The sequence below is a fragment of the Parabacteroides sp. genome (assembly GCF_977054455.1).
Genome location: NZ_CDRTCT010000025.1, coordinates 1 through 92,639, shown reverse-complemented (window position 1 = coordinate 92,639; position 92,639 = coordinate 1). Strand labels below are relative to the sequence as shown.

Genomic DNA, 92,639 nt, shown 5'->3' with positions numbered 1-92,639 from the left:
TAAGTTACGAAAACTTTCTGACATGACAAAGCCCCGGCTTGGGAAAGTCAGGGCTTTGTTTTATATTTTTCAATAGCTTACCAAAAAGAGGCTGCACCGTAAAAACTTAATTTACGACACAGCCTCTTTTCCGTTTAGTATCGCATTGATTTAATGGACTAACATTTCAGGAGTGATCTTGACAAACTTGTCGGAGTCGGCTTTGCGGAGCTTCACGCTTCCGTCGTTCCAGTTTGAAGGCCAGCCGCCGATGATATGTCCCAAGAATACCACCTTGATCTCGTGCAAGCCCTTCGACAATGCAGCCGAACTGTCGTGGCGGGAGAAACGTTTCACTTCACCGCCGTTGTTCACTAACAATTTGCCGTCGATCCATACCTCTTCGTTGTCGGAAGAAATATAGTAAACGCCGTCTTCAGGGATGTTGACGTAACCGGTTGCTATGGCAGCATATTGCTTGACACCGCGCATGGATTCGCTTGTTTTCACTACGCTGGTGATTTCACGCAGGTCTTTGATCACCGATTTCTTCCATTCTTTCACATCTCCTAATTTGGAAGAATTCAGGAACATGCCGTCGGTCACCTGCATTTCCAATCCCGGAGTCACCCCGGCAACCTCCTTGGCAGGAGCCAATGCTTGTTTTTCAACCGTGATCGTACGAGTCTTGCTCATCTTGCCGGAAGGCAATACGGAACGGATCTTCAAGACGCCCGATTCCGTGAATTCGATAGGAGCCGTATAGACCGTCGATTCCGGAGTCGGTTCGGTTCCGTCGATCGTATAAACTACCTTGACCGGACGGGTAGTCTTGAATTCCAAAGAAGCCTTGTCGGTGAATGCAACGAAATTGCATGAGCCGTTCGGTTGCTCCGGCTGCGGGATATGGTAGTTGATGTTCAGTTCGTCCAGACGGACCAAGGCATTATCCAGGCGACGTTCGAAGTCTTTATAATCCTTGCGTGCCAATGGAGTCCAGCCGATTTCAGCCAATGCCAGCACACGCGGGTAGGCGCGGTATTCCAGCAGGTCCGTGTTGTACATATATTCGGACCACAGGTTTGTTTGTACCCCCTTGATCAAGTTCGCCTTTCCGGTAGCGACCAAAGTGTCGGGCGTCGGATTGTAAGCATACACTCTCGACAGCGGATCGTAACCGCCGATAGAAACCGGTTCGATCTTCGGATCGCCCTGGAACTGGTCGATGTACATGCCGCCGCTTCCCGGAGTCATGATCGCTTCATGGCCCATGTTGGCAGCAGCGATACCGCCTTCTTCACCACGCCAAGACATGACGGTTGCGGAAGGAGCGAGGCCGCCTTCGAGGATCTCATCCCATCCGATGATCTTTTTACCATGCTTTTCGGACAGGTATTTCTCCATGCGCTGAACGAAATAGCTCTGCAGCTTTTCTTCGGCAGAATGGTTCTTGTCGGCTTTCAGACCTTCCTCGCGGATGCGCTTCTGGCAGAGCGGGCATTCTTTCCAGCTCGATTTCGGGCATTCGTCACCACCGATATGGATATATTCGCCGGGGAAAAGAGGCGCGACTTCGTCGAAAACGTCCTGCAGGAACTCGAACGGTTTTTCTTTTCCGGCACACAATACGATGTCTTCTACCCCCCAGATGATACGCGGGGTGGTCGGTTCGCCCTTGCAAGACAATTCGGGATAGGCCGAGATTGCAGCCAACTCGTGTCCCGGAAGTTCGATTTCAGGAACGATCGTGATAAAACGGTCTGCTGCATATTTTACCACTTCCTTGATCTGGTCTTGCGTATAAAAACCGCCATATTCCGTTCCTTCGCCATCTATGCGTTTGGAACCGACTTCTGTCAGTTTCGGGTATTTCTTGATTTCGATACGCCAGCCCTGGTCGTCCGTCAGATGCCAATGCATGCGGTTGATCTTGAACAAAGCCAGTACGTCGAGATGTTTCTTTACGTTCTCTACCGGGATGAAATGACGGCAAGGATCCAGCATGATGCCGCGATATTCGAAACGCGGTTCGTCTTTCACCGTCACGCAGGGTGCAGTCCAGGCGATACCGTTCACGACTGCCGGGCTCTGGATCTCGGCCGGAAGCAACTGCATGAACGTTTGCATGCCGTAGAACAAGCCTTGCGGGGTCTTAGCCTTAACCGTCACGCCTTGCGGAGTGACATCCAGCGTGTAGCCTTCGTCGTTTACATCCAGCGCCCCGTCGATCGCCAGTGCGATGCCGTTTGAGGCGGCCTTGTCACTGACCGTTATCTGGTAGCCGGTGGCAAGATTCATCTGGGCGGCAAAATATTCGGCAACTGTTTTAGCTTCCTGAGTGGAGGCGGAGAAGGCTGTGTTTTTGCTTAGTTTAAAACTACCCTCGTTCTGTACGAGGCTTACCGGCGTCGGGATTACATTGATGCCCTGGTTGTAAGGCATCTGTTTAGTTGGCCCTTCGCTGCACGACGCAAGGATACAAAGTGCTGCGCCGGCACACATCGAAATGAGTTTCATCATGTTTATTTAGGTGTTTTTTGTATGAATGAAGGGGCGACCGTAAAGGCCGCCCTTTTTTATTTACCAAGCGAAGATCGGATATTCCTTCATGATGCCGTTCACTTTTTCGCGAACAGCCGTGATAGTCTTGTCGCATTCGGGTGCTGCCAGTACGGTGTCGATCAGTTCGACGATCTCGGCCATCAGCGGTTCTTTAGCGCCGCGGGTCGTGATAGCCGGAGTTCCGACACGGATGCCGGAAGTCTGGAATGCCGAACGGCTGTCGAACGGAACCATATTCTTGTTTACGGTGATATCGGCGGCTACCAATGCCTTTTCTGCCACCTTGCCGGTCAGTTCGGGGAACTTCTTGCGCAGGTCGATCAACATGCTGTGGTTGTCCGTACCGTCGGAGATGATCTTGTAACCTTTGTCCATGAATGCTTTTGCCATAGCTGCCGCATTGGCTTTTACCTGAGCCTGGTAGGTCTTGTATTCCGGTTCCAGCGCTTCGCCGAAGGCCACGGCTTTGGCGGCGATCACGTGTTCCAGCGGACCTCCCTGTATGCCTGGGAATACGGCGGAATCCAACAGTTGGGACATCTTCTTGATCTCTCCCTTCGGTGTCTTCTTGCCCCAGGGATTCTCGAAATCCTTACCTAACAGGATGATGCCGCCACGCGGACCGCGCAAGGTCTTGTGGGTCGTGGAAGTTACGATATGAGCATATTCCAGCGGGTTGTTCAGCAGTCCGGCTGCGATCAGTCCGGCAGGGTGAGCCATGTCGATCATCAAAAGGGCGCCGACCTTGTCGGCAATCTCACGCATCCGCTTGTAGTCCCACTCACGGGAATAAGCGGAACCGCCGCCTACGATCAATTTCGGCTTTTCACGTAAAGCGACTTCTTCCATCTGGTCGTAGTCTACACGGCCGGTATCTTCTTTTACGTTATATTCTGTCGCGCGGTATAAGATACCGGAACTGTTTACAGGAGAACCGTGGGAAAGGTGGCCGCCGTGTGCCAGGTTCAGGCCGAGGAATGTATCGCCGGGATTCAGGACGGCCAGAAATACGGCCGCATTGGCCTGTGCTCCTGAATGGGGCTGCACGTTGGCCCATTCTGCATTGAAAATCTGTTTCAACCGTTCGATAGCGATGGTTTCGCTCTGGTCCACTACTTCGCAACCTCCATAATAACGCTTGCCGGGATATCCTTCTGCGTATTTGTTGGTCAGACAGCTCCCCATGGCTTGCATCACCTGGTCGCTTACAAAGTTTTCGGAAGCGATCAGCTCGATGCCTTTCAGTTGGCGCTGATGTTCCTTCTCAATGATGTCGAAAATGATATTGTCTCTTTTCATTACATGTAAAATTGGTTATTGCAATGAGTCCCCTTTTCTTTTGTGAGGATCGCTGGCAAATTTACGATAAAAAATCGTAAGGGGGATAAAATCATATCGAAATATCCTTATAACTTCAACATTGTATATAGGTTGGACGGATTTTGGCGACAATCGAAAATGGCCACGATATAGATCCGTTCTTCTCTGATAAGATAGATGATTTTATAATCTCCTTCGATCAGGGAACGGAAATACTCTGTTCCTTGATAGCAGGATTCTACTTTTCCCAAGTAGGGGAAACGGGTTAAACGATCTACTTGCTCCTTAATGGGGGAGATCCGTTTTTGAATTGTTTTCTTGCCAAAGGCTTTGTAGAAGTCGTAAATCTCTTTCATTTGTCTGATCGCCTGGTCAGTCCAATAAGGCTTTAGGTTATCCATTATGTCTTTATTGTTTTACCAGGTTTTCATTTCTTCCTCCAATTCTTCAGTGGAAAGATATCTCCCTTCGTCGATATCTTCCAATGACTGACGAAGTATCTCCATCTGTTCTTCATGCGTGTAAACGCAAGGACGTTTTATTGGGATGACATTCATGTCCTTGAATTTGTCCAAGGCCTTTCTCAGGTAATCGATCAGTCTCGGATTGTCTGTTTTCAGGATCTCTTCGATCAGAAGCTGTTTTTGTGCATTTAATTCCATAGTTGTCATAATATATAATGTATTTATCTGTCGATGCAGTTGCAAATATAGGCATATCCCATTAAAAAGCCCGCATCGAACCGGGCTTTTTAATGGGACTGTCTTATTTTTTCAATTTCACCGTTTCCCACATTTCACTGCTATCGCAGGCCGCCTCGATCAGGCGGATGACAGGCAGTACGTCGGCGGCATCCGTCAGGAGCGGTTCGCCGAAGCGGAGGTGGCGGTGGATGTTGTCGTAGAAAGCGGCATAGTTTCCGGCGAGGCTGGGATATTTGCGGCGGACGACATGGCCGTCCTTTTCCGTGTGGAGGAGGCCCCAGGTGCTCTCGTCTTCCACTCCCCATCCCGGCGTGCCGGGGAGCAGGCCGTCGTTGAGGTCGGCTTCCTGGCGGTCCAGGCCGTATTTGACAAACGAGCCTTCCGTGCCGTGCAGGACAAAACGGGGCTCCGGTTCGCACATCAGATAGCTGGATTTGAGGGTCACCTTGATACGCGGCGCTTTTGAGGGGCGGAGCAGGTGGATCACGAAATAATCATCTACCCTGCTGTCCTTACGAAGGACGTCGGCATCGGCAAAAACGGCTTCCGGCATGCCGAACAGTTGAACCGCCTGGTCGATCAGGTGCGATCCCAGGTTATAGATCAGGCCGCCGCCCAACTTTCCGGTTTCTTTCCATGTATCCGGTTTTATAAAGTTACGATAGCGGGGAAAAGTCGACTCGAACTCGACGAGACGTCCCAGCAGTCCTTTGTCCAGTATCTCCCGGACCGTCAGGAAATCCGAATCCCAGCGCCTGTTCTGATATACGCTTATAGCCAGTCCTTTGGACCGGGCGAGGTCGACCAGTTCCTGCCCCTGTTCTACTGTTGTCGTGAAAGGTTTCTCGACAATCACGTTCTTTCCGGCCTCCAGTGCCTTGCGTGCGTACTCGTAGTGCGTACTGTCCGGCGTATTGACAACGACCAGTTCCAACTCGTCCAAGGCGATGAGTTCCTCGAAACTGCGCACAATCCGGGCTGAAGGATAACGTTCTTTCGACAGTTCCTTGCTGCGTTCCGTGATTGCCGCCAGGCAGAAAGCCGGATTCGTACTGATAAATGGGGCGTGGAATATTTGCCCTGACATGCCGAAGGCTGCCAATCCTGTTTTGATCTTCTCCATTTTTATGAAAGTTTGTTTTTGCGAAGATATGAATTTATCGGTTACAATGTCCATTAGACGCCTTTTTGATTCTTTGGACGGGAAGAAAGTTGTTGTTCCACATTATATTTCGTATATTTGATGCCAGTGTAATTTGTTTTCGACAATGTCGTGTATATATACGACAACGTCGAAGATATTCCCGACAATGCCGGAAATATGCATGACGACGTCGGAAATAAATTACACTGGCATCCGATACCGGATACATTGTCAGGAAACAGTAGGGACATCGGATGGCGACGAGCGATAGACGGGATTTTATTATCAATCAAATTGGAAAGAGGAAATGAAACGGGTGCAATTCGGCATTTACGAAGTGCCGGCAAAAAACGAGCGGGGAGCAAGCGGGAAGCGTGCGTATGCCCGGCTGATCAGTAAAGAGACGAAGAAGATGGAGGAGATCTGCTCGTTTATCAATGAGTGCTGTTCGGTCAACTCGGCCGACATCAAAGGGGTTTTGGATGCCTTGTCAAAATATGTCGGGCGGGAACTGGCGTACGGTTCCTGCGTGGAACTGGACGGACTGGGATTCTTCTCGCCCGCATTGAAGACCTTTAAAGAAGGTGTGAACGAGAAAGGGAAGGAGGTGTATAACGTGAGGGTGGACGGCGTGAATTTCCGTTGCGCGAAGAAACTGAAAGAACAGGTATGCAAAAGCCAGCCTCAGAAGGTGAAGCGGACGAACGTGTCGAAGTTCGATTACGATGGACGTAAAGCCAAGTTGATGGCTTACCTGGAAATGCATCGGTTTATCAACCTGACCGATTACCAAAGGTTTGTGGGGTGCACGTATTATGTGGCGAAAAGCGATTTCAAGAAGTTTGAGGAAGAAAAGCTTGTACAGCGGCAAGGATATAAGACACATCGTGTGTATATCCTCGCCACGGTACAGGAGGAGTGAGCTTTATTTATCGCAGTTTTCCTTATGCAAATCCTTGCTCAACCGCATGGCACAGAAGTTCGGGCCGCACATCGTGCAATATTCGCCGTCCATCACGGCGCTGTCCAGGTAGTATTGCAGGGCGCGTTCCGGATCGAGAGACAGGTTGAACTGGTCTTTCCAGCGGAATTCGAAGCGGGCTTTGCTCAGGGCATTGTCGCGGACTTGTGCTCCGGGATGTCCCTTTGCCAGGTCGGCGGCGTGGGCGGCGATCTTATAAGCGATGACACCTGTGCGGACGTCTTCCTTGTCCGGCAAGCCGAGATGTTCTTTCGGGGTGACGTAGCAGATCATCGCCGTGCCCTGCCAGGCGATCTGGGCGGCTCCGATCGCCGATGTGATGTGGTCGTAGCCCGGAGCGATATCCGTTGTCAGCGGGCCTAAGGTGTAGAACGGGGCGTTATGGCAAGCATATTGCTGTTCCTTCATGTTCTCCTGAATCTTATTCATCGGGACATGCCCCGGACCTTCGATGATGACCTGCACGAACTGTCCCCAAGCCACCTGGGCCAGCTCGCCCATCGTATGCAGTTCGGCAAACTGGGCGGCGTCGTTCGCATCGTAGATGGAACCCGGACGAAGTCCGTCGCCGATCGAAACGGCGACATCATACATTTTCAATATCTTGCAGATCTCGGTGAAATGCGTGTACAGGAAATTCTCTTCATTATGGATCTGCATCCACTTGGCCATGATTGACCCCCCGCGTGAGACGATACCGGTCAGGCGCGTCTGCGTCAGTTCGATATGCTTTTTAAGCAGGGCGGCGTGGATGGTGAAATAGTCGACTCCCTGTTCGGCCTGTTCGATCAGCGTGTCACGGTAGATCTCCCAACTCAGGTCTTCGATCTTTCCGTCCACTTTTTCCAGAGCCTGGTAGATGGGGACCGTCCCCACCGGAACCGGGCAGTTCCGGATGATCCACTCGCGGGTTTCATGGATATTGTCTCCCGTCGAAAGGTCCATCAAGGTGTCGCCTCCCCATTTGCAGCTCCATACGGCCTTTTCGATCTCTTCGTTGATGCTGGACGAGAGGGCGGAGTTGCCGATGTTGGTATTGATCTTCACCAGGAATTTGCGGCCGATGATCATCGGTTCGGCTTCGGGGTGGTTGATGTTTGCCGGAATGATGGCACGCCCGGCAGCAATTTCTTTGCGGACAAATTCGGGAGTGATATAGGATTTCAACCCCAACGCCTCGATCTGCTGGTTTTCGCGGATGGCGACATACTCCATTTCAGGAGTGATGATGCGCCGTTTCGCATAATACAACTGGGTGATGTTTTTCCCGGCTTTGGCCCGATAGGGCAGGTAATGTTGCGGGAAACGGATGCGCTTCAGCGAAGGGTCGTCCAGGCGTTGACGGCTATACTCGGAAGTCGGTTCCTTCAGGCGGATCAGGTCCTTGCGTCCTGCGTACCAGGATTCGCGGATACGGGAAATGCCCCTTTGCGTACTGATCGGGATTCTCGGATCCGAATAGGGGCCGCTGGTATCATACACGATGACGGGATTGTTCCTCTTGTAAACCAGATTTTCGTTCTCATCGCGTGTGACGGTATCCAGTATTTTGATCTTTCGCATACCTACGTTTATATCATGTATTTTGCCGTGTATGTAGATCTTTTCCGATGATGGATACGTGATGCGCATCTTGTTTTTTCTTGCCATAGTTATATCATTTATTTTTACATATCTGAATCATCTCTGCAAGGGTCCGGTTTATGCTTGTTGATCTCCCGGATGAAACGGCGCGTCTCTTCGACCGGATCTTCGGCGTTGATGATCGCACTCGAAACGGCGATCCCTTCTATTCCTGTTTCCATCAACGGGGCGATGTCTTCAAATTCGATCCCTCCGATGGCAAAGATAGGAATTTCGAGGCCAGCTTCCCGGTATTGTTCCATGATTTTTCGATATCCTTCCAGACCCAGCACCGGGCTCAGGTTCTTTTTGGTCTCGGTATGGCGATAAGGGCCCAGGCCGATGTAGGAAGCTCCTTCCCGGTCTGCATTCAGGATATCTTCGAACGTGTTGGCTGTTGCTCCCACAAGGAAGAGATCTTCTTTCCTTTTCTCGATGATGCGGCGCCAGGCTTCGGAGACCGGCATGTCGTTTTTACCTAAGTGGACGCAGTGGATGCCGGCTTTGAATGCCATTTCCAGATCGTCGTTCAGGCAGCAGGCGCAATCCGTGTCGCAGTTGAACAGTGTAAAATGCGAGACTGCCTTGGCGACCTCCAGGTTCAAATTCTCTTTCATGCGGAGCTGCACCCAGGTGCAGCCGCCTTTGGTCACCATTTTGACCTCGTCCAGTTCTGTGTATTTGTCCGTACGCTGTGTGATGAACATCAACCGGTTTGTACCGGTAAAACAGGCATACCTGCCGCAGCCTGCATTTCTATATAAGAAATCGTCTAATTCCATGCTTGTAATTTTTTATATTGATTAATAATAGAATTCTCTTTATCCGCCGAAGGGTGGCTTCCCCAAAGTGCTCCCAGCACGGCTGCTCCCCCGAAGCGGAAAGGACGTAGAAGGGGAAGGGTCGTCAGGTCTATGCCCCCTAAGGCTATGACTTTATCATGGATGATCCCGGCATCGGAAGCCTGCCTGAGTGTTTCCGGCTCGAAGCCGTTCCCGTAGCCTTCTTTGGATATGCTTTTAAAAATAGGACTTAGAAACAGATAATCGAGTTGTCCGAACTGTCCGAGTTCCCCGATCGAATGGCACGAACGGCTGATGGCGCCTGTAAAACCGTCCGGAGCCTGCCGGTTGCGTCTGTTCAGGTGTACGCCGCCCAGGCCATACTCCACCGCCAGCCCGAAACAGTCGTGAAGCACGACTTTCGGATAGTGGACATCCGGAATCCGGTCCAGCAGCTTGCGCAATTCATTTGCATCGCTGTCCGGTTTGCGCAGATGAAGACGTTGCATCCCTTCATCAAACAGATGTGAAAGGATGGTACTTTCTCCTTGGAAAAAGCGGGGGGATGTAATGACGATCAGCTTTTTCATACTCCTATTTTTATGAGGGGAACCGGATCGAAGAAATGATTGAGAGGCCCGTGTCCATGCCCGGTCCTTACATCGGCCCCGGCATGAAGGGCTGCCGTTATGTAATCTTTTGCCGCACGTACGGCATCCGGCAGCTCTTTCCCTAAGGCCATATAGGCGGCAATGGCGGACGAGAGCGTGCAACCTGTCCCATGTGTATTTTGAGTATGGATGGCCGGTACGGCCAACCGGAGCGGGGCTTCACCGCGTGTGAACAAGACATCGGCCATCTCCTTACCTTCCAGGTGGCCGCCCTTCATCAATACGGACCGGCATCCCGAAGCCAATAGTTGTTGTGCGGCCATTTCCATTTCTTCCTCGTTGCGTATCGGCATGCCGGAAAGAAAAGCCGCTTCGTCGATATTCGGGGTAATCAGCGTGACGCGTTGAAAAAGTTCTTTCACGATGACTTCGATGGTTTCATCTTCTATCAGCTTGCTGCCGCTTGTCGAGATCATAACCGGATCGAGAATGATGTTCGCCGGGCAAAAACGGTCGATCGAGCGGGCGACGATCCGGGCTGCTTCCCGGTTATGCAGCATCCCGATCTTAACGGCATCGACAGCCAAGTCCTCGAATACGGCATGGATTTGTCCTTCGACGATCTCCGGGGAAATGGCTTGTATCCCTCTTACCCCTTGTGTGTTCTGGGCCGTGATCGATGTGATGGCAGAGGCTCCGAAGACGCCTAAAGCCGAAAATGTTTTCAGATCCGCTTGTATCCCGGCACCGCCGCCACTGTCTGAACCGGCAATAGTAAGCGCCACCGGATAGCGAAACATCGTGTTTATATTCATTTTTACATACAAAAGGAGGGAAAAAGCCTTCTCTGTTCTTTCCTACGGCGGCATTACCCGCATCAGGTTCGCGAGGGTATAATCTCAGCCCGTTAACAGTATGGCACCCCTTTCGGGAGACAAAGGTAGGAAGATTTTTTGTAATTGGAATATAATGTGCGTGTTTTGGAACACTCTGTAAAAAGAATCTGTTATACTTTTGCAGCGTTTTATTAGGGATAAAGTAAAAATAAAAGGATAAGAAGTTGTGATGGGGAAGAAGATTGTTTTTTTGCTGGCATCCTTGTTTACGGTATGGATAGCAAACGGACAGAATACGATTATAAAGGGAATTGTAACCGATTCGATTACAGGGGAGGGATTACCCTACGTTTCTCTTATATTTAAAGGGACGACAATAGGAACAGCAACTGACGGGGATGGGAACTTTTCATTCTCCGCATCGACCGGTGTCAAGAATCTGGAAGTATCTTATTTGGGATACGACACGAAAGAAGTCAAGATCATTCCGGGTAAAACGAATAATCTGAAAATAAAATTGGCTCCGAACGGGATCGCTTTGAATGAAGTCGTCGTAAAGCCCAAGAAGGAGAAATACAGCAAGAAAGAGAATCCGGCCGTTAAGTTCGTAAAGCAGGTCATTGCCTCACGGGAAAGCAATGATCCGCGTAACCACGATTATTTCCAATACGACCAGTACGAGAAGATGGTCTTTGCGATGAACGATTATCATCCCAAACCCAAAAAGAACGGAAAACCGGGCAAATTCGATTTCCTGATCGATTTTGTCGATACGCTGGATGTCGGCACGACTATCCTTCCGGTGTCGGAAAAGGAAAAGGTGGAATCTGTCTATTACCGTAAAGAGCCGAAGTCGGAGAAGCGTATTGTGAAAGGGAACAAGTCATCCGGTGTGGATGAGATATTCTCGCGTGACGGTATCCAGCAGTTTTTGAATGAGGTCTTCCGGGAAGTCGATATTTTCAAGAATGATATTCCCTTGTTTTTACAACGGTTTGTCAGCCCGCTGTCCACTATCGGACCGAATTATTACAAATATTACTTGCTCGACACGTTGAATGTGAACGGACAGAAGTGCGTGGATTTGGGGTTTGTCCCTTTCAACTCGGAAACATTCGGTTTCACCGGCCATCTGTTTGTCACGCTCGATTCCACATTCTTTGTACAGAAGGCAATTCTGAATGTCCCTAAAGACATCAACCTGAACTTCGTTTCCGGAATGACGATCGAACAGACCTTCGAACGCACGCCCGACAGTACCCGGATCATTACGAAGGACGACATCAATGTCAACTTCAAATTGAGCGAGAAATCGAAAGGCATGTATGCGCGGCGGCTGAACATCTACAGCAACCATTCTTTCGATGAACCCGATGCCGAACGGGCGCTTGTGTTTAAGGAAAGCGCCCCCGTCATCACGCTGAAGGACGCCTATCAGCAATCGGAGGATTTCTGGACAAGCAACCGTCCGGAAGAGGCGATAAAGAAAAATCCGAACTCGGTCGAAAAGCTGATGGCTAAATTCCGTTCCGTTCCGATCTTCTATATAACGGAGAAAGTCGTTTCGATCCTTGTGTCCGGCTATATCCCGACCAATAAGGACCCGCTGAAAAGCAAGTTCGAGTTCGGCCCCATGAACACGGCGATCAGCGGCAATGCGATCGAAGGGGCGCGTTTCCGCGTGGGAGGGACGACGACGACGGCATTTAGCAAGAACCTGTTCTTTGACGGATATATGGCGTATGGGACAAAAGACGAAAAGCTGAAATATGATGCGCTTGTCGAGTATTCGTTCAATGACCGCAAAGAATACCGCAAGGAGTTCCCGCTTAACTCGATCCGCCTCGAATATATGTACGATATCAACCAGTTAGGGCAGCAATATATGTATGCCAGCAAGGATAATATGTTCCTGGCCTGGAAACGCCAGAAAGATACGCGGGCCACTTATCTGCGGCAGGCCGAACTGACCTACTACCACGAACATTATAATGGTCTGGCTTACGGGGCTGTCGTCCGTAACCGTCGCGAATATGCGACCGAATATGCGGTGTTTGACCGGATCGGGCCGGATGGGACCATCAGCCCGGTCAAGAGCTATGATATGACGGAACTGGAATTGAAGTTCCGTTATGCTAAGGATGAAAAGTTCTACCAGACACGCAACCTTCGCTACCCGATTACTTTCGATGCGCTGATCTTCAATCTCAGCCATGTAATGGCAAAGAAGGATTTGCTGGGATCGTCGTATGATTATCACCGTACGGATATCGGTATCCAGAAACGTTTCTGGTTCTCGGCTTTCGGCTACATCGACCTGATCACGAAAGCGGGAAAAGTATGGAACAAGGTTCCCTATCCTTTGCTGATCCTGCCGAACGCCAATCTTTCTTATACGATCCAGCCGGAATCTTATACGAATATGAACGCGATGGAGTTCATCAGCGACGAATATGCCTCCTGGGATCTGACGTACTACATGAACGGAAATTTGCTGAACCGCCTGCCGCTTGTCAAGAAGTTGAAATGGAGAGAGGTCTTTTGTTTCCGTGGCATGTGGGGACATCTGACCGACAAGAACAACCCTGTGAACGGGGGAGACGGCCTGTATCTTTTCCCTGACGGTTCGTACACGTTTGGCAAAGCTCCTTATATGGAAGCCAGTGTCGGCATTGAAAACATCTTTAAGTTCCTTCGTCTTGATTATGTCTGGCGTTTGAACTATCGCGACCATCCGGGTATCCAGACGAAAGGGGTTCGGTTTATGATGCGAATGTCATTCTGACATCACGGCTTTTCAGGCACGGGTTTATCCTTAAAAAGCCTCGGTCATATTCATATAGACCTGCATGCCCGGCTGGCCGGGCTCTTTGCCTATATCCAGCCTGAAGTTCTTTCCCGGCTGCATCTGAAAGCGGAGGCCGGCTCCGAAATTGAGTTTCCATTTGTTCCAGTCGAAAGGAGTTTCCCCGATCGTCCCGGTTCCGACCCATGCCACGAACCCGCATTTCGCCCAGAAGTTCCCGCTTTTGTATTTCGCCGGGGAACCGAACATATGGCGGTATTCTACGATTCCGTAAGCCATCGACTTGTCACGGTACTTGCCCATATAATAACCGCGAAGGTCGAAAGGAGAACCGAAAGTCGGGAGTTCCGTAAAAGGAACTTCCCCTAAACCGATCTGGCTCTTGACAATCCAGGCAAGTGTACTGCGCGGGCGGAATACGTTTTTAAATTGCCGGTATTCAAGCTCGATAATCTCGTAGTTATAAGCGCCTCCCAAATATTTGCCGAACAGTTTGAAATTGGTTCCCAACAACATGCCGCGCGTAGGTGTCGCCACATCGTCGCGAGTGTCATATTGGATAAGTCCGCCGATACCGACGTTGAAGTATCTGCATTCATCCGAATCCTTGCTTTTGAATTTCTGGTAATAGGGATCATTTTTCATTACCGGATTGACATCCGAAACCTTTGTGTAGTTCAGATCAAACAAGCCGCCTAAATAGAAATGCGGACGGACTTCCCATACGAATCGCGGATACAATTGAAAATAACTTCGATGAAACCGGGTAGTGGAATCGCCCCTTTCGAGATTCTCCGCCTTTTCAAAACCTTTCCCGTAATAGTGTGAAGGCTCGTTCCGGTAACCATAATTCATATAGATACGGAAACGGTTCTCATTGAAGAAAAACGTTCCGGCGCCTGCGACAACAATGGTCCCGTTTATAGACAGGTTCAAACCGGCAGGCAGGAAAGAGCGTTGGGAAATCGTGTCCTGTTTATTCATCCGGAAACTGGCAAGGACGGCGCCGCCCACGCCGAACGAAGCTTCCGGCGTATAGGAGGGGCCACCCAGCACGGACCACCATATAGTTTTGTGAGCCCGGATGGAATCTTTACGCAATTGACGGTAGTAGCGTTTCAATTGCTTTTCGTTCAATTCCACTCCGTCTACGATGACAGCCTCCTTTCGAGGCACGGTATCTGAAGGAGCTGTTATTTCTTCAGAGGAGAGCGCAACGGTATCGCGTTGCTCCTGAGCCTTTGCCGGCAAAGAAATTGCAAGCAAAGAGGCTCCCGCAAATACAACAAAATATTTAAGCATTGACTAATCCTATTAATGAAGGCAAAAGTATAAAAAATAATCGGATTTATTTCAGAAGGGCAAACGGAACCAGAAGGTCGACCCTTCACCTTCCTGGGAATCTGCACCGATTGTTCCCCCGAATTTGTCGACAATCATGGCGCATATAGGCAGTCCAAGCCCTGTCCCCTGCACGAAAGTATTCAATTTGACGAAGCGTTCGAAGATCCGGTCTTTCTTGTCTGACGGTATTCCGATTCCGGTATCTTTAACAAAAAAGTAGATGTCTTTTTCGGATTTTTCATAACCGAAGGTAATGCTGCCCCGTTCTGTAAATTTCATGGCATTCGTCATAAAATTGATCATGACTTGCATGATGCGGTTACCGTCCGTATTGATGATACATTCGGGCTGCCTTTGTGTGAATTCGATTTTAACGGTATCCGGCCTTGTGTTTTTCAGCTTCATCTGCTGGCACAGGTCTTCCATCAGCTGATTGATATCCGTGTCGGAATAAGTAAAGTCGAGGGTTTCGGATTCTATTTTGGCCATATCGATAATATCGTTGATCAGTTGCAGCAACAGTTCGTTGTTAGAGGTGATGATATGGACAAATTCCTTTTTCTCTTCCGGATCGTCTGTTTCGGCCAATAGGTTGGAAAAGCCGATGATTGCATTCAAAGGCGTACGGATTTCATGGCTCATATTGGCCAGAAAAGCCGATTTCAAACGGTTGGCTTCGTCTGCCTTTTTTATTTCGTATTGCAGGCGTTCGATACGCTTTTTATCCGAGATATCTTCGATCTTCATCAGGCCGCCTTGTATTTCGCCGGTGTTTGTACAGACCGGTATGGCACTGATCTCGATGACCGTGTCTGCTTCGGTGAACTCATGGCGTACAGGTTTCCCGGTTTCTATCGCTTCGCTCAAAGCGCACTTCATACAAGGTGCTCCACGCCCCATGGCTGTCTGATAACACACTTTTCCGGCGCTATAACGCCTGCCCTTGGCGATCTCGTGCAAGTTGGCTGTCGATTCCCATTGGACGACATAGTTTTTATCGACAAAAACGAGCCCGAAATTGATGCTGTTCAGTACCAGGTTTTGGGTCTTGATCGCATTTTCCAATTCTTCTTTAGCTTGGATCAATTCTTTCTCGTACTCTTTTATCTGCGTGATGTCCCAGCGGACTACCAAAAGCCAGTGATTGTTTCCCAGTGTTATAACAGATTTGTTTACGATCGTATTGTGCAATGTTCCGTCAGGCGTGATATAATCGTCCTCTGCCTGGTACTCGACTTTGTTTTTTACCAGTTGCTCGTCTATCTGGCGATACTTGCGGCCGCGTTCTTCACCGTATATTTCAAAATCGGAATGTCCCAAAATAGCATCCCGGCTTGTCCTTGATTCTTTTTCGGCTTCTTTGTTCCAAAGTTTATACTTGAAATCGTCGTTGATGTCCTTGACAAATACGGGAAAAGGGAGATTGTCCAATATGTTCAGGCAAAATTGCTGGGAGTCTATAATTTTAGCTTCCCTTGCTTTATATGAGGTTTGCTTCCTGTTACTTCTGACCAAAAGCAATAGAAGAATGATACAGATTATCGTTTCTATGATTAGTATTAGTTCCATAAGCAAACATTATACTTTTACCCTGATACACAATATTTAATTATTATCCATCGCAAAGGTAATATTTAAAATCAAATTCCGATAGGCAGGCCATGAATAAAAAAACGATTGTTTTGTAAACAAATCACGTGCGTTTATTGTTACTAAATTAGACACATTATATTAATAACAGAACCTGGCAACCTTAAGAAGTCCTGACTGGCAGGCACACGAAGATGAAGATTCAGTTTGAAATTAAGGAAAAATTGCCTGAGATTATTGCTGAAATTATGCATTCAGACAAATGGCAAACGAAAATCCTGGAAAAGATGCATGGACTGGAGCGGGTAACGATCAAGGATCCGAACTACGATTCGGAAGCCTGTATTGAAATCTGGCAACATGAAATCCACATCCGGACGGCATGGTCCAATTACACCTATCGTATTTTTACCCGCGGAAATTCTGTTTGGTGTGAATATATCGGGGCTTATCGCGGTTTACTCGAACAGAGACTTTTGCCGTCTCTCACTCCGAAAATGAATATTTTGGATTCGGAAGTAGTGGAAAGTTCCTTAACCGGGAATAAGAGGCAGACTTTGCGTACTTATAGTTCGGAAAATCTGAAATTGAAGAACTTCCGTCGCGATAACTTCAAAGAGGAGTATAATGTCGCTTCTCCACAAGACCATCCGACAGTTGTATATGACGAATATATAAAGGAAGGGATGCCGATGCCTTCGCCGTATGGTGATGGCGGGCAGGGTAAACGATAAAATAAGCAGGCTTGACACTACCTGCTTGGGCTTTTGACGGACGAGTATATGTGAAATAAGATTAACGATATGCTGCAAAACATACTATTTTCGTTCTATTGATGCAATAAAACATATAAAAAATCTTGCTTTTGGTCTGAAAAGTGTTATATCGTTTGGTTGAATAGGGCTTTTACCCGTATATTTGCAACCGTTAAGAACAAGAAAGCGATTCCTTAGCGAAGGTGAAGCCCTTGTTTACTTCCTGAAAATCAGGAGTCGGAGAGGAATTTTCAAAATAATGCTCCGATTAAGTTTAACATAAAAATGATGATATGAAAGTAAGAGCTTATGTTCTCTTTGTTGCGGTTGCGTTGCTTGCAATGTCTGCCGGAACTAAAAACGCAAAGCCGACAGTCGGTATTAACCCTGGCGACCTTGCTCCGAGAATAGAGTCTTTAGGAAACGAAAGCAATTTCAGTTTCCAAAATCATTCGGGACGTTACACATTGCTGAATTTCTGGGCAGCTTACGATGCTGAATCGCGGGCCCGTAACGTTCAATTATGGAATGAAGTCAACAAGTTGAGTTCAGACAAGATTGCGATGTATTCGATCTCCTTGGACGAGAAAGAATCCATTTTTACCGAAACGGTAAAAGCCGACAAACTGGAAGGCACCCGGCAATTTCATGAAGAACTCGGCAGAAAGTCAGAACTATTCGGGAAGTATAACCTGCAGAAGGGATTCCGCAACTTCCTGATCGACGACAAGGGAGTTATTATCGCCGCCAATGTAACCCCGGAAGATCTGACAAAGGTTTTGAAGAAGAGTTAATCAGAAGATTATTAGCAAAAAAGAGCTGCTCCTGTCAAAGGGGGCAGCTCTTTTTTTTGAGGGTTCTCAGCGTTCTATGGGATCTTTTATAATCTGTTTTATCATTTCCACCACTTCGGGAACAGCCGCTTCGACCACAGGGGTCAGTTCCATTCCGACCTCGCTGATGTCTTCGGCCGAGACGACGATCAGTTGTATATCCGGCAGCTTCTCTGTTAAAATCATCGCTTCGATCATGTCGCGGAGGCCGATTTCATGCGCACTCATCAGAGGCGGAAAGTCTGTCGCATAGCGGGGGCGGATCAGGCGGATCGTCCCCGGAGGATTCCGATCGAGAGTGGCGTCGACCATGATGATCCGATTGTAATCCTGTATCCAGCTTATCAGATGCAGCCCGCCCGTGCCGCCGTCCATCAGGGAGACGTTAGGAGGGAGTTCTTCCTTTTCGAGTGCTTTTATGACATGGATGCCGACTCCTTCGTCTTTCAACAGCAGGTTGCCGACACCCAGTACCAAGATGTCCTTATTCATTCTTGCGGGCGGATTTGGTGATGACTTCTGCATTTTCCGTTACCTCTTCCTTGTCGGCAATCTCTTCTTCGATGAACTTCCAGCCGCCGATGATGGAGGAGGTCTCACCGCGCTGTTCGATATAGTCGTGGTAGAACACCAGGTAAACATGCACGATGGCGAAAAGGATGAAAAACCACATCAGGAAATGATGGATCTCGCGAGCCATCAGGTCGCCGCCCATCAGGGGAACCGTCCAGGCGAACAACTGCGGGAAAGCCGATTCGCTCATCTTGGCATACAGGCCGAACCCGGTAATGGATTGCAGCAGGAACGCCCAGAACGTACCGAAGTAGATGACGCTTGCCAGCGCATTATGCCCGATACTGTCCACCGGCTTGTTCTTGATCATCAGGATATCCACCTTGATCACTTCGAGAATCTCCTTCCACTGCGACTTTTTCAGCGGGATGAAGTTGTTCCAGCGTGCATACCGGTTCCCGACGAACCCCCAGTACAGGCGGAACACGAAGTTGAAGAAGAACACGAACGCCGCCACGAAATGGATGAAGCGCACCGTGCCGAACCAGTAGCTGAAGTTCGCCTCCGTCTCCGTCATGATGGCAGGCGGGTCGGCTATGATAAAACCGGTGATGCAGAGTATCACGATACAAAGTGCATTCAGCCAGTGGTAGATACGCACGGGAAGCTCCCATACATATACTTCTCTTAAACGTTTCTTACGACTTTTCATTGAACTGTTTTTTTAGAACGTATCCATTTGATGCACATATTTCCCCTCTTCGTCATACAGGTGCACGGCACATGCCAGACAGGGGTCGAACGAGTGGATGGTACGGAGAATCTCCAACGGCTGCTTCGGATCATGTATCGGCGTACCGATCAGGGCTGATTCATAAGCGGACAGTTTGCCAATTTCGTCACGTGGAGAAGCGTTCCAGGTAGTCGGTACGACCATCTGGTAGTTCTTCACCTTGTTGTTCTCGATCACGATAAAATGGGCCAAAGCACCGCGGGGCGCTTCCGTCAGGCCGACGCCCTGGGCATGTTTCGGCCATGCTTCGCTTTCCCACATGTAATGGTTGACCATGCGCGAGTCGCCGTTTTCGAGGTTCTTGATCAGGCGGTCGTAAAACTCAAGCGCCCAATCGGCCGTGAGCTTCGTTTCCAATCCGCGGGCAGCCGTGCGTCCGAGCGTGGAGAAGAGCGCTTCCGCCGGCAGGTCGAGTTGCTTCAACGTGTCGTCGATCAATGATTTCTGCGGTTCCTTGCCGGCGGCATAGGCAACGATCATGCGGGCGAGCGGACCTACTTCCATCGGTTCCTCCTTCCAGCGCGGCGTCTTGATCCAGCTGTATTTATCCTCGACGTTCAGGTGCGTGTAGGGGGGACGGGGACCTGTATAGTTCAAGTTCGTTTCGCCGTCGTACGGGTGCAGGCCGGCTTTATCTCCCTGCGAATAGTTATACCAGGAGTGGTAGATATACTCTTTTATTTCTTCCGGAGAGTTGGCATCGACCGGATGCACCTTCGACAGGTCGCGGTCGAGGACGATCCCGCGCGGCATCTTGTAGTTGTCCGTCTCCCCGTATTCGTACATCGGGAAATCCCCGTAGGCGAGGTAGTTCTTCACGCCGCCTCCCAACTTGCTCCATTCGTCTTTATAGACATTGGCGATCATCAGCAGGTCGGGGATATACACCTGGTCGATGAAGGTCTTCGCCTCCTGCAACTTCTGCTTGACCAGGTCCAGGCGTTCGGTGTTGATCGCGTTGGCTTCGTTCAGGTCGATGCTGCACGGCATACCGCCTACGAGGTAGTTCGGATGCGGATTCTTACCGCCGAACACGGCATGTACCTTGACGATTTCCTTCTGCCATTCGAGGGCTTCGAGATAGTGGGCGACTGCGATCAGGTTCTGTTCGGGAGTCAGCTTATAGGCCGGATGCCCCCAATACCCGTTGGCGAAGATACCAAGCTGCCCGCTCCCCACGAACTTCGTGAGCCGTTCTTTCAGCGCCGTGAAATAGCCGGTGGAGCTTTTCGGCCAGGGAGATAATTTACGGGCGAGAGCCGAAGCCTCGGCCGGATCGGCTTTGAGGGCGGAAACGACATCCACCCAGTCGAGCGCGTGCAACTGGTAGAAATGGACGACATGGTCGTGCATGTACAGCACGGCAGTCATGATGTTGCGCACCATCTGTGCGTTAGGCGGGATGACGATATCGAACGCATTCTCCACCGCCCGTACGGAACAAAGCGAATGGATGGAGGTGCACACCCCGCAAACGCGCCCTACGAACACCCAGGCGTCACGCGGGTCACGGTCTTTCACGATCGTCTCGATTCCGCGCACCATCGTGCCGGAGCTATAGGCGTCTTTGATCTTTCCGTTCTCGATATCGGCCTCGATCCGGAGATGGCCTTCTATACGGGTAAGCGGATCTACTACTATTCTTTCTGACATGGCTTTTTTGAATTAATAAGTAAGAATTAATAATTAAGAAATGGGGATCAGATGGTCGACTTGCTTTCGGGCTCGTCGTTGTCGATCAACTCTTTCTTACGGATATTGGTGGCTACGGCATGCACGGCGATACCGGCAACCGTGGCGGCACCGACAGCCAGGCCGATCTGGTCGGCAGTCGCTTCGATACCGAAACCGTGCACATCAGGCAACCGCTTGTAGAAAGGACTCATGTCCCAGAACCCCGCCTCGCTACAGCCCAGGCAGGGATGTCCGCTCTGGATCGGGTAACTGGTGCTTTCGTTCCATTTGATGATCCCGCAGGCATTATAGGTATTCGGCCCTTTGCAGCCGACCTTGTACAGGCAGTATCCCTTTTTCGCATTCTCGTCGTCGAAACTTTCGACAAACAGGCCGGCATCGAAATTGGCGCGGCGGTAACAGGTATCGTGCACGCGGCGGCTATAGAACATCTTCGGGCGTCCGAGGGCGTCGAGCTGCGGCATCCGGTCGTAGGTCAGCATATAGACAATGACGCCCGTCATGACATCGGCGATGGGAGGGCAGCCCTGCACGTTCATCAGCGGTTTGCCTTTGATCAGCTTGTGGATGGCTTTTGCCCCGGTGGGGTTCGGATTGGCAGCCTGCACGCAACCGGCGGATGCGCAGTTGCCCCACGCAATGATGGCTTTGGCCCCTTCGGCACACTCCTCGACGATCTGCATGGCGCTCTTTCCGCCGACGCAGCAATACGCCTCGTCTTTGGTCGGAATGGAACCTTCGATCATCAGGATGTATTCACCCCAATACTTCTTCATGGTCTCCTCCTTGCAGGCTTCGGCCTGGAAGCCGGAGGCGGCCATCAGCGTTTCCGTGTAGTCGAGCGAGATATTATCGAACAGCAGGTTGCCTACCGTGGGATGATAAGAGCGGATGAACGATTCGCTACAGCAGGTGCATTCCTGCAAGTGAAGCCAGATGACAGGGAGCCGGGGCTTCGTTTCCAGTGCTTTTACTACTTGTGCCACACCGCTGGATTCGAGTCCGATCAGGGCGGCGACGGTGGTACAGAATTTCAGGAAATCCCGGCGGGAGATGCCTTTCTCCAGGCATTCTTCGTAGATAGACGGTCTTTTATTTTCCATATCTTAACTTGTTAATGTTTTAACATTTATTAGTCCGCATGGTGTCAAAGCCTCGGTTGATACCTGTGTCGAAGCCTCGGTTGACACTGGTAGGAGTCCCTCGGTTGACACGGGTAGGGGAGCCTCGGTTGACACAGGTGCCGATCGCCCGTTCGCTTCAGGTGTCGAAGCCGGCGTCAGCATATCCTCGGCAACTGCTCTCCGCTGAGCATATCGACAATCCGGTAGTTCCCATACTGCGTTTTCATTTTAACCAAAGGATGGCCCTTTTCCTGAATACGGCCGATGATGGCGGCGTTCTTCCCTTCCGGGCAGTTTTGCATGATGGCAAGCGCCTGTTCGGCCTTTTCTTCCGGAAGGATCACCAGCACCAGCCCTTCGTTGGCGACATAGAGCGGATCGAGCCCTAAGATCTCCGAAGCGCCGCGCACGGCATCGGGGATGGGGAGAGAGGCTTCATCCAGGACGATTTCCACACCGGCAGCCTGGGCAATCTCGTTCAACGTGCCGCTTACGCCGCCGCGTGTCGGATCGCGCAGGACATGGATTTCCTCTATGTATTTTAACAACTCGCCAATCATATTGTTTAACGAAGCTGTATCACTTTTCAGATTTGTTTCAAAACCCAGACTTTCGCGGGCGGAAAGGATGGTGATGCCATGCACGCCGATCGGTCCGCTACAGATGACCGCATCGCCGGGCTGCGCCCTCTCAGGAGCAATGCGGATACCTTCGGGAACGATGCCGATGCCGCTTGTGTTGATGAAGAGCTTGTCGCATTTGCCCCTTTCCACCACTTTCGTGTCGCCGGCGACGATCTGCACGCCGGCATGTTCGGCAGCCGCTTTCATCGACAAGACGATTCGCCGCAGGTCGGCGAGAGGCAAACCCTCTTCGAGTATGAACCCGGCGGTCAGGTAGAGCGGACGGGCGCCGCAACAAGCCAGGTCGTTCACCGTGCCGTTGACAGCCAGGTCGCCTATGTCGCCGCCGGGAAAGAAGACGGGGTCTACCACGAACGAATCGGTCGAGCAGGCCATCCGTCCGGCTTCTACCCGGAAGACGCATCCGTCATGGTCTTGTTCCAACAAAGGATTGCGGAAAGCAGGATAGAAGATGCTGCTTATCAGCTGGTGTGTCATCCGTCCGCCACCGCCGTGCGCCAGCAGCACGCAATCGGTATCGGATAGAGGAATGGGGCAATTTGTCGTTATCATATTCTCTGATTCTATTTATATCTATAGTAAGCTGCACAAACCCCTTCCGATGAAACCATCGGCGCACCGACCGGATGATCCGGGGTACAGAGCGTTCCGAAGAAGGGGCAGTCTTTCGTTTGTTTCGTCCCTCGCATAATAGCACCGGCGATGCACTGCCTCTTTCCCGCGCCCGACGTTTTTTTGTCATGGCGGGCTTGATCCGCCCACTCATCTCCGGTTTTACCGACCGCGCCGGGCGCGGAGAGAAGGCGTGAGGCGTCATGCCGTGCAAAGGTCTCTTTCAACCGTAATCCGCTTTGCGGGACAATTCCGATGCCCCGCCACTCCTGGTCGCAAAGTTCCAACATCTCTTCCATCAAGGCGCGGGCCGCCGGATTCCCTTCTTCGGGTACGGCGCGTTTATAAGCATTCTCTACCTTATAGATACCGGCTTCCAGTTGAAGCAGGCAACGGTAAATGCCTAAAAGCAGGTCGGCCGGTTCGAATCCCGTCACGACCATCGGTGTTTTATATTTTTCGGCGAGGAGATGATACGCCCCGTTTCCGGTGATGGCGCAGACATGTCCCGCCGTCAGGAAGCCGTCGACACGCGATTCGGGATCGGACAGGATCGCTTCTATAGCGGGCGGCACAGTGAACAGGGAGGTCAGCAGGTAGAAGTTTTCCAACTTCCTCCGCATGGCCTCCTTTAATGCCATTATATGCACGGGGGCCGTCGTTTCAAAACCGATCGCAAAGAATACGATTCTCTTGTCAGGATGATCGGCGGCCAGGCTGACGGCATCCAACGGTGAATACAACATACGGATATCCGCCCCGCGGGCCTTGACCTGCAACAGGTCTTCCCGGCTCCCCGGTACGCGCATCATATCGCCGAAAGAAGCCAGTATGACATCCGGCTGTTTGGCCAGTTCCAGTGCCCGGTCGATGATTCCGACCGGAGTGACGCAGACCGGACAGCCCGGCCCGTGAAGCAGCTTGACTTCCTCCGGCAGCATCTCCTCCAGGCGGTAGCGGGCGATGGCATGCGTCTGTCCTCCGCATATCTCCATGATATGCCAGGGCCGCGTCACTACCTGCCGGATAGCCCGGACGAGCGATTGCACTTGCTCTTTATCTTTGTATTCGTCTATGTATTTCATGGCAATGGACAATTTGATTCGTATTTAACAGTCAATTGTCAATCTCTTCAAGTCTTCCAGCGTCTCTTCCGCTTCCTCCGCATTGACGACGGAGATAGCCATACCGGCATGGGCCAGCACATAGTCGCCGATGGATACGTCGACCCACTGGACACATATATTCTTCACGATTCCGCTAAAATCCACTCTGGCCATTTTCAGCTCAGGGACGGAGTCGTCGATGCTTACTATTCTTCCGGGTATTGCAAGACACATATTAGTAAAATCTTTGTTATATTTATCTAACTTCAAAAGTAGGCAATATGTTCTGAAGAAATGTACGATATCACACATTTATATTTATCTTTCGAATAGATATAATTTATAAAGGCTATAGAAAATTGCCATCCGGCATGTTTGTGTATTCCTCGGAAAGGGATTACATTTGTCAAAACGTAAATGAAGAAGATGAAAGAAGAGGAAGTTGCCATATCGGTCCTGACCGTCCAAGGTTTAGTGCAGGGAGTAGGCTTCCGCCCGTTTATCTATCGGATAGCCAGCGAAATGGGGATATGCGGGGAAGTGGACAACCGGAATAACGGAGTCTGCATCCGGGCCGTCCTGACTCCCGGACAGCGGGATCTTTTCATCGAACGCATCCGTCGTGAACATCCGGTTGTGGCATCTATCCGCCGGATAACCGTTTCGGAAAGAATCGGAACAGAAAATCCCTATACCGGCTTTCGTATTACTCCCAGCCGTTCGGAATCGGACGAAGTGACACAGGTCGCGCCCGATATTGCCGTCTGTCCCGAATGCCTGCGTGACCGGAAGACGCAACCGCACCGCCTGCAATATCCGTTTATCAATTGTACGCACTGCGGCCCGCGCTTTTCCATCATCCGCGACCTGCCATATGACAGGAGCCAGACGACGATGTCGGCTTTCCCGATGTGCCCGGATTGCCGGAAAGAATACACGAGGGTCAGTGACCGGCGTTTCCATGCCGAACCTGTTGCCTGCAATCGTTGCGGGCCGTCCTACTATACATTATATAATAAGGTAAAGATTACGGACTATGCGGAACTGCTCGCCTTGTCTTCCCGCCTGCTCCGGGAAGGCGAGGTGATTGCCGCGAAAGGGATAGGCGGATATCACCTGATCTGTGACGCGGAAAACGAAAAGGCGGTCGCCCGCCTCCGGGAGATCAAGATGCGGGATGGCAAACCTTTTGCCGTCATGTTCCCGGATCCGGAGAGTGCCGGCCGCTACGCTTCCTTGAATGAGGCGGAAGAAGCGTCCTTGCTTTCCTGGCGCCGCCCGATCGTCCTGGTGAAACAAATCCGGCCGTTGGCTCCGGCTGTCAATCCCGGGATGGAGACGTTGGGCTGCATGCTCCCTTATATGCCGATCCATTCCGATTGGTTCGAACAATCGGGCATACCGGCATTGGTGGTGACGAGCGGCAATATCAGCGAATGCCCGATAGCCATTACCCCCGAAGAGGCAGAAAGGCAACTGGCCGGCAAAGTCCCCCTTTTGCTCCATCATAACCGGGATATCCATAACCGCGTGGACGACTCGGTGCTACAGGTCTGCGGCGGTCAGCCCTGTTTGATACGCCGCTCACGGGGATATGTGCCGGAACCGTTCTTTGCCGATGTTCCGGTTGAAGGAATCCTGGCTTTCGGGGCCGAAAAGGTAAATACGTTTGCCTTGGGAAAGGGAGAAACGATTCTGCAAAGCCAGTATATCGGCGACCTGAAGAATTGGGAGACGTACCGGTTCTATAAGGAGTCGCTCGAACGTTTTCAGCATCTTTTCCGTTTCCGGCCGTCCCTTTTGGTCTGCGATCTGCATCCTGACTATCTTTCTTCGCGTGAAGCGGAACGCTACGCGTCGGATCTGCATCTCCCGCTGTTGCATGTGCAGCATCATCATGCGCACGCTGCCGCCTGCATGTTGGAATACGGGTTGGACGAGCCGGTAATCGCGCTTGTCCTCGACGGAACGGGATTGGGAGATGACGGCAAAGCCTGGGGCGGCGAGATTTTCCTTTGTGACCGCCGGACCTATAAACGGCTTTCGCATCTGGAATATGTACCGCTTCCCGGCGGGGATAAGGCCTCGACCGAGCCTTGGCGCATGGCGGTCGCCTGCCTGTGGCACTATTACGGAAATGAGATCCCTTTTCCTGCCGGTTTCAAGGAACGGGTAGGGGAAGCGAAGATACAAATGCTTCTGAAGATGATGGAGAAAGGGGTTAATACGCCTTATACATCCAGTGCGGGCCGGCTGTTCGATGCCGTCTCGTCCTTACTGGGTGTCTGCGATATTTCCACGCATCAGGCGGAAGCTCCCGTCAAGTTGGAACAACTGGCTTCCGATGAACATCAAAGCCGTTATTCTGTTATAATGAAAGGGGAGTCTATTTCCATGCGTCCCGTATTGGATGGGATATTGGAGGATCTTGCAGCCGGAATCCCGGTTGCGGAACTATCCGCCCGTTTCCATAATACGTTGGCATGGCTCCTGGTGGAGCAGGCTGAAACGTTCAGAAAGCAGACCGGAGCGGACAAAGTCGTGGTCTCCGGCGGCTGTTTCCAGAACAGGCGTTTGACGGAACAATTGCAGCGCATGTTTGCCGACGCCGGTATCCCGCTGTTCGTGCCGGGACGTATTCCCTGCAACGACGGAGGCATATCGGTCGGGCAACTGGCAATTGCCGCATCGCAGCCATTGGACAATTGAAAATAAATTTCCACCTTTTCCATAGGCATGAAAATTTATTTTCACTAGCATGAAACAAAAGTTTCTCCCGCATGAAAATTTATTTTCACCGGTATGAAACAATAAAAAAAACAGGTATGCATGAATTATCGATCGCTCAAAGTATTGTTCAGCTATCCGAACAACAGGCCCGCGAACATCATTCTTCGCAGATAGAAGAAGTTGAACTCGAGATTGGCCGTCTTGCCGGAGTGGAGTTGCAGACATTGGAGTTTGCTATGGAAAGTGCAGTGAAAGGCACTTTGCTCGAAAAGGCAAAGATAACCCGCCGCTATATAGACGGGGAAGGACAGTGCAGCGATTGCGAAACGGTCTTTCCTGTCGGGAATTTGTTTTCTCCCTGCCCCAATTGTGGCTCTTATCTGATAAATATCACAAAGGGGCGGGAACTTCGGATCAAATCAATTGTTATAAAATAAAAAGACAAACGCTTATGTGTGGAACTTGCGGATGCGGAGAGCATCATCATCACGAACATCATCATGACCATGATCATGAACACGGACATGAACATCATCACCATCATCACGATGAAGGAAAAGTAATAACGCTGGAACAGGATATCCTCCAGCGCAACAATCTGCTGGCCGAACGTAACAGAGGCTATTTCGAGGCGAAACATATTTTCTGCCTGAACCTGATGAGTTCGCCGGGCTCCGGCAAGACGACCTTGCTGGAAGAAACGATACGCCGGTTGAACTCCGGTGCGGTTCGCGGATTGCCCTCGCAAATCTGCGTCATCGAAGGAGACCAGCAGACCTCGAACGATGCCGACCGCATTGCCGCCCTTGACGTCCCCGTTTTCCAGGTCAATACCGGAACCGGTTGCCATCTGGAGGCCGATATGGTGAATCATGCCGTCAAGCACCTGAATCCGTCCGACGGCTCTCTCCTGTTTGTGGAAAACGTAGGTAACCTCGTCTGCCCTGCCATGTTCGATCTGGGAGAAGCGAAGAAAGTCGTTATCGTCAGTACTACCGAAGGGGACGACAAACCGTTGAAATATCCCCATATCTTTCTGGAAGCGGATATCTGCGTGATCAACAAAGTCGATCTGGCGCCTTATCTGGACACGGATGTGCAGACGCTACGGAATAATGCCTTGAAGGTAAACCATCACTTGCAAATATTCGAAGTGTCTGCGACAAAAGGCACGGGAATGGATGCCTGGTACGATTGGTTGGTGGAAGAATGTGCAAAATGTAAATAATTTACCCCGGATTTAATGGATAAACGGATAAATAAACTATATTTGTTCCCATTCATTGAACCAAATTAATCAAAATGTCATGATTAACCGAGAATTAATTAATCCTCAGAGCATCGTTGTGGTGGGAGGATCCAATAATGTGCATAAACCGGGTGGCCGTTTGGTCCGTAATCTGCTGGACGGGAAGTATAAAGGCGATCTGTATGTCGTAAACGCCAAAGAGGACGATGTGCAGGGCCTGAAATCCTATCATTCGGTGCACGATATCCCGGAGACGGAACTGGCAGTCATCTCCATTCCCGGTCCGGCCTGCCCGGAAGCGGTGGATGTGCTTGCCAAACAAAAAAACGTAAAGGCGTTCATCGTCATTTCGGCCGGTTTCGGAGAGGAAACGCCTGAAGGGGCGGTCCTGGAAGAACAGATGCTGAAGAGTATTAACGAAGCCGGTGCTTCATTGATCGGCCCGAACTGCATCGGTTTGATGAATATGCATTATCATGGCGTCTTTACCCAGCCGATTCCCGAATTTCATGCGGACGGAGTCGATTTCGTTTCCAGTTCCGGCGGTACGGCGCTTTTCATTATCGAATCGGCATTGACGAAAGGACTTCGTTTTTCTTCGGTATGGTCTGTCGGCAACTCCAAGCAGATCGGAGTGGAAGAAGTGATCGAATATATGGACCGCAACTTCGACCCGGTCCTTGACTCTAAAATAAAGATGCTTTATATCGAGCAGATCAAAAATCCGGACAAGCTCTTGTACCATGCTTCTTCCCTGATCCGCAAAGGCTGTCATATCGCAGCCATCAAAGCGGGCAGCACGGATGTCGGCAAACGTGCCGCATCTTCCCACACGGGAGCGATCGCCAGTTCGGATTCGGCAGTGGAAGCCCTGTTCCGCAAAGCCGGCATCGTGCGTTGTTTCAGCCGTGAAGAGTTGACGACCGTTGCCAGCATCTTTACATTGAAAGAAGTGAAAGGCAAGAACTGTGCGATCATCACGCATGCCGGAGGTCCTGCCGTCATGCTGGCGGATGCCTTGGAAAAGGGACGGCTGAACGTCCCCAAACTGGACGGCCCGCTTGCCGCGGAATTGAAATCCAAGCTTTATCCGGGAGCCGCCGTCGGCAATCCGATCGATATCATCGGTACAGGTACGCCCGAACATCTTGCCACCGCTATCGATTTCTGTGAAAATCGCTTTGAAGACATCGACCTGATGATGGTTATCTTCGGCAGTCCGGGATTGGTAAAACTATACGATACTTACGAAGTGCTTCATAAGAAAATGGAAGAGTGCAAGAAACCGATTTTCCCGGTATTGCCATCCATCGTAACGGCTGGTCCGGAAGTGAAAAGCTTCGTGAAGAAAGGGCATGTGAACTTTTCGGATGAAGTGACGCTTGGGACGGCCCTTTCACGTGTGATCAATACGCCGAAACCGATGAGCACGGATATCCAGTTGTATGGCGTCGATGTTCCCGAAGTCCGCCGTATTATCGACCGTTTGCCGGGCAGCGGCTATTTGAATCCCGAAGAAGTCCGTACCTTATTGAAAGCGGCTCACATTCCTTTGGTGGAAGAATTCACATCGACCGACCGCGACGAACTGGTTGCTTTCGCCAAGAGGGTGAAGTTCCCGGTTGTAGCCAAGGTTGTCGGCCCTATACATAAGAGCGATATGGGTGGCGTCGCCCTGAATATCCGCAGTGAAGAACATCTGATTTTCGAATATGAACGGATGATGCGTTTGCCGGATGTAAAGGCCGTCATGGTACAGCCGATGTTGAAAGGGCAGGAGTTGTTCTTAGGGGCCAAGTATGAAGATCGTTTCGGTCATGTCGTGCTTTGCGGTCTGGGAGGCATTTTTGTTGAAGTGCTGAAAGACGTGTCGTATGGCCTGTCGCCTTTGTCGTATGACGAGACTTATTCCATGATCCGTTCTTTGCGCGGTTATCCTATTATAAAAGGTACGCGCGGCCAGCAGGGAGTGGATGAACAGCAATATGCGGATATCATAGTCCGCCTGTCCACCTTGCTCCGCTTTGCATCCGAAATCAAGGAGATGGACATCAATCCGCTTGTTGCCACCCAGCGCGGGCTGTTTGCCGTTGATGCACGTATTCGGATCGAGAAGTGACGAATACGGTGTAATGCCCTGATATTAAACAGCCTGTATTCCGAAAGTCTGACAGAATGCTTTCGGAATACAGGCTGTTTCTTTTAGGCTTTAAAAATTCCCGCACGCAAATGTAGTAATTAACCGGATATGATGGTAAAAAAGAGTTGTAAAACATCTAAAATTAATTAACCATACATGCAAATGCGATCTTTAAATAGCATATATTTGCAGCATTGCAATCTGGAGATAGCAAAACTAAAATCTAAAATTAAATACTGTCGAATATGGAAAGAAAAAGAGTTTACACGTTCGGAAATGGAAAAGCCGAAGGTAGAGCGGATATGAGAAATCTGCTGGGGGGCAAAGGGGCTAACCTTGCCGAAATGAATCTGATTGGTGTTCCGGTTCCTCCGGGATTTACCATTACCACTGAAGTATGTTCCGAATACTATGATTTAGGAAAAGACAAAGTGGTTGAACTGTTGAAATCAGACGTTGAAAAGGCAATCGCCAATATCGAGACGTTGATGAATTCAAAGTTTGGAGATGTTGCCAATCCGTTGTTGGTATCCGTCCGTTCCGGTGCACGTGCGTCTATGCCGGGTATGATGGACACGATCCTGAACTTGGGTTTGAACGATGAAGTGGTGGAAGGATTGAGCCGTAAGACGAACAATCCTCGGTTTGCATGGGATTCATATCGCCGTTTCGTACAGATGTACGGAGACGTCGTGTTGGGTATGAAACCGACCAACAAGGAAGACATCGATCCGTTTGAAGCCATCATCGAAGAAGTCAAGGAAGCGAAAGGCGTTAAGCTGGACAATGAGCTGGATGTGGAAGACCTGAAGGTACTGGTCGCTAAATTCAAAGCGGCTGTCAAGACTCAGACCGGTAAAGATTTCCCGACTTCCGCCTATGAACAGCTTTGGGGCGCCATCTGCGCTGTGTTTGACAGCTGGATGAACGAACGTGCCATCCTCTATCGTAAGATGGAAGGGATTCCTGCCGAATGGGGTACGGCTGTCAGTGTGCAGGCTATGGTGTTCGGTAATATGGGCGATACTTCCGCCACCGGTGTATGTTTCTCTCGCGATGCCGGTAACGGAGAAGACCTCTTCAATGGCGAATACTTGATCAACGCACAAGGCGAAGACGTTGTGGCTGGTATCCGTACACCGCAGCAGATCACCAAGATCGGTTCGCAGCGTTGGGCGGAACGCGCCGGTATTTCAGAAGAAGACCGCGTAGCTAAATATCCTTCGATGGAAGAAGCCATGCCGGAAATCTATAAACAACTGGACGAACTGCAGACAAAGCTGGAAAACCATTATCATGATATGCAGGATATGGAATTCACCGTGCAGGAGGGAAAACTGTGGTTCCTGCAAACCCGTAACGGGAAACGTACCGGTGCCGCAATGGTGAAGATCGCAATCGACTTGTTGCATCAGGGTATGATTGACGAGAAAACCGCATTGAAACGTATCGAACCGAACAAGCTGGACGAACTGCTCCACCCGGTATTCGACAAGGTGGCCGAAAAACAGGCGAAAGTCTGGGTGAAAGGTCTGCCTGCTTCTCCGGGAGCCGCTACGGGACAGATCGTGTTCTTTGCCGAGGATGCAGCGAAATGGCACGCTGACGGCAAAAAAGTCGTAATGGTCCGTATCGAAACATCGCCTGAAGATTTGGCAGGTATGGCCGTTGCCGAAGGTATCCTGACTGCTCGCGGCGGTATGACTTCGCACGCAGCCGTTGTTGCTCGCGGTATGGGTAAATGCTGCGTGTCCGGTGCCGGAGCTTTGGAAATCGATTATAAGAATAAGACTGTCGAAGTCGATGGCGTTAAGCTGAAAGAAGGCGACTATATCTCTATCAACGGTACGACCGGTACGGTTTATGTCGGAAAAGTAGAGACGAAGGCCGCCGAACTGTCCGGCGATTTTGCCGAGTTGATGACGCTGGCTGATAAATATACGAAGTTGCAGGTACGCACGAATGCCGATACTCCGCACGATGCCACGATTGCACGCAAATTCGGAGCCGTAGGTATCGGTTTGTGCCGCACGGAACACATGTTCTTCGAAGGTGAAAAGATCAAGGCCATGCGTGAAATGATCTTGGCGGAAGATGCGAAAGGACGCAAAGAAGCATTGGAAAAGATACTGCCTTATCAGAAAGATGATTTCAAGGGCATCTTTAAAGCAATGGCAGGTTGTCCGGTAACCGTACGTCTGCTCGATCCTCCTTTGCACGAGTTCGTCCCTCATGATCTGAAAGGCCAGGAAGAAATGGCGGAAGCAATGGGCGTATCGGTCAAAGAAATTCAGAAACGCGTGGAATCGCTTTGCGAACATAACCCGATGTTGGGACACCGTGGTTGCCGTTTAGGTAATACATATCCTGAAATCACGGAAATGCAGACGCGCGCTATTTTGGGAGCCGCCCTTGAACTGAAGAAAGAAGGCATCGAAGCCAAACCTGAAATCATGGTGCCGCTGACAGGTATCTTATACGAATTCAAGGAACAGGAAAAAGTGATCCGTAAAGCTGCCGCACAGCTGTTCGAAGAAATGGGAGACAGCATCGACTTCAAGGTCGGTACGATGATCGAAATTCCGCGTGCGGCTTTGACTGCCGACCGTATTGCTTCTTCTGCCGAGTTCTTCTCGTTCGGTACAAACGACTTGACACAGATGACCTTCGGCTACTCTCGCGACGATATCGCTTCCTTCCTTCCTGTTTATCTGGAAAAGAAGATCCTGAAAGTCGATCCGTTCCAGGTGCTCGATCAAAATGGAGTGGGACAATTGGTCCGTATGGCTACCGAAAAGGGCCGTGCCATCCGTCCGGACTTGAAATGCGGTATCTGCGGCGAGCATGGCGGTGAACCTTCCTCTGTGAAGTTCTGCCACAAAGTAGGATTGAACTATGTATCCTGTTCACCGTTCCGCGTTCCGATCGCACGTATCGCGGCGGCACAGGCAGCGATAGAGGAATAACGGTAGTTTCGACTTAGTTATTGAATTAGGCTGTAATAACTTGTAAATAAGGCATTACAGCCTAATCTGTTTTCAGGCGGTTCGTTCATTTGATCGCATAAGAAGTGCGATAGCGGAATATAATGATGAAGAGCGTGACATAGCATTGAAGAAAATATAAACAGCAGCCTATACTTGGCATTGCCATTATAAGACTATCTTTATGAGAGAAGTATCGTCTTCATATTCCTTGTTTATAAGAAATGTTGTGTCTGACATTTGATTGACTTCTGTTTGCTTGTAGAATCCGTCAGTACAAAGAAGAAGTACATTTCCTGCATCAACTTCCCTGCATTGATAGGGTATATCTGCTCTTATGCCTGCGCCTTTTATACATCTGGTAAGCAGATACTTGCCATATCCAGCATCCAAGATATGGTCTGTGGTTAATTGTTCTGCTTTATCGTGATCGAAAAGGTTGATTCTGACATTACCTTGCCAAGTATAGTGAATGTTATTGCCATCAATGAAGGCTATAGCAACAGCTGCTCCCATTTTGCAGTGAGTTTCCATGCTCTTTTGACAAATAACTTCATCGGCATATTCCAACGCTTTGCCTAACAAATCTTGAACAGGCAATTTTTCTACATGCTCACAAATAAAGGTAGAGATTGCATTTACAATCAGATCTGCCGCTTCCTTGCCAAGGGTTAAGCCACCCATACCGTCTGCCAATACTGCTACAGCCTTATTGGGGGTTAATTGGTGGACAGACAAACTATCTTCGTTAGAATAATGTATACCTTCTATTGAAAAACTATCTATCTTCATCGCTTTCTCCTTTCTTTAATACTTCAACCATTCCAATAAGTGCATTTCTGACAATTTGATGCGCACCGCTTCCGGAGTATCTGCTACTCATAGAGTTGATTAATGGACTACTTTCATCCAACTCAATCTGTTCTTGTAGTTGGTCGGTATAGAATCGAAGATGTTCTTTAGTAAGAAAATCCCTCATTTCACAGGCAATCCATCTGGCTCCACCAGTCAAGAGGTCAAAGTTTTCACTTGTATCTTGAACTTCGTTAGGAATGGGTTGCTTGAATGAAACATATGCCAAATAGAAGTTATCCATTATATAGAGCATATCGGCAACATCTTTGTCAGTAAGCAAATGCCTATCGAGCCAAGTGTCAAACTTTATTAGAAATTGTCCGGACAAAGGAGCCATCTTTATAGTAATAGCATCATCGATTATAACTGTATCGGCTATGCTCATTACATCTTTGAAGCATTTGACCGACATTTCCGGATTGCCTTCAGGTGGCCATGCCACTTTCTCGTCAGCTTCCAATTCTCCAAAAGGTACGATGTCGATTTCATAATCATTGTTACCAGCTGCTCCTTTGTAATAAAATCGCTGTTTGGGTTTCCCTTTAATGAAATGGTTTCCCAGTAAATGTTTCTTCAATAAATCAAACTGGCTCCAATCCTTCAATGCGATTGCCACATCAAGGTCGACCGTTCTTCGAGGCGAAGGCGGCATTTTAAGAATTTCCATAGCAATGTCTCTTGCCAATGCGCCTACAACATACACATCCAGTTGAAGCCCTTTCATCACTCTGCTCAATGCCTCAAGGGTGTCATAAAGCAGATTATTTTGTAATGTGTCTCGCGTAATTTTATATTCCATTTTCTTTGATTCTTAAAGCGGCTTCACGGCATCGACTATCACCGGTGCCCATCAAGTCTGCATATATAACTAAGGTAGGGGCAAGATTTTCTTTGTCATTTCCTATCCAAAATTTCTTGTAAATACGTATTTCTCCATTAGGGTCAGGCATTACCGCACCAGTCCGAAGAAGTAATGAGCTCACAACCTCGGAATAAATTTCAAATTCGCCCGGAATCAAATACTTGTCCACTAAATTGGCACCGCAATCGCCTCCCCAATACATTCCTTCGGGAAGTATCATTTCTTTCCATTTCTTTCTGGCGTCCGGAGTACGGAAGCTCATCCGATTAATGAGTAATTTAGGCTTCAAGAACTCATTGTACTGTTGTTGCCACCACTCAATAAGCTCTTCACGCTTAGCAATCCGTCTTCCCTTATCGGTTTGCACTAAGTATCGCTTCGTCTTCAACAGGTCAAAAGCTTTTGTGATAGTACCAAGAGATAATCCGACTTTTTCCTGAATTTCACGATATGACCAGTTTATGCTTTCGGGATTCTGCAGGAAGAACAAGATAAGTTTGATGTTTGTCTCACTTATTTTGGAAACAGTGCTTGCACTACCAGAGGTTGTATTTTTTTGTCCGGCAATCTTGATGGTTAGATTTTCATGCCTGATGTCACAATTACCTGCCTTGTCTATCCAGTTTATGTGATTATCCGCAAGAGTATTGGCTAACTTAGGGTAGAGTTTGTTGGTTATTAAAATCATAGGCATACCTTCATCGTTCTTGATACCATCTATGACAGAAAAGATATTGGCGTTGCTTATGGTTTTCTTGATTTCACAACAAAATCCTATGCCATTAATGCAAACGGATTTATCCATTTTATCATTAATGGCAATATTGTCATTTCCTGTTGCTACTTTCAAGTTATTAATAGCTTCATGAAATAATTCCATATAGTCAGTTCCCATATTTATATTCTTTTGTTCATTGTTTATACACTGTTCATAAATTCGTGAACAGTGCAAATTTAATGAACATTTCTTGTTTGAGCAAGTCTTGCGTTCACTAAATATTGCTTGTAGAAGTGCCCGGCAAACCACTTGGAAGCAGAATTGTAAATCGGTTCTGTTTCAAGCTCAAATCATGGGCATGGAATTCTTATTTTATCATAGCATCCGATGGCTTTCGAAAATAATTTATGTGAAAAAGTACCGAAGGAATCACAAAATAGTGTACATTTGTTTTCTGATGATGAACGAATATAAACAATATCTACGTATGGAGCGGTATTTAATAATTAAGACAAGAGATGAATTATTGCGTATCAAAATAGGGCAGATCCTCTATTTTGAAGCAGATAGAAATTACACCAAATTACTATTATCCAACGGAATTCAATTCACATTTGCAATCAATATAGGAAAAATTGAAGAAATATTGGAGAAACAGGTGGCTGGCTGTAACGCAATCTTGATGCGTGTAGGCAAAAGCCATATTATCAATAAAAATCACATCCTGCAGATAAATTTGCCTAAGCAGAAGCTTTTATTGCTGACGCAGGATGGCAAACCGAGAGAACTGGTGATATCCAAAGATCCTTTGAAGGTGCTGAAAGATACGCTCGAAAAGGAAATGGGAAAACCTGAAGAACCAAAAGCTGTTACGGAATGATCATTAAGATTGGAAAAGCGAACGATAATGATTTTGTAATAAACGACCCTCATGTGAGCCGGTATCATGCAAAACTGGTCCGTGAAGAGGGGGGATGTTGGCTGCTTGAAGATTTGGGGTCGACAAACGGGACATTTGTCAATGGTGCCCAGATCGTTAAGAAACATGTTACTCCCAGCGATACGATCAAGCTGGGAGATAATTATGTGTTAAACATATCCGAAGCCTTGAAGTCCAACAATGATTATAGCGAGGAATTTGCAGCGTTGAAGCAGGTTTACGATCATTACATTCAAGCAAAGGTTAAGATTCAGTCTTCTAATCAATTTAAAACCAGACTGTTCCAATCTCTTCCGTTTGCTCTTCCCGGTGTAGTGGGAGTTGTGATCGGTTTTCTTGGAAAAGGGAGTCCGGAATTGTTCGGATTGAGCCTGTTTATCACGATCTGCGCCCCGACGGTAGGGATCTATCTGGGTGCGAAGCAGTCGGCCAAGATCCCGCAACTGCTGCAAGATTTGACCAATCAATTCAAAATCGACTATGTTTGTCCCAAGTGCGGAACGTTTTTAGGTGAAATACCCTGGGAATCATTACGCAACAAAAAACAATGCCCGATGCCCTCTTGTAAGGCAAAATGGGTAAGCGAATAGGATTCCGTTTCATATACTAAAAGTAACACTTTCGTACAGTAAACCCAAACATTTGATTATAAGGCACTATTTTATGTTCGGATGTCAACCGGTTTCCTTACTTTTGTTTCCAGAAAATTTAATTATAACATTTTATGCAAGAAGAGGATTACACATTCGTGACTTTAGACAGCGACGAGGCAATGCTGACCGACGCTGTTATCGTGGATGTGGACGGGGGAAACGACTTGTCGGATGTTGTAATGATTGACGAAAGTATTGATGCTTCCGATTTTATTACATTATCTGACGACACTGTTATGTTGTCCGATGCAGACATGCTGGACACATATTCAACCGATATTGACGGATCTGATATATCGTTTATTTTATGATTTCCGTTAAATGTCCACATTGCCATGTTGGGTTAAAGGTAGACGAGGGGAAAATTCCCCTCGATATCACCTCTTTCAAATGCCCGAAGTGCAAACAACCGATTCCTGTCTCTTTGCTGTCGATGGAGAAAGGAAGTGTCGCATCCGAATCGGAAACGGTTCTGATACAGCCTCTTCGTATGACAACCGGACGTCTCTCTGTAATTGCAAATGCTGATACGCCGGAGCAAACCTTCCCCCTTCAGGAAGGTGTCTATGTCATCGGACGAAAATCCAATGCATCCACTGCTACGATCGGTATTGTGACGGCCGATAAATCAATGAGCCGTGAACATATTCGGATTGAAGTAAAAAAAGATGCCAAAGGAGGCTATAAACATTATCTTTCTGACAATAATAGTAAAAATCATACGTTATATAATAGCAATTACTTAGAGAATGGAGAAATTGTCATACTCAATAATAATGATGAAATTATTATCGGTCGTACAGTTCTCCGGTTTAATGAATAAAAATAGTCTATGCTATGAATATAACGATCGGCAAACCTTGGGCAGTCAGCGAAAAAGGAGGCAGGTTGAATAACGAAGATTCCATCTATCCTCTGCCGGAAACGGCAAACTCCAATCAAAATTTATTTTTGGTGTGTGATGGTGTCGGCGGCGCTGAAAAAGGGGAGATTGCAAGCTCGTTGGCCTGCGAGTCCTTCCAGACTTTTTTCTCGACTTTTCGTGAAGGTGAGCCGAGTGCCGATTTCATAAATAAAGCTATTCGTTATACCGAAGCACGTTTTGATGACTATGTGGCGATTCATCCGGAAGCCAAAGGAATGGCTACCACTCTGACCATGACCTTTTTGGGCACGACCGGTATAACCTTGGCGCATGTGGGGGACAGCCGGATTTACCATTTCCGGAAGGGAGAAATCTTGTTCCGGACGAAAGATCATTCATTGGTCAATTCGTTGGTGGAATTAGGAAAAATCACCCGCGAAGAGGCTGCACACCACCCGCAGCGTAATGTGATCATACGGGCTATTCAAGGAACGAACCATCCTACGGAGGCCGATGTCGTGCTTTTGGACGATATCAAGGCAGGTGATTATTTGTTCATGTGCTCGGATGGCGTACTCGAACGTCTGAGCAATGAAGAACTTTCTGATATATTCAAGTATTCGGGCAGCCCGGAAGAAATTAAAAATGCAATCATGTCCGCTTGTAGCGGCAAAACACGCGATAACTTTTCTTTTTACATCATACCGATACAAAATGTGTTAGATTCGGCAGGAATTAAGCAAAATATTCTTTCTTTCCTTTATTCTTTTATATAAATAACGTAATTTTGGCAGATTAATAGAATTGCGCATAGTATAGTTATGAATTTGCCAAACGGACATGTTCTTCAGAATGGAAAATATCGGATCACTCATGTAATTGGTCAGGGCGGCTTTGGTATAACATACAAAGGCGTCTGGTATACGGAAGTGAAGGGCTCGTTAGGAACTGTGCAAACAGAGGTGCCTATTTGTATAAAAGAATACTTCTTTAAAGACTATTGTTACAGGGAAGCAGCATCATTCGCTGTCAAGGTGCATTCCGAGACAGGGAGGGTTCTTTTCGATAAATTCAAGGAGAAACTTATCAAGGAAGCCAAGATACTTTCAGAAGTCCATCATCCCCATATAGTGAATGTGCTGGAAGTTTTCGAAGAAAACGACACGGCTTATATCGCCATGGAATATATTTCCGGCTGTTCGCTCAAATATATGATGGACAGGGAAGGCGTATTGCCGGAAACGAAAGTGCTCAGATATGTTCGCCAGATTGGAAAAGCACTCCAGTTTGTACACGAAAAGAACATTCTTCACTTGGATATCAAACCCAGCAATATCCTGATCGACTCGTCAGGGAAAGCGCGGCTGATCGATTTCGGCGTAAGCAAGCGGTACGACATCGAGCAACAGGAGACAAGTACGACCATGCTTACCTTGTCAAAAGGATTCGCCTCGATCGAACAATATGATAACGAAGGGACACAGAGCTTTTCTCCCTGTCCTGACATCTATTCGCTTGGCGCTACCATGTATAACCTTTTGACAGGAAAGATTCCGACCGAATCCATTTTGCGGGCAACACGTCCTTTGCAGAATCCGTCGGAGCTGAATAAGGATATATCTCCTAAGACGGAATCCGCCATAATCAAGGCAATGCAGATCATTCCGGCCGATCGTTTCCAAACGGTAGACGAAATGATGGATGCATTAGATTTTCCTGCGGAAGAGGAAACACCCGCGAATGAATTACAGAATACAGACGGACAGGAAGCGGATGATGAGACAACGGTGATACATCACAATGAGCAATCGCCTCAGAATGAGGATGACGAAGATCGTACGATTGTAAACAGCGAAGAAATTCTTACTCAGCCCCGTAAGAAAAAGAGAAATGGGGTGCTGATATCCGTGGTTATTGCTATATTTGCCTGCGTAGGATCTGCAGTCGCTTTCTTGGTGCAGGGGAACAAGGCTTCTACGAAACCGGATGGAACGGAGTTGATTCGTCCGGTCGAAGAGGAGAAAGATTCGGTAGACATCCTTCAAGGCACGACTGTTTCGGAGGTGAAAGAAGAATCTATGCTTGGCGAGGATGATAAGAAAACGGAGACAGCCATGCCCCGACAACCGGAAACGGTTAGGCCCGTTGGTGTTGATGAACCCCGGAAACAACCGGAGACAAAGCAGGTCCCGGCTGAAGAGAATAGAATAACAATACAGCCCGCGCAGCCTACTGTGGAAGAGATTGATGCGGAATATGCCGCTTTAATAGCTTCCGGCAAGGAGAAGATGGGAAAAGCGGACTTTACGAATGCAAAGATAGATTTCACAAAAGCGAAAGAAACCAAGTTGACGGAAGAGGTCGTACGACTTTTGATTTCTTGTGACGAAAAGGAAGCCGCCAAACTTTTGGCCGACAGGAAAGCCCAGTATGAGATGAAGAAGACTTTCGGGAACTTGACAATTGTACGAAAGAAATCGACCATGTTATACGGGGCGATCGATGCGGATGCCAACGAACGCATTCCATGTAAATACCGGAATGTCGGAATTGCAGAAAATGGCCGTGCCTTCGAACGTAAAGATGGTTTGTTCGATATCTATAATGCTGATGGCGTATTGGTAAATGAAGGATCAACGTATTATTAACGTGTTTATGAAAAGACTTTGGATTTTAACTCTTTTTGTTGTGTTGCCGATGTGCTTGCTGGCCCAACAAAAAACAGAATATAACAGAAAAGGTGACGAGGCGATGAAACGCCTGGACTATAGCGATGCAAGGATGTGGTATGAAGAAGGTGTCGTGCAATGCGACCCTTACAGTATCGGACAGCTCACATCGATTTGGTTAGCCAACCAGCGGATGCGTCCTTCGATGCACAGTCTGATGAACAAGTGCCGGGCTTGCTTGGAACTGATGGCCAATAATGAGGATACGACAGCTATTTCGCGGCTGATAGTCTATTATACCGAAGGCATAGGAACTTCCAAGAATGAGACTTTGGCAAAATCCTGGCAAGACCGTCTGGAAACACTCCGCAAACCGGTGGAGCCTGTCTTTTATCCCTCTGCCAACCCAACAAAGCCGGATAAGCCCAAAGAACCGATGAAGTTCTTTGTGGGTTATGCCTATTCCATAGAGGCTCCTTATGGCCTGACAGTGGGAGGCGTGAAATCCCGTTTGGGCTGGTTCCTGCGTTTTAAAACCAATCTGGGTTTTAAGGATTATGACGGGGAATGCCGGGGAACAGATGAGTATGTCGGTTCCGCACCCGATCATTCCTTTCATTTCACGAACAGGAAAAAGGTGAATAGCTATGCCGGGACGGCCGGTTTGGTCGTTAAATGTACTTCCTGGTTATATACATCCGTAGGTTTGGGATATGGCAGTCGGGAGTTATTATGCGAATACATCACAATCGACAATTCGGATTATAGAATAGAAAAATCCTTTTGGGCGAAGAATTTGGATTATTCTTATAGCGGGTTGGCTGCTGATCTGGATGTAATGGTCAAATTCGGTCCTGTGTTTGTAAGTGCAGGGTGCAATACGTTGAATTTTAAATATGTTGATTTGAATGCCGGTGTCGGTCTGTTTTTCTAATAAGAATAATTTATGAAACACATATACTTGATCTTTTTATCAGCAGTTTCCTTTTTATGGATGTTTTCCGGATGTGTGGAAGATCCGGATATGGATACGCGTTTGCAGAATGCAAAGGCACCGGAGGTTTCCGAGACTTCAATGGAAGGAGAGGCATATGCTTCTTCGATCACGTTAAAGGCTCAAATAATGAAAGAAAACGGTTTGCCAATAAAAGAATGCGGGGTGTGTTGGAGTACCCAGAAAGGGACGGAACCGCTTGATAACATGCGTAACCAACGATATGCAAAAGCTGATAAAATCGAAAATCATAATTTTACAGCTACCATGTCCAATTTGAAAGATAGTACAAAATATTATGTATATGCCTATGCCGTTAATGATGTAGATACTGCATTTTCAAAGACAGAAGGAGCATATACGACAATCAATGGTATTGGAGAAGTTGCGACTCTGGAAGTGGATAGTGCTACAATAAAAGCAACATCCACCTGGGTGAAAGGAAAAGTCAAGCACAAGGGAGTCGGCATTGAAAAATTAGGTTTCTACTACAAGAAAAAGGAACAAGCCGGAGATATCGAACCTTCGGATCAAGATTCCGTCATCACATACGAAGGGAGTGACTTGGCAACTGTCGATACTTTCTCCTGCCAGATTACGAATCTGGAGCCGGAGACTTGGTATTACGTCCGTGCTTTTGCCAAAAATCAGTTTGGCGAGTTCGCTTTTAATGTGGATTCTTTTAGGACTACGGATGGCAAACCTTTGGTGGGTAACTTGAATCTGATAAAAGACAGTACGACTTTCACCACGGCCGATCTGTCGGCTTTATTGATCAATGAGGGAGATGCGCCTGTCAGTGCCTATGGCTTTTGCTGGAGCGTAGAGGAAGGGCCGACGATAGAAGCCGACACGATCGCTTGTACGAATCTCGCGGATGATGGTAAGTTTACCGGAAGGATCCGGGGATTGGAATCGGCCAAAAAATATTATGCACGGGCTTATGCCGTGAATGACTTCGGCACGGTATATAGCGAAGAAGAAATTACGATTTCGACAAAAAGCGAGAAACCGAATATTATAACATTCCCCATCACCTCTGATTCAATCAAAAGCGACGGAACGGTTCATATTGGCGGGGAGTTGCAGAATGGAGGAAACAGTGCTGCCACCGAGTGGGGGATTTGCTGGTCTTCAAGCAATAAGGAACCGAGTATCAAGGATAATCATGTGATTGTAGAAGATACGCTTTTCATGTATGCATTACCTTCATTAAAGGGGGCTACGGTCTATTATGCCAGAACTTATGCTACTAATAAAAGCGGTTTGACCGGCTATGGAGAGGTTAAATCTTTTACTACTCCGGATATTTTTGAAAGTAAAAATATTTATCCGGGGGCTAATAGACAATTTTCTGCCGGGTTTGTCCTTGAGGATCAAAACTCAGTTCCTCGTATCTATGTCATAGGGGGAGATTTAGGCGGCGAACGGAGTAAAGAGATGTTCGGATATAATGTAGAGGCCGATGAATGGATTCCTATGGCTGAGTGTCCGAATGCCTACTCTCAAATGAGTGCAGCTGTGTATAAAAACCAGGCATATCTCTTCGGCGGTATAGACAAACAAACAATAGGGGCTAATTGCCAGATTTACAATTTGGACAACAATTGGTCGGAACCGGCCCAATTTTCGCTACCGGGAGGCCGTTTCGGTTCTGTCAGCTTTGTCTATCGGGACTCTTTGTATGTTCTGGGTGGATCGGATGGAAGCAATAACATGAATGAGATATTGCGCTACGACCTGTCATTGCAAGAAGGAAGTTGGGATGTAATCGCTGAATTCCCGGCTCGTCAGCGCGGTGGTATTGTCCAGGTTGTGGGAGATAAGGTTTATGCCGGATTGGGAGAAGGCGGAAGTGGCATAAGGAACGGTTTTTGGGAATCTTCCGATAGTTTGAAGTTATGGAACCCGATCTCTATTCCTGACAAAATAGGAAGTGTCTCATCCGGTGTCTATGATGAACAGCGAAACAGCTTTTTTATGATTGATAATAACGGGAAGATATGGGAATATAATTTGTCAAGTCGTGAATGGACAGCTCGTTCATTATTGGGTTATCGCATGAACAATTACCATATGTTTATGTTGAATGGCATAATCTATATTTTGGGACAGGATCTATATTATGCCAACAAATTTATCATGTATAATCCGATATGGGATAATTAATCATGAACAGGACAAAGATATTAGAAGAGATTCAAAAAAACGTAGAGCTTTTATCGACTACAGGTTTAGCGGAGTATAAATACATTCCGCTACACCAGAAACCCTCACCGTCGGTGACGGCGCTCAGGGAGATCATGAGTTTGCTCCGCAAGGTTATTTTCCCCGGTTTCTTCGGGACGGAACAGGAGGCGCAGACGGATTCCATACAATATTATACAGGCGTATATCTGGAGCAGGCCTACGACCTGTTGCAGGAACAAATCTATAACGGCCTGTGCTTCGAGGTCGAACGTTGTTGCGACTCCAAGGATCGTGCTTCTGAAATAGCGATTGCTTTTATCAATAAGATCCCGCATATCAAATACCTGTTATCGACGGATGTGAAAGCAATCTTGGATGGCGATCCGGCAGCCAAAAGCCCCAGCGAGATTATTTTCTGCTATCCGGCCATTCATGCCATTCTTTATCAGCGGGTAGCGCATGAACTATTGAAACTCGGCGTACCTGTGATTCCGCGTATTATAACGGAAATGGCTCATTCGGACACGGGAATAGACATTCATCCGGGAGCGCAAATCGGAGAATATTTCAGTATCGATCACGGTACGGGTGTCGTGATCGGACAGACGGCCGTAATCGGGAATCATGTCCGCCTCTACCAAGGTGTGACATTGGGAGCGAAGAGCTTTACCCTGGACGCCGAAGGGTTGCCTCTGGACGTGCCGCGGCATCCGATTATCGAAGACTATGTTACGATCTATTCCAACGCCTCTATTTTAGGAAGGATCACCATTGGCCACGGCTCCGTGATCGGTGGGAACATCTGGCTTACCCATAGCGTTCCGCCTAATTCCAAAGTATTGCAGACACGTGCTGTCGAGGATAAATAGCAGAGGGCGGCATATTGTTTTCACTTTCATTTCAAAACCCATAGCTTTAGACTCCCTAACCCATAGCTTTAGAGACCCTAAAGCTATGCATTAGGGCTTCCCTGACTTTTTTTATACAATAGCCTTGGGATAAAAGAGAAAAGATGGGCTTTATTCCGGAAAAATATGTATGTTTGCGATATAGCTTTTTAGAGCGTAGAATACCTTAAAATAGTGTAGACCATGAATAAAGTGAAAACATTAGATGACCTGCGGAAGATGCGTGAAACCTTGCGCTCGACCCTGGACATTAGAGAGAAAAGTAATCATCCTGAACAAATGGTGCAGATCCGGGTATCTATGGCTACTTGCGGGATTGCCGCCGGAGCCAAAGAGATCATGAATTATTTCATTGAAGCGCTGGATCGTGAAAAAGTAGATGCATTGGTGACACAAACCGGATGCATGGGATATTGCTATGCCGAACCGACTGTCGAAGTTACCCTGCCGGGTAAAGAACCTCTTGTTTTCGGACATGTGAAGAAAGCGAAGGTGGATGAAATCATCGACCGGTATATCCGGCACGGAGAATTGCTGGACGATATCATCCCGGTCACTTACACGGCTGTTAAACCGGAATAACGAAAACTTCCTTAAACATTTAATACTTACATAATGGCACAGTACAGTAGTTATATACTGGTGTGTGGCGGTACCGGCTGCCGTGCATCGCAGAGTGAACTTATACTTCAAAATCTGAAAGAGGCCGTCGAACGACATGGGTTGCAGGAGACCGTACAGGTGATCCGCACCGGTTGCTTCGGCTTTTGTGAAAAAGGGCCGGTGGTTAAGATGGTCCCCGACAATACGTTTTATGTCCAGGTAAAACCGACGGATGCCGAAGACATTGTCCGGGAACATTTGGTGAAAGGACGCAAGGTGGAACGGCTTCTTTACGTCAACCCCGAAACGAACGAGCAAGTGCCGGATTCCAAGCATATCAATTTTTACAAGAAACAGCTCCGCATCGCTCTAAGGAATTGCGGTTTTATCAATCCCGAAAATATAGACGAATATATCGCCCGCGACGGTTATGTGGCTTTAGGTAGAGCCTTGACCGAGATGACGCCCGAATCGGTGATCAAAGAGATCATGGACAGTGGCTTGCGTGGCAGGGGAGGAGGCGGTTTCCCTACCGGCTTGAAATGGCAGATAACCCGTAAAGTGAAAGCTCCCCAGAAATATGTCGTCTGTAATGCGGATGAAGGTGATCCGGGGGCATTCATGGACCGTTCCATCCTGGAAGGTGACCCGCATTCCATCGTTGAAGCGATGGCGATCAACGGATATTGTACGGGAGCCACGAAAGGGCTGGTTTATATCCGGGCCGAATATCCGTTGGCCGTAGAGAGGTTGAAGATTGCAATCCGGCAAGCCAAAGAATATGGCCTGCTGGGTGAAAACATCTTCGGGACGGATTTCTCTTTCGATATCGAGATACGCTATGGGGCAGGGGCATTCGTTTGTGGTGAAGAAACGGCTTTGATACATAGTATGGAGGGGCTTCGCGGAGAAGCGACCGTTAAACCTCCTTTCCCAAGCGAACACGGCTACAAGGGATGTCCGACCAATGTGAACAATGTGGAAACATATGCCAATGTGCCGGTTATCCTGTTAAAGGGCGCCGAATGGTTCAGCAGCATAGGTACGGAGAAAAGCAAAGGGACGAAAGTCTTTGCCCTTGCGGGAAAAGTAAACAACGTCGGGCTGATAGAGGTCCCGATGGGAACGACCCTACGCGAAGTGATCTTTGGCATCGGGGGAGGCATAAAGGATGGAAAGAAGTTTAAGGCTGTGCAGACTGGAGGACCTTCGGGGGGCTGCCTGACCGAGAAGCATCTGGATTTGCCGATCGATTATGACAATCTTTTAGCCGCCGGTTCGATGATGGGATCGGGCGGTATGATCGTGATGGACGAAGACGATTGCATGGTGGCTATGGCCAAATTCTATCTGGATTTCACGGTCGAGGAATCATGCGGCAAATGTGCTCCCTGCCGGATTGGCAACAAACGCTTGCACGAGATGTTGCAAAAGATCACGTCCGGCAACGGAACGATCGAGGACCTGAACCGGCTTCGCAACTTGGCCGGCGTGATCAAAGACACGGCCTTATGCGGCCTGGGGCAGACATCGCCCAACCCGGTTTTGTCTACGATGGATAACTTCTATGATGAATATCTGGCCCACGTAAAGGAAAAACGTTGTCCGTCCCATCAGTGTCGCGAACTGACGCAATATTTCATCAATCCGGAGAAATGCAAGGGATGTACGCTTTGTGCCCGCATGTGCCCGGTGAATGCGATCACGGGAGACAAGAAAGTTCCGCATGTGATCGACCCGCAGACTTGTATCCGGTGCGGTTCATGTATAGAGAGATGTAAGTTCGGAGCCATTTATGTGCACTAAAACAAGGGACAATTGTCAATTAAAATTATGGAAACAGTAAAACTTATTATAGATAGAAGACCCGTGGAAGTCCCCAAAGGAACCACGATCCTGGATGCCGCAAAAGGAATGGGCATCCGCATTCCGACTCTTTGTTACATGAAGTTGGAAGATTTGCATTATGAAAATAACCCGGGTGCCTGCCGTATCTGCGTGGTCGAAATAGAAGGTCGCCGTAATCTGGCTCCTTCTTGTAAAACGGAGTGCACGGAAGGGATGGTCGTACAGACACACAGTCCGCGTGTGATGAATGCCCGGAAAACCGTGATGGAACTGATCCTGTCCAACCATCCGGCAGAATGCCTGACTTGCAGCAGTAACGGGCATTGTGAACTACAAACCATCGCCCATGACTTGGGGATACGCGAGATTCGCTATAAAGGCGAGATGTCTACGTTCCAGATAGACCGTTCACCCTCTATCGTGCGCAACATGAACAAATGCATCATGTGCCGCCGTTGCGAGACTATGTGTAATAATATCCAGACCGTCGGGGCTTTGACTGCTGTCAATCGGGGCTTTAACGCCGCCGTCTCTACGGCTTTCGAACGGGATATTGCCGGTAGTACGTGTTCCTATTGCGGCCAGTGCGTATCGGTTTGTCCGGTAAACGCGTTGAGCGGACGGAATACGCAACAGCCGGTATTGGATGCGCTGGCCGATCCGGACAAGATCGTGATAGCCCAGACAGCTCCGGCCGTGCGTACGGCTTTAGGACGCGATTTCGGGTATGAGCCGGGAACGCTGGTGACTGGCAAGATGGTTTCCGCCCTCCGCGGGTTAGGCTTCGATTATGTTTTCGATACGGATTTCGCCGCCGACCTGACTATTATGGAAGAAGGAACGGAACTGTTGCAACGGATCGGGAAATACCTGAAAGGCGATCAGGAAGTAAAAATGCCGTTGATGACGAGTTGCTGTCCGGGGTGGGTCAGCTTTGTCGAGCAGCATTTCCCGGAATTATTAGACAACCTGTCGACAGCTAAGAGCCCGCAGCAGATGTTCGGCGCGATTGCCAAAAGCTATTTTGCCGAAAAATTGGGAGTAGACCGGAAGCGGATCGTTGTCGTCTCGATCATGCCTTGCCTGGCAAAGAAATATGAAGCCAGCCGTCCGGAATTTGCGGTCGATGGCAATCCGGATGTCGATATTTCGATCTATACGCGCGAATTGGCCCGCCTGATCCGTTATGCAAACATAAACTTCGCGGAACTGCCGGATAGCGATTTCGATCGTCCGTTAGGCGAATCGACAGGAGCCGGCGTTATCTTCGGAACAACCGGAGGCGTGATAGAAGCGGCTTGTCGTACGGCGTACGAGCTATATACGAAAAAACCTCTTCCTAAAATTGATTTTGAAGAACTTCGCGGGTTAGAAGGTATTCGCAGTGCAACAATAGACTTCGATGGGACACCGATAAAAATAGGAATTGCACATGGTTTGGGTAATGCCCGCAGATTGGTTGAAGAAGTCAAAAACGGCACGTCGCCCTATCATGCCATCGAAGTCATGGCATGTCCGGGCGGTTGCATCGGTGGTGGCGGCCAACCGTTCCACAGGGGCAGGATGGAGGTGCTGCGCAAACGTGCGGCGGCTCTCTATCAGGAGGATCGCGGCAAGACGCTTCGCAAGAGCCATGAGAATCCTTATATTCAAGCTCTTTATGCCGACTATCTGGGAGAACCGTGCGGACCGCGTGCCCACAAGCTGTTGCATACGCACTATTTCGACCGTAAGGAAGCCATTAATATGTTTACGCAAGAAAATCAGGAGGGATAAACGATGGATAAGATGAAAATACATTTGATTCAGATAAAGATCAATGAATTGTTGGCTGTCTGTGATGAACATAATAACGATCCGGGAGAGCTGATCAACATATTGCATGCCGCCCAGGGCATATTCGGTTATCTGCCTCGCGAAGTGCAGGAGATCATTGCCGGCCGGTTGCATATCCCGGTTTCCAGGGTATATGGGGTGGTCACGTTCTATTCGTTCTTTACCATGACTCCGAAGGGGAAATATCCAATTTCCGTCTGTCTGGGAACGGCCTGCTATGTACGGGGAGCCGAGAAAGTCTTGGATGAATTCCAGCGCCAGCTGGAGATCAAAGTAGGAGAGACTACACCCGACGGCTTGTTCTCATTGGATTGCTTGCGTTGTGTGGGTGCTTGCGGACTGGCTCCGGTCGTTACGATTGCCGGAAAAGTCTATGGACGCCTGACTCCGGAGAAAGTGCGGGATATCCTTTCCGAATACTACCTGTTGGAACAGGTATAAGCTATTCTTCTTTTGTGCCAATGCAGTGACACGACAGTGCCATCGCATTGGCACAATTGTGTCACAACGATGGCACGGGTCATATAATGGCGATTCTTCTATTCCTTGGTTTCTATATAAACGACATGCGTCTGTAAATATTCCTCAAGACCGTGTTTTCCATCTGCACCGCCGATTCCGGACTTACGCCAACCTGCATGGAAACCCTGCATAGCCTCAAAGTTCTCACGATTGATATATGTTTCGCCAAACTTCAGCGAGCGCATGATCTTGAATGCATGGTCCAGATTTTGGGTATAGACGGAAGATGTCAATCCGTAGTCACAGTCATTTGCCCATGCAATCGCATCGTTGATATCCGTATATTCGACAACGGGCAGGATAGGACCGAAGGTCTCTTCCCGTATGATATCCATTTCTTGTGTGGCGCAATCCAGTACTGTCGGTTCGAAGAAATATCCTTTTGTTCCGATCCGATGACCGCCGCACAGAAGTCGGGCTCCCTGCTGAACCGCCTTCTCAACTTTTTGTTCCATGGCAGCCAAGGCATTTGCTTCGATCAGCGGTCCCATATCCAAGTCGGCGATCTCGTTCGGGTTGCCGACTTTCACCTGCTTCATGCCGGCCACAAGTTTTTCCATAAAGAGATCTTTGATCTTTTTATCTACATAAACACGTTCCGCACAGTTACATACTTGTCCTGTATTGATCACGCGTGAAGCGATAATCGACTTCACCGCCAAATCCATATCCGCGTCTTCCATCACGATTGCCGGAGCTTTTCCACCTAATTCCAAAGACACTTTTGTTATGTTAGGAGCTGCTGCCGCCATTGTCTGTTGTCCGGCACTCACACTTCCCGTAAGGCTGACCATGCCGACTTTCGGATTCGCTGCCAGCTCATGGCCAATCACCGAGCCGCGCCCGTTCACCAGATTGAAAACTCCGGCCGGCAAACCGGCTTCTTCTACAATTTGTGCAAAAACGTATGCATTTTCAGGTGTAAGCTGACTCGGTTTTACCACGATCGTATTACCGGTAATCAAAGCCGGAGCAGCTTTGCGTGCAACCAGGAAGAAGGGGAAGTTCCAGGGGAGAATACCGGTCGTTACACCAATTGCTTTCTTGAACAGGAATATGCTTTCACGCGGACGGTCGCTGGGGATGATTTCACCTTCATACCGGCGGGCCCATCCAGCCATATAATCGATATAGTCTGCCGTAAAAAGGACTTCCACATTAGCCAGGCCTTGCGTCTTTCCACCTTCACGAACAATTATATCAGTCAGTTCCTTTTCTCTTTTGCGGATACCTTCTGCAATTTTGGTCAGATAAGCGGCCCTTTCTATAGAAGGTGTTCTTTCCCATTGATCCTGAGCTTTTTCTGCAGCATCGATCGCTCTTTTAGCATCTTCGACCGTACCGTCCGGCATTAATGAGATCACTTCTTCGGTAGAAGGATTCAATACCTTAATCCATTTTCCAGATTCGTTTTCTATGAATCTGCCATCAATAAACATTTTCAATTCCTTCATGGTAATATCTTTTTAGGTTGAAATTTGATTTTAAAAGTACATGAAAGAAAAGAGGTTCATGTTTTAAAAATGATATTAGTTATTTCATAAATGATATATTTCTGTAATACAGGATTATATGGCTTATGATGCATATTTAAGCTTACCGGAAGTGAATTTTTTTTTCATTATTTCTGAACCAAACTGGATTGCGTGCTGTTATATGATAAAATGAGTTAGGAATTACATCCAAAGAAATTCCCGACATGATTAAGTTAGTAGTATTTGTTTTTTCATATAAGTAGAGTTTGTTATTTGTTTGGTCCGTATGTAACTGTGAAGTTGGATACGGGCTTTTTTTGTGTTCCTTATATATAACCCATCTATGCCTCAGATGTTTACTTTAGATAATTACGATTATGTTTAATAGTATTATTGGAATTCTTTGCCGAACCCGTCTGATCCCGGTAACAGCCTGTCTTTTCTTTCTATGAACAAGAGTTTCTTAAAATAAAAAGGAGCTCTCCGATTCAGAGAACTCCTTTTTTGATTAAATCTTATCCGATCTATTATTTATTCATTTCAGCTTCGATGGCTTCCAGTTCCGGACCCATGTTCAAATTGTAATAGATACCTCTCAAAGCGATCATGTTGTCCATTTTTTCAGGTTCTGCTTCATGAGCTTTTTTATAATAAGGCAGCGCTTTTTTGAACAATTCTTTTGCCAGGGCTAATTCTTCCTGATATTTCTTGCTATCATTGATCATATTAGCCTCGCTTAATTTGTTTACGCCTTGGTTGTAGTAGATACGACCGATATTAGAAAGTGCATCTGTCAGATTCGGGTCTTTTTCCAAAGCGATTTTGAAATACTTTTCAGCATTGGCATTATCTTTCAATCCGGTTTCATAGACACGTCCCATTACGTTGTAAAGGTTGGCATCATTCGGATTTTTCTGGATTGCGACATTCAACATTTCCAATGCTTTTTCATTTCTATTGGAATAGATGTATGTATTGATCAAGTTGTTCAGGAAGAAAGCCGAATCCGGGAACACCTGCATACCTTCTTCAAATGTCTTTTCCAACATGACAGAGTCCTGAGCTGTTCTTGCTTCACCGTATTCGTAGCAAAGATACTGGAAAACATCATATTGACGATAAGGAGTATTCTTGGCACGTTCCAAAGCGGCGATAGCCAATTTGGAATCTTTGGCTAAGGAAGCCGCTGCGGCTGCATAGAACTGGACCGTCATGAATGTAGAGTCTTTTTCAGCAGTCTGAGTCCCTGCGAACATCGGCAGTTCGGATATTTCCACATACTGGTTGAAGAAATCGTATGCTTTCTTATACTCTTGTTTATCAAAATAATAGGCACCGCCGTTGAACAGGTACACATGGTTTGCACTCAAGATACTTTTGATATCTTTTGAATATTTAGGTTTTACTTTGCCTTTTTCATTCGGCAACTGATCCAGTTCGTAGGCTTTCTGGAAATAAGGTAAAATACCATACAAAGCTTCGTACATAACCGGTTCGTTAGGCTGCTGTCCCAAGATTTGTTTAGCTCTTTCGGCATTGAACTGCTGATCTTCAATAAAACCTGCTACATACCAAGTTTTAGCGTCGTCTTTGGTTTCCGGATTTTCCAACGCACCTTTGATCAAGGTTCTGGCTTCTCCGAAATCTGCGTTACTTCCTTTCGCAATACTCTGCGCCTCGTTCACAACTTTTTTCTGTGCGAAAGAGGCAGATGCTGCAACACATAGTGCAACTGTCAATAATACTCGTTTCATTTGTGATAGTGATTTGAGATTAATATTTCTATTTGTTTAAATTATTCCTCAGTTGTTTCTTCTGTATCGTCCGCATTTTCATTGCTTTCGACATCATCAGAGACATCTTCGAAATCGGTATTCCCTATTGGATGTTCATGGATTGCCGCATCTTCTAAAGCTTCACGCTGTGCCTTTTCTTCAGCGATCTCTTCTTCAGTCTGTGACAGCACTTTACATACAGAGGCGATTTCGTCATTACGTTTCCCCAAATTGATCAGGCGTACCCCTTGTGTTGCACGTCCGATGACATTCAGGTCAGATACCTTCATACGGATCGCGATACCGGATTTATTAATGATCATAATATCGTTTTCCTCCGTAACATTCTTGATAGCTACCAGTTTACCGGTCTTTTCCGTAATATTGATGGTCTTGACGCCTTTACCTCCACGGTTCGTAATACGATAATCTTCGATGTTGGAACGTTTGCCGTAACCTTGTTCGGACACCACCAGTACAGTTTCCTTTTCTTTGTCCTTGATGCAAACCATTCCTATCACTTCATCGTTGGAATCGTCGAGTGTCATACCTCTCACACCGGATGCCGTACGGCCCATGACACGTACTGCACTCTCATGGAAACGGATGGCGCGTCCGTTGCGGTTTGCAATCAGAACCTCGTTATTGCCATTTGTCATACACACTTCGATCAGGCCGTCGTCTTCCCGTAATGTGATGGCATTCACACCATTCTGACGAGGACGGGAATATGCTTCCAGCAGGGTCTTCTTGATCACCCCTTTCTTTGTGCAGAACAAGAGGTAATGGGAATTGATAAACTCCGTATCTGTCGTCAGTTTCTTGACGCGGATGAAAGCGTTGACCTTGTCGTCCGGTTCGATGTTCAACAAGTTCTGGATCGCTCTACCCTTCGAGTTCTTCGCCCCTTCCGGAATTTCGAATACTTTCAGCCAATAACATTTTCCTTTTGCCGTAAAGATCAGCAAGGTGGCATGCATGGAGGCCGGATAGATGTATTCCACAAAATCTTCATCACGCGTTTCGGAACCTTTGGCCCCTACTCCGCCACGTCCCTGTGCACGGAATTCACTTAACGGCGTACGTTTGATGTATCCCATGTGGGAGATGGTAATGATCATCTCGTCATCTGCATAGAAGTCTTCCGGATTAAGCTCTTCGGAGGCATAGACGATGTCTGTTTTACGTTCGTCTCCGTACTTGTCCTTGATTTCCTGCAATTCGTCTTTGATGACTTTCATACAAAGATCGTCATTTTCCAGAATTTCCTTCAAATATGCGATCAATTTTTCGATTTCTTCATACTCTGCACGGAGTTTATCCTGTTCCAGGCCCGTCAATTGGCGAAGTCTCATTTCTACGATGGCGCGAGATTGTATATCCGACAGGGAGAAACGTTCCATCAAACGTTCGATGGCTTCGGCCGGGCTTTTGGACGACTTGATGATTGCAATGACTTCATCGATATTGTCGGAAGCAATAATCAGGCCTTCCAGGATATGGGCACGCTCTTCGGCCTTACGCAATTCGTATTTGGTACGGCGGATCACGACTTCATGGCGGTGATCGACGAATGCCTTGATCAGGTCTTTCAGGTTAAGCTGGCGCGGACGCCCGTTCACCAATGCAATGTTATTGACACTGAAAGAAGACTGCAAAGCCGTCAACTTATAGAGTTTGTTCAGCACTACGCTCGAATTGGCATCTCTTTTGACATCCACGACGATACGCATACCGGTACGGTCCGACTCGTCGTTTACATTGGAAATGCCTTCGATACGTTTTTCATTTACCAGATCAGCGATATATTTGATCAATTCCGCCTTATTGACAAGGTAAGGAATCTCGGTGATAATGATCTTCTCATGATTGCCCTCCGTTTCGATTTCTGCTTTTCCGCGCAGGATGATCCGTCCCCTGCCTGTCTCAAAAGCATCTTTAACGCCGGCATATCCATAGATAGTCGCGCCGGTCGGGAAATCCGGAGCTTTGATATATTGCATCAAATCAGCCACTTCCATTTCCCCATGGGCATCGATGAAGGCCATACAGCCGTCCAGCACCTCGCTAAGGTTATGTGTAGGCATGTTTGTCGCCATCCCGACGGCAATACCGGATGCGCCGTTTACCAGCAGATTCGGAATACGAGTCGGCAATACGGTCGGTTCTTTCAGCGTATCGTCAAAGTTCAGCTGGAAATCAACCGTATCTTTGTCGATATCGCGCAGCATTTCTTCGGCAAGTTTGCTCAATCTTGCTTCCGTATAACGCATGGCGGCAGGGCTGTCGCCGTCCACCGAACCGAAGTTTCCTTGTCCATCCACCAGCGTGTAACGCATAGACCATGTCTGTGCCATACGAACCATTGCGAAATAAACGGACGAGTCGCCGTGTGGATGATATTTACCTAAAACTTCACCAACAATTCTCGCAGATTTTTTATAAGGTTTGTCGGATGTATTACCCAATTCATTCATTCCGAACAAAATACGACGATGAACCGGCTTGAAACCATCCCTAACATCCGGAAGGGCGCGTGAAACGATGACAGACATTGAATAGTCAATGTATGCCGATTTCATTTCCTCCTCGATGTTAATCTTAATAATTCTGTCTTGATCAACCATTTAGTTTTATATTAATTACACTCAATATCTCACCTTTCAAAAAGTGCACTAAGGTAAGGCTTTTCCGTGTATCACGAAAGTTTTTGGCTCGAAATTTTAGAATTTACTTGTCGGGAGGCATCCGGTTCCGAACTATCAAAATGAAACCACCACCGCATGAAAATGGGATTAATAGGGCGTGTATTTTGAATTACACTTGCGGGTAATATTTTTTAACATTCCTATATGACAGGATTAAGCCGTTTTTCGTACCAATATGACAACTCCGTATTTGATACTTTATTTTCTTTTAAGGAATAATGGCATGGATTTTGTTAGATATATAACGAGAGTTTATTACATTTGCATGATCACAGTACATTATTATAATATGAAAAATAACTATTCAAAGAGATTAATGGACGTTATTGAATATAGCCGCGAAGAAGCTGTAAGGCTTCAGAACGGTTATATCGGACCGGAACACTTAATGCTTGGAATTATCCGCGACGGCGAAGGGAAAGCCGTGCAGGCCCTGCGCGAACTGAATGTCGACGAATGGGATATCAAAAGAAAGATCGAACGAGAAATTAAGAATACAATCGATGCCGAGGAGGCTGTCCAGCATGATATCGCAATCAGTAAAACAACCGAGCGCGTACTGCGCATGAGCATGCTTGAATCGCGCTTGTTCAAGAAAGAAGAAACCGGAACGGAACACCTGCTTCTGGCCATTCTGAAAGAAGAGTTCAATATTGCGGCAAAGGTGCTGAACGAAATCGGCATAACGTACCGCAGCATCTATAACTACCTGGTGAGCGGTACCGGCTTGAAGCGCATGGATGATTTTGCCGGAGAAGAAGACGCCGGACATTTCGAAGGGATCAGCGATGGCTATACCGACGACGATGAAGACGAAGACGATGATTTCTCTTCCCGCCGGGAGTCTCCCCGCTCCTCTTCCGGAGCCGGCTCCGCACAGCCCAAATCGCCCAACGACACGCCTGTATTGGATAACTTCGGTACGGATATGACGCGTGCGGCCGCTGAAAACCGTCTCGATCCGATTGTCGGGCGCGAGAAGGAGATCGAACGCCTGGCGCAGATACTGAGCCGCCGCAAGAAAAACAATCCTGTCCTGATCGGCGAACCGGGTGTCGGCAAATCGGCGATCGTGGAAGGCCTGGCCCTGCGTATCATCCAGCGCAAAGTTTCCCGCGTTTTGTTCGACAAGCGTGTGATCAGCCTGGATATGGCATCTATCGTGGCGGGCACCAAATATCGCGGCCAGTTTGAAGAACGTATCAAGGCGATTCTGAACGAACTGTCGAAGAACCCGAATATCATCCTGTTCATCGATGAGATCCATACGATCGTCGGTGCCGGTTCGGCTTCCGGTTCAATGGATGCCGCCAACATGCTGAAACCGGCCCTGGCCCGTGGTGAAATACAATGCATCGGCGCTACGACCCTGGATGAATATCGTAAGAACATCGAGAAAGACGGAGCTTTGGAACGTCGTTTCCAGAAAGTGATCGTCGATCCGACAACTGCGGAAGAGACGTTGCAGATCCTGCAGAATATCAAGGCCCGCTACGAAGAACATCACAACGTGATCTATACGCCCGAAGCCCTGCAGGCTTGTGTGAAACTGACGGAACGTTACATCAGCGACCGCAACTTCCCGGACAAGGCAATCGATGCGTTGGACGAAGCCGGTTCTCGCGTACATATATCTAACATAACGGTTCCGAAGAGCATCGAAGAACTGGAGGCGAAGATCGAGGCGACCAAAACAGAGAAGTTCGCTGCCGTCAAGTCGCAAAACTTCGAGCTGGCCGCCAGCTTCCGCGACAAGGAACGTCAGTACCTCTTGCAGTTGGAAGCCGCCAAAGCCAAATGGGAACAGGAATTGCAGGAGCATCGCGAAACGGTGGACGAAGATAAGGTGGCAGAAGTCGTAGCCATGATGTCAGGTGTCCCTGTTCAGCGTATCGCCAAAGCTGAAAACCTGAAACTGCTCGAAATGGCCGAGAACCTGAAGAAGAAAGTGGTCGGCCAGGATGATGCCGTCCAGAAGATCGTAAAAGCAATCCAGCGTAACCGCGTCGGCCTGAAGGACCCGAACAAACCGATCGGGACCTTCATGTTCTTGGGACCGACAGGTGTCGGCAAGACTCACTTGGCCAAGAAACTGGCGGAATATCTGTTTGACTCGGCCGACGCCCTGGTCCGTATCGATATGAGCGAGTACCTCGAAAAGTTTGCGGTGTCCCGCCTGATCGGTGCGCCTCCGGGATATGTCGGTTATGAAGAGGGCGGCCAGCTGACCGAGAAAGTTCGTCGCAAGCCCTACTCTGTCGTCCTGTTGGATGAGATCGAGAAAGCGCATCCGGACGTGTTCAACCTGCTGCTGCAAGTGTTGGACGAAGGACGTCTGACTGACAGCCTCGGCAGACGGATCGACTTTAAGAACACGATTCTGATCATGACGTCCAATATCGGTACACGCCAGTTGAAAGACTTCGGCCGTGGTGTCGGTTTCAGTTCGCAGGCTGCCGGCGAACCGGATAAGGACTTCTCCCGCAGCGTTATCCAGAAAGCGTTGAATAAGGCGTTCGCTCCGGAGTTCCTGAACCGTGTGGACGACATCATCATGTTCGACCAGCTGGACAAGGAAGCGATCCATAAGATCATCGATATCGAGTTGCAAGGTCTTTACAAACGTGTGGCAGGCCTGGGGTATTCCCTGGAACTGACAGACGCCGCCAAGGATTTTGTTGCCACCAAAGGCTATGACATCCAGTTCGGTGCACGTCCGCTGAAACGCGCCATCCAGAAATATCTGGAAGACGAGATGGCGGAAATGATCATCCGCGCCTCTGTCGGAGAAGGAGATACGATCGTTGTCGACTTCGATAAGGACAAACAGGAGATTGTCACGAATGTAAAGAAAAGCGAGCCGGCTGCCGAATGACATTTTTCAGATGCTTTTGCATGCTACTTATTTTATGCTGCTGCAATAGTAAACCGAATACAGAAGCGGAAGCGATACACGTAGCTGTTTTACGTGGTCCTTCCGCTATTGTCTTTGCACACTGGATGGAAGAAGCGCCCGTTATCGACGGCAAGCCGCTATCCGTCCGGATAATCGATTCTCCCGACTTGATGCAGGCCGCCCTGATAAAGGGCGAAGCGGATATAGCCGTTTTGCCGATGATCAGTGCTGCCAACCTGTATAATAAAGGCATCCCGTACCATCTGGCAGGTTGTCCGATATGGGGAACCCTCTATCTGGCCGGCAGAAACGATAAAGGACTTTCCGGTGCTGCCAAGCCGGTTTTACATATTTTCGGAGCCGGAACGACACCTGACATTCTGACCCGTCATTATCTTCGGCAGCACAAACCCGATTACACGCTGAATTATTCATTTACTACCGCACGGGAGATCATGCAGGGGCTGTTGGCCGGGAAAGTCGATCATGCCGTTTTGGGAGAGCCGTTTCTAAGTATCGCGTTGCGGAAAGACAGCACGTTGCACCTATTGGCAGACCTGAACAGTCCCGATTCAACCTCTTTGGGATTTGCCCAGACAGCCATACTCTATGCATCCGCTTTGGAAAAAAGCCGGGAAACGATAGACAGCCTCTTGGATCTTTCTTGCCGCTTTGCCGTGGAGCAGCCGGAACAGGCGATCCGCATATTGGAAAAAGAAAACATTTTTGCATCCGGCATGTTGACGCCCGAAAGTATCGAACGCTGCAAGATCGACTACAAAACGGCATCCGAAGCCCAAGAGAACATACTCCGCTTCCTGCAACTGATCGGGCAGTATGAACCGAAGGCATTGGGAGAAAAGATGCCCGACGAGCAATTCTATAAATGACCCGGAAAATGAAGAAGAGCATCTTTACCCTCCTGTCGATAACCCTCCTCTTGCTGGCCTGGCAACTATTGTCGATGCTGGTACGTTTGCCGGATTTGGTTCCGTCCGTACCCCGGCTGTCAAGCACGCTCGCCGTACTTTTCGCATCCGGCTCGTTCTATCGATCAGTCATGGCGACAGTGTTGCGCGGAACCATCGGGATGTCCGTCTCGCTAATGGCGGCCGTGGGAGTCTCTTTCCTTTTCGACAAATGCGGGTGGATGTATGAACTTTTCCGTCCGTTACTGGCAATCATGCGTTCCATTCCGGTCATTTCATTCATACTCCTGGCTTTGATTTTCCTGAATGCGGAAAGTATTCCTTTGATAATCGCTTTCCTGACCATGTTCCCTCTCCTTACGGAAAACCTGACGAAAGGAATACGGAGCCGGCGGAAAGGGCTTTCGATAATGGCCCGCCAATTCAGGATCGGACGTTGGAACAGGCTGGCACAAGTGACCTATCCGCAATTGAAGCCATTCCTGTACAGCGGGCTTGCATCCGCCGCGGGCTTCGGTTGGCGGGCTATCATCATGGGAGAGGTTCTGGCGCAATGTTCGCCCGGCATCGGCGGGGAGATGAAGCAGGCACAAGTTTTTATAGCCGTTCCCGAATTGATCGCATGGACAATTGTCGCGATCCTGATCAGCTATCTTTTTGACAGAGGGATCAACCGGTTGGCAAGGCAACGATTTCCGATACATTTTAATGAGCATTCCAGCAAATTGCCTGCGCCAAAAGGAAATTGCGACATACGGATCCGCGATGTTTCATACCGGTATGGTTCGGATACGGTCCTATCCCGCTTCAGCTATACTTTCGAAAAAGGATTCATATATGGCATAACCGCTCCGTCGGGAACCGGCAAAACGACCTTGTTGAACCTGATCGGGAATATTTTAAAGCCTGTGCAAGGAGAGATCGAGACAGACTGTAAAACCGGAATCGCTTATGTATTCCAGGAACCCGAATTGCTCAGCCAGTTGACGATTGCCGAAAATATCGCCCTTCCCTTGGCGGCCTGCCTGAAAAAGGAGATTGCTTTCGAACGGGCGGCCTCAGTATTGCGAAAGATGGAGTTGGGAGACTTTGCGAATCGTTTCCCTGATGAACTGAGTTTCGGACAGCAACAACGGGTCGCGATTGCACGTGCCCTGGCCTATCCTTCGCCGCTCCTGCTTATGGACGAACCTTTTAAAGGTTTGGACGAGGCTTTAAGCCGCCGAATTATCGAGCGTATCCGCGAACGGCAAGCAGAAAGCGGACAGACGATTCTCTTCACCTCCCATCATCCCGAAGAACTGCGTTTGTTCGCAGATAAGACAGTCCGTTTGGATCAAACCGGCCGTCAGGAGACTCTTACCGGTGTGTAAGGAATTGCAAAAATAGTTGGATAAAGAACTCGTCGGCTGAAGCAAAATAAAAGCCAAACCATTATCTTTGTGGCTCGAATATAAAGAAACGACCCATATTATGGTAGCATCATTTCATACGCTGATTTCCCGTATCCTGGACATTCCCGCCGGACAGGTGGAACGAACCGTCGGGCTGTTAGGAGAAGGAGCGACAATCCCCTTCATCAGCCGGTACCGCAAAGAGGTGACCGGAGGGCTGGATGAAGTCCAGATCGGCAACATCAAAGACCAGTTGGACAAGTTGACCGAACTGAAGAAGAGAAAAGAAAGTATCTTATCCTCCATAGAAGAACAAGGCAAACTGACTCCCGAACTGAAAAAGAGGATCGAGGATTCGTGGGACAGTACCGAGATAGAAGACATTTATCTGCCTTACAAGCCCAAACGGGTCACCAAAGCGGAGATCGCCCGCAAGAAAGGACTCGAACCTCTTGCCAAAGTCGTGATGATGCAGAACGAAAGAGATCTGTCCGCCCGTGTGGCAGCTTTTGTCAAAGGGGAAGTGAAGGACGCGGAAGAAGCGTTGCAGGGGGCGCGTGACATCATCGCCGAATGGGTGAATGAGAACGAAGAGGCCCGGGGCGCCGTCCGTAATTCTTTCTCGCACACGGCGGTTATCACGTCCAAAGTCATCAAAGGGAAAGAGGAAGAAGGCGCCAAGTACCGCGATTATTTCGAATTCAGCGAGCCTTTGAACCGTACGAGTTCACACCGTCTGTTGGCCCTGCGCCGAGGGGAAGCGGAAGGTATCCTGCGCGTAGGCATTTCGCCCGACACGACGGGCTGCCTGGACCGTCTGAAACGCCGTTTCGTGAAAGGACGGGGCGAAGCATCCGAACAGGTATCGATGGCCGTGGACGACTCTTTCAAGCGTTTGTTGAAACCTTCCATCGAAACCGAATTTGCCAACCTGAGCAAGGCGAAAGCCGACGAAGAGGCGATCCGTGTATTTGCCGAGAACCTGCGCCAGTTGTTGCTGGCTCCGCCATTGGGACAGAAGCGCGTCTTGGGGGTCGATCCCGGCTACCGTACGGGGTGCAAGCTGGTTTGCCTCGATGCGCAAGGGACATTGTTGCATAACGAAGCGATCTATCCCCACCCGCCCAAGAACGAGAAGAGCAAAGCGGCTGCCAAAGTGGCACAATTGGTCGCAACCTATGCTATCGATGCCATCGCAATAGGAAACGGGACGGCCAGCCGGGAGACGGAACAGTTCATTACCAATATCCGCTACGACCGTAAGGTTCAGGTGTTCGTGGTCAGCGAAAACGGTGCTTCCATTTATTCGGCTTCCAAGATCGCCCGCGATGAATTTCCGGAGTACGATGTGACGGTCCGTGGCGCCGTCAGCATCGGTCGCCGCCTGATGGACCCGCTTGCCGAGTTGGTCAAGATCGATCCGAAAAGCATCGGTGTCGGACAATACCAGCATGACGTCGAGCAGGGCGCCCTGAAAAAGAGCCTCGACCAGACGGTGGAAAGCTGCGTGAACCTGGTTGGTGTGAACGTCAATACGGCAAGCAAACATCTGCTGACCTATATTTCCGGATTGGGCCCGGCACTGGCACAGAACATTGTCGACTACCGTACCGAACACGGGCCTTTCCAGTCCCGCCGCGAGCTGCTGAAAGTGCCCCGCATGGGAGAAAAGGCTTTCGAGCAAAGCGCCGGTTTCCTCCGTATCCAGGGGGGCAAGAACCCGTTGGACAACTCGGCCGTCCATCCGGAAAGTTATCCGATCGTCGAACAGATGGCAAAGGACTTGAAATGTACCGTTGCCGAACTGATCAGCCATAAAGAACTGAAGAAGAAGCTCGACTTGAAGAAATACGTCACGGATAAAGTCGGAATGCCGACCTTGTTGGATATCATGGAAGAGCTGGACAAGCCGGGACGCGATCCCCGCCAGACCATCCAGGTATTTTCTTTCGATCCGACGGTCAACACGATCGAAGACCTGAAAGAAGGGCAAGTGCTGCCGGGTATCGTCACCAATATAACGAATTTCGGCTGTTTCGTCGACGTCGGCATCAAGGAGAACGGGCTGGTTCATATTTCCGAATTGGCAGACCGTTTTATCAGTGATCCGACACAAGTCGTCTCGATCCATCAACATGTGAAAGTAAAAGTGTTAAGCGTCGACCTCGTTCGCAAACGGGTTCAGCTCTCCATGAAAGGAATAGAAGAAACAATTTCTTAATAGCGATGAAAATCAACAAAACAAACGTAGCACGCCTGCTGGACAAAGCCAAAGTGGCTTACCAGCTGGTTCCATATGAAGTAGATGAAAACGATCTGAGTGCGACACACGTTGCCGACCAGTTAGGTGAGAATGTCGCGCAGGTATTCAAGACGCTTGTCCTCCACGGCGACAAAAGCGGCTACTTCGTCTGTGTCATTCCCGGCGCCGACGAGGTCGATCTGAAAAAGGCCGCCAAAGTCTCCGGCAACAAAAGCTGTGAAATGATCCCGGTCAAAGAACTCCTCCCCCTCACCGGCTACATCCGTGGCGGCTGCTCCCCCATCGGCATGAAAAAGCATTTCCCGACCTACATCCACCACACCGCCGGACAATTCGACCATATCTATGTAAGCGCCGGACAACGGGGCTTGCAGATCCGGATCACACCGGGGGACTTGATTCGGGAGGCACGGGCGGAGGTGGCGGAACTGACACACGAGGGTGTTAAAAGTAAGTATTAGGGGATGCAGATGATACAGACGAGCACAGATGAAGGCAAATATTATCAATAAAATAAATATGCGTTTCATCTGCGTCCAGTTTATCCGTTTTGCCCCCTCTCTGTCATTAAATATAAGTCAGCATTCCATTTTTAATATTAAGGGTAAACTTAATTTGTTCTTTACTACCGTCTTTGTTTGTTATATCACAAGTAAATTCCCAGATTTCTTCTGTTCTTTTTATTGTATCAACAGTCATTAATGCATCAGCTTGAACTTTTTCTAAAGAGGTTTCCCAAATTGATTTTCCGGTTTGGTAATCATATCTATCAACAACATATCCTCTATTAATTCTTATTCCTTCTGTGTAAGAAACAGGGATATCGTTTATCCTATTAGGTGAATACTTTAAGTTTGTTATTTTTTCTCCTTCCATAGAATATACAATACTTTCATTAACATAAGAAGATTCAGAAACTATGCTTCCATTATACCATGCAAGCAGACCGCATACATTTGCAGTAATAAATTTTTCTGGCTGATTTACATAAACAATATTCTCATCATGTTTAAAAAAGAAAAGATCCGGTCCAAGAGTAGGATAACCACCTCCATACTGGTCTTCACCATAACTAATTCCTCGTGAATAACAAACATAACCTAAATCAGTCTTTAATAAACAGTCAATACCTTCTATATTCCATGTAATAGTTCTCCCATAATCAATTTTATATTCTTTCTCTTTATATACGTTTAAACTTTCCCACTCATGTAGTTGCTTCTTAGTATGATTGTCAAATAGCCCAATCCAAATTTTCTGGTCTCGAAATCCAAATAATAAAGCTGAATCTAAGTAAAGGCCTTCAGTGTTCGAAAATTCATAGACTTGAATTTTCTCCATATCAAGTCCTTTTAAATTTTTAATGTAATATCCTTGTACTGTCTCTTCTTTATCACACCCAAATAGACTCAAAATTAATACACTCAGCAATAAATAGCATTCAAATTTTAAATTATTCATATCAAAAGTATTTTTTTCTATGCTCCCTATAGAAAATAATAAATAAAAAAAGCGTGGGAACCATCGTCTATCACTGTACTGAGGCTCTGGACTGCCCACTACGCAATAATAGAACAATGATCCCACGCTTTATGATGGTATATATAAACTATCCGTTACCAGACAGGTATATAACAAACACAAGCGCAGGAGCCATTTGATCTATTATCTTGCGTAGTTGAAATTGTCCAGATTTCAGTACAAGATAATATCGAAACGCTTCTACGTTATTTTCAATACGTCCACAAAGATCGTGTTTTTGAATGATTAAGCAAATAATTCCGTATGATTTTTTGCCGGGCCGTTTCCCCTTTTCAGGAAATCTCGCACCCCCGTCGCACCCCTGCAAACCCATTTCAAGAAATCCTGAAGTCGTTTTTCACCGTGCAGGGCGGTCTCAAGAAATCTTGTAATGGGTTTGCACCTTTGAAAAGTCGTTTTGAGAAATCTTGAAACGGCTTTTCACCATTCAAAAACGGTTTTAAGATTTCTTGAAGATATTTTTCACCGTTGGAACGGCATTTCAAGGTTTCTTGAAGACTTTTCCGGACAATAAAAGCAGAAAGCAATGCTAAATCAATAATTATTGTCTACCTTGCAGGACAATTTAAACATTTAATTACGAATGCCTATGGGAACATACACGAAAATCAAAGTAATCATGCTTTACACACTCAATAACGCCGAGTACCTGGCCTATATGAACTCCGTACTCGCTTTGCTCCCTCCCCCATCGGGCGGCGAGGAAGATCGTCCGGGTGAACTCTCCTTGGGCGAAGAAGTGCAAGCATCAGGAGCTCCGGACATCGGCCTGTCAAAAGAGTTTGTCAATGCAATGGAAAAGGACGTGCTTGCCCTGGCAGACGTTGTGGATGAAAGCCGTATCTCGCAGGAAACGGAAAAAGCCGAATTACACGAAAAGAATCGGGATAATTTAGTTGTTTACATCACGACACGTATCTCCCGTGCCGGGACATTGCCACTTGAGGCTGAAAGAGATGCAGGAAAATATTTATATAAGGTCATCAAGCCTTATATCGGCATCGCCCGTCTCCCGGTAGCACAGGAAAGTGCCAAGATACAAGGGCTTTTGATCGATTTGAGAAAGGACGAAAACATCTCCTATGTGGAGACGCTCGGACTGGCGGCTTATTTGGACGAACTCGAAAAGGAGAACAACGCCTATATCAGCCTGACGAGCCAACGGACACAGAACCGGGCAGCCAACAAGAAGGAAAGCGGTGTGGTTCTGCGCGAGCGGATCGACGGATATTATGAAGATCTGGTCATGCTGGCACAATCCTACAGCGTCGCCGTACCTTCGGAAGCGGCAACGGCATTTGTCAACAACCTGAACCAGTTGATCACCGAAACGACCACCGCCAATAACCAGCGGAAGAAAAGATCAGGGTCAAACGGCAACGGGGCTGACGATTCCGAACGTCCCGGGGAACTGTCTGTTTAAACAAAAAAAGAGAGGGTGTGTCAAAAAGAAAATCCTGCTTACAATAGACACAATTTAGGCACGGATTACGCGGATTACACGGAAAGATAATAAATTTATCCGTGTAAATCCGTGCCTTAAAGATCGTGATAAAGGAGTTTTGACACACCGCCTCTTTTCTTCTTTCTTTAATTTTATACACCTAAGACGATATCAGCATCGATATTCAATTTCCGGCTGATCTCACGAACAACTTTCAAAGTCGGCTCGCATTTCTTATTTAATCTTCAGAACTTCCGGAACGTATATGTTTTCCCTTCGCGGCTTAAGATCAGTTGCTTGGATTCCAGTTTATCGATTGTATAGGTTTGTTTGGAAGAATTCCAATCGGTATAGGGCAGGAATTTACTGATCGGCCCCGGATTGTTCTCCAATTCCAGCAGCAATGTTTTTTCACCTTCCAACGTGTTGTAGCCATATTGATGGCGGAAAGAGTCGATTTCCGTAACGTACACCTGGTACATAAACAAAGAATGTTCAAAATTAAAATAAACCGTGTCGACATTCTGCACGTCACCGCTTGCTTCTACCTTCTGTAATTGCCATTTACCGAACAACTTGGATTCCGTGTCCTTGCTGCACGAGACGAACAGGATCACACAAAATGCTATCAATATATTTCTAACCATACTCTTTTTCTGCTTAAATCGGACATCAAAGGAAAGGAAATAATTTCAAATTTGTATATTTGCTGTCATTTATTATGTGTTTTTAATTTTATAGACAATCTATGAGACAAATGAAACAATTTGTAATACTGCTTTCAGCTGTATTTACTTTTTCTTCCTGCGTACACAAGGCGCAGAAGGAACAACAGGAAAAAAGTATCGTGCATACCAATCCCCTTCCCGTAAAGTTTGGTGATCCGTATGTACTGCTGGCTTCGGACGGCATATACTATATGTATGGAACAGGCGGAGGCGCCGTCGACGGCTTCAGTGTGTATTCCTCTCCCGACTTGGCCAACTGGAAAGCCGAAGGACAGGTATTCCGGGGCAACGTTCCGGGATCATGGGGAGTCGCCAACTTCTGGGCCCCGGAGGTGTATGAACGGGGTGGCAAGTTCTATATGCTGTACAGTGCCGACTGGAAAGAAAATCCGACAAACGAACTGGAAAATTTCCGTATCGGAGTGGCTGTTGCCGACAAGCCGACAGGACCTTTCAAGGAATTATCCGACAAACCTTTGTTTGATCCGGGCTATCCGGTTATCGACGGGAACCTGATCGACGACGAGGATGGACGGACCTATCTGTATTTTTCCCGTTGTTGCTACAAACATCCGGTGGAAAGCGAAATTGCCGAAAAGGCTAAAAAAGAAGGGAAGTTCGACGAGATAGAGGAAAGCTGGATATATGGCATCGAGGTAAAGCCCGATTTGACAGAAGTGATCGGTGAACCGGTCCTGCTGCTCCGTCCGCCAGTAAAACTGGACGACACGCAATCCGAATGGGAAAGCCGCTCCGTTACTTCCGGTGAGATCAACCGCCGTTGGACGGAAGGCCCTTATACATTGAAAAAGGGCGATACCTACTACATGATGTATTCGGCCAATTATTACAAAGGCAAGAATTATGCTGTCGGCTATGCAACGGCAAAAAGTCCGCTCGGCCCGTTTGTCAAATCGAACGACAACCCGGTACTTCAAAAGAATGTGGAGCAGGGAGGCATCGTTACCGGCACGGGGCATAACAGCGTGACCTGGTCGAAAGACGGCAAGCAGATGTATTGCGTTTACCACGGCTACACCCAGAAAACAGGAAACGAGCGGGTTGTCTTTATCGACAAGATGGGAATCGATGAGAACGGCAAGCTTTATGTGGAAGGACCGAACGCGGAGTAAATTAAGAATTAAAAATTAAGAATTAAGAATTAAAAAATTACGGTCGATGATATTTTTTAATTCTTAATTCTTAATTTTTAATTTACAAAGCCCCCTTTGTACTCGGCAGTTCATACCTGTAGATGTCGCGGCGGATAGCCATCTTGATGGAGCGGGCCAAAGCCTTGAAGATTCCTTCGATCTTATGGTGCTCGTTTGTGCCTTCCGCTTTAATGTTCAGGTTCATGCGGGCGGCATCGCTCAGGCTTTTAAAGAAATGCAAGAACATTTCGGTCGGCATATCCCCTACTTTCTCACGGTGAAAGGCTGCATCCCAGACTAACCAGGGACGTCCGCCGAAATCAAGCGCCACACTGCACAGGCAATCGTCCATCGGCAGGCAGTAACCGTAGCGTTCGATCCCTCTCTTGTCGCCTAAAGCCTTTAACAAAGCTTCTCCAAGCGCAATAGCCGTATCCTCTATCGTATGATGTTCGTCTACTTCCAGATCCCCTTTCACCCGTACCGTCAAATCGATACCCGAATGTTTTCCGATCTGGTCGAGCATATGGTCGAAGAAGCCGAGACCGGTGGAAATCTCCGTCCGCCCATGTCCGTCCAGGTTCACTTCCACTAAAATATCCGTCTCCTTTGTCGTACGTCGGATAGTGGCCCGGCGTTCTCCGGCAAAAAGATATTCCGTGATCCGGTCCCAATCGTCTGTAATCAGGACGGGAGAAACAGCCGTATTCTCCGTGAGCAACTGTCGCGCCTCGTCGTCATCCGGACGAAGCCATATCCCTTTTGCCCCTAAATTGGCTGCCAGCTGCATATCCGTCAGCCGGTCACCTATCACGTAACTGTTTGCCAGGTCATATTCGCCGGACAGATAGCGGCCTAACATACCTGTACGGGGTTTCCGGTTCGGAGAGTTTTCTTCCGGAAAAGAACGGTCGATCAGGATATCGTCGAAACGGATCCCCTCGCCTTCCAAGGTCTTCAACATCTTGTCGTGTGCCGGCCAGAAAGTGTCTTCCGGAAAGGAATCCGTACCCAAACCGTCCTGGTTCGTCACCATCACAAACTCGAAATCCAACTGTTTACGGATAAAGTACAGGTTACGGAATACCTTCGGATAAAACACTAACTTCTCCAGGCTGTCCAGCTGATAGTCCACCGGCGGCTCTATCACAAGCGTTCCGTCCCGGTCTATAAATAAGGCTCTTTTCATTTCATAAATCTTTACATTTTTTTAAGCGCTTCGAGCAAAGCATCGTTTTCATCCGGCTTGCCGACCGTGATGCGAAGGCAGCCGTTACACATGGTCACATTTGTCCGGTTACGGACGATAATACCCTGTCTGACCAGATTTTTATAGATCGTATCGGCATTCGTCACTTCGACCAGGATAAAATTTGCATCCGTAGGATAAATCTTGCGCACGCAGTTCAACTCCGGCAGTACGGCCTGCAGACGAATCCGCTCGGAAAGGATCGAACGAAGCTGTTTTTCCATCTGTTCCTTGTTCTCAAGTACATACAAGGCACGTTCCTGAGTCAGCAGATTTACATTGTACGGATATTTGATCTTATTGAGGATCGCAATGATTTCGGGAGAAGCAAAAGCCATTCCCAACCGGATTCCGGCAGCCCCCCACGCTTTGGACATGGTTTGCAGGACGATCAGATTCGGGAATTTCTCCAACTCGCCTAAGAAAGAAGGCTCGATGGAGAAATCGACATAAGCCTCGTCAATCACAACGATCCCCTGGAAAGTATTCAATACTTTGTAAAGGCGGTCACGGCTCAGATTATTTCCCGTCGGGTTGTTGGGAGAACACAGGAATATCACCTTCACCCAGTCGTTTGCCGCTTCCAGAAGGCTGTCGGTATCCAGGTCGAACTTTTCGTCCAGCTTGATCTTCCGGAACTCTACGTTATTGACATTGGCCGCGACTTCATACATGCCGTAGGAAGGCGCGATGCTTACGATGCTGTCGATAGACGGTTCGCAAAATGCACGGATAATCAGATCGATCGGTTCGTCGCTTCCGTTCCCCAGAAAGATAGACTCGCGTTTCACCCCTTTGATCTCCGCAATCTTCTTCTTCAGTTCCCATTGCAAAGGATCGGGATAGCGGTTGTACGGTCTGTTAAACGGGTTTTCGTTTGCATCCAGGAAAACGGAGGCATTACCTTGAAACTCATCTCTGGCAGACGAGTAGGGCTTCATGTTCCAGACATTGGGTCTGACTAAATCTTTTAAGTCTTTCATAATGTGTTCAATCTGATTGTTACTGCATTCTTGTGCGCATCCAGCTGCTCGTTGGCCGCCATTGTCCGGATCGTCCCGCCCAACAGCCGGATGCCGTCGGCCGTGATCTCCTGGAACGTGATCTTCTTGATGAAGCTGTCCAGGTTCACGCCACTGTAGGCTTTTGCATATCCGTTGGTCGGCAACGTATGGTTCGTACCGGAAGCGTAGTCGCCAGCGCTTTCCGGCGCATAGGGTCCCATGAAGACACTGCCTGCATTTTCGACCTGCCCGGCAATATCTGCATAATCGGTCGTCTGGATAATCAGATGCTCCGGAGCGTACAGGTTGGTGAAGTCGATCACTTCCTGTTTATCTTTCAGCACGATAAGACGGCTGTGGCTCAACGATTTTTCCGTGATCTCCTTACGGGGCAGCCGGTCCAGCTGTTCCCGGATCGCTTGCATGACCGGTTCGACGATGCTTTCGGATGCCGTCACCAGCATGGCCTGGCTGTCCACTCCATGTTCCGCCTGGGAAAGGAAATCTGCGGCGATAAAGGCGGGATTGGCCGATTCGTCCGCAATCACTTCCACTTCGGAAGGACCGGCAGGCATGTCGATGGCCACCTCTTTCAGGCTGACCAACTGTTTGGCCGCCGTCACATACTGGTTACCGGGACCGAATATCTTATAGACCTTCGGAACCGATTCCGTTCCGTAGGCCATCGCCGCTATGGCCTGGATACCTCCTGCCTTGAATATCTTGCTGACGCCTGCCGTTTCCGCGGCAAACAGGATGGCGGGGTGTACCTTTCCATCCCTGCCCGGAGGCGTACAAAGCACGATTTCCTTACAGCCGGCGATACGGGCCGGGACAGCCAACATCAGGACGGTAGAGAAAAGAGGAGCCGTTCCGCCGGGAATGTATAAACCGACTTTTTCTATCGCTACCGCTTTCTGCCAGCAGGTGACACCGGGTGTCGTCTCTACCTTCTTTCCCGTAAAACGCTGTGAGGCGTGAAATATCTCTATATTGTTCTTTGCTTGACAGATAGCCTGCTTCAGGTCTTCGGGCACGAGCTCCTTTGCTTCCGCTAATTCCTGTTCTGAAACCTGCAACCTTTTGAAGGTAGCGGGATCTATCATGTCGAACTTCTCCTCATACCGGATAACGGCGGCATCTCCTCCCTCCCGGACTTCATCCAGCACCGTGCGAACCGTATCGAACAGTGTCGTGACATCCAGCGCCGGACGCTGGGCCAATGAGGCCCATTTTTCTCTTGACGGATATTTGATTACTTCCACTTTATAAATTAAAAATTAAGAATTAAGAATTAAAAAATTAAGAGGTAATACTTATTAATTTACAAAATCATTTTCTCGATCGGCAGCACCAATATGCCTTCCGCTCCCAACGATTTCAGTTTACCGATGATTTCCCAGAAATGTTTCTCCGCTATGACAGATTGGACAGACACCCAGTTCCCGTCGGCAAGCGGCGTGATGGTCGGGCTCTTCATGCCCGGCAGCACTTCTATGATCTCGTCCATCTTGTCTTTCGGAGCGTTCAGCAATACATATTTCTTGCCTTCCGCTACCTGGATCGCTTCGAAACGGAACAAGAGTTCGTCCAGGATAGCCTGTTTTTCATCCGACAGATTGTTGTTGGCAATCAACAGGGCTTCGCTCTGCATGATGACTTCCACTTCTTTGAGCTGATTGCTCACCAGCGTGCTGCCGGAGCTGACGATATCGAAAATCGCATCCGCGAGGCCGATACCCGGCGCAATTTCCACAGACCCGCTGATTACGTGAAGGTCTGCTTTCACTCCCTTTTCAGCCAGATAAGCCTTCAGTATTTCCGGATAGGAAGTTGCGATCGTTTTTCCGGCGAACCATTCCACCCCCTGATAATCTTCATCTTTCGGAATGGCGAGTGAAAGACGGCATTTGCTGAATCCCAAACGTTTGATCAGCTTGGCCTCCTGCCCTTTCTCCACATATTCGTTTTCGCCTACGATACCGACGTCGGCAACGCCATTGGCAACTGATTGCGGGATATCGTCATCGCGCAGGAATAAGACTTCTACCGGGAATCCTTTTGCCGACAACAGCAAAATACGTTTTCCCCTGTTCAGTTTGATACCGGCTTCTTCCAAGAGAAGCATTGTTTCATCGTAAAGACGACCTTTAGATTGTACTGCAATTCGTAACATGTTTATTTTGTTTGTATATATTTTCCCAAAAACAAAATAAGGCCCACCGTAAACGGCAAGCCTTATTCATTTATATCATATGTTCCTACATACCACACAGCCCACCGAACTATTGCCCGTTGTAATGATGATGGTGGAGATGCAGAACTGTACTTTTCATTTGTTATTATTTTTACGCTGCAAAGTTACAATAATAATTGAATTAGCAAATAAAACTTACAAAAGATTAGCCAAACAGGGCGATTTTTTTATAATAAAGCCAATTTCAACCCGATAAATCCGGTTATCTGTACAAATGATCCGCCTGCTGACGGATTTTATTTGAGAGCAGGACCGGATAGTCCGGGTGGGCGGCAAAGAAATCGTCCACCTCCTTCTTAGCCTCCGGCGAAGTATGTCCGCTCAATAAAGCCCGTACCCAATCACGCGGAAAAAAGATGTCCCCCGTACGCTGTACTTCCTGCAAGGCTTCCAGAGCCGGACGGATATAACCGACCGCTTCTTTCTGGCGCAACTGGCAGTTCAGGTTCGACAAGGCGGCCGAAGCCCACGGCTCGACGCGACGATTTCCGGCCACGAGTAGAGAGGCAAACACACTGTCGCGTACTTCCTTGCGCGGAGAAACGGATGGCGAGATGAACGCATATTGCCGTTTGCGGTCCGGATTGGTGATCCGGGCTTGCTGGGTCGCTACGATTTCATCGGCTTTGTCGGGCATTTGGATTGCCAGGCCGTACGACAGGCTGATATAATCGTTTTCGCTCAGCGAACAGCCGGCAGGCGCTTTCCGGTCTTTCCAGAGCGCATACAGTTTGCCGACCGCTTCCCGCGTGCGGGCGATGGAGCGATACAGGCGGAACGCCTGCAAACGCCGCTGGGGTTGTTCTGCCGTCGTGACGATCTTCCAGAGTACCTGTTCCGTTTTTTCCGGATCAGCGGGATACAGACGTTGGCAATTGCCGATATATCCGAGGGCGGCCGAGAACAACAGGGAATTGGTTTCCCCCGGCAGATAATCCAACATGGCTTCCATATACGATTCCGAAGAGATCGTCCAGTTCAATAAATTCTCATACAAGGTGATCAGCAAGGAACCTCTCAACACCTCATCCTTGCAATCGGGAAGGTAGGACAAACAAGCCTTCGCATCTTTTTCAAACAGGCGGAAGAAACCATATCCTTTGCCGTCGGCATTGGGTATGACGAAACTGCCTGTGCCCGCCTTCCTTTTCAAATCCACAAATCTCAACCTCTTGCCTTTTGCAAATTTAACTTGAACTTCTTCTGTCTCCTTATCCGGATGAACGATAAGAAAAGACAAATCCTGTTCCCACAGAAGTCCGCGGCCGAAAGGGTCAGACTGTTCGACATACAATTTTTTACCTGCTTCGCAAGAGATTTCAGGCATCCCCTTCTCGTTCACCCAGACATGGCTCCAGGCCGACAGGTCGTCGTCCGTATATTTGTCCAGGATGCCGATCAACCCTTCCCAGGTCGCATTCCCGTATGCATACGTCTTCAGATATTCCCGTATCCCTTCCCGGAAAGGCTCCTCCCCTATTTTCTTCACCAGCATTTCCAGGATAACCGGAGACTTATCATAGATGATATTGCCGTACATCAATCCGGCATCCCGCATATTCGACAGTTGCTGCTTCACCGGATTGGCGCCGGCGGTACGGTCTTCGGAATAGGCCGCCGGGATATAGTCGAGCATGAAGTTCAGGGAATGGTTCACCTCCGGAAACAGAGGTTCGATCATCCGGGAGGCATAATAATTGGCGAAAACCTCTTTTGTCCAGACATCATTGAACCATTCCATCGTCACGAAGTCCCCGAACCACATATGCGAAGTCTCGTGCGCAATCAGGGAACTGCGTGCCAGACGCTCGTTCAATGTCGGGTTCTCGTTCAGGAACATCCGCCCGTCCGTATATAAGGTCGCTCCCGTATGTTCCATCCCGCCGAACTGGAATCCCGGCAAAATGATCAGGTCGTACTTGGCGAAAGGGTACGCTATCCGGGTATATTCCTCCTGCCATTCGAGCGCATCGAACACTTCGGAGGCAATGTCGGGACACTGTGCCACCTTCTTCGGGTCGGTCTCGCGATGGTAAATCGAAATATTCCGTCCGTCGCGCGAATACGTTTCCCGTGTCAGCTTACCGGCGACGAAAGAGAAAAGATAGGTGCTGAGCGGTTCCGTTTCCCGGAAAGAAATCCGCCTGCGCCCGGCGACGGATGTCGAATCCACCTGCTCGACTGCCCCGTTGGCGACCGCCTGCCAGGAAGACGGGACCTCCAACGACAGGGTGAAAAGCGATTTCATATCCGGCTGGTCGAAACAAGGGAAGAGCGTACGCGCCCGGTCGGGAACCAGCAACGTATAGAGGAACTCGTCCCGGCGGTTCAGCGACTGGTCGTTTGCCGTAAATTCGACGGTTACGCGGTTCTCTCCGTCTGCCGCCTCTCTTGCGCCGATCACGATATGTTCGTCCTTAACCGTATAAGGGACTTTCCTGCCATTCAACAAAACCGAGGCAACCTGTTCCGGTTCTCCCCGGAAATCGATGATAACCGGTTGCTTTTCACGGACGGCAAGCGTTATTTCCGCTTTGCCGGTGACGGCCTCCCATCGGTTTTCCGGGATGGAGAAAAAGAGGTGGTAACGTACCCCCTCGAAATGTTCTTTCCTGAACCGGGCCAATTCCCGGCTGACTCCCGGTTGCAACAGCGCCGCATCCGGCGCAGGACTACCGCAAGCACTTAAGAATGCGACAGAAGCTATCCCTATAAAATGTTTAAACATGACATCAATCATAATTCGAAAATCATAAATCTCCCTATTCCCTCAAATACTCCGCCATGGACATGAAGTTCCGTTCCAACAGATACATCCGGCTTGCCATAAAGGAGAAAAACTCTCCCCAGTCCTGACGGCGGTGGAAATCGATCCCGAACCTGGAGGTATAAATACGGGCCACCTGCTTTCCGGTATCGCGCACGAAACAAATGTCCCAGGTCAACCCCTCCGGAAAATCCGTTTCCAGCGTATCCTTATACCACGTCAGGCGTTCGAACATCTCCAGCCGGGCCTCTTCGCTCCTATGGTTCACTTCGAGGATGACAAACGCACCCTCTCTTGTCGCATCGAATTTGAGTTCGACCCCTTTCACTTTCGTATCATATAAAACCCACGTTTTCTTGCGTCCTCTCAGATACGGCTGTACTTCACAAAATGAGGCGAAACTTTCCCAAAATTCAAGTTTCAGGTTCTTGAGTTCGTCTTTACTATACATTTATTTATATATGTCTTTCTTTTTCACTTTTACTATCGTACCGTATTCGGCCAGCTTCTTCATATCGATACGTTTCCGGTTCCCGGCAATCACGTAAACGACCGGGCGGCCACTGATCTGCTCCCGATAGAAACGGGAAATATCCTGCATGTCCATCGTTGCGATATCCCGCAGGAATTCTTCAGCCGGATCACGGTCGAAACCTTCCATACGCGCACTCGCCACTTTCTCGGACAGGCTGCGGAAAGGCGGATAATCGTTATTGATGCGGTTCACCAACGTCTGCTTGACCGCCTCCACCCTTTCCGGCTTCAACGGCATTTCCCGGATCAGCGAATCCAGTACGCCCAGCGCATCCGGCGTCTTGTCGCTCTGGGTGGACAGCATCGCCGTAAAAGATCCGGCAGTCCCCTTATGCGCATGGTTCGGCAACTGGTAACGACCGCTTGTCCGGTAGGCAAAAGAGCGGAACTCCCTTATCTCCTGGAACATCAGCGACGACATATCGCCCCCGAAGTAGACGGAGAACAGCCGGGAGGCATGGCGGGAAGCCTTGTCATCGACCGGATCGCCCTTGACATAGCCGTAAACGATGCTCTGCGCCATATCCGGCATATCGATAAAAAAGACGGTCGGCCGGTCGTATTGTTTCAACTCGCGGTAATAGGGAGAATTGGAGGGCACGGTCGTCCGTTCCAACGGGATATGCCGGCGGATCGTCCCGATCACCTTCTCCACAGGCAAAGTGCCGCAGTAGTGAAGGTCGCACTCTACGCTCCGCACCTTGTCGTAGACCGCCAACAGGTCTTTTCCCTTCAATTTCTTGATCTGCGAGAGTGAAAGCTTACGCAGGTAACGGGACTGGTCGCCGTATTTCACCTGTTCCAGCAAAGCCGATGCCACATTGTCGCCCGACTTGAAAAAGGCTTTCTCCGAGACTTTGGCATCGTCCACGATCTGGCGGAGCCTCTTGTCGTCTGCCTTTGCATGGCGGATAAAGTCGCCCACAAGTTCCATCGTCTCGTCGATATGGTTGTCGAAACCGGTCACCTTCATGACAAAAGCATCGGGCGTCACATCGAAGGCAAGCGTGCTCCCGATCGACTGCAAGCGGCCGCGGAACTGCTCGAAGGGCAAGGAATCGGTCCCTAACAATTGCAGGTAGTTGACGAGCTGCATCAACTCCGGTTGCTCCAAAGCGCCGATCCCGTATGAGATATTGAAGGTGAAAATATCGTTCAGCGGATTAGGAGTCGTGTACAACGTCACCAAAGGAGCCGGCTTCGATGTCTTCACATCCTTCTCGAAATCGATGATACGAGGCGGCACTTGCTGTTCCGGTATCTTCTCCAACTGTTCGGCATAGGCAGACGAAGCGTCTGCATGGCGGGGGACGACGGGGGCAAAAGCCGGTTTCGGCAGATTGTCCTTCGGATATTTCCCCGTGCTCTTGGTTACGCACAGATAGTTATCGCTGAAATATTTTCGGGCGACCCGCACGACATCCTCTTTCGTGATAGACTCGATCCGCGCCACCTCGTCCAGGTAATCGTTCCAGCTCTTTCCCTGCGAGAACAGATTCATCATGACCGTCGCACGCGAGTCGATATTCTCCAATGCGGAAGCATACTGCCGTTTCTGTTCCAGTTTCAGGCTGTTGAACACTTCGTCGCTGAAGTCTCCGTTTTTCACCCGGTTGATCTCGTTCCAGACCATCTTCTCGGCCGAGCTGTACGATTGGATCAACAACTTCGGCATAATGGCGACCGCCAGGATGCCCGCCTCATTCATGCTCTCGTTGATGGCAAGGGCTCCCATCAGCTTATGCTCCACCATCAGTTTGTCCAGATAGCCCGTGCCGTTGGCGTTGTTCAGCAGGTTGACCGCTATATTCAGGGCAACCTGGTCTTCATGGTTGGCCGAAACGCCCCGGAACCCCAGCCCCATCGCCTTAATAAAAGGGATCGGGAACTTCACCTTCATTTTCTCCCGTCCGTTAAAGGGCGGGAGCGTCACCTTCTCCGGCGCCGGCACATTGCCCGGACGGATGCGTGAAAAGGTCTTTTCGAGGACAGGCATAACCTGACGCGTATCGAAATCGCCGCTAAGGATCAGCGCCATATTGGATGCCACATAATAGTCCTCGAAGAACTTGCGCATCTCCGTCAGCCGCGGGTTCTTGAGGTTCTTCGTGCTGCCGATAATCGGGTAAGCATACGGGTGCGGGCCGAAATAACGTGCCATCAGCGTGTCCATCACCTGGCCGCCGATGAAGTCGCCGTACATGTTCTTCTCCTCATAGACCGTTTCCAGTTCGCTTTGGAAAAGGCGGAAGACGGGGTTGATCAGGCGTTCGCTGTTGATCTCCGCCCATTGGACCATATATTGCGGTGAAAAGGTATTGAAATAGATCGTTGCGTCGTATGAGGTCGCCGCGTTCAGGCCGGAACCGCCGAACCGGCTGATGAGCCGGTTGAACTCGTTGGGGATGACATATTCGGAAGAGCGGATACTCAGCTCGTTGATCTCCTTTTGCAGGCGGGCACGTTCTGCGGCATCCTCCGTCATGGCCAGTTCGTCGTATTTCAGGACGATGGAGTCCAGCAGGACCTTCTCCGACTCGTAATCGAGCGTCCCGATACGGTCCGTCCCCTTAAACATCATGTGCTCGAAATAGTGGGCGATCCCTGTGTCCGGGCAATCCTTCGACCCTGCCTTCACGACGACGGCGCCGAAGACCTTCGGCTGGCTGTGATCCTCGTTCAGCCAAACGGTCAGCCCGTTATCCAGTTTATATTCCTTTACTTTGAGAGCGTTCAAGTCCGCTGCTTGCGATTGATAAGAACAACATGCGAATGCCATCATCACTACTTTTAATTTCACGGTCATGTTACAGATTTGCAATATTAGCGTCAAAGATAAAAAATTAATCCGACAATAGTGATCGATGCGATAAACCAAACGAATATTTAATTGTTATCCCAATAAAAGGCCAATACGATATGATAAACTTAGGCAGCTGGATGAACGGTATCCTGATCGGTTGGGGCGTGGACCCTAAAATTGCAAATACTTTCGACGAAATGATCATCGCCGCATTGCTGGTCATACTGGCAGTCGGGCTGGATTACCTGTGCCAGGCGATTTTCGTCGGCAGCATGAAAAAGCTGGCGCAGCATACGCATTACCAGTGGGACTCGTTGCTCCTCAAACGTAAGGTCGTCCACCACTTGGTCCACACGATACCGGGCATCCTGGTCTACGCCTTGTTGCCTTTGGCATTCATACGGGGAAAAGGCTTGTTGCTGTGGTCGCAGAAAATATGTGCCGTGTATATCGTGTTCGCCTTGTTGCTGGCCATAAACGGTTTCATATTGGTATTTCTGGATATGTATAACACGCGGCAGGTGAGTAGGAACCGTCCGATCAAAGGGTTCATGCAGGTGCTTCAAGTCTTGCTGTTCTTCATCGGCGGGATCGTCATCGTCGCCATCCTGATCGGGAAATCTCCGGCCAGCCTGTTTGCCGGCTTGGGCGCTTCGGCGGCGATCCTGATGCTGGTATTCAAAGATACGATCTTGGGATTCGTGGCGGGCATCCAGCTTTCCGCCAACGATATGCTGCGGCCGGGCGACTGGATCACGGTTCCCGGCTCGAACGCGAACGGTACTGTCATGGAAATCACGCTGAATACCGTCAAGATACAGAACTTCGACAATACGATTTCCACCATCCCGCCTTATACGCTGGTGAACGGTTCGTTCCAGAACTGGCGGGGCATGGTCGAATCGGGCGGCCGCCGTGTGATGAAGTCCATCTTTCTCGACCTCAATACCATCAAGTTCTGTACGCCGGACATGCTCGACACGTTCCGCAAGGAGATCCCGTTGCTTGCCGACTACAAGCCCGACGAAGGCGTGACGCCCACCAATTCGCAGATGTTCCGTGTCTATGTGGAGAAATACCTGACAAGCCTTCCGGTCGTCAACACCGACCTCGATTTAATCATCAGCCAGTTGCAATCGACCGAATATGGCGTGCCTATCCAGATCTATTTCTTCTCCCGCAATAAAATATGGAAGGAATACGAACGTATCCAGTCGGACATCTTCGACCATTTCTTCGCAATGGTCCCCAAATTCGATTTGAAGGTTTACCAGTATTCGGAGTAAGAGCCATGAAAAAGGCAGAGGCCCTTATTGTCAAATTTGTAGAAATACCCATTGGTCCAAATCGAAACACACGGGCATGAAAATCGGTTTTCATACCCATGAAAATAAAATTTCCCGCAAGGGTAATATTTTTTAACAAACTGGTATTTTTACAATCGCCTATATCTCAGAAGGATGGCCTTTTTGCCGCTTTTTATGGGGTATATTGTATTTTTCAGTTAGTTTTTTAGTTAGTTTTGTCTACAAATTGGAGGTTCTCGCAAGTACACTTGATTAAACATGTAAAGGATATGCACGCAATACAAGAATGGATTAACAATCATCTGATCGAATGGGGTATCATCAGCAGTTCGGCAACCGAACTGGACAATACGATCGTCCTGCTGCTGATCATTGCCGTAACGGTCGGCATCGACTACGCTTGCCGCTATATTTTCCTGAATATGTTCAAACGGCTTGCGAAGAGAACCCGCAACCAATGGGACGACTTGATCGTCGAGCGCAAGATTATCAACAAGCTGATGCACATGATCCCTGCCATCCTGGTGTATGTGCTGCTGCCGCTGGCTTTCCCGGTTGATGAGGCGCCCAAGATATTGGGAATCCTGCAAATGATATGCAAGATCTACATCATTGCCGTTTCACTTCGTTTCATCAGTGCCTCCCTGAACGTCGTGCATGAAATATACAACCGGAAGGAATCGCTCAAGAACAAGCCGCTGAAAGGTTTCATCCAACTATTGCAGGTAGCCGTTTTCTTTATCGGTTTTATACTGATCATCAGTATTCTGATCGGCAAATCACCGACGACGCTGTTCGCCGGACTGGGCGCTTCGGCCGCGATCCTGATGCTGGTGTTCAAGGATACGATCTTGGGATTCGTGGCCGGCATACAGCTTTCCGCCAACGACATGCTGCGGCCGGGCGACTGGATCACGATGGAGAAATACGGGGCGAACGGGACGGTTATCGAAGTCACGCTGAACGCGGTCAAAGTCAAGAACTTCGACAATACGATCACGACGATTCCCCCTTATGCCCTGGTGAGCGATGCTTTCCAAAACTGGCGCGGGATGTCGGAATCTCCCGGACGGCGGATCAAGCGCTCCATCAATATCGATATGAACAGCGTGAGTTTCTGCACGCCTGAGATGTTGGCCAAATTCCGCAAAATCTCCTTGCTGACAGACTATATCGACGAGAAGGAAAAAGAGCTGAACGCCTATAACGAGGCGCACCGGATCGACGGTTCCATCCGTGTAAACGGCCGTCGGCAAACGAATATCGGCGTGTTTCGCGCCTACCTGGTCAATTACCTGAAAAGCCTCCCGGAGGTCAGCAAGGAACTGACCTGCATGGTCCGCCAGTTGCAACCGACGGAAACCGGTATTCCGATCGAACTCTATTTCTTCTCCTCCGTGAAAGACTGGGTTCCCTACGAAGGCATTCAGTCCGACGTATTCGACCATGTGCTGGCCGTAATCCCGGAATTCGGACTCAGCGTCTTCCAGAATGTCTCCGGAAGCGATTTGAGAAGCCTGAATGCCAAACACTAAACAAGTTTGGTAAATCGTTTTTTCAACTCATGTTTTAAATATAAATATTGCAACCATGAAAGAGTACGCAAGAAAAGTACCAACAATATAATAACTAACAAAATATAACGCACAAGAGGATTTGTCATATAAAACTCTCCGCCTAAAATTTCTTCCCAGTTCTTTATCTGGAACAATGATAAATCTAAATGCATACTTTTCGCTGTCATTTTGTATGATCATAATTTAGTCTTAACGTCACAAAAATAACAGGCATAAAAAAGAAATTACATACGAATATTAATAATTTACTTGTATATTCTGACAACCGGATCGATAAATTTCAAAGGTTTGATATTGCGATTAGGGAATAAATCCCGACTTTAAGGCAGACACAAGGGAATAAAAAAAGTCCCACAAATCATTAAATTCGTGGGACTTGTCAGTTCTTTGTCCGGTATTGTCCGCTTAATTCAGCGGAGAGAGCGGGATTCGAACCCGCGAAACCCTTTAGGGGTTTACACGCTTTCCAGGCGTGCCTCTTCAACCACTCGAGCATCTCTCCTTTTTCGGTTGAAATTATGTATATCAGGAAGCGACCAGCCTCCATAAAACGTAAAAAGCAGCTTTTGCTGCTTTCAGCGGAGAAAGAGGGATTCGAACCCCCGGAACCTCTCAGTTCAACGGTTTTCAAGACCGCCGCAATCGACCACTCTGCCATCTCTCCTTGTCTCAAAGACGGGTGCAAAAGTAGATGGTTTATTTGAATTATGCAAGTTTTTCGTTTTATTTCTTTTTACTTTTTTGGCTTTTCAATTCTCTATTTCTGATTTTCAGACATATAAATATATATGGTTAGTTCATATACGAAAAGGCACAAAAAAAGAGTTGCTTGATCAAGCAACTCTTATCGTCGGGGTACCAGGATTCGAACCTGGGACCCCCTGCTCCCAAAGCAGGTGCGCTAACCGGACTGCGCTACACCCCGTTTTTGCAATCCCTTTATTTTTGATTGCGGTGCAAAGGTAGATATTTATTTTTAACTACCAAATATTTCATTGTTTTTTTTATTTGCGTACATTCGCATCAGTTTAGGAGATCATTGCAACAATATGTATCCCCCCTTTATTAATTTTCAGAATGAACATATTGCAAACCAATCTGTTATATATCAAATGATGAAACAAAATTTAAATAATTAAGAAATATGACAATCGCTTATATACGTACATATTCAAATAAACAGCAAACAGAGAGTCAGAAAAATGCAATCGAACAATTTGCAAAAGCAAAAAAAATTGAGATTGACAAGTGGCTGAAAGATGCTAAAAACTCTTCCAAAGGGAAAAACCGGCTCGAAGACGTGATAAAGAATTTGCAGGAAGGCGATATTCTTATCGTCGCCGATGTCACCCGGCTCAGCCGGAAGCTGATGGAGATAATGCATTTGATCTTGTTGTGTATTGAAAAGAAAGTGACGCTTTACTGCATCAAGGAAGGCTATTCATTTGAAAACAACGTGGACAGCAAGACGTTGGCATTCACATTCGGGCTTGTTTCCGAAATAGAAAGCAAACTTATTTCCGCCCGTACGAAAGAAGCACTGACGGCCAGCAAGAACAAGGGAACGAAATTAGGACGCCCTTTGGGAAGCCCCAAAACCGAATTTCTCCTTTCCCAGAAAAACCAGATTGAAAGAGAACTGAAAGAAGAAAACGCGACATATGCCGAATTAGCCGATTATTATAAGGTCTCTTTGAGCGGTTTCAAGCGCTTCGTCCGGGAAAACATACCGAACCCGCCTTCGAGAAGGAAAAAGAAAAGCGATGCCGAATAGTATAAAAAGAGCGGTACGGACCTGAAGTTGATAAATCTTCCGGAGAAGCGCCGCTCTTCTTAAAAAAGACAATCTGATTTTTATTTCAAGGCATCGAGCACCTGCGGCATCATCGTCCAGATGCTGTTTTCATCTTGGGCCGTATAAATAGTTCCATCGACTTCGGATTTGTTGTCTGTTGCCTTTCCCTTTTGTATGGCCGGCTTTGCAAGCGGATGGACAGCCACCGTCTTTCCATCGATGACACCTGCCATATCGAACAACATGGCTCCGGCACAATGGCCGATCATGATTTTCCCTTTCTGTCCGAATGCCGCAATAACAGCCATCAGATCCTGGTTGTACGGCTCCCCTGCATGTTGGGCAAACTGAGGTATGGCATCTCCGCATGCGAATACCATCGCATCAAAGTCCTCTTCATGTCCTTTCAGATTTGCAATAACATCATCCACAATTAAAGCGATGCCGGAATTCGTGCGAATCTCCTTCGAATTGCTGACGGCAAATACTTTATAAGAAATACCATTTTCAAAAAATGCTTCCAGATACTGGAACAATCCACATCCGTTTACCGGATTCACTGCCAAAACCGCTACTTTCTTTGCCATGATAATAATAATTTTAGTGATACAATAGTTCTTTTTAGTAAGTTTATTACCTTTGTGCAGCAAAGATAAGTAGTCTGATTCGGTAAAACAAGAACGCACCTATGAATAAGCTACTTACATGAATGTAACTATTGTTGAGACACAAGGCACTACTAAGACAAAAAAAATGAAAAATTTTCATCCTACAGGAAATTGTCCCATCCGGGACATCTTATGCAGGCTCGGTGACAAGTGGTCAATGCTTGTTTTGATCACCCTGAATGCAAACGGCACGATGCGCTTCAGCGACATCCAAAAAACAATTTCCGACATTTCCCAGCGTATGTTGACTGTCACGCTCCGGACACTGGAGACCGACGGGCTTGTTTCGAGAACGGTCTACGCCGAAGTCCCGCCCAGAGTCGAATACCAGCTTACGGAAACCGGCAAAACGCTGATACCACATATAGAAAATCTTGTCGGCTGGGCCTTGGAGCACATGACGGTTATATTCGAGAGCCGGGAAAAGGCCGGACAGCCATGCGGATAGTCAAAATCTTTTACACAGAAGTATTTTACGATATATTTTTATCTCTATCTTTGCGCCATAAATTAAAAATTAATCATCTTGGCAAGAAATAAGAAGCAGTTGCCTTTATTGGAAAAGGTAACAATAACAGATGTAGCCGCAGAAGGAAAGGCTATCGCACGTGTAAATGACATGGTCGTATTCGTACCTTTTGTCGCTCCCGGAGATGTCATAGACATACAATTGACACGCAAGAAACATAGTTATGCGGAAGGGAAAGCTGTACTTTTCCATGAATATTCGACCCGACGTGCCGAGCCGTTCTGTGAACATTTCGGCGTATGCGGCGGCTGTAAATGGCAACATCTGCCCTATGAAGAACAGATTCGCTACAAACACAAGCAGGTGATCGACAACCTGACCCGGATCGGTAAGATCGAAATGGAAGAGATACTCCCGATCAAGGGTTCCAAACATACGACATTCTATCGCAATAAACTCGAATTCACGTTTTCCAACAAGAAATGGCTGACGGAAGAAGAGGTGAAAACCGGAGCCAAATTCGATTGCATGAATGCAGTCGGTTTCCATATTCCGGGAATGTTCGACAAGGTGCTCGACATTCACAAATGCTGGTTGCAGAACGATATATCAAACCGTATCCGTCTGGCGGTCAAAGAATACTGCCTGACACATGAAGGCTATCCCTTCTTCGACCTTCGCAATCAGGAAGGATTTGTGCGTACGTTGATGATCCGCACGGCCTCGACTGGCGATCTGATGGTAGTGCTGGTATTTTTTCACGAAGATGTGGAACGCCGCGAAGCGCTCCTCTCCTATGTCGCCGAACAGTTCCCGGAGATCACTTCACTGATGTACGTCATCAACGAAAAATGCAACGATACGATTACCGACCAAGACGTTCTTGTGTTCCGCGGAAAAGATCATATCATCGAGGAAATGGAAGGGCTTCAGTTCAAAGTAGGGCCGAAATCGTTCTACCAGACCAACAGTGATCAGGCTTACGAACTGTATAAAGTCGCCCGCGAGTTTGCCGGACTGACCGGAAACGAGATGGTTTACGACTTGTACACCGGAACCGGCACGATCGCCAACTTCGTCTCCCGCCAGGCAAAGAAAGTGATCGGCATCGAATATGTGCCCGAAGCGATCGAGGACGCCAAAGTCAACTCCGCCCTGAACAAGATCGAAAACACATTGTTCTACGCCGGTGACATGAAAGACATCCTGACACAGGATTTCATCAACCAACACGGCCGTCCGGATGTTATTATCACAGACCCGCCCCGTGCCGGTATGCATGACGATGTGATCAACACGATCCTCTTTGCCGAACCGGAACGTATCGTTTATGTAAGCTGTAACCCGGCGACACAGGCACGCGACCTGAGCTTGCTCTCCGTAAAATATGCCGTCAAGAAAGTGCAGCCGGTAGATATGTTCCCGCATACGCATCACGTGGAGAATGTCGTTCTCTTGGAGAAATTAAAAAATAAGAATTAATAATTAAGAAATGAAGAAGGTCATCCTCTTGTTTTTTGTGGCGCTGTTGTTGTCCGGCTGCAATCGTGCGGGAAAGGAACAGGAGGATGACGATGTGACAGTCGACCTGCCGCAACTGAAGGCGCAGGGCGAAATAACCGCCGTCACGCTATACAGCTCGACTTCCTATTTCCAATATAAGATGCAGCCGATGGGTTACGAATACGAGCTGATCAAGGATTTCGCCCGCTCGGAAGGACTGAAACTGAACATCAAGGTTGCAGAAAGCCCTACGAAGTTGATCGAGATGCTGGAAGCTGGCGAGGCGGATGTAGTCGCCTACCCGATCCAGATCAGCAACCGTATGAAAGAGAAGCTGATCTATTGCGGAAGGGAAGAACAAGACTGCCAAGTACTGGTCCAGCGGACCAACAAGGGCGACAAGGTGATCACCGACGTGACGGAACTGCTCGGGAAAGACGTCTATGTAAAACCGGGGACCAAATATTTCGAACGGCTGAAAAACCTCGATGTCGAACTGGGCGGCGGTATCCGGATTCATGAAGCGGATGCCGACACGGTGACAACGGAAGATCTGATCGGCATGGTTTCGCAAGGGGAAATTCCTTACACCGTAAGCGACGAGAATATAGCCCGCCTGAACAAAACTTATTTCTGGAACCTGAACGTTTCGCTGAAGATCAGTTTCATGCAACGTTCCTCATGGGTCGTGCGCAAAAGCAGCCCGGAACTGGCTAAAGCCATCGACGCGTGGGCATCCGACAAAGCGGGAACGCACGTCTACAAGGCTTTGACGAAGCGTTATTTCGAACTGAGCAAACAACCCGTTACCGCCGAACTGCCGGAAGTCAGGAACGGCCATGTTTCACCTTACGACGAACTCTTCCGCAAACATGCCAAAAACATCGGATGGGACTGGCAACTGCTTGCCTCGATCGGTTATCAGGAGTCCCGCTTCAATCCGAACGTCGTCTCATGGGCCGGCGCGGAAGGACTGATGGGGATCATGCCGAATACAGCTAAAGCTTTGGGCGTGACGCCTCACGAACTGAAAGACCCCGATACGGGCATCCGTACAGGCGTGGATTGCCTGCGCCGTTTCCGTCAGGGATTCGGGAAGGTGGCCGATCCGGTCGAAAAGATCAAGTTTACATTGGCCGCCTACAATGCAGGAATCGGGCATATTTACGATGCGCAGCGGCTGGCGGAGAAATATGGCAAGAACCCCTACGTTTGGGATGATAATGTGGCCGAATATATCCGTTTGAAGAACGATCCGGAATACTATAACGATCCGGTCTGCAAACACGGTTACCTGCGTGGTTCGGAAACCTTCAACTATGTGCGCGAAGTGATGGAGCGTTACAACTACTACCTGACAAAAACCGGTCAAAAAGGTTAGGGCCTGATATTCTCTTTGATCATCTCTTTTACCAACAGCATCACTTTCGGATGGCTGAGCGGGATGCCGTCCAAAATCTCTTTTATCTCATTCGTGCTGACAGAGAATATGGTTTCTCCTGCCTGATATTCAAAACGGACATTGATATCCGGATTGCCGGTGACCAACATGGCGACCGTTCCCGGAAGATCCCCCCAAGGCGGGCAATCGATATGGTCGGAATGGAAAGAGGCGGTCACCTCCGTCCCCTTTCCCGGCTCGGATGTTATGGACACAGTTCCGCCGGTCTGCTCTGCATTCTGGATCAGGAAGGGTATGCCGAGACCCACTTTGCGGGTCGTACGGGTGGTGTAGAACGGATTTGTGACGCGGGCAATCGTCCCGGCATCCATTCCTGAGCCGTTGTCCGTAATGCGGATCGTGATCCGGCCCTCCCGTTGTTCTATAAACAGACCTATCTCCGAAGCATTCGCCCGGATGCTGTTTGCCGTGATATCGGTGATATGGAAAGATAGATTATTCATGCTGTTACAATCGTATGACCGTTTTCCTTCCGGAAAGCCATCGCTAAATGTTCAAAATCAAGCAGATCGGCTCTTAGCAGGGAATATTTCGTACCGATCTGTTCGGGATAATGCGCATCGGAAGCGCTGTAACTCGTGTAACGTTTCAAATAGGCATGTACCGCCGACAGCCTTTCATAGCGGGCAACCTCCTTGAACTCGATCGCATCCAAAGGCAGGGAAGGATCAATGAATCCCAACTGGCTGATCAGGCTGAACGAAGGGCGTTCGACATGGGCCGCAATGAACAACCCGCCCAGACGATGCACTTCTGCGGCAATCTGTTCCACACTCCGGTCGAGGGCGGAAATCAGCAGATAGGGAGCCTCCCCCACGATCTCGTTCCGGGCGTTCACCCAGACCTGGTCGCCGAAGCGTTCGGGGTCGTTCGGAACAGGCGGCAGATGAACTTCCAGATACGTCTGAAAAGCGGCACGGGCACGGTCATCTGCAAAAAGCGCCACGCAGTGTGCCTCTTCGCGTGTCGTCACCTCCGCACCGGCAAAGACCATGAGTCCCCGCTCCTCCCCTAAAACCTGGATTTCGGGACATTGCAGCGTGCTGTTATGATCCGTCACAGCAATGGCATCCACCCCCCGTTCGAGGGCCGTTTCCACAATCCGCTGCGGACTCATCTCCAGGCTTCCGCAAGGCGAAAGGCAGGTGTGCAGGTGCAAATCTACCCGGAACTCCTTCATGCCTGTTGCAAAAGCCGGTAGATTTTTCCCGTTACTTCGAATGCGGAAAGCGGCGTTCCGAGCAAAGGCACGTCTTCCTCTTTTCCTTTCTCAAGCGTTTCCTCGTCCGGCGAAGCCCCGTTCACGATCAGGACGGCCGCCGCATCTTTCAGGGTGGCGACCGCCACGATGTTCTGGTGCGTCTGCATCGTGATCCACAACATTCCTTCATCGATATGCCCCATTACGTCACTCAACAGGTCGCTGGTATAACCGCCGGAAATCTCCGCGTCCAGCCCTGCTTCCCCGCAAAAAACGGTTAAGTCCAATTCTTTCACTAAATCACTGACCTTCATATTTGGCTCCTTTCTTATAACAATCTTTATTCAACCGGTCTTTCCCCCAAGTCTTTTCGATCAGGCGGAAAGCATGTTCCTTGTCCAGCTTCCCGTGCTTCTCCATATTACGCTGCATGAAAACGCAATCGCTGAACTGCGCCTCGTGGCGGACGATGTCTTCCGCCAACGCCTGGCAGTTGGGTGAACCGCAGGCCCCGCAGTCGATGCCGGGCAGATAACACATCAGCTTGCGCACCTGCTCCATCTTTTTCAGGACTTCTTCGATATTCCCTTCGTATCGCAACTTCGGGTTGGGCTGAAGCGGACGAATGGTGATGTGTTGTTTCAGGTAAGACAACGCCTCCAACCGATCGGAATAGATCAGCGGAGCCTTGTCGCACTTCATCGAACGCTTCATCACCCGCTCGGCCGTCAGGAAACGGTTGGCGACAGCCAGCACGCCGCCGGCACAGCTCCGGTCGCAGGCACGCAGTTCGAGAAAGTCCACATTGCGGACTTCGGTGGTCGATTCCATCCGCTCCAAGAACTCGATGACATTGTGTATCTCGTCGATCGCCAGGCAGCGGCCGGAGAAATGCTTGGCTTCGCCTCCCGTCTGGCTCCAACGCATCTCCTTCTTGGTCAGGGAGGGCGGAAGAACGCATTCGGGCGTGTAGTTCTTCGGGCGGTTTTTCAGGATATGATATACCTTATTATATAGCGTGTCCATATTGATCACGCCCTTGATCGTGGACGAATATCCCTCCGCGCCTTTCAAGGAGGCAATCTTGGCCGCACAAGGCGTCACATAAAAAATACCGATTTCTTCGGACGAGAAACCGTCTTCCTCCAATACCTTATGATAGTAAGTGGCTGTCGCATTGACCGGCGGCTTCACCAACAAGATATTATCGACCAGGGCCGGGAAGCGCACCTGTATCAGCCGGACGATAGCCGGGCAAAACGAACTGATGACAGGTTTATCCTCCGCCAGCTCCATCTGCCTGAGCATCTCGCGGTGGATCATGTCTGCCGTAAACTCGACCTGGAACACATGCGTAAACCCCAATTCGTACAACGCACTGAAAATCTCCTCCTCCGTCGTATATTTGGAGAACTGCCCGATAAAGACCGTCGGGACCAGCACGACACGGGCCTTGTAGTCGAAGATCTTCTGGAAGTCGTCCTGCTCCACATAGATGGCTTCCGTCGGGCAGGCTTTCAGACATTCGCCGCAGTCCACACACCAACCTTTACGGATGGAGGCTTTCCCCTCGCGGATACGGATCGCACCGGTCGGGCACTTCGTCATGCAGTGGGTACAGCCGACACAACGGTCATTGTCTATTTTCAATGCGTGGTAAAACTTTGTCTCTTCCATGGCTATCTGTCGTTTGCGGAGAAATAGGTCAGCATACGGACAACCGTGCCCTCTCCTACTTTGCTCTCGATCGTTAATTCATCTACATTCTTCTTCATATTGGGCAACCCCATGCCTGCACCGAACCCCATCTCGCGGACGGCAGCCGATGCGGTGGAGAAACCTTCCTGCATGGCCTGTCCGATATCGGGGATGCCGGGACCTTCGTCTTGCAACAGGAGGCTGATCCTGTCGGCTTCGATATCGGCCAGAACCGTCCCCCGCCAGGCATGTGCCACGACGTTGACCTCGGCTTCATAGAGGGCGACGACCACCCGCTTGATGATGCGTGGATCGACGGACAGTTGCTTCAAGACCTTCTTTATCTGGCTCGAAGCATAGCCGGCTTTTGAGAAGTTGCCTCCTTCCAGTTCAAATCTGAATTGCATATCTTCACCTCCTTTTGCTTAATAGATCGGCGGAAGGCCGTTACAATAAAGTTCGCCGACCGTATGGTACATCGAGTGGTCCGTTTCCATCAGGATCATCTCGTTTTCCGCCGCCAGTTGCAAAATATCGGGCGTCGCTTTCTTTCCCCTGACGAACAGGATGCAGGAAACATCCGCCATCTCCGCCGTCCGGATCGTCTGCATGTTGCACAAGCCCGTGACGAGGAGCACGCCGTTACAATCCAATGTCAGGACATCGCTCATCAGGTCGCTGGCGAAGGCGCACTGCACTTCGTGGTCTTCCCGGCCGTTACCACACACGACTGTCGCGCCGGTAAGTGCCATTATCTGCCGTATCTTCATATTACATAAAGGTTATATTTGCCGGGGCAATGTAAGAAATAGTTATAACTTTGCAAGCGAAAAGATACAGAAAGTTACAACTAAATCGTGAAAATATGGGCGTAGTAATAGGTATTGACGTAGGTGGAAGCACCACCAAGATTATCGGAGTGGAAAACAAGAGCATCCGGTCGCCGATGTTCGTCAAGGCGACAGATCCGGTCACCTCGCTCTTCGGAGCTTTCGGCAAGTATCTCTATGACAACGGGATCACCTTGCCGGAGATCGAGATGGTGATGCTGACGGGCGTGGGAAGCGCTTTCATCGACCAGCCGCTTTACGGCTTGCCGACAGCCAAGACAGATGAATTTCTGGCCAACGGCCTCGGAGCCAAATATGCCGCTTCGCTGGAAAACCTGATTGTCGTAAGCATGGGGACGGGAACTTCTTTCGTAAAGGTGGAAGGGCCGCATATCCAGCATATCGGCGGGATCGGCGTCGGTGGCGGAACCTTGCTCGGACTCTCCCGTCTGCTCCTGAAAACGCAGGACATCCATCTGATCGCTGAAATGGCCCGGAAAGGGACCCTGACGAACATCGACCTTCAGATACAGGACATCTGCAACCGTCCCCTGCCCGACCTGCCGCTGGACGCCACCGCCTCCAACTTCGGAAAGGCGGACGGTAACGCCTCTCCCGAAGACATTGCTTCCGGGATTATCCACATGGTCTTGCAATCGATCGGCCAGGCCGCCATCCTTTCGGCTCTCAACAGCCCGATCCGCGATTTCGTCCTGATCGGCAACCTGACGCAACTCCCCCAATGCAAGGAGATCTTCCCCAAGCTGGAAGAGATGTACGGCGTCCGTTTCCTGATCCCCAAGTATTCGGAATACAGGACGGCCATAGGCGCCGCCCTTACTTACATGGACGGGGCGACGGTTCATCCGATCTGTTAATATTCCCGGTTCTTTCATTTAAAAAATCAGCTGAGGGTATGCACGGCGATATAAAAACGCCTCCTCGGCCGGGTTATCATTTTATCATCTTTATACGGGTAAAACATTACATTATGAAACGTTAAAAAATATTACCCGCAATACTAATTCCAAAGGGTCTTGTTCACTTTTGCTGTATGGTTACTTTTTGTGTATTTAATTAATAAAAGAGCACAGCTTAAAAAATAAAAGTCTATATTATAAGTGCAAACAAAAAATATGGACAAAATCATTAAGCCGTGCAGACTGCTAAGATACAAGAAAATTCAGAACAAAAATCAGAAAGTGCAAATTTAACAAAGGTCTCCTCCTTACTCATTGATGAGCTGGCGGTTTTTACAAGTATTCTATTCCATGATATACCTT

76 protein-coding genes, 3 tRNA genes and 1 pseudogene are annotated in these 92,639 nt (G+C 48.6%); 36 read left to right on the top strand and 44 right to left on the bottom strand.

What is annotated here, in order from left to right; translation table 11 throughout:
* Positions 1–150: 150 nt before the first annotated feature.
* From ACW6QF_RS13660 to ACW6QF_RS13640, 5 genes are all read right to left on the bottom strand, one after another.
* Positions 151–2,499, bottom strand: a complete 2,349-nt coding sequence (locus ACW6QF_RS13660) for a family 20 glycosylhydrolase (protein WP_456088231.1) — start codon at positions 2,497–2,499, stop codon at positions 151–153.
* A 60-nt stretch (positions 2,500–2,559) separates the two neighbouring features.
* The gene (gene glyA, locus ACW6QF_RS13655) at positions 2,560–3,840 is read right to left on the bottom strand and encodes a serine hydroxymethyltransferase (protein ID WP_298549492.1); all 1,281 of its coding nucleotides are present in this window, start codon (positions 3,838–3,840) and stop codon (positions 2,560–2,562) included.
* Between the two features lie 107 nt (positions 3,841–3,947).
* A complete protein-coding gene (locus ACW6QF_RS13650; protein WP_456088230.1) occupies positions 3,948–4,262 on the bottom strand; it encodes a type II toxin-antitoxin system RelE/ParE family toxin in 315 nt (104 codons plus the stop codon).
* Positions 4,263–4,277: 15 nt separating this feature from the next.
* On the bottom strand, positions 4,278–4,523 hold the full coding sequence (locus tag ACW6QF_RS13645) for a hypothetical protein (protein ID WP_456088229.1): 246 nt from the start codon (positions 4,521–4,523) through the stop codon (positions 4,278–4,280).
* A 103-nt stretch (positions 4,524–4,626) separates the two neighbouring features.
* Positions 4,627–5,688: a Gfo/Idh/MocA family oxidoreductase gene (locus ACW6QF_RS13640; protein WP_456088228.1), complete on the bottom strand. Its 1,062-nt coding sequence runs from the start codon at positions 5,686–5,688 to the stop codon at positions 4,627–4,629.
* A 328-nt stretch (positions 5,689–6,016) separates the two neighbouring features.
* Between ACW6QF_RS13640 and ACW6QF_RS13635 the strand changes: the two genes are divergently transcribed.
* Positions 6,017–6,631 carry an HU family DNA-binding protein gene (locus ACW6QF_RS13635; RefSeq protein ID WP_456088227.1) on the top strand — a complete coding sequence of 205 codons (615 nt, stop codon included), beginning with the start codon at positions 6,017–6,019 and terminating at the stop codon, positions 6,629–6,631.
* A 3-nt stretch (positions 6,632–6,634) separates the two neighbouring features.
* Here the strand turns inward: ACW6QF_RS13635 and thiC are convergent, their stop codons facing one another.
* The 4 genes from thiC to thiD are packed head-to-tail and all read right to left on the bottom strand — an operon-like array spanning position 6,635 to position 10,522.
* Positions 6,635–8,341 carry a phosphomethylpyrimidine synthase ThiC gene (thiC, locus tag ACW6QF_RS13630; RefSeq protein ID WP_298549483.1) on the bottom strand — a complete coding sequence of 569 codons (1,707 nt, stop codon included), beginning with the start codon at positions 8,339–8,341 and terminating at the stop codon, positions 6,635–6,637.
* A 17-nt stretch (positions 8,342–8,358) separates the two neighbouring features.
* Positions 8,359–9,096 carry a thiamine phosphate synthase gene (locus ACW6QF_RS13625; protein WP_298549482.1) on the bottom strand — a complete coding sequence of 246 codons (738 nt, stop codon included), beginning with the start codon at positions 9,094–9,096 and terminating at the stop codon, positions 8,359–8,361.
* Complete coding sequence (locus ACW6QF_RS13620) at positions 9,087–9,686, bottom strand: thiamine phosphate synthase (protein WP_456088226.1); 600 nt, start codon at positions 9,684–9,686, stop codon at positions 9,087–9,089. The genes ACW6QF_RS13625 and ACW6QF_RS13620 overlap by 10 nt, the downstream gene beginning before the upstream one ends.
* A complete protein-coding gene (thiD, locus tag ACW6QF_RS13615; protein ID WP_456088225.1) occupies positions 9,683–10,522 on the bottom strand; it encodes a bifunctional hydroxymethylpyrimidine kinase/phosphomethylpyrimidine kinase in 840 nt (279 codons plus the stop codon). The genes ACW6QF_RS13620 and thiD overlap by 4 nt, the downstream gene beginning before the upstream one ends.
* A gap of 250 nt (positions 10,523–10,772) precedes the next feature.
* On the opposite strand from thiD, the gene ACW6QF_RS13610 reads away from it, so the two are divergent.
* Positions 10,773–13,328, top strand: coding sequence for a DUF5686 family protein (locus tag ACW6QF_RS13610; protein ID WP_456088224.1), 2,556 nt, complete (start codon positions 10,773–10,775; stop codon positions 13,326–13,328).
* Between the two features lie 30 nt (positions 13,329–13,358).
* Here the strand turns inward: ACW6QF_RS13610 and ACW6QF_RS13605 are convergent, their stop codons facing one another.
* Together ACW6QF_RS13605 and ACW6QF_RS13600 are read right to left on the bottom strand one after the other, a co-directional pair.
* Entirely contained in the window at positions 13,359–14,651 is a 1,293-nt protein-coding gene (locus tag ACW6QF_RS13605) for a BamA/TamA family outer membrane protein (RefSeq protein ID WP_456088223.1), read from the bottom strand.
* A gap of 51 nt (positions 14,652–14,702) precedes the next feature.
* Entirely contained in the window at positions 14,703–16,262 is a 1,560-nt protein-coding gene (locus ACW6QF_RS13600) for a PAS domain-containing sensor histidine kinase (protein WP_456088222.1), read from the bottom strand.
* Positions 16,263–16,477: 215 nt separating this feature from the next.
* On the opposite strand from ACW6QF_RS13600, the gene ACW6QF_RS13595 reads away from it, so the two are divergent.
* Together ACW6QF_RS13595 and ACW6QF_RS13590 are read left to right on the top strand one after the other, a co-directional pair.
* Positions 16,478–17,017: a hypothetical protein gene (locus ACW6QF_RS13595; protein WP_298549472.1), complete on the top strand. Its 540-nt coding sequence runs from the start codon at positions 16,478–16,480 to the stop codon at positions 17,015–17,017.
* 314 nt (positions 17,018–17,331) lie between these two features.
* Positions 17,332–17,832 (top strand): thioredoxin family protein, encoded by a 501-nt coding sequence (locus ACW6QF_RS13590; protein ID WP_456088221.1) that lies wholly within the window; start codon positions 17,332–17,334, stop codon positions 17,830–17,832.
* 66 nt (positions 17,833–17,898) lie between these two features.
* On the opposite strand, the gene ACW6QF_RS13585 is transcribed toward ACW6QF_RS13590, so the two are convergent.
* The 7 genes from ACW6QF_RS13585 to ACW6QF_RS13555 form a co-directional block, all read right to left on the bottom strand.
* Complete coding sequence (locus ACW6QF_RS13585) at positions 17,899–18,363, bottom strand: hydrogenase maturation protease (RefSeq protein WP_456088220.1); 465 nt, start codon at positions 18,361–18,363, stop codon at positions 17,899–17,901.
* The gene (gene cybH, locus ACW6QF_RS13580; protein WP_298549467.1) at positions 18,356–19,096 is read right to left on the bottom strand and encodes a Ni/Fe-hydrogenase, b-type cytochrome subunit; all 741 of its coding nucleotides are present in this window, start codon (positions 19,094–19,096) and stop codon (positions 18,356–18,358) included. The genes ACW6QF_RS13585 and cybH overlap by 8 nt, the downstream gene beginning before the upstream one ends.
* 12 nt (positions 19,097–19,108) lie before the next feature.
* On the bottom strand, positions 19,109–20,830 hold the full coding sequence (locus tag ACW6QF_RS13575; RefSeq protein ID WP_456088219.1) for a nickel-dependent hydrogenase large subunit: 1,722 nt from the start codon (positions 20,828–20,830) through the stop codon (positions 19,109–19,111).
* 47 nt (positions 20,831–20,877) lie between these two features.
* A complete protein-coding gene (locus ACW6QF_RS13570) occupies positions 20,878–21,975 on the bottom strand; it encodes a hydrogenase small subunit (RefSeq protein WP_456088218.1) in 1,098 nt (365 codons plus the stop codon).
* A gap of 176 nt (positions 21,976–22,151) precedes the next feature.
* Positions 22,152–23,192: a hydrogenase expression/formation protein HypE gene (gene hypE, locus ACW6QF_RS13565; protein ID WP_298549462.1), complete on the bottom strand. Its 1,041-nt coding sequence runs from the start codon at positions 23,190–23,192 to the stop codon at positions 22,152–22,154.
* Between the two features lie 11 nt (positions 23,193–23,203).
* Positions 23,204–24,337: a hydrogenase formation protein HypD gene (gene hypD / locus ACW6QF_RS13560; RefSeq protein ID WP_456088217.1), complete on the bottom strand. Its 1,134-nt coding sequence runs from the start codon at positions 24,335–24,337 to the stop codon at positions 23,204–23,206.
* Between the two features lie 24 nt (positions 24,338–24,361).
* The gene (locus ACW6QF_RS13555; RefSeq protein ID WP_456088216.1) at positions 24,362–24,592 is read right to left on the bottom strand and encodes a HypC/HybG/HupF family hydrogenase formation chaperone; all 231 of its coding nucleotides are present in this window, start codon (positions 24,590–24,592) and stop codon (positions 24,362–24,364) included.
* 192 nt (positions 24,593–24,784) lie between these two features.
* Here ACW6QF_RS13555 and hypF point away from each other — a divergent pair, with 192 nt between their 5' ends.
* The 5 genes from hypF to ppdK all read left to right on the top strand — a co-directional run bounded on the left by hypF (position 24,785) and on the right by ppdK (position 33,443).
* Positions 24,785–27,067, top strand: coding sequence for a carbamoyltransferase HypF (gene hypF / locus ACW6QF_RS13550; RefSeq protein WP_456088232.1), 2,283 nt, complete (start codon positions 24,785–24,787; stop codon positions 27,065–27,067).
* Between the two features lie 116 nt (positions 27,068–27,183).
* Complete coding sequence (gene hypA, locus ACW6QF_RS13545; protein WP_298549458.1) at positions 27,184–27,525, top strand: hydrogenase maturation nickel metallochaperone HypA; 342 nt, start codon at positions 27,184–27,186, stop codon at positions 27,523–27,525.
* 14 nt (positions 27,526–27,539) lie between these two features.
* Complete coding sequence (gene hypB / locus ACW6QF_RS13540; RefSeq protein WP_456088215.1) at positions 27,540–28,316, top strand: hydrogenase nickel incorporation protein HypB; 777 nt, start codon at positions 27,540–27,542, stop codon at positions 28,314–28,316.
* A gap of 79 nt (positions 28,317–28,395) precedes the next feature.
* On the top strand, positions 28,396–30,456 hold the full coding sequence (locus ACW6QF_RS13535; RefSeq protein WP_298549454.1) for an acetate--CoA ligase family protein: 2,061 nt from the start codon (positions 28,396–28,398) through the stop codon (positions 30,454–30,456).
* A 266-nt stretch (positions 30,457–30,722) separates the two neighbouring features.
* Positions 30,723–33,443, top strand: coding sequence for a pyruvate, phosphate dikinase (ppdK, locus tag ACW6QF_RS13530; RefSeq protein WP_298549453.1), 2,721 nt, complete (start codon positions 30,723–30,725; stop codon positions 33,441–33,443).
* Between the two features lie 186 nt (positions 33,444–33,629).
* Here the strand turns inward: ppdK and ACW6QF_RS13525 are convergent, their stop codons facing one another.
* From ACW6QF_RS13525 to ACW6QF_RS13515, 3 genes are read right to left on the bottom strand one after another with little or no spacing between them, the layout of a single operon-like run.
* Positions 33,630–34,253: a PP2C family protein-serine/threonine phosphatase gene (locus ACW6QF_RS13525; protein ID WP_456088214.1), complete on the bottom strand. Its 624-nt coding sequence runs from the start codon at positions 34,251–34,253 to the stop codon at positions 33,630–33,632.
* On the bottom strand, positions 34,240–35,115 hold the full coding sequence (locus ACW6QF_RS13520; RefSeq protein ID WP_456088213.1) for a hypothetical protein: 876 nt from the start codon (positions 35,113–35,115) through the stop codon (positions 34,240–34,242). The genes ACW6QF_RS13525 and ACW6QF_RS13520 overlap by 14 nt, the downstream gene beginning before the upstream one ends.
* Positions 35,105–36,073 carry a type IV toxin-antitoxin system AbiEi family antitoxin gene (locus tag ACW6QF_RS13515; protein ID WP_456088212.1) on the bottom strand — a complete coding sequence of 323 codons (969 nt, stop codon included), beginning with the start codon at positions 36,071–36,073 and terminating at the stop codon, positions 35,105–35,107. The genes ACW6QF_RS13520 and ACW6QF_RS13515 overlap by 11 nt, the downstream gene beginning before the upstream one ends.
* A 310-nt stretch (positions 36,074–36,383) precedes the next feature.
* Between ACW6QF_RS13515 and ACW6QF_RS13510 the strand changes: the two genes are divergently transcribed.
* The 13 genes from ACW6QF_RS13510 (at position 36,384) to ACW6QF_RS13450 (ending at position 49,843) form a co-directional block, all read left to right on the top strand.
* Positions 36,384–36,776, top strand: a complete 393-nt coding sequence (locus tag ACW6QF_RS13510) for a LytTR family DNA-binding domain-containing protein (RefSeq protein WP_115497672.1) — start codon at positions 36,384–36,386, stop codon at positions 36,774–36,776.
* Positions 36,773–37,426, top strand: a complete 654-nt coding sequence (locus ACW6QF_RS13505) for an FHA domain-containing protein (RefSeq protein WP_298549445.1) — start codon at positions 36,773–36,775, stop codon at positions 37,424–37,426. Before ACW6QF_RS13510 ends, ACW6QF_RS13505 begins: the two co-directional genes overlap by 4 nt.
* 134 nt (positions 37,427–37,560) lie before the next feature.
* A complete protein-coding gene (locus ACW6QF_RS13500; RefSeq protein WP_298549443.1) occupies positions 37,561–37,800 on the top strand; it encodes a hypothetical protein in 240 nt (79 codons plus the stop codon).
* Complete coding sequence (locus tag ACW6QF_RS13495) at positions 37,797–38,312, top strand: FHA domain-containing protein (RefSeq protein WP_298549442.1); 516 nt, start codon at positions 37,797–37,799, stop codon at positions 38,310–38,312. Before ACW6QF_RS13500 ends, ACW6QF_RS13495 begins: the two co-directional genes overlap by 4 nt.
* 14 nt (positions 38,313–38,326) lie before the next feature.
* The gene (locus ACW6QF_RS13490) at positions 38,327–39,130 is read left to right on the top strand and encodes a PP2C family protein-serine/threonine phosphatase (protein WP_456088211.1); all 804 of its coding nucleotides are present in this window, start codon (positions 38,327–38,329) and stop codon (positions 39,128–39,130) included.
* A 45-nt stretch (positions 39,131–39,175) separates the two neighbouring features.
* The gene (locus tag ACW6QF_RS13485) at positions 39,176–41,002 is read left to right on the top strand and encodes a serine/threonine protein kinase (RefSeq protein ID WP_456088210.1); all 1,827 of its coding nucleotides are present in this window, start codon (positions 39,176–39,178) and stop codon (positions 41,000–41,002) included.
* 7 nt (positions 41,003–41,009) lie between these two features.
* Positions 41,010–41,957, top strand: a complete 948-nt coding sequence (locus ACW6QF_RS13480; RefSeq protein WP_456088209.1) for a hypothetical protein — start codon at positions 41,010–41,012, stop codon at positions 41,955–41,957.
* Positions 41,958–41,969: 12 nt separating this feature from the next.
* Positions 41,970–44,186 carry a Kelch repeat-containing protein gene (locus tag ACW6QF_RS13475; RefSeq protein WP_456088208.1) on the top strand — a complete coding sequence of 739 codons (2,217 nt, stop codon included), beginning with the start codon at positions 41,970–41,972 and terminating at the stop codon, positions 44,184–44,186.
* A gap of 2 nt (positions 44,187–44,188) precedes the next feature.
* Positions 44,189–45,076 carry a serine O-acetyltransferase gene (locus tag ACW6QF_RS13470; RefSeq protein WP_456088207.1) on the top strand — a complete coding sequence of 296 codons (888 nt, stop codon included), beginning with the start codon at positions 44,189–44,191 and terminating at the stop codon, positions 45,074–45,076.
* Positions 45,077–45,298: 222 nt separating this feature from the next.
* On the top strand, positions 45,299–45,697 hold the full coding sequence (locus ACW6QF_RS13465) for a (2Fe-2S) ferredoxin domain-containing protein (protein WP_008157757.1): 399 nt from the start codon (positions 45,299–45,301) through the stop codon (positions 45,695–45,697).
* Positions 45,698–45,730: 33 nt separating this feature from the next.
* Entirely contained in the window at positions 45,731–47,524 is a 1,794-nt protein-coding gene (locus ACW6QF_RS13460) for an NADH-ubiquinone oxidoreductase-F iron-sulfur binding region domain-containing protein (protein WP_456088206.1), read from the top strand.
* Between the two features lie 27 nt (positions 47,525–47,551).
* The gene (locus ACW6QF_RS13455; RefSeq protein ID WP_456088205.1) at positions 47,552–49,342 is read left to right on the top strand and encodes an NADH-dependent [FeFe] hydrogenase, group A6; all 1,791 of its coding nucleotides are present in this window, start codon (positions 47,552–47,554) and stop codon (positions 49,340–49,342) included.
* Positions 49,343–49,354: 12 nt separating this feature from the next.
* Entirely contained in the window at positions 49,355–49,843 is a 489-nt protein-coding gene (locus ACW6QF_RS13450) for an NADH-quinone oxidoreductase subunit NuoE family protein (RefSeq protein WP_186931222.1), read from the top strand.
* Positions 49,844–49,941: 98 nt separating this feature from the next.
* On the opposite strand, the gene aldA is transcribed toward ACW6QF_RS13450, so the two are convergent.
* From aldA to gyrA, 3 genes are all read right to left on the bottom strand, one after another.
* Positions 49,942–51,378: an aldehyde dehydrogenase gene (gene aldA / locus ACW6QF_RS13445; RefSeq protein WP_298549432.1), complete on the bottom strand. Its 1,437-nt coding sequence runs from the start codon at positions 51,376–51,378 to the stop codon at positions 49,942–49,944.
* Between the two features lie 548 nt (positions 51,379–51,926).
* Positions 51,927–53,153: a UDP-N-acetylglucosamine--peptide N-acetylglucosaminyltransferase SPINDLY family protein gene (locus ACW6QF_RS13440; RefSeq protein ID WP_298549430.1), complete on the bottom strand. Its 1,227-nt coding sequence runs from the start codon at positions 53,151–53,153 to the stop codon at positions 51,927–51,929.
* Positions 53,154–53,194: 41 nt separating this feature from the next.
* Positions 53,195–55,801 carry a DNA gyrase subunit A gene (gene gyrA, locus ACW6QF_RS13435; protein ID WP_298549428.1) on the bottom strand — a complete coding sequence of 869 codons (2,607 nt, stop codon included), beginning with the start codon at positions 55,799–55,801 and terminating at the stop codon, positions 53,195–53,197.
* 370 nt (positions 55,802–56,171) lie between these two features.
* Between gyrA and ACW6QF_RS13430 the strand changes: the two genes are divergently transcribed.
* From ACW6QF_RS13430 to ybaK, 5 genes are all read left to right on the top strand, one after another.
* Entirely contained in the window at positions 56,172–58,757 is a 2,586-nt protein-coding gene (locus ACW6QF_RS13430; RefSeq protein ID WP_298549427.1) for an ATP-dependent Clp protease ATP-binding subunit, read from the top strand.
* On the top strand, positions 58,754–59,668 hold the full coding sequence (locus ACW6QF_RS13425; protein WP_456088204.1) for an ABC transporter substrate-binding protein: 915 nt from the start codon (positions 58,754–58,756) through the stop codon (positions 59,666–59,668). Before ACW6QF_RS13430 ends, ACW6QF_RS13425 begins: the two co-directional genes overlap by 4 nt.
* A gap of 8 nt (positions 59,669–59,676) precedes the next feature.
* Positions 59,677–61,080, top strand: coding sequence for an ATP-binding cassette domain-containing protein (locus ACW6QF_RS13420; RefSeq protein ID WP_456088203.1), 1,404 nt, complete (start codon positions 59,677–59,679; stop codon positions 61,078–61,080).
* A 100-nt stretch (positions 61,081–61,180) separates the two neighbouring features.
* Positions 61,181–63,322, top strand: coding sequence for a Tex family protein (locus ACW6QF_RS13415; RefSeq protein WP_456088202.1), 2,142 nt, complete (start codon positions 61,181–61,183; stop codon positions 63,320–63,322).
* A gap of 5 nt (positions 63,323–63,327) precedes the next feature.
* Positions 63,328–63,825 (top strand): Cys-tRNA(Pro) deacylase, encoded by a 498-nt coding sequence (gene ybaK / locus ACW6QF_RS13410; protein WP_456088201.1) that lies wholly within the window; start codon positions 63,328–63,330, stop codon positions 63,823–63,825.
* Positions 63,826–63,931: 106 nt separating this feature from the next.
* On the opposite strand, the gene ACW6QF_RS13405 is transcribed toward ybaK, so the two are convergent.
* Positions 63,932–64,825: a hypothetical protein gene (locus ACW6QF_RS13405; RefSeq protein WP_456088200.1), complete on the bottom strand. Its 894-nt coding sequence runs from the start codon at positions 64,823–64,825 to the stop codon at positions 63,932–63,934.
* A gap of 670 nt (positions 64,826–65,495) precedes the next feature.
* Between ACW6QF_RS13405 and ACW6QF_RS13400 the strand changes: the two genes are divergently transcribed.
* Positions 65,496–66,329, top strand: a complete 834-nt coding sequence (locus ACW6QF_RS13400) for a DUF6261 family protein (protein ID WP_456088199.1) — start codon at positions 65,496–65,498, stop codon at positions 66,327–66,329.
* Between the two features lie 173 nt (positions 66,330–66,502).
* Here the strand turns inward: ACW6QF_RS13400 and ACW6QF_RS13395 are convergent.
* Both ACW6QF_RS13395 and ACW6QF_RS13390 read right to left on the bottom strand, forming a co-directional pair.
* Positions 66,503–66,592 (bottom strand): annotated as a pseudogene (locus tag ACW6QF_RS13395) (helix-turn-helix domain-containing protein); the annotation flags it as partial.
* Positions 66,593–66,595: 3 nt separating this feature from the next.
* Positions 66,596–66,997: a lipocalin-like domain-containing protein gene (locus ACW6QF_RS13390; protein ID WP_022321933.1), complete on the bottom strand. Its 402-nt coding sequence runs from the start codon at positions 66,995–66,997 to the stop codon at positions 66,596–66,598.
* 101 nt (positions 66,998–67,098) lie between these two features.
* On the opposite strand from ACW6QF_RS13390, the gene ACW6QF_RS13385 reads away from it, so the two are divergent.
* The gene (locus ACW6QF_RS13385; protein WP_456088198.1) at positions 67,099–68,211 is read left to right on the top strand and encodes a glycoside hydrolase family 43 protein; all 1,113 of its coding nucleotides are present in this window, start codon (positions 67,099–67,101) and stop codon (positions 68,209–68,211) included.
* 82 nt (positions 68,212–68,293) lie between these two features.
* Here the strand turns inward: ACW6QF_RS13385 and hisB are convergent, their stop codons facing one another.
* The 7 genes from hisB to ACW6QF_RS13350 all read right to left on the bottom strand — a co-directional run bounded on the left by hisB (position 68,294) and on the right by ACW6QF_RS13350 (position 78,849).
* Positions 68,294–69,421 (bottom strand): bifunctional histidinol-phosphatase/imidazoleglycerol-phosphate dehydratase HisB, encoded by a 1,128-nt coding sequence (gene hisB / locus ACW6QF_RS13380; protein WP_456088197.1) that lies wholly within the window; start codon positions 69,419–69,421, stop codon positions 68,294–68,296.
* Between the two features lie 11 nt (positions 69,422–69,432).
* Positions 69,433–70,464 (bottom strand): histidinol-phosphate transaminase, encoded by a 1,032-nt coding sequence (gene hisC / locus ACW6QF_RS13375; RefSeq protein WP_456088196.1) that lies wholly within the window; start codon positions 70,462–70,464, stop codon positions 69,433–69,435.
* Positions 70,461–71,750 (bottom strand): histidinol dehydrogenase, encoded by a 1,290-nt coding sequence (gene hisD / locus ACW6QF_RS13370; RefSeq protein WP_456088195.1) that lies wholly within the window; start codon positions 71,748–71,750, stop codon positions 70,461–70,463. Before hisD ends, hisC begins: the two co-directional genes overlap by 4 nt.
* 59 nt (positions 71,751–71,809) lie before the next feature.
* Entirely contained in the window at positions 71,810–72,661 is an 852-nt protein-coding gene (gene hisG, locus ACW6QF_RS13365) for an ATP phosphoribosyltransferase (protein WP_298549413.1), read from the bottom strand.
* A gap of 283 nt (positions 72,662–72,944) precedes the next feature.
* Entirely contained in the window at positions 72,945–75,482 is a 2,538-nt protein-coding gene (locus tag ACW6QF_RS13360; protein WP_456088194.1) for a M1 family aminopeptidase, read from the bottom strand.
* A gap of 22 nt (positions 75,483–75,504) precedes the next feature.
* Positions 75,505–75,960: a DUF4268 domain-containing protein gene (locus ACW6QF_RS13355; RefSeq protein ID WP_456088193.1), complete on the bottom strand. Its 456-nt coding sequence runs from the start codon at positions 75,958–75,960 to the stop codon at positions 75,505–75,507.
* A complete protein-coding gene (locus ACW6QF_RS13350; protein WP_456088192.1) occupies positions 75,961–78,849 on the bottom strand; it encodes a M16 family metallopeptidase in 2,889 nt (962 codons plus the stop codon).
* A 113-nt stretch (positions 78,850–78,962) separates the two neighbouring features.
* Between ACW6QF_RS13350 and ACW6QF_RS13345 the strand changes: the two genes are divergently transcribed.
* Both ACW6QF_RS13345 and ACW6QF_RS13340 read left to right on the top strand, forming a co-directional pair.
* Positions 78,963–80,132, top strand: coding sequence for a mechanosensitive ion channel family protein (locus ACW6QF_RS13345; RefSeq protein ID WP_298549408.1), 1,170 nt, complete (start codon positions 78,963–78,965; stop codon positions 80,130–80,132).
* A 290-nt stretch (positions 80,133–80,422) separates the two neighbouring features.
* Positions 80,423–81,688: a mechanosensitive ion channel family protein gene (locus ACW6QF_RS13340; RefSeq protein WP_456088191.1), complete on the top strand. Its 1,266-nt coding sequence runs from the start codon at positions 80,423–80,425 to the stop codon at positions 81,686–81,688.
* A 456-nt stretch (positions 81,689–82,144) separates the two neighbouring features.
* Here the strand turns inward: ACW6QF_RS13340 and ACW6QF_RS13335 are convergent.
* From ACW6QF_RS13335 to ACW6QF_RS13325, 3 genes are all read right to left on the bottom strand, one after another.
* Positions 82,145–82,232: transfer RNA gene (locus tag ACW6QF_RS13335), tRNA-Ser, on the bottom strand.
* A 77-nt stretch (positions 82,233–82,309) separates the two neighbouring features.
* A tRNA-Ser gene (locus ACW6QF_RS13330) sits at positions 82,310–82,394 on the bottom strand.
* Positions 82,395–82,580: 186 nt separating this feature from the next.
* A tRNA-Pro gene (locus tag ACW6QF_RS13325) sits at positions 82,581–82,655 on the bottom strand.
* 219 nt (positions 82,656–82,874) lie between these two features.
* Between ACW6QF_RS13325 and ACW6QF_RS13320 the strand changes: the two genes are divergently transcribed.
* Positions 82,875–83,504 (top strand): recombinase family protein, encoded by a 630-nt coding sequence (locus tag ACW6QF_RS13320; RefSeq protein ID WP_456088190.1) that lies wholly within the window; start codon positions 82,875–82,877, stop codon positions 83,502–83,504.
* An 80-nt stretch (positions 83,505–83,584) separates the two neighbouring features.
* Here ACW6QF_RS13320 and ACW6QF_RS13315 read toward each other — a convergent pair whose 3' ends face one another.
* Positions 83,585–84,112, bottom strand: a complete 528-nt coding sequence (locus ACW6QF_RS13315; protein WP_456088189.1) for a DJ-1/PfpI family protein — start codon at positions 84,110–84,112, stop codon at positions 83,585–83,587.
* Positions 84,113–84,278: 166 nt separating this feature from the next.
* Between ACW6QF_RS13315 and ACW6QF_RS13310 the strand changes: the two genes are divergently transcribed.
* The 3 genes from ACW6QF_RS13310 to ACW6QF_RS13300 all read left to right on the top strand — a co-directional run bounded on the left by ACW6QF_RS13310 (position 84,279) and on the right by ACW6QF_RS13300 (position 87,546).
* Positions 84,279–84,641: a winged helix-turn-helix transcriptional regulator gene (locus tag ACW6QF_RS13310; RefSeq protein ID WP_456088188.1), complete on the top strand. Its 363-nt coding sequence runs from the start codon at positions 84,279–84,281 to the stop codon at positions 84,639–84,641.
* A 78-nt stretch (positions 84,642–84,719) separates the two neighbouring features.
* Positions 84,720–86,144, top strand: a complete 1,425-nt coding sequence (gene rlmD, locus ACW6QF_RS13305) for a 23S rRNA (uracil(1939)-C(5))-methyltransferase RlmD (RefSeq protein ID WP_456088187.1) — start codon at positions 84,720–84,722, stop codon at positions 86,142–86,144.
* Between the two features lie 10 nt (positions 86,145–86,154).
* A complete protein-coding gene (locus tag ACW6QF_RS13300) occupies positions 86,155–87,546 on the top strand; it encodes an MltF family protein (RefSeq protein ID WP_298549398.1) in 1,392 nt (463 codons plus the stop codon).
* Here the strand turns inward: ACW6QF_RS13300 and ACW6QF_RS13295 are convergent.
* From ACW6QF_RS13295 to ACW6QF_RS13270, 6 genes are read right to left on the bottom strand one after another with little or no spacing between them, the layout of a single operon-like run.
* Positions 87,543–88,070 (bottom strand): ATP-binding protein, encoded by a 528-nt coding sequence (locus tag ACW6QF_RS13295; protein ID WP_456088186.1) that lies wholly within the window; start codon positions 88,068–88,070, stop codon positions 87,543–87,545. The two genes, ACW6QF_RS13300 and ACW6QF_RS13295, sit on opposite strands and share 4 nt — an antisense overlap.
* On the bottom strand, positions 88,067–88,807 hold the full coding sequence (locus tag ACW6QF_RS13290; RefSeq protein WP_456088185.1) for a PHP domain-containing protein: 741 nt from the start codon (positions 88,805–88,807) through the stop codon (positions 88,067–88,069). Before ACW6QF_RS13290 ends, ACW6QF_RS13295 begins: the two co-directional genes overlap by 4 nt.
* On the bottom strand, positions 88,804–89,142 hold the full coding sequence (locus ACW6QF_RS13285) for a DRTGG domain-containing protein (protein WP_456088184.1): 339 nt from the start codon (positions 89,140–89,142) through the stop codon (positions 88,804–88,806). Before ACW6QF_RS13285 ends, ACW6QF_RS13290 begins: the two co-directional genes overlap by 4 nt.
* Positions 89,129–90,505, bottom strand: a complete 1,377-nt coding sequence (locus ACW6QF_RS13280) for a [Fe-Fe] hydrogenase large subunit C-terminal domain-containing protein (protein ID WP_456088183.1) — start codon at positions 90,503–90,505, stop codon at positions 89,129–89,131. The genes ACW6QF_RS13285 and ACW6QF_RS13280 overlap by 14 nt, the downstream gene beginning before the upstream one ends.
* A gap of 2 nt (positions 90,506–90,507) precedes the next feature.
* The gene (locus ACW6QF_RS13275) at positions 90,508–90,933 is read right to left on the bottom strand and encodes an ATP-binding protein (protein WP_005643243.1); all 426 of its coding nucleotides are present in this window, start codon (positions 90,931–90,933) and stop codon (positions 90,508–90,510) included.
* 18 nt (positions 90,934–90,951) lie between these two features.
* Entirely contained in the window at positions 90,952–91,296 is a 345-nt protein-coding gene (locus tag ACW6QF_RS13270; RefSeq protein ID WP_005637954.1) for a DRTGG domain-containing protein, read from the bottom strand.
* Positions 91,297–91,391: 95 nt separating this feature from the next.
* Between ACW6QF_RS13270 and coaW the strand changes: the two genes are divergently transcribed.
* Positions 91,392–92,234: a type II pantothenate kinase gene (coaW, locus tag ACW6QF_RS13265; protein WP_456088182.1), complete on the top strand. Its 843-nt coding sequence runs from the start codon at positions 91,392–91,394 to the stop codon at positions 92,232–92,234.
* Positions 92,235–92,639: the final 405 nt, after the last annotated feature.

Coding starts and splice junctions, on each gene's coding strand:
- coaW (WP_456088182.1), top strand. CDS start 91,392: ATGGGCGTAGTAATAGGTATTGACGTAGGTGGAAGCACCACCAAGATT.
- ACW6QF_RS13515 (WP_456088212.1), bottom strand. CDS start 36,073: ATGGGAACTGACTATATGGAATTATTTCATGAAGCTATTAATAACTTG.
- ACW6QF_RS13460 (WP_456088206.1), top strand. CDS start 45,731: ATGGCACAGTACAGTAGTTATATACTGGTGTGTGGCGGTACCGGCTGC.
- ACW6QF_RS13470 (WP_456088207.1), top strand. CDS start 44,189: ATGAACAGGACAAAGATATTAGAAGAGATTCAAAAAAACGTAGAGCTT.
- ACW6QF_RS13635 (WP_456088227.1), top strand. CDS start 6,017: ATGAAACGGGTGCAATTCGGCATTTACGAAGTGCCGGCAAAAAACGAG.
- ACW6QF_RS13640 (WP_456088228.1), bottom strand. CDS start 5,688: ATGGAGAAGATCAAAACAGGATTGGCAGCCTTCGGCATGTCAGGGCAA.
- ACW6QF_RS13480 (WP_456088209.1), top strand. CDS start 41,010: ATGAAAAGACTTTGGATTTTAACTCTTTTTGTTGTGTTGCCGATGTGC.
- ACW6QF_RS13275 (WP_005643243.1), bottom strand. CDS start 90,933: ATGCAATTCAGATTTGAACTGGAAGGAGGCAACTTCTCAAAAGCCGGC.
- ACW6QF_RS13620 (WP_456088226.1), bottom strand. CDS start 9,686: ATGAAAAAGCTGATCGTCATTACATCCCCCCGCTTTTTCCAAGGAGAA.
- ACW6QF_RS13285 (WP_456088184.1), bottom strand. CDS start 89,142: ATGAAGGTCAGTGATTTAGTGAAAGAATTGGACTTAACCGTTTTTTGC.
- ACW6QF_RS13405 (WP_456088200.1), bottom strand. CDS start 64,825: ATGAATAATTTAAAATTTGAATGCTATTTATTGCTGAGTGTATTAATT.
- ACW6QF_RS13595 (WP_298549472.1), top strand. CDS start 16,478: ATGAAGATTCAGTTTGAAATTAAGGAAAAATTGCCTGAGATTATTGCT.
- ACW6QF_RS13475 (WP_456088208.1), top strand. CDS start 41,970: ATGAAACACATATACTTGATCTTTTTATCAGCAGTTTCCTTTTTATGG.
- ACW6QF_RS13570 (WP_456088218.1), bottom strand. CDS start 21,975: ATGGAAAATAAAAGACCGTCTATCTACGAAGAATGCCTGGAGAAAGGC.
- hisB (WP_456088197.1), bottom strand. CDS start 69,421: ATGAAAAGAGCCTTATTTATAGACCGGGACGGAACGCTTGTGATAGAG.
- ACW6QF_RS13310 (WP_456088188.1), top strand. CDS start 84,279: ATGAAAAATTTTCATCCTACAGGAAATTGTCCCATCCGGGACATCTTA.
- ACW6QF_RS13315 (WP_456088189.1), bottom strand. CDS start 84,112: ATGGCAAAGAAAGTAGCGGTTTTGGCAGTGAATCCGGTAAACGGATGT.
- ACW6QF_RS13575 (WP_456088219.1), bottom strand. CDS start 20,830: ATGTCAGAAAGAATAGTAGTAGATCCGCTTACCCGTATAGAAGGCCAT.
- hisG (WP_298549413.1), bottom strand. CDS start 72,661: ATGTTACGAATTGCAGTACAATCTAAAGGTCGTCTTTACGATGAAACA.
- ACW6QF_RS13525 (WP_456088214.1), bottom strand. CDS start 34,253: ATGAAGATAGATAGTTTTTCAATAGAAGGTATACATTATTCTAACGAA.
- ACW6QF_RS13400 (WP_456088199.1), top strand. CDS start 65,496: ATGGGAACATACACGAAAATCAAAGTAATCATGCTTTACACACTCAAT.
- ppdK (WP_298549453.1), top strand. CDS start 30,723: ATGGAAAGAAAAAGAGTTTACACGTTCGGAAATGGAAAAGCCGAAGGT.
- ACW6QF_RS13290 (WP_456088185.1), bottom strand. CDS start 88,807: ATGAAGGAGTTCCGGGTAGATTTGCACCTGCACACCTGCCTTTCGCCT.
- ACW6QF_RS13350 (WP_456088192.1), bottom strand. CDS start 78,849: ATGACCGTGAAATTAAAAGTAGTGATGATGGCATTCGCATGTTGTTCT.
- ACW6QF_RS13450 (WP_186931222.1), top strand. CDS start 49,355: ATGAAAATACATTTGATTCAGATAAAGATCAATGAATTGTTGGCTGTC.
- hisC (WP_456088196.1), bottom strand. CDS start 70,464: ATGAAAGACTTAAAAGATTTAGTCAGACCCAATGTCTGGAACATGAAG.
- ACW6QF_RS13440 (WP_298549430.1), bottom strand. CDS start 53,153: ATGAAACGAGTATTATTGACAGTTGCACTATGTGTTGCAGCATCTGCC.
- ACW6QF_RS13650 (WP_456088230.1), bottom strand. CDS start 4,262: ATGGATAACCTAAAGCCTTATTGGACTGACCAGGCGATCAGACAAATG.
- ACW6QF_RS13300 (WP_298549398.1), top strand. CDS start 86,155: ATGAAGAAGGTCATCCTCTTGTTTTTTGTGGCGCTGTTGTTGTCCGGC.
- ACW6QF_RS13660 (WP_456088231.1), bottom strand. CDS start 2,499: ATGATGAAACTCATTTCGATGTGTGCCGGCGCAGCACTTTGTATCCTT.
- thiC (WP_298549483.1), bottom strand. CDS start 8,341: ATGGCAAGAAAAAACAAGATGCGCATCACGTATCCATCATCGGAAAAG.
- ACW6QF_RS13465 (WP_008157757.1), top strand. CDS start 45,299: ATGAATAAAGTGAAAACATTAGATGACCTGCGGAAGATGCGTGAAACC.
- ACW6QF_RS13535 (WP_298549454.1), top strand. CDS start 28,396: ATGATTAACCGAGAATTAATTAATCCTCAGAGCATCGTTGTGGTGGGA.
- ACW6QF_RS13390 (WP_022321933.1), bottom strand. CDS start 66,997: ATGGTTAGAAATATATTGATAGCATTTTGTGTGATCCTGTTCGTCTCG.
- ACW6QF_RS13360 (WP_456088194.1), bottom strand. CDS start 75,482: ATGATTGATGTCATGTTTAAACATTTTATAGGGATAGCTTCTGTCGCA.
- ACW6QF_RS13520 (WP_456088213.1), bottom strand. CDS start 35,115: ATGGAATATAAAATTACGCGAGACACATTACAAAATAATCTGCTTTAT.
- ACW6QF_RS13420 (WP_456088203.1), top strand. CDS start 59,677: ATGAAGAAGAGCATCTTTACCCTCCTGTCGATAACCCTCCTCTTGCTG.
- cybH (WP_298549467.1), bottom strand. CDS start 19,096: ATGAAAAGTCGTAAGAAACGTTTAAGAGAAGTATATGTATGGGAGCTT.
- ACW6QF_RS13385 (WP_456088198.1), top strand. CDS start 67,099: ATGAGACAAATGAAACAATTTGTAATACTGCTTTCAGCTGTATTTACT.
- ACW6QF_RS13600 (WP_456088222.1), bottom strand. CDS start 16,262: ATGGAACTAATACTAATCATAGAAACGATAATCTGTATCATTCTTCTA.
- ybaK (WP_456088201.1), top strand. CDS start 63,328: ATGAAAATCAACAAAACAAACGTAGCACGCCTGCTGGACAAAGCCAAA.
- ACW6QF_RS13605 (WP_456088223.1), bottom strand. CDS start 14,651: ATGCTTAAATATTTTGTTGTATTTGCGGGAGCCTCTTTGCTTGCAATT.
- ACW6QF_RS13485 (WP_456088210.1), top strand. CDS start 39,176: ATGAATTTGCCAAACGGACATGTTCTTCAGAATGGAAAATATCGGATC.
- hypA (WP_298549458.1), top strand. CDS start 27,184: ATGCATGAATTATCGATCGCTCAAAGTATTGTTCAGCTATCCGAACAA.
- hypE (WP_298549462.1), bottom strand. CDS start 23,192: ATGATAACGACAAATTGCCCCATTCCTCTATCCGATACCGATTGCGTG.
- ACW6QF_RS13645 (WP_456088229.1), bottom strand. CDS start 4,523: ATGGAATTAAATGCACAAAAACAGCTTCTGATCGAAGAGATCCTGAAA.
- ACW6QF_RS13555 (WP_456088216.1), bottom strand. CDS start 24,592: ATGTGTCTTGCAATACCCGGAAGAATAGTAAGCATCGACGACTCCGTC.
- ACW6QF_RS13415 (WP_456088202.1), top strand. CDS start 61,181: ATGGTAGCATCATTTCATACGCTGATTTCCCGTATCCTGGACATTCCC.
- ACW6QF_RS13270 (WP_005637954.1), bottom strand. CDS start 91,296: ATGAAGATACGGCAGATAATGGCACTTACCGGCGCGACAGTCGTGTGT.
- ACW6QF_RS13430 (WP_298549427.1), top strand. CDS start 56,172: ATGAAAAATAACTATTCAAAGAGATTAATGGACGTTATTGAATATAGC.
- gyrA (WP_298549428.1), bottom strand. CDS start 55,801: ATGGTTGATCAAGACAGAATTATTAAGATTAACATCGAGGAGGAAATG.
- ACW6QF_RS13625 (WP_298549482.1), bottom strand. CDS start 9,096: ATGGAATTAGACGATTTCTTATATAGAAATGCAGGCTGCGGCAGGTAT.
- aldA (WP_298549432.1), bottom strand. CDS start 51,378: ATGAAGGAATTGAAAATGTTTATTGATGGCAGATTCATAGAAAACGAA.
- ACW6QF_RS13610 (WP_456088224.1), top strand. CDS start 10,773: ATGGGGAAGAAGATTGTTTTTTTGCTGGCATCCTTGTTTACGGTATGG.
- ACW6QF_RS13425 (WP_456088204.1), top strand. CDS start 58,754: ATGACATTTTTCAGATGCTTTTGCATGCTACTTATTTTATGCTGCTGC.
- hypD (WP_456088217.1), bottom strand. CDS start 24,337: ATGAAATACATAGACGAATACAAAGATAAAGAGCAAGTGCAATCGCTC.
- ACW6QF_RS13510 (WP_115497672.1), top strand. CDS start 36,384: ATGGAGCGGTATTTAATAATTAAGACAAGAGATGAATTATTGCGTATC.
- ACW6QF_RS13490 (WP_456088211.1), top strand. CDS start 38,327: ATGAATATAACGATCGGCAAACCTTGGGCAGTCAGCGAAAAAGGAGGC.
- ACW6QF_RS13320 (WP_456088190.1), top strand. CDS start 82,875: ATGACAATCGCTTATATACGTACATATTCAAATAAACAGCAAACAGAG.
- ACW6QF_RS13590 (WP_456088221.1), top strand. CDS start 17,332: ATGAAAGTAAGAGCTTATGTTCTCTTTGTTGCGGTTGCGTTGCTTGCA.
- ACW6QF_RS13505 (WP_298549445.1), top strand. CDS start 36,773: ATGATCATTAAGATTGGAAAAGCGAACGATAATGATTTTGTAATAAAC.
- ACW6QF_RS13295 (WP_456088186.1), bottom strand. CDS start 88,070: ATGAATAATCTATCTTTCCATATCACCGATATCACGGCAAACAGCATC.
- ACW6QF_RS13345 (WP_298549408.1), top strand. CDS start 78,963: ATGATAAACTTAGGCAGCTGGATGAACGGTATCCTGATCGGTTGGGGC.
- ACW6QF_RS13500 (WP_298549443.1), top strand. CDS start 37,561: ATGCAAGAAGAGGATTACACATTCGTGACTTTAGACAGCGACGAGGCA.
- ACW6QF_RS13340 (WP_456088191.1), top strand. CDS start 80,423: ATGCACGCAATACAAGAATGGATTAACAATCATCTGATCGAATGGGGT.
- hypF (WP_456088232.1), top strand. CDS start 24,785: ATGAAAGAAGAGGAAGTTGCCATATCGGTCCTGACCGTCCAAGGTTTA.
- thiD (WP_456088225.1), bottom strand. CDS start 10,522: ATGAATATAAACACGATGTTTCGCTATCCGGTGGCGCTTACTATTGCC.
- glyA (WP_298549492.1), bottom strand. CDS start 3,840: ATGAAAAGAGACAATATCATTTTCGACATCATTGAGAAGGAACATCAG.
- ACW6QF_RS13495 (WP_298549442.1), top strand. CDS start 37,797: ATGATTTCCGTTAAATGTCCACATTGCCATGTTGGGTTAAAGGTAGAC.
- ACW6QF_RS13280 (WP_456088183.1), bottom strand. CDS start 90,505: ATGGAAGAGACAAAGTTTTACCACGCATTGAAAATAGACAATGACCGT.
- ACW6QF_RS13585 (WP_456088220.1), bottom strand. CDS start 18,363: ATGAATAAGGACATCTTGGTACTGGGTGTCGGCAACCTGCTGTTGAAA.
- hypB (WP_456088215.1), top strand. CDS start 27,540: ATGTGTGGAACTTGCGGATGCGGAGAGCATCATCATCACGAACATCAT.
- ACW6QF_RS13355 (WP_456088193.1), bottom strand. CDS start 75,960: ATGTATAGTAAAGACGAACTCAAGAACCTGAAACTTGAATTTTGGGAA.
- ACW6QF_RS13455 (WP_456088205.1), top strand. CDS start 47,552: ATGGAAACAGTAAAACTTATTATAGATAGAAGACCCGTGGAAGTCCCC.